Origin of the sequence: Natrinema salsiterrestre, from assembly GCF_029502005.1 — an archaeon.
In the GTDB taxonomy this organism is placed as follows: domain Archaea; phylum Halobacteriota; class Halobacteria; order Halobacteriales; family Natrialbaceae; genus Natrinema; species Natrinema salsiterrestre.
The window spans coordinates 392,691-475,096 of sequence record NZ_JAMQOT010000004.1 but is presented as its reverse complement, the minus strand read 5'-3'; the positions used below and the strand labels follow the sequence as shown (position 1 = coordinate 475,096).

The window sequence follows — 82,406 nt, the reverse complement described above, 5'->3', positions numbered from 1 at the left end:
GGTGTCCGCTCTCGCTCCACAAAACTCAAATCGATCCAGTCGCTACACCCACTGAGGCGGCTGATTTTTGGCATAGAGCACCACAAAATCGTGCCGCCTCACTTTTCACGCTTAACGAAACAGCGCCTAACACGAACGGACAGTTACCTCGTCACACTCCCACTCTATTCGGACATTTCGAATCGACTGTCTCGTCGTCGTGCGGATTGATCGGAAGTAGTATAATCTGTCATCCGGTCCGGGTATCGACTCCGTCAACGGTTCGTCGACAGCGGGCTCTCCGCGTCCGGCGAGAGTTATTCGTGAGCGGCGTCCCACTCGGTCGGCTTTCGGAAGTTGCCGCACTCGTTGCACTTGATTCGGCCCATCGAATCCATCGCGTTGTCGAGGCTTTCGCAGTTCGCACAGAACCAACCGTACCGACGCTCCGTATCGCGGGATTCGTAGGCGACCAGAAACGGTCCTTTCGACCCCCTATCGCCGTCCGTCTCGGAAATATAGACGGTATCGCCACCGTCGGTCGACCAGGGTTGCATGGTCACCCGTAGCCTCGCTCGCGATAAAGGAGTGTCTTTCCGTGCCGCATTCGCCGGCTCGGCGAGGAACAGGGCACCGAAATCGACCGGACTAACGAGATGGTACCACTCGACGTATGGGATTAGTTCGCAGTATAGACAGTCCGTACTGAAAGGTTTACACCCCCGGGAATCCTTCGGATCCCTAATGTCGCTGGTCGTGGTTCCCGTCCGGTATCCGTTGTCAAAGCACTCGCGGCGAACGCTCGAGCGGGCGATCGAGATCGCACGCGAGCGAGACGCCGCGTTGACGATCCTCCACGTCGACCTCTACCAGAACGGGAAGAAAGTGACGCGTATCGACCTGAAAAACGCCGTCGAGGCGACGTTCGGACGGCTCGAGAGCGCTCGGTACGTCGTCCGAACCGGCTTTCTCGTCGAGGAGAGCATTCTCGACGAGGTCGCGGCCGAGGAGGCCGACGCGGTCGTCATCGGAACGAAACAGGCGAGCAGGCTCCGACGGCTCTTCCAGCGCTTTACCGACAACCCGGACATCGACAGCTATCTGCGGAGCCACCTCGACTGCGAAGTGATCACGGTCGAGAGCGTCCGCAACTGATCTCGGATCGCGACGACCCCGTCACTCGCCGTTGCCCGCGTTTCGGACGACGAACACCGGAATCGAGGCGTTGTCGACGACTCGCTCCGAGACGCTTCCCAGCGACGTCACCTTCTCGCGGGGACTCTTCCCCCGCGTCCCGATGACGATCAAGTCGATCCCTTCTTCCTCGACGTACTCGAGGATGGTCTTCGCCGGAGTCCCTTGCCGTACCTCGCCGACGGTATCGAGTCCCGCTGCCGCCGCCCGGTCTTCGACGGCAGCCACGGCCTCTCGGCCCTCCGTCTCGAGCGCTCGCTCGAGATCCGTACTGGTGTCTTCGTCGGCGGCAGTGGTGACGCGGCTGTCGACGACGTACAGCGAGTGGACCGTCGCATCGTTGTTCGTCGCGATCGGGAGGCCGTGGTCGAGCGTTTCGGGAACCGTCTCGCTCCCGTCCGTGGGAATGAGAATGTCGTCGTACATCTGTCTGGTAACGGTGAATTGAGTCGGAGGTGGCATAAATCACCCCCACGATAGCGGCCGAACGGCGGATACCGAAGGGGCGGTGGAAACGGGATCCTCGTTACCGATCGGTCTGGTCGGCGGGGCTTTCGCTCGGATTACGCCCCTTGGCCGGTTCGGCTGGCGAGTCCGCGGCCGATCGCTCGGCGCTGGCCCCGTCGACGGACAGGCGCGCGACGCCGCTGGTCTCGTCGAAGACGTGGTGGCGGTGCGGGTAGGCGAACTCGACGTCGAGGTCCGCGAAGCGGTCGCCGATCGCGTCCTGAACCGCCGACCGGACGACGGTCTGCTTGTAGGGATGTTTCATCCAGAAGAACAGCTCGAGGGCGATCCCGTGATCGCCGTACTCGGCGATGTAGCAGGACGGTGCGGCGGCGTACCGGGCGCTCCCGATCCGGATATCCGGGCCGCCGGAGATGACGTCGTCGACACCCCGTGCAGCCCGCTCGGCTTCCTTGCGCGCCGCCTCGAGGTCGCTCTCGTACGTGATGTCGAACTCGACCGAGACCCGCGTCCGCTCGTCCTCGGCGGAGTAATTGACGACGTCGCGCGCGTGAATCTCGGAGTTCGGGATGACGATGAAGGTGTTCTGAAGGGTGAAGATCTTGGTGTAGCGGATCGTGATGTCCTCGACGAATCCGCGGTGGCCGGCGTCGGAGACTTCGATCATGTCGCCGATCTCGTAGGGGCGATCGGCGAGGACGTAGAGGCCGTTGATGAAGCTGCCGGCCAACGGTGCGAGGACGATCGCGATCACGGCCGAAATGACGGTCACCGACAGGAGGATCTCCGTGTCGCCGACGCCGACGATGCCGGCGGCGATACCGGCTGCCCAGAGGAAGACGGCAAGTCTCACCCCCCGGAGAACGGTACGCGTGACGCTCGGCCGCTCGATCTTGCGGGCGACCGTCCGACCGGCGATCCGAACCGCGAGCTTCGAGAGATACCAGCCGGCGGCGAGGACGATGAGCGCGAGGAAGATCTCGACCGCCTGTTGCGGAACCCGTCCGGGAAGCTGGTTCGAGATGGCCTCGGCCATCGAGTCGCCGTTCCCCTGTAAGACCGCGCGCATACCAACACGCTCTGGCCCGGCGTGGTTAAGCGTTCTGACCCTTCGTTCGACCGCCGGGGAAAAACAACCCAATTTCGAAAACGGGTGCTACTCGGAGTATAATAAATCATTTAGCGGCCGGGAGCATAGGGACCGATATGGCACCAGACGAACTTCGCTCGACCGTCGAGCGAGTCGGGGACCGGTTCAACCTCGGCGAGTACGAGATCGACGCCTATCTCACCGTGTTAGAGCAGGGCCAGCTCACGGCGAGCGAGATCGCGGACCGAACGGACATTCCCCAGCCGCGCGTCTACGACACGGTTCGCAGCCTCAGCGATCGCGGACTGGTCGAGCTACGCGAGTCCCGTCCGATGAAAGTCGTCGCGATCGATCCCGGCGAGGCCTTCGACGACGTCCAGACCTCCTTCGAACAAATGATCGAGGAACTCGAGGCCCGCTACACCGCGCCGGCCCGCGATACGGAGGCCGTCTCGCTGGTCAAGTCCAGATCGACGATCCTCCGTTACCTCGAGGAGGTCATCGACGCCGCGGAGTTCGAACTCGCGCTGTCGTTGACGCCGGACCTGCTGACCCGCTTCGAGGCGGAACTGCGAGCGGCGGTCGACGCCGGCGTCAGCGTCGACCTGATCGTGACGCCCGCGAGCGAGGCCCCGGACCCGTCGGACTTCGCGTACGGCGAGGTCGCGACGACGGCCCGCGCCCGTCGGGGGATCACGACGCCGGTCGTCGCCGTCGCCGACGGGAACTACTCGGTCTACGCCACGCAGGACGCCCTGCGCGACGATCAGGACCGGTACGGCGTGATTTTCAATCGATCGGCGCTCGGCTTCCTCATCTCCGGCTTCTTCGGGACCGTCCTCTGGACGACCGCCGACAGGACGCTCGGCGAGGACGGCACCGCTCGGTCGTACCCTCGGACGTACGCCTCCATCCGTCGCTGCGTCAAGGACCTCATCGACGAGGGCGGCGAGTTCTACGCGACCATCGACGGCCGGGACGTCGAGGTCGGCGGCCAGCGAATCGTCCGCGGCCGGGTCCGCGACATCGACTTCGAGGTCAGCGAAGAGGTCGCGAGCCTCACGATCGAAACCGACGACGGCGACGCGGTCTCCGTCGGTGGCCGGGTCGCCGCCCTCGAGGACGTCGAGGCCCACGAGATCCACATCGGCCGGAACGAGCCCCCGACGCTCGAGGAGCGCTGACGCGGTCGACCGTCTGGGCCGTCGAACGTCGGTCATCGAAGCGGTTTGTCCACTGTCGGAGGGTCACGGGCTCGACGGACGAGTCGCGCTAGTTGCGCCGCCGAACTACGATCAGTGCCATTGTAGTCCATCGGCTGGCACCTGCCGACCGTCCGTCGGCAATACGGGATTAGGGCGTTCCTGACGACGGTCACTGCCGGTCGTCGATGAACGGATCGAGTGCTCGGTGTTCGTAACCGAATCCATATCCGAACACTCACATTTTATTACCATATTTATAGCTAACAATTAAGTCGGTGAACGTGGTCCGTTTCTTCGCATGGGACACGATACCGCCGGTCAAAGTGACCGCTCCCGTTTCGGGCGGCGATCGTTCCTGAAAGCCGCATCGGTGTCGACGGCGGGGGCGGTCGCCGTCACCGGCTGTCTGGGTCGGGGGCGCGAAGCGAACACCGTGGTGATGACCGCCGACTCGGGTGTCGCGGGGATCATACACAGCGAGGGCGACGAACCCTCGGTCCAGCAGGCGCTCTGGGACGCCGGCCTCGACGAAGAGATCCGCCTCGAGATCCAGACCGTCGTCAGCGACTCCGCAGCGCGGATGCAGACCGCTCAATCGGCGCTCGAGGCGGGTCGCGCTCCGCCCGACATTCACATGATGGACAGCGGCTGGACGGTCCCGTTCGTCCTCCGGAATCAGACGGTCAACCTGACCGAGGAGCTCTCCGAGGACGTGCTCGAGCGAGTCAACAGCAACTACCTCGAGGCCATCCTCGAAACGGCTCGCCATCCCCAGACCGGAGATCTCCACGCCCTGCCGTTCTTTCCGGACCTGGGGTTCACGCTGTACCGCGAGGATCTGATCGAAGACGCCGGCTACGACACCGGCAACTGGCCGTCGGAGCCGCCGTCCTGGGAGGAGTTCTCGGCGGCGGTCCGCGATGCGCGCGATCAGGCCGGACTCGACTACGGATTCACGACGCAGGCGGCCGCCTACGAGGGACTGTCCTGCTGTACGTTCAACGAAGTGATGACGTCGTGGGGCGGGGCGTACTACGGCGGGGCGGACAACCTCTTCACCGCGGGCGACCGGCCGATCACCGTCGACGAGGAGCGCTGCATCGACGCGATCCGAATGATGCGCTCGTTCATCGAGGGCGAGGAGGAAAACACCATGGACGGCTACGCACAGATCTGTCCGTCGGCGATCGTCCAGTGGACCGAACAGCAGTCGCTCAACCCGTTCGCGGCCGGCAACGCCGTTTCGAACCGTAACTGGTCGTACGCGATCGCGGAGACGGGTACCGAGGAGGCGTTCGGCGAGAACCTCGGCGTGATGACGCGGCCGTACGCGGTCTCCCAGCAGGAGGCCGAGTACGACGGCACCGGCGGCACCGTCGCGGCGCTGGGCGGCTGGAACCTCGCCGTGAGCCCGTTTTCGGAGCGCCAGGATCAGGCGCTCCAGGTCCTCGAGGCGTTCGCCACCGAGGAGGTCATGCTCACGGTCTTCGAACTCGGGGGCTACTTGCCGCCGAACCTCGATCTGGTCGCGGCGGCCAGTCCGGAGGATGTCGGCCCCGTCGTTCGCTACGACGACGTGGTCCAGCAAGCCAGCGAGAACGCGATTCCGCGCCCCGCGACCGATCTCTGGCCGGAACAGTCCGCGCTGATCTATCAATCGGTCAACGCGGCATATCGCGGCGAGCAATCGCCCGAGGCCGCGATGAGCGACCTCGCGGACGAACTCGAGCAGAGCGAAGCCGAGGTGGAAACGAATGGCGACTGATACGGATACGGACGGGCTGATCGGCGATGAATCCGGACGGGAGGGGGACCGGGATCGGACCGGTAACGCCGTCGTCAACTGGATGGAAGGACTGAGCGAGGCGGCATACGCGTACCTGCTGTTGTTGCCGGCGTTCGCGTTGCTGACGCTGATCGCGTTCTATCCGATGATACGCACGTTCGTCATGTCGCTTCGCGCCAACCAGACGCGGGGACTCGACCCGCTCGGCGGCTTCGTCGGCATCGAGAACTACGTCGACATCCTCACCGGGAACGCGCGACTGGCTCGGCAGTTCCTCGACGTCGGACTGACGTCGTCGTTCCCGTTTATCGAACTCGGCACTCCGTTCTTCCAGCAGGCGCTGTTCGTCACGCTCGCGTTCGCGGTCATCAGCGTCATCTTCGAGACGGTGATCGGGTTCGGCCAGGCGTACGTGCTCGACCAGGAGTTCACGGGGCGTCGATGGGTCCGCGTGGCGATCATCCTCCCGTGGGCGGTGCCGATCGTCATTCAGGGGATGATCTTCTTCCTGCTGTTCCAGCCGACGGTCGGGTTCGGCTCCGACCTCATGCAGAGCATCGGCGTCTTCAGCGGGACGCCGCTGGCCAACAGCCGGGACGCGTTCATCATCATCCTCGTGGCCGACATCTGGAAGTCGTCGGCGTTCATGGCCCTGCTGATCCTCGCGGGACTCCAGAGCGTCGACCGAAGCCTGTACGACGTCGCGCGCGTGGCCGGGGCCTCGCCGTGGCAGCGATTCAAGCTGATCACGCTCCCGCTCGTGATGCCGGCCCTGCTGGTCGCGATGCTGTTCCGAACCATGGACGCGATGCGCGTCTTCGGGCTGATCGAGTCGACCGCCGGCTGTACGACCGTCCCGTCGCTGAGCTGTCTCGTCGTCGAGGCGATGTTCGGCGGGACCCGCATCTACGCGACGGCCGCCGCCGTGGCCTTCTCCACGGCGCTCGTAATCGGCCTGATCATCGGCGGCTACGTGCTACTCTTCCGTGACACCGAAGGAGGGATGTACTGATGTCCGATCCGAGAGATTCCACCGATTCGAACGACACCGGAGGCATCGACGACGCGGGCGACGGACCGCCGCGAGATCCGACTCTCCGCCGACCCGACGGCGGCACGTCCGTCCTGGAGGACGATCGCGACGCCGAACTCGACCGCGGCCCGTTCCAGCGGTGGGTAGCGAACTCCATCTCCCACCCCGAGCGGGTGTACCGGGCGATGTTCTACGTCGCGGCGATCTTCTTCCTCGTGACGACGCTGTTCCCGTTCTACTGGCTGCTCATGGTGGCATTGACGCCGGAAGGGCAGCTCCAGGACATCGTCTTCACGCCGAACGGGTTCAATCCGGGCGCGTTCGTCGAAGTCTTTCAGGTCATCCCGTTCCACGTCTACATGTTCAACAGCTTCGTGATCGCGCTGGCCTCGACGGTCGTCGTGCTCGTCATCGCCAGCCTCGCCGGCTACGCCTTCGGCCGCCTCGAGTTCCCCGGCCGAACGCCGCTCATGCTACTGGTGTTGATCATTTCGTTCTTCCCGCCGGCCGCCTTCTTCATCCCGCTGAACGACCTCTTTAACACCTCGTTCGTGTTCCTCGAGCCGATCACCGGCGACGGCACGCTCTACAACACGCCGTTCGCCCTCGTGACCCCGCTGTCGGCGATCTTCATGCCCCTCGCGATATTCATTCTCACTACGTTTTACGGACAGATCCCGGACGGTCTGGAGGACGCGGCCCGCGTCGAGGGGACGACTCGCCTCGGCGCGCTGTTCCGGGTCATCATCCCGCTGTCGGCACCCGGCGTCGCGACGGCCGGCGTGTTGACGTTCATCGCCGTCTACAACGAGTTCTTCTTCTCGTTCCTGATGACGGACGGTCAGCCGGAGAACTGGGCGCCGATCCTCGACGGGATCCTCGCCTATCAGGGGCAGTACGAGGTGTTGTACAACCTCATGGCCGCCGCGAGTATCCTCGGGGTGATCCCCGTCGCGATCCTCGTGGTCATCGCGCAGGAAAAGATCGTCAGCGGACTCACCGCAGGAGCACTCAAGGAGTAATACAATGGCACGAGTACGACTCGAGAACATCACGAAACGGTACGGAGACGAAACGGCGGTCGACGACATCAGCCTCGAGGTCGAGGACGGCGAGTTCGTCACCTTCGTCGGCCCCTCGGGCTGTGGGAAGTCGACGACGATGGAGACGGTCGCCGGGTTGACCCAGCCGACCGAGGGACGCGTCTACATCGGCGACGACGACGTCACCGATCTCGCGCCGAAGGATCGGGGCGTCGCGATGGTCTTCCAGAACATCGCGCTGTTCCCGCACATGGACGTCTACGAGAACATCTCCTTCGGGCTGCGACTGCGGAAGTACGACGACGAGGAAGTCCGGCGACGCGTCGAACAGGCCGCCGACATCGTCCAGCTCGAGGGGATGTTAGACCGAATGCCCAAGGAGATGTCCGGCGGCCAGCAACAGCGGGTCGGCATCGCCCGCGCGATCGTTCGCAATCCAGACGTGTTCCTGATGGACGAACCGCTGGCCAATCTCGACGCGAAGTTACGGGTCCACATGCGGACGGAGCTCCAGCGGCTCCACCGCGAGCTGGGTGCGACGGTCATCTACGTCACCCACGATCAGGCGGAGGCGATGACGATGTCGAATCGGATCGCGGTGCTAAACGACGGTAAACTCCAGCAGATCGCGGCCCCGCTTACCTGCTACAACGAACCCACGAACCTGTTCGTGGCGGGCTTCATCGGCTCGCCGTCGATGAACTTCGTGGAAGGCGAGCTCGTCGAGAGCGGCCTCGAGACGACCAACTTCGACGTCGAGTTCGACCCCTCCCGCGTTCCGGACGCGACGGTCGGCGACGACGTCACGCTCGGTATCCGGCCGGAAGACGTCCACCTGACCGAGTACGCCGACTCGCTCGCCTCGTCGACAGACCCGATCGACGCCCGAACCGACGTCCTCGAGCCGATGGGCGACGAGGTCTTCGTCTATCTGTTGCTCTCCGAGGCGGCGGCGGGGTCGATGGAACAAGATCCGGCCGCGTCACCGAATCAGTTGCTGATGAGCGTCACACCGGACACGGACATCGAGGCGAATCAGGACGTCGACGTCGTGTTAGACCGGTCGAAGGTCCACCTCTTCGATACGGCCACCGGTAACGCGCTCGTCCACGGCCTCACCGATCTCCCCGAGCGAGAGCCCGGCACGACGCCGACCGAAGCGGACAGCTGAGCCGCCCCGTCATGGTGGGAGGTCGGTTCTCGATCGGACTCGCGTCTCCGCGTGGCCCCGTCACTCCCTCGTTTGGCGACGGACGGAAGTCGCTCGAGTCGAAAGAGTAGAGATAGCGGATACCGGTGTATCGGACTGAAACGAGACGGCCGCCGGCAGCACCAGATTACAGGGAAATGACACTCGATCGATCGAACATCGAAACCGGGATCGTCGGTCTCGGCAACATCGGCCAGTACCACGCGGAGCGACTCGTGGACCTCGGGGTGACGCTCACCGGTGGGATGGACATCGCCGCCGAGGCGAGAACGCGCTTCGCCAGACGCTACGACGTGGACGTGTACGACGACCACCGCGAGTTGTACGACACCGTCGACGCGGTGATTATCACGACGCCGAACAAGTACCACGAAGAGTATGCCGTCGACGCCTTCGAACGGGACCTCCACGTGCTCCTCGAGAAGCCACTCGCCCACTCGCTCGAGAGCGCCGAACGGATCGCAGATGCGGCGGCCGAATCCGAGGGCCACGCCGCGGTCGGCTTCAACAATCGGTTCGCGAACACGGTCCGGATCGTGAGAGATCGAATCGATCGGGGGAATCTCGGCGACGTCTCGCACGTCGAGGCCAACTACGTCCGTCGACGAGGCATCCCGGGGCGCGGGTCGTGGTTTACCCGCCACCAGATCGCGGGCGGGGGCGCGCTCATCGACCTCGGGGTCCACGCGATCGATCTCGCCCTCTATCTCCTCGGCTATCCCGACCTGCGGGAGGTCAGCGGCGTCGTCCGCAGCGAGTTCGGCGACCGCGAGGAGTACGCCTACCTCGACATGTGGGCCGAAGACGCGGGGCCCGAGGGGTTCGACGTCGACGACTCGGCCAGCGCGTTCATTCGCTGTGACGGAAACCGAACGGTCTCGCTCGAGGTCGCGTGGGCGACCAACCGACCGGCGACCCACGAGTTCGTCGTCCGCGGCTCCGAGTCCGCCGCCCGGTTCGACCTCCTCGACGGCGATCTCAGCGTTCACTCGGCGAGCAACGAGGGCCCCGATCACCTCGAGGATACGAGCATCGAGACGCGACAGAACGACACCCACTCGGACGAGCAGCAGGCGTTTTTCGACCGGATCGTCGGTGACGAAGACCGCGACGACAGCGTCGAGGAGGCGCTCGAAGTCCAGCGAGTCATCGAGAGCATCTATCGCTCGAGCGACGAGGGCCGAACGATCGCGTTCGACGAGTGAGCCGCACGCGTCACCGGGGACGTGCCGGCCCCGCGTTTTATTTTTCCGGCAGTGGTCACTCCCGTATGGAAATCGGCGTCCACACGCCACCGCTGGCCGACGAACCGCTCGAGAAGGCGCTCCCCTACCTCGATGGGCTCGGCGTCGACGCGATCGAACCCGGCGTCGGCGGCCATCCGGGACAGGCTCACCTGACGCGCGACGAGTATCTGGACAACGACACCGAGCAGGCCGAGCTCCGCGACGTGCTCGACGAGTACGACATGCGGATCAGCGCGCTCGCGACGCACAACAACCCCCTGCATCCCGACGAGGAGCGCGCCGAGACGGCCGATACCGAGCTTCGCGAGGCGATTCAGTTGGCCGCGCAACTGGACGTCGGGTCCGTCACCTGTTTCTCGGGACTTCCGGCCGGCGGTCCGGACGACCAGGTTCCGAACTGGATCACGGCACCCTGGCCGCCGGAACACGACGAGGCCCTCGAGTACCAGTGGGAACGAGCCGTCGACTACTGGGAGGACATCGCCGACGAGGCCGCCGATCACGGGGTCGATATCGCGATCGAGATGCATCCGAACATGTTGGTGTACGAGCCCCACGGCATGGCACGGCTGCGCGAGGAGACCGGCGACAGGATCGGTGCGAACTTCGATCCCTCGCACCTCTACTGGCAAGGGATCACGATCACCGACGCGATCCGGTATCTGGGCGAGCGCGACGCGATCCACCATTTCCACGCCAAGGACACCAAGATCTACGACGCACGGGCCCGCGAAAAGGGCGTGCTGGACACGACTGCCTACGACGACGAGCCCAACCGGTCGTGGCTGTTTCGATCGGTCGGCTACGGACACGACGAAACTCACTGGAAGGACATCGTCTCGACGCTCCGGATGGTCGGCTACGACGGCGCGCTGAGCATCGAACACGAGGACTCGCTGACCAGTTCGCGGGAGGGACTCGAGAAAGCGATCGATCTGCTCGCTCGCGCAGTCTTCGAAACCCGACCCGGAGAGGCCTACTGGGCCGAGTGAACTCGATTCGGCCGTCAGTCCCCGAACGAACTGTCGATCGAGTCGGTGGAATCGAGGTCTCGAACGTCGACGTCACTGCCCGGACGGACCAGGACCTCGTACCCCTCGTACTCCAGACGAACCACCGCGTTGGTCGCGATACCGGCAGTGGTGTGGAACAGATCGTCGAGGGCTTCCGGATTGACGACGGTAAACAGCGGGTCGTAGGCCGGGGGCTCGACGTCGGTGATATCGACGCCCTCGTGTTCGGCGATAGCCTCGATGATGGCCTGTGTTGGCGACACCGAACCATCGGGCGTCGAGGTTTCGTCCGGGGAGGACATACCAGCGGCTAGGATAGTCATTCGGAAAAGGATGGTGTCAAATATAGTTATTCGCATTCCCTACATATTACGGCAAGAGCTATCGATTTTACGTTCAATCGGGACGTGGGAACCTGAACGCGGCACCTCACTAATCTGATGACTCGCCGCGCGCTTGCTCGAACAATTCGATCGCCTGTTCTCGTCGCTCCGCGTGGTCGACTATCGGAGCCGGATAGCCGGGAGCGAGCCGTTCCCGCTGTGCCGGCTCGAGCTCGTGCCAGCCGTGGATCTCGTCGGCGGTCGCGTCGGCGAGTTCGGGAACGTGGTCGCGGATGTACTCGGCGTCGGGGTCGTACTCTCGGCCCTGTTTCATCGGGTTGAAGACCCGGAAATACGGCTGGGCGTCGGTACCGGTCGAGCCAGCCCACTGCCAGCCGCCGACGTCGTTCGCGGTGTCGTGATCCGCGAGTCGCCGCCGAAACCAGTCGTAGCCCCTCCGCCAGTCGATCATGAGGTCCTTCGTCAGAAAGGATGCGACGAGCATCCGCACGCGGTTGTGCATCCATCCCTCGGTCCGGAGCTGGCGCATCCCCGCATCGACGATCGGATATCCCGTTTTCCCGGCTTGCCACGCCTCGAGGCCGTCCGGGTCGTCGCGCCATTCGATCTCGTGTTCGTACCCGCTGAAATTCTCCGTAACGGTCTCGGGATTGAACGCGAGGACGTGCGCGTAAAACTCCCGCCAGGCGAGCTGGCGCTGGAACTCGCGGACGCTCTCGCGGTCGTCGTCGGTCGAGGCTCCCTCGGCGGCGCGTTCAGTCGCCGCGTACAGTTCTCGCGGCCCGATCGTCCCCCACTTGAGGTGCGGTGAGAGTCGCGAGGTCCCGCTGGCCGCGGGATAATCGCGCCGGTCGGCGTAGTCGTAGATCGGCCCGGAGCAGAAATCGGCGACTCGCTCTCGAGCCGCCGCCATCGTCACCGTCGGCGGCGTCGCCTCGGGCTCGTCGAACCCGAGCTCGGCGAGCGACGGAATCGGCTCGCCGGACACGTCGGCGAGATCCGCCGCAGCCGGTTCGTCGACCGCCACTCGCTTGTCGCGATCGCGCCACTTCTTCCAGAAGTACGAAAACACCGAGTAGTGGTCGCCCTGATTCGGCGTTATCGACCCCGGTTCGTGATGGATCGCGTCGTGTACCGACTCCGTCGCGATACCCGCTTCCTCGAGCGCCGCCCGCACCGCCCGATCGCGCTCCCGCGCGAGGCCGCTGTAGTCCTCGTTCCAGACGACTCTCGTCGCGTCGCGCGCCGCCGCCACCTGCGGAACGACCCCGCTCGCCTCGCCGCGAGCGACGAGCAGGTCGCCCCCGCGGTCCCGGTACCAGGAGCGAAGGTCGGCGAGGGACTCGAGCAGACACGCGACGCGGACCGGCGACGCGTGCTCGAGGACTGTCGGATCGAGGACGAACAGCGGGACGACCGGCTCCCCGGTCGACGCAGCGCGTGCCAGCCCCCGATTGTCGGTCGTCCGGAGGTCCCGGCGGTGCCAATGTACGATCACACTCGGTCTGACGACTCGAGGACCGAAAACGTGCGGTTGTCGGTGATCCGCGAGGTCGCGGAACCGGTCGGACGGTCGACTCCCCGTCGATTCGACAGGCGCAATCGACACTCAGCGGTCGATGAAAGTTCGGATTAGGAGAAAGTAGTGACGCAATGACATACTTTGTATCGACTATACGTCGCGCATAACAATGCTTCGTAAGAGGGTCTCGAGTGACGTGGAACCCGTTCCGATCCCGGCAGACCGCCGGTCCCCAGTGAGCGGTCACGGTCGCGCCGGGGAACGGCCACGATAGACAGCTATGAAACTCGCACTCATCGGCTTCGGTCAGGCAGGCGGGAAGGTAGTCGACGAGTTCCTGTCGTTCGACGACGCGATCGGCGGCGGCTTCATCGAATCGGCGATCGCGGTCAACTCCGCGACGACGGACCTCAAGGGACTCGAGCGAATACCGGACGAGAACCGTATCCTCATCGGTCAGGCGCGCGTGAAGGGCCACGGCGTCGGGGCCGACAACGAACTCGGGGCGGAAGTCGCCGAGGCGGACATCGACGAGATTCAGGGCGCGATCGATCGGATCCCCGTCCACGAGATCGACGCCTTCCTCATCGTCGCCGGGATGGGCGGCGGCACCGGGTCGGGCGGCGCACCCGTCCTCGCGAAACACCTCAAGCGAATCTACACGCAGCCCGTCTACGGGCTCGGCATCCTCCCCGGGACGGACGAAGGCGGTATCTACACGCTCAACGCCGCTCGATCGTTCCAGACCTTCGTCGACGAGGTCGACAACCTGCTCGTCTTCGACAACGACGCATGGCGCAGCGCCGGCGAATCAGTCGAAGGCGGTTACGACCGCATCAACCGCGAGATCGTCGAGCGGTTCGGCCTCCTCTTCGCCGCCGGCGAGGTCGAACAGGGCGATCACGTCGCCGAGAGCGTCGTCGACTCGAGCGAGATCATCAACACGCTCTCGAACGGCGTCTCGACGATCGGCTACGCGCGGGAAGTGGTCGACACCGACGGGGGACTGCTCTCGTCCCTGACCGGTGACGACGAGTTCGACGACGGTGCCGCGACGAACCGAATGACCAGCCTCGTCCGCAAGGCCGCTCTCGGACGACTCACGCTCCCCTGTGACGTCTCGAGCGCGGATCGGGGGCTGGTCGTCGCCACCGGGCCGCCGTCCCATCTCAACCGCAAGGGCGTCGAGCGCGGCCGCCAGTGGCTCGAGGACGAGACCGCGAGCATGGAGATCCGCGGCGGCGATTACCCGATCCCCAGCCGGGACGAGGTCGGCGCGATCGTCCTGCTGTCGGGCGTGACGGACGTGCCGCGGATCGAACAGCTCCAGCAGGTGGCGATCGAGGCCCAGGAGACCACCGAGGACGTCCGGGCGAGCGCCGACGAGGAATTCTCGTCGCTGATGGACACCGGCGGCGAACTGGACGCGCTGTTCTAGCTCGTCGGTGCTCGAGGCAGTCCTACTGTGCTCGTTCGGGCCGATGATCGTATGTACCGGTCGCGCTCGGCGGGAGTTGGACGACTCCGAAAGTGGTTCGAGGCGTCTCGGTCAGTGTTCCGCATCGGACGGGCCGACGAGCTGATCGACTGCCGATCGGAATCCGGGACTCTCCCGGTACCACAGCCAACAGCCCACGCCGGCGGTCAACAGCGAGCCCGCGATGAGGCCGACCGTTCCAGCGAGAAGCGCGGTTGCACCGGTTCCGGAGACCGCGAAGACGTTCGCCGGGTTGTCGTGAATGAAAAAGAAGTAGGTGACGAACCAGGCGTTGGTGAGCATCGTCGAGACGAGAACTGGCGCACCGTACGAGTAATTTCGCGCCCAGATCAACCCGATCGCGACGAGCGGCCCCACCAGGCCGACGATGGCGATAAACGCCGGTTGGCCCTGCGTGAGGGGGGCATCGGCCGTCGACAGGGCGATCCCGAACAACCCACAGAGTGCCAGATAGAGTATAAACGGCGTCGTTGCGATGAGTCGTTGATCCACGTCGTATCGTGATCACCTGTTCGTCTTAACCGTTATTACCAACATATTTTCATTATGTGCTCCACGACGGCGGTTTTCGAGGTGATGGTCTCAGGCAAAGGGGACCGGGGACAGCGGCGAAATACCCGACAGTCGTCTCGGGTCGACATCGCAGTTCGTCGACCTCGGTCGAGACGGTCTCTACGTGACCGGCCGGGAACGAGTGACTCGGAGGCCGTAGGCACTGATTACTTCGTTTCGGGAATCAAAGCGACCATGACTGTACGTATAACTGGACAATAACGAATTGTGATATTCGAGACGGACTGAGCATGCAGAGACAGGAGAACGGAACTACGACGCGGTCACCGATACGAAGAGCGCTCTCGGCCGTCTTCGGCCGAGTAACCGATCGATCCGTCATCGAAGAATGTCGTCGATGCGGGACGACCCTCGAGTCGGCGACGACGTGTCCCGCCTGTGGCGGTACCGACATCGTCGAATACCGAATCGAGTGACTGCGACACGAGGTGTCCCGAGTCGGCGCTACTCGAGCGGAAGCGAAGCGGTGTCGATCGCGTCACGTCGTTCGTCGAGTACCGCGAACCGCTCGTCTCGGCGCGACTCGAGCCAGACGAGGAGGCGCTCGGCCCACTCGAGCTTGCGCGCTTTCGGCGCGTCGACCGCGGGATCGTCGAAGTCCCAACCGACGAACGTGAGGCGACCGGTCCCGAGGTGATCGGCGAGGAACGCCGCCCGATCGCCGTCGGTGAACCCGCCGAAGTTCCGAACCGGTCCGCGCGGTGCGGCCTGCGTCGTCGGGAGCACGTACGCGTCGTCGCAGTTCGGAACGACCTCGCGGATCGCCTCGAGATTGTCCCCGTGGCCGTGAACCGCGACCGGAACGCCGGCCGCCGTGAGTCGCTCGACGGTCTCCGGGTTCTTGTCGAGGTCGGTCACCATGCAGTCGGCGTCGATACCATGTGCCGCGAGGGTATCGACGGCGGTCGACGCCGCGACGACCGCGTCGGCCTCGCGGGCCCGCTCGAGGTCCGTTTCGGTCTCGAGGGACGGACCGGCACCGGCGATCGCGACGGTCGTCTCGGGGCCGATCGGCAGCTCGGTCGGATCGAACGACTCCTCGAGGCGGGCCGCGAGGAGGTCTCGTCCCCGCTCGTCGCCGGCTCGGTCGTAGGCGAAATCCCGGAGAATCGCCTCGTAGACGGGCTCCCACTCGTCGAACTCCATGTCGATATCCGTGCTCGTCGCTCTACGGATTTGGGTGTTCGGTATCGGCAGTCGTCCCGATCGATGGCGAGGCCACCACCTATAAGATCCGTGTCAGTACCGCGCGATCGGCCTGGTCAGCACTGGGCAACGTAGCACCACAATAATTCCGTGTTATGGGCCGGGGGTCGCCTCCAAAGTACCCCTACCCGGGAGGCCGCCCGGCGTCCACTCCCCTCTTTCGAAGCATCCGGCATAAGCTTTCTCTTAACGCAGCAGTGTTGACAGCTTCTCGCCGAGACCGCCGAGGCGGCCGTTTTCTTCACTCAGGCGTCCTGATACATCGGAAACGTCCCTCGTCGATCCCATGAGAAGAAGTCGCACGTCAGACGCGCGTTGGACGTCCACGCCGTGATCGGTCGCGATCGACATCAATCGCTCGCTGGCGTCGGCGTCGAGCCCCTCGACCTCGAGGAGTTGGGTCTGCCAGTCGTCGGCGAACGCTGGATCGATACCGCGCTCCCTGAGCTGGGCTCGAAACTCGCGGGTCGAGCGAACGTCCAGTTGCGAGACGGTGACTCCCTCGGCGGAGGCGCTCGACCGCTCCGTGAAGGCCTTCCCGATCAGGGCTGCGTCCCGGGTTTCGGCCACGTCGTGGGTTCGGATCACGTGTGCGCCGCGTTCGACGGCCATCGAGGTCGCCGCGAGGCTGACCGGGAGTCGCTCCTCGGTCTCGCGGCCCGCGATCTCGCCGAGGAAGTTCTTCCGGTTGATCGAGACCAGCATCGGCCGATCGAGGGCCCGGAACTCCCGAAGTCGGCGGAACGCGTCGTGGTCGTCCGCGACCGTTTGCGCCTCGCTCCACCCGCCGAACGCGGGGTCGATAATCGTCTTGTCCGTTAGCCCGTTCTGTTTCAGTGCCTCGTAGACCCGATCGACGTAGTCGGCCTGCGACGCCCACTCCGGCGACTTCCGCGCCGCCCAGTCCGTCTCCTCGACCGCACCCGGCCGTTCGATATCCGGCGGGCTCGCCATCTTCGCGACCGCGACGTCGCGGTCCTCACAGACCGCGGGCATCTCCGGGTCGGCGAACCCGCAGATGTCGTTGACCATGTCGAATCCCTGCGAGAGCGCCTCGTCGGCCACCTCAGCGTAGCGCGTCTCGATCGAGAAGATCGCGTCCCCGGAGACGCTCTCGATGGTCTCGAGCGCGACGTGAAGCCGCTCGAGTTCCTCCTCGGCCGAGAGGACGTCGAAGCGCTTGTTCGCCGACTCGAGGCCGATGTCCACGATATCGGCTCCCTCACCGATCAGGTCCTCGTCGACGTAGCGGGCCGCCTCGCCGGGGTCGTCGAAAACGCTCGGATCGTAGGGCGATTCTTCGCTGACGTTCAACACGCCCATGATTCGGGGCGGGTGGTCGTCCCCGATTCCCAGTCCGGCGGCATCGACGCTGTGCATACCCGGTCTGAGGAAGCGAGGCAAAAAGGTATCGCGGTTCCGGCGAACTCGAGTGCGAGGTGAAGCGACCGCCGGCGAGCTACGCCTCGTCCTCGAGCACGGCCAGTCGCGAGTCCCGCAGGAGCACCTTCTTGACGATCGAGGGGTTCTCGAGGAGGCGGTGTTTGGCGTGTGCGCCGCGACCGCGGCCGCGGCCCTCGCGTTCGGATTGGATGACGTTGAGGAAGTTCTGTTCCTGGAGGATCTCCTGCACGCGGCGCTCGGAGAGGACGTCGAAGTCGAGCCGGCGGGCGACCTCCTTGTACTGGTTGTAGATGATCTTCGTCGGGAACTCCTTCTCCGAGCTGTTCTCGGTCAGCAGGGTCAGCGAGTAGAGGATCGCCTTCGCCTGCTGGGGGGAGCCCTCGATCAACTCGTTGAAGCGGTCGGCCTCGGTCTTCTCCTTGGCGTCGCGGACGTGATCCGCGGTGACCCGCGTCTCATTTCGCTTCTTCGCGATGCGACCCGCGTTCCGGAGGATGTCGATGGCCTTGCGGGCGTCGCCGTGTTCCTGCGCCGCGAGGGCGGCCGTGAGGGGAATGACGTCGTCGGAGAGCACGCCGTCGTGAAACGCGTCGCGGCGTTTCTCGAGGATCTCGACGAGCTGGTTGGCGTCGTACGGCGAGAAGACCAGTTCGTCCCGCGAGAGGCTCGACTTGACGCGTTCGGAGAGGTGATCCGGGAAGTCGATCTTGTTCGAGATACCGATGATGCCGATGCTCGAGTCGGAGATCCGCCTGTTTTCGCCGGCCCTGGAGAGCTTCCGGAGCACCTCATCGTCCTCGAGCATGTCGATCTCGTCCAAGATGACGATGGTGACGTCGGTACAGTGATCGATGGCCTGCCAGAGGCGCTTGTAGTAGTCGCCGGTGCCGAGACCGCGGTCGGGGACGGTGACGCCGCTCGCGTCGGGTTCGTTGACGATCTGAGCGATCGTCTTGACGATGGACGCCTCCGTGTTCTGCTCGCCGCAGTCGATGAAGGCGTACCGGACGGTGATATCGTCGTGTTCGGCCTCGGTGATCACTCGCTGGGTGACCGACCGCGAAATGAGGGATTTGCCGGTGCCGGTCTTGCCGAAGATGAACAGGTGGTTGGGCTCGCTCCCGAAGATCGCCGGGTTCAGGGCGTCCGCAACCCGTTGCATCTGCTCGTCGCGACCGACGATCCGATCCGGGCCGGGCAGGTGCGTGATCTCGAGCAGGCGCTCGTCGGCGAAGACCGGATCGTCGTACCGAAAGAGCGGGTCTCGATCGTCGTTGGCGGACATTGCGATGTGCCGTCCCTTTCAACTGGATTGAAATAAAGATGTGGGGATCGATCGCGGATGTAAACCGACCCGTTGAGGGACTCGAGCGGGTATTCTCGGCCGCATGTCCGAGCGGGCCGCGGGTCGCCGCCCTCGCGCTTCTAATAGCGATCGATACCGGAAATCGGGGGCGGACACCCCCATCGCGGATGTAAGGTGTTCGTTTTCGACCCGTATGGGTTCGTTCTGTCCGGTACCCAAGAGAGAATCCCGTTTTTCGGTGGCGAACAGGATACCGACACTGCGTCCCGAAATCGACTCGGACGGAGACCAAACGAACAGTTCACTGATTCACCACGGGGGGCACACCCCCCTCGCGTTTGTAACGGCAATAGTGTGGGGCCAGAGAGAATTATCTCGAGATATTCAGAAATAGAGCCCTTATTCCATGGGAATTTACATCCGCGATGCAGGTGTGTTCCGTCGCAGGGTCCCCACACCTAGATACGCTTACAAACGCGAGGGGGGTGTGTCCCTCTCACATTATTTACCGACATGAGTGGCAAACACGAGAAACGGACCGTGTCACGATACGTCGCTCACCTGATCTCAGACCGGATTTCCGCTCCTTCTGAATTCTATTATAGATCGTAGACCGCTAGTTCTAGCTAGTCCTAGCTAGTTCTAGTTCGAAGACGGAAAGGAAGAAGACGGAAAGAAACGGTTCCAACTACCGTCACTCTCTCCGGTTTCCCCACCGAGTCATCGAGCGATCCGACAACGCGCTCCTTTTTGTCGTCCCGGTCAGTGTTCCGGGTATGAACGTAGCTACCGTTACGGCGTCGACCTCGAGAGTCGTTACTGCCGAACACACCGTGGGAGAGCGAGTACACAGCATCGCTCGCCATACACTCCTCCGACCGACGGACCGATGAGCGACGTGACGTCCGATACGGATGCGAGTCGGACCGTCCCGGCCGTCGCCGTCGTCGACGCCCAATCGCCCGGGAACGTCGGTACCATCGCTCGAGCGATGAAGAACTTCGGCTTCGAGGACCTCCTGCTCGTCGATCCGCCGGAACTCGATCCCGACGGCGAGGCGTACGGCTTCGCGGGACACGCTCGAGAGGACGTGCTCCCGAACGCGGAGGAGATCAGTTTCGACCACCTCGCCGAGAGCTATCACACGATCGGATGTACGGCGGTGACCAACGAAGACGACCGGAGCCACATGCGGTTCCCGTATTCGACGCCCGCCGAGTTGGCCGACCGACTACCGACCGTCGAGGCACCGACCGCCCTCGTCTTCGGTCGCGAACGCGTCGGCCTGACGAACGAAGAGCTCGCCCGGATCGACGAGATCTGCTCGATCCCGGCGAACGCCGACTACCCCGTGCTCAATCTCGGGCAGGCCGCGACGGTTACCCTCTACGAACTCCGCTCGCTCGCCCTCGAGGAAACCCAACTACCCGACGTCGAGCGCGTCCGGGCCCCCGAGCCGACCGTCGACCGGCTCTACGACCAGTGGGCGGCGCTGCTCGAGGAGATCAATCACCCCGAAGAGAAGCGAGACAAGACGATGCGGATGCTTCGACGGGTGTACGGACGGGCCGACCTCACGGAACGGGAGGCGAACACGCTGCTCGGTCTCCTCCGGCGGGCGACCGAGCGGCCGGCCGAAAACTGACCGACCGATAGAGTCCTGTCAAACCGCTCAAAACAGCCCCGCTCGGTGGCCAGTACAGTAATACGGTCCCAGTAACCAGCAACAGGGGATGACCGACCTTCACCGACGGAAGGCACTGAGTTTACTCGGCGGCGGAATGGCGCTCCTCGCCGGGTGCTCGGAGTCGTCCGACGGAAACGGCAGCGGTACCGACGACGAGGGCAACGAGGACGACAGCGACCAGCCCGTCGGCGACCTCCCGTCGTACGCCTCGGTACTCCCGACGAACGAGCGCTCGGCGTACTTTTACGGGGCGATCGACGTCAATACGATGAATACCCTGCTCGACGACGAGGGTGCCGAGGCGGGGCAGGAACCGACGGACCCGCTCGTCGCCAACCCCGTCGTCGTCGCGCTCCTCTGTTCGTTCGGGCTCCAGCAACTCGGAACCTCTGCCGGCCGTGACGCGTATCTCGGAAACAACGAGACGGCTGACGGCGAGGAACAGTTCGTCTACGCCGACGGCGTCTACGCGCTCGTCGGCTCGTACGACCGCGACGGCCTCGCGACGGATCTCGAGTCGGGCGGCTATACGGTCGAGAGCGAGGGAGACGCGTACGTCGTCTACAGTGACGGCGAGAGCGACGAGATCGTCGGCGTCTCCGGCGACGTGTACGCGTATTCGTACACGAGCGGGAGCGACTCCGACTTCGACCCGGTCGCAGCCGTCGAGCGAACGGTCGCGACGGCGGCGGGCGATCGAGAGCCGAAACACGAGGCCGACGAGGCGTTCGATCGCCTGCTCCGCGCCGGCGAAAACGGCGGAATCGCCTGCTGTCTGTACACTGACAGCGACGAGTTCGCGTCCGAGACGCTCGCGGACGATCAGGCGAGCGACGAGGACAGTCTCCAGTTCGAATTCGGCACCTTCGAGAGGTCTTACGGCGTCCACCAGCAACTCGCGGTCACCGGAGCGGACTCGGCCGCGACCGCCAGCGCCGTCGTCACCTACAGCAGTGAGGAACTGGTCGACCGGGCGCGTCTCGAGTCGGCGCTCGGAACGGAGGCGGAAACGGTCGATTTCGTCACGACCGGGTCGACGGTCGAAATCGACGCCGAGTACGGCGGGGAGTTCGCCACGGAATAGGAGGAGATCCCGTCTCGGCCGGACCTGTTCGCCGCGCTCTCGGTTATTGTGTACTCGTTTCAACGACCGACGATCCGCGGTCTCGCGCGGGCCGCTCCGACTGCGACTCGCGTCGGCCGGACCGGGTGACGGTCCCGACCCACCCGCAATCGCGACAGCCGAACAGCCCTTGCCCGTCGATCAGCGTCCCGCCGCAGTCGGGGCAGTTCGTCGACGACGTCGATTCGAATTCCTCCGCTGCAGGCTCGCTCGAGCCGAGCGGCGTCGGAAGCTCGCCGGTTCGGAGCGTGGCGATCGCGTCGTCGGTAGTGTACGTCTCGTCGGTCGTCTCGTCGGAGTGGGGGAAGACGCCCAGCAGTTCGTCGTCGGCGTAGAGCTCGAGACAGAGCAGCGGCGTCACGAGGAGGTCTCGCGTCTTCCCGGTCACCTGAGACGTGGTCGAGCGCTCTCTGAACGGCGGCCGAACGGTCACACCGCGCTCGTCGGCCCACTGCGCGAACGTCTCGTAGTTGGTGAGGACTTCCTGATGCGGACTCTCCTCGGACAGTGCGACTTCCTTGGGCCAGCTCCGGATCAGCAGGTCGTCGATCGCGCCCTCCGATTCGCAGGCCTGCAGCGTCTCGATCTGTTCGTCGATCGGCTCGAGCAACAGCGGCGCACGCACGTGACACACCGTGGTTAGTTCCACAGCGTCCGTCTCTCTCGTCTGGGTCATGGGTCACGTGATCGGGCAATGTGTGATCCAATAAATGTTTTCGACGGTGCAGATATCCGGGAGTACCCGGCTCGGAAGACGATCTCCGTCGACGGAACATCGGACGGACTGCTCGAACGAAATGGTGGACTAACGGGGACGTCGTCGGCCGGTCAGGCCCGCTTCTGGATCTCCTCGCGGAGGAATTCGCTGACGAGGTCGCCGTCGGCCTTCCCTCGCAGCGCACCCATGCACTCGCCCATGAGTCCGGAGAAGGCTTGCATTCCCTCTTCCTCGACCTGTCCTTCGTTTCGTTCCACGACCTCGACGACTGCCTCGCGGACCTCGTCCTCCTCGGCGCCGCCGAGGCCGGCTTCCTCGGCCGCCTCTTCGGCCGTTCGATCCGGCTCCTCGGCCAGCGCCGCGAGCAGGTCCGGCACCCCCTCGTTCGGGAGGTCGCCGTCCTCGACCAGTCGGAGGACGCCCTCGAGGTGATCGCGGGTCAGGTTCTCGACGGGCGCGCCGTCCCGGCGGACCTCGGTCAGCGTGGACTCGAGCGTCGTCGCGGCCAGCGTCGGATCGACACCGTCGGCCACGACGTCCTCGAACAGCGGCATGTACTCGCCGTAGGCGACCTGCTCGGCCAGTCCCTCGCCGAGCCCGTACTCCGCCTGATAGCGATCGACCTTCTCGGTCAACAGTTCGGGTTCGGGAACCTCGCTCGGATCCGGCTCGACCGGCGGCACGTCCGTTTCGGGGTACATCCGCGCCGCGCCGGGCAGCGGTCGCAGGTAGCGGGTCGTTCCATCGTCGTTCGCGCCGCGGGTCTCCTCTGGAACGCCCTCGAGTGCGGTTTCCGCGCGCTCCGCGGCGGCCTCGATGGCGGATTCCGCGATCTCGGTCTCGGCGGCGACGATCGCGACGGCGTCGTCCGGCCCTGCGCCGACGGCGTCTCGAAGCGCCGCAACTTCGTCTTCGGTGACCCCGTATGCAGGTAGTTCGTCGGTGTGGAAGATCCCGCCCGCGCCGTGGCGTTTCGCGTGGTCCGAGAGCTCGGTTCCGAGCCGGCGATCGGGCGCGATCTCGCGACCCACGATCCCGTCGAACCCGTACAGCGGGACGGCCGTGACGGACCCGCCCGAGTTCAGTGCCCCCGCAACGACGCCGCTGTCGGTGTCCTCGAAAACCCCGGTCACGTCCTGCACGTCACCGACCGACGCGTCGCGATCCGCGAGTTCGTCGCGGATGTCGACGAGTTCCGCCTGTCGGGCGACCTCGTTGCGCACGATATCGTCGATGTCGTCGAGGCTCTGAACGCCCTTGATCTCGACGCGAGCGCCCTCCTCGATGGAGACGTTGACGTCCTGGCGGATCGTCCCGAGTCCGCGCTTGACTTTCCCCGTCGAGCGCAGCAACATGCCGATCCGCTCGGCGGCCTCGAGGGCCTGTTCGGGCGAGGCGATGTCCGGACTCGTGCCGATCTCGACCAGCGGAATTCCCAACCGATCCAGACTGTAACGCACGCCGTCGTCGGTCTCTTCGACGCGCTGGGCGCTCTCCTCCTCGAGCAGCATGTCCTCGATCCCGACGGGCCCCTCGCCGGTCTCGATCTCGCCGTCGGTGGCGATCAGCGACGAGCGCTGGAAGCCCGTCGTGTTCGAACCGTCGACGACGATCTTGCGCATGACGTGGGCCTGATCGACCGGCTTCATGTCCATCAGCTGGGCGACCTCGAGGGTGGTCTCGAGGGCCTCCTCGTCGAGCTCGTGGGGCGGTTCGTCGTCCTCCTCGACGAGACAGGTCGAGTCGTACGCGAGGTACTCGAACTCGCGTTCGACCTTGCTCTCCTCGACGGCTGCGTCGTCGAGTTCGCCCAGTTCGCTCCGGGTCGGATGGAGGTAGCGCGTAAAGGTGCGCGTCGACGCCTCGGGTTCGCGGAGGTCGGTCGGACACTGGCAGAACAGCTTCGTCGCCGTATCCAGTTGCTGGTGGATTTCCAGCCCGGCGACGAGTCCGAGATCCTCGTAGTCGTACTCGGTCATTGGCGGCCACTCGGTGGCGGAGGGGTAAAAAACCGTCCAGTCCGGCTCGCCGAACCCGGTTCCGTCGGTGCCGGCGCTCCCGACAATCTCGACGCGCCAATTATTCGCCGTCCGAATCGATCGGCACCGACGACTGCGGCCCAGATCGGTTCCCCTCGGCCGCCGTGACTGCCTCGAGCACGCGACTCACTGGCACCTCGAGCGCTCGCTCACGATATCGCTCGTAGCGCTCTCGAGCCGCGCCCCCGGCGAAGTTCCGCTCGGCGAACGACCGCGTTTCGATCACGACGAGCGAGTCCGACTCGTCGACGGTCTCGAGGATGCTCCGATTGCCCGATCCGACGACGAAATCGGCGAGCACCGTCGCATCGGCGTCTCGAACGAGCGTCGCGACGGTCGCCCGCTGCGCGGCGGAGATCGGTTCGAACGGATCGGTTTCGACGGTCTCGACGTCCAGCGACCGCGCCGTTTCGGCCGCGGCGTCGCCCGACGAAACGGGCCCGAGCGAGACGGCGACTCCCGCGGCCTCGAGTCGGGCGACGGCCCCGGCGGCGGCGGACCCGGACCCGAGCACGTGTACCCGATCCGGGAGCCGCTCCGGCTCCCGGTCGGCCGCGAACGCAGTCACCGCTTCGGTCCCCGTCACCGGGTTCGGTGTTACGACGGCGTTCGCATCGAAGGCATCCGCGAGCGCGCCGCCGGTGAGCACGCTCGAGGGGGGTCCGTCCCGGGCGACCGAGCCGTCGGCGAGCAACACGAGTCGATCGCAGTACCGCGCGGCCAGGTCCAGATCGTGAATCGCCGCGATCACGGTCCTGCCCTCCTCGACGAGTTCGCGGACCAGCTCGAGGGTCTCGACCTGATGGTTGATATCGAGACTCGCCGTCGGCTCGTCGAGCACCATCACCGGCGTTTCCTGCGCGATCGCCCGCGCGAGCACGACTCGCTGGCGCTGACCGCCGCTGATCTCGTCTATCGGCCGGTCGGCGAGTTCGGCCGTTCGGGTCCGTTCGAGGGCGTGCTCGACCGCAGCGCGATCGTCGGGACCGGGCGACGAGAACCGCGAGCGGTGTGGATGGCGACCCATTTCGACGACGTCGCGAACCGGGAAGGAAAACGAGAGCGAGGCGTCCTGCGGAACGACGGCGACGAGCCGGCTCGAGGTCCGCGAGGGAACGCCGTGGACGTCGACACCGCCGACCGTAACTGACCCCGATCCGGGCTCGAGCGCGCCGCTGATGACGCGGAGGAGCGTCGTCTTCCCGGCCCCGTTCGGGCCGACGAGGCCGACGAACTCGCCGGGCTCGATCGAGAGGGACACCGACTGAAGTACGGAGAGCTCGCCGAACGACAGCGAGCAGTCGTCGACGGTGATCGTCACCGGATCCGGGCTCGGTTCGGGACCGGGTTTCGACTCGGAGCGAGCGCCGGGGTCCGGTCCGGGGGCGACGCCGAACCGCTCCGTGAGCCGATCGAAGGCGGTCACAGCGATTGCACCTCCCGGCGAGTGAGCAAGAACAGGAAGAACGGCGCCCCGAGCGCCGCCGTGATGATGCCGACCGGGACGACGGCCGGTCCCGCTCGAGCGATCGTATCGGTGGCGACGAGGAACGATGCCCCCGCGAGCGCGCTGGTCGGTAACAGGATCCGGTGATCCGGCCCGACGATCAGCCGCATGATGTGGGGGACGACGAGACCGACGAATCCGATGACCCCTGCGACCGCAACGCCGGCGGCGGTCACGATGCTCGCCAGCGCGAGCAAGAGCAGTTTGGTTCGCTCGACCTCGATGCCGAGGTGGTGGGCGTCCTCCTCGCCGAGCAAGAGGACGTTCAGCTCCCGCCGGAACGCACAGAGGGCGAGGACGCCGACGAGCGTAATCGGTAGCGCGAACGCGACGTCGCTCCACTGGCTGTTGTTGAGATGCCCCATCATCCAGACGACGGCCTCCCGGAGCGAGTCCCCGCTGTGAACCAGCATGTACGAGATCATCGCACCCAGAAAGGCCTGGACCGCGACGCCCGCGAGCAACAGCGTCGCGACCGGCGTTCGCCCGCCCTCGGTAGCGATTCCGTAGACGAGAAAGGCAGTGCCGAGCGCGCCGACGAACGCCGAGAGACGGAGTCCGCCGAACGGAATCACTGCGGGAAAGGCGATCGCGGCGACCGCACCCGCTGCGGCACCGGAGGAGACCCCGATGATCGACGGATCCGCCAGCGGGTTCCGAAAGAACCCCTGCATCACCGTCCCCGCAGCGGCGAGTGCGAGTCCGACCGTCGCCGCGAGTGCGATCCGGGGTAACCGAACGTCCGCGACGATGATCTGACGCGTCGCCGGGACGTCGAAGGAAAAGATCGGGGCGTACTCGAGTCCGAGGGCCGGAACCGAGACGCCGAGTACGGGGACCGACCAACTGCCGACCGTCACGCCCGTCGGGAGGACGATCGCGTTCAACATCGCCATCGCGACCGTGAGAACGTCGATTCTGACCGGGCCGAGCGCGGCACTGCTGAGGACGACGGCGACCAGCACGACGAGAAGCCCCGCCGACCACGCCACCGTTCGGGCCGGTCGATACATACACAGCAACCAATCTTGCAGTAGGCAAATATTTGTTGAAGTGGGGCGGAGATAGAACAGATGCGACGATACCTACCCGTTTTCTTGGCCCTCTTGATCGCCGTCTCGGCGTTCGCTCCCGCCGGTGCCGCACAGTCCAACGGCGGATCCGAGACCGTGGCGTGTGAGTTCCCGCTCGAGGTGACCGACGCGACCGGTGAACAGATTACGCTCGACGAACGACCGGAATCGGTCGTCGCGCTCCAGCCCAGCGACGCCCAGACGATGTTCGAAATCGGTGCCGAGGACCGCCTCGTGGGAATGCCCGACAATCCGGCGACGAGCGACCTCGAGCTGGGTAATCGGACGGCCGTGACCGACACTTACCAGCTCGTTCCCGAGCGGGTGATCGACCTCGATCCCGACCTGGTCCTGGCCGCCAACGCGACGGAGAAGGAGTCCATCGAGCAGCTCCGCAATGCGGGACTCACCGTCTACCACTTCGAGACGGCCGAATCGATCGACGACGTCCGTTCCAACGTCGTAACGACCGGCGAACTCACCGGTGAGTGCGACGGTGCTCGAGCGACCGTCGACTGGATGGACCGGCAACTCGCGGTCGTCGACCGAGTCCTCGAAAGCGTCGACCGACCGCTGGCGTATTACGCGATGGGCGACGGCTATACCGCCGGATCGGGGACGTTCATTCACGAGGCGATGACGACAGCGGGCGTCGAAAACGTGGCCGATCGCGCCGACATTCAGGGATACGGACAGATCAATCCCGAAACGGTCGTCGACGAGAACCCCGAGTGGATCATCTACCCCGATGACAGATCGGAACCGCCGATTCACCAGTCGGTCGAGGCGACGACGGCGTTTCAGAACGACAACGTCCTCGCCGTCAACGCGAATCAGATGAGCCAGCCGGCCCCCCAGATCGTCTACGCGATCGTCGATATCGTCGAAACTGTCCACCCCGATGCCTACGAGCAAGCGAGCGACGATCTCGACGGGACGAACGAGAGCGATACCGACCCGGCCGACGGCGAACCCGCCGAGAGTCCGATTCCCGGATTCGGCGTCGTCGCGACACTGGTCGCCCTGCTAGCCGTCGTCGGATTCGTCTCGAGGCGGCGCTAACCGTCGACGATTCCCGGTGTCGTCGCTCCGTTCGGACGGCGTCTCTCGACGTATCGTTTTGAAAAGGGTTTACTCGCCTGACCTCGCAGGAACGCGCATGGTCGAGAACGTCATCTGGCCCGCCTATCTCGATGCGGACCTCTCGCGGGCCGAGGGACGGCGCGTGTCCGAGGATCTGGCGGTCGGGGAACCAACCGTCGACGAGATCGCGAAAGCCGTCCAGCAGATCGGGTACGACGCCACGATCGAGCGGGACAAAGCCTACTCCCGAGAGCACTGGGCCGACCGCGGCCGAGTCGTAGTTCGCGGGGCCGACGACTCGACGAAGAACGACCTCGTCCAGGCCGTCGCGGCCTACGTCGTCGCGATGCGTGAGTAACATGCATCGGGTTGGCACGGTGGTCCGTACCGCACAGGGGCTCGCGATCCTGCGGGCGGACGAGGTCGACGGTGGCGAGAGCGCCACCGCTATCGACGGCCACCGCGACGACATCGGGACGATGGTCATCGACGACGACCTCGAGGCGGTCGGCCGCGTGGTCGACGTCTTCGGTCCCGTCTCGAGGCCCTATCTGGCAGTGACGCCGGACGACGCCGTTCACCTCCCGTCGCTGGTCGGCTCGACGCTGTACGCGCGATAGCGGTACTATCGGTCGGACACCTCACCGCTTCTGCCCCGAATTTCGCACGTCTTCGTCGCGAATCCGGAGTGGAAAAACCAATACGAGCGGGGTGCCAACGCCGCGCCATGAACGACCGGACCCGGATCCTCGCTGCCGTCGGGACGACGGTACTGCTGTTTCTCGGCATTCAACTCGGTGCGCTCGCGCTGCTCGAGCCGTTCACCGAGTCGGGCCGGCAGGCCGTCGACGATCCCGAGAATCCGATCAACAGTATCCTCTACGTCGGCGTCATGCTCGTCGCGACCGGGCTCATGCTCGCAGCGTTCAGATACGATCTCGACTGGCTCATTCGACTCTTGCTCGTCGGGGTCAGCGTGATGATCTCGTGGTACGTCTTCGCCGAACTCGTCCCGGCGGTCGTCGCGCCGTTCGTGTCCGACGGCGTCGCGAGCGCCCTCGCGATCGTCGCCTCGCTGGCCGTCGGCGCGGCGCTACTGTGGTATCCCGAGTGGTACGTCATCGACGGTGCGGGGGTCGTGATGGGCGCCGGTGCCGCCGCCCTGTTCGGGATCAGTTTCGGCCTGCTCCCCGCCCTCGTGTTGCTCTCGGTGCTCGCGGTCTACGACGCCATCAGCGTCTACGGCACCGAACACATGCTGGACCTCGCCGAGGGCGTGATGGACCTCAAGATACCGGTCGTCCTCGTCGTCCCGATGACCCTCTCCTACTCCTACCTCGCGGCCGGTAGCACCGACGACGCTCTCGAGGACGGTAGCGCCGGGACCGAGGCCGACACCGAAGCGGCCGACGGCGGGACGGTCAGCGATGCGCAACCGGAGGCCAGTGCCGTCGACGCGGACGAGGCCCCTGAGAAAGACTCCGAGACTGACGCCGGCGCGCTCGATCGCGATGCGCTGTTCATCGGCCTCGGCGACGCGGTCATTCCGACGATTCTGGTGGCCAGCGCGGCCGCCTTCCTCGACGTCGGCGTGCTCGCGGTTCCCGGTATCGCGCTCAACCTCCCGGCGCTCGGGGCCTCGCTCGGAACGATCGCCGGGCTGCTCGTGCTCATGTACATGGTCCTCGAGGGACGAGCCCACGCTGGACTACCGCTTCTCAACGGCGGCGCGATCGGCGGCTACCTGCTTGGTGCCCTCGCGAGCGGGCTCTCGATCGCGACTGCGATCGGCCTCTGACTGCGGGAGCCGCCACTACTGACGCCGGCACAGCGTAGCAAATCCGGCTACAGACCTCCCGTTTCGAGTCCCCCATCACAGCCCGAATCGTCTGTGACGAGCTCGTGGCAGTGCTCGAGAGACGGAGCCATCATCTCCAAGCACCCGTGGTCCGGCGGGCGACGAAGTGATTATCGCGGAGCGGTCTCTCCTTCCCGATCACCGTTTGTGTGGCCGCTCGAACCGTCTATAGTTCGACGACCGAGACGTCTCTGACCTCGAATCTGGCACCGCCGTCGCGACCCGTCGTCACCGAAACCGACCAGCCGTGTGCGTCAGCGACTTCCGCGACGATCGCGAGGCCAAAGCCCGACCTGTCGTCGCTCGAGTAGCCCGATTCGAACACCTGCTCGCGCAGGTCGGCCGGAATCCCCGGGCCGTCGTCTTCGACGTAGAATCCATCGAACGCGGCCGAATCGGCCGTCCAGTCCGCGGCTGTCCCCTCGAGGTCGGTGCCGCCAACTGCCGGATCACCAGCCTCATCGATTTCGGCGTCCCTCTCGAGTGCGCCGATCTCGATCCGTACGCCGTCACCACCGTGTTCCACAGCGTTTCGGAACAGATTTTCGAAGAGATGGCTCACCAGCGAGACGCTCGCGCGGATCGCAACGTCGTCGACGACCGCGATGCTCGCAGATCCCGTCGAGACGTTCGCCCACGCCGTTTCGACTGCGCGCTCGAGCGACACGAGTTCCGTCTCCTCTACGGTCTCGATCGTGACCAGCGCCAGTGCGTCGTCGATGATCGCTTCCATTCGCTCGAGCGACGACCGCAGCGGACTCCGATCGCTCCCCTCTGCCTCGAGATCGATCTCGTCGTCCAACTCGAGCATCTCGGCGTGGGCCAGCGCGACCGATAACGGATTTCGAAGGTCGTGTGAGAGCAACTTCGCGAACGATTCCATTCGCTCGGCCTGTTCGGCGGTCCGTTGCTCGAGCAGTCGCCGATCCGTGATGTCGACGTGCATCGTCAGTACGAATCGCTCTCCATCGAGCTCGTAGGGTTTCACCTGCAGCATGAACCAGCCGTCCTCCTCGGGCGTGTGGCAGGGATACTCGAGGGAGAATTCCGGACAGTCGCCGCTCATGACCGCCCGGATCCCGCGTGCCGCCTCGGTCGCGTTCGCGTCGTCGCTGGCGTCGCAGACCGCGAGGTAGTTGTTACCGACCCCGCCGGCCCCCTCGGCCAGCCCCTGATCGACGCCGAAGGAGTCCCACGACTCGTTCGTGTAGACGATTTCCCCGTCGGCGTCGAGAATGGCGACGCGTGCCGGCAGGGCATCGAAGCCGGCAGCGGCAACCGAGCCTGTCCCACTCATACCGCCCATAGGGTTTCGACGTACTTGAGGCGTGTCGTCAGACCTGATCCGTGAGAACTGTCCGATCGAACCGCCGATTACTCCCCGGACGGCAGTCGATACGTCGAGCCGTCGTCCGTGTCCTGCACTTCGATCCCGAGCGCCTCGAGTTCGTCGCGCAACTCGTCGGCGCGCTCGTAGTTGCCGGCCTCGCGCTCTTGCTCGCGGACGTCGAGCACGAGGTCGACGACGTCGCCGGCGAGCTCCGCGGAGCCCGTCGTCTCGCCGGTAAAGGAGAGGCCGAGGATACGGCCCAGTTCCTCGAGGGTCTCGACGGCCTGCCGGAGCCCGCGGTAATCGTAGCCTGCACCTTCGTCACCGTCAGCGCTGCTCTCCTCGAGATGTCGATTGATCGCCGTCGCGACCGATAGCAGCGCGGACTGCGCTTCCCGCGTGTTGAAGTCGTCGTTCATCGCGGTCGCGAACGCCTCGCGCGCGGCGTCGACCTCGTCGCGGAGCGACTCGTCCGCGACTTTCGAACTGGCCGCCGGCGAGTCGAGTACCTCGACGGCCGCCTCGTAGCCGCGCTCGAGTTGCTCCCACCGCTCCCGGGCCTCGGCGATCGTCTCGTCGGAGTAGAGCTGTTTGCTGTTGTAGGAGCCGGCGGTCAGGAACGTCCGCATGACGTTCGTCCCCCAGCGATCGATCGCCTCGTCGACCGTGACGAAGTTGCCCAGGCTCGAGGACATCTTCTCCTCGTCCATCTGGAACAGTTCGCAGTGGAGCCAGTAGTTCGCGAACTGCTGGTCCGTCGCGGCTTCGGACTGTGCGATCTCGTTTTCGTGGTGGGGGAAGACCAGATCGCGCCCGCCGACGTGGATATCTAAGGTCTCGTCGAGGTGGGTCATGCTCATCGCCGAGCACTCGATGTGCCAGCCCGGTCGCCCCTCGCTCCACGGCGACTCCCAGGTCAGTCCCTCGGGCGGGTCGCCGCCGTGGTCGACGCCCTCGTGGCGGTGTTCCGCGACCGCGTCGGGATCGACGCCGCCGGCCTTCCAGAGCGCGAAGTCCGCCGGGTTCCGCTTCTCGGTGCGCTCGTCGGGATCGCCCTGAGACTCGATCTCGTCGAGTTCCTGGTTCGAGAGCTTGCCGTACCCGTCGAAACTGCTCACGTCGAAGTAGACCGACCCGTTCGACTCGTAGGCGTAGCCCTTCTCGATCAGCGTCTCGACGAGGTCGATGATCTCGGGGACGTGTTCGGACACTCGCGGATAGACCTCCGCGCGCAAGAGGTTCAGCGAACGCATGTCGTCGATCGTCCGCTGGATGTAGGTCTCCGCGACGTCGCCCTCGCTCTCGCCGAGGTCGTCCTCGCCGACGCGGGCGACGATCTTCTCGTTGACGTCGGTGAAGTTCTCGACGTGACGCACGTCGTACGAGAGGTGCTCGAGCCAGCGGTGCATGACGTCGACGTGGACCCACGACCGCGCGTGGCCCAGGTGTGGCGGATCCGAGACCGTCAGGCCACAGTAGTAGAGGAGAACGTTCTCGGGATCCTGTGGCTCGAACGGCTCTTTTTCGCCCGTCAACGTGTTCGTCACGTGCAGGGTCATTACCGACACTTCCCCCGGCCGAAAGTTAAACCGTGTGATGCTCCCCTGCGCCGCCCGTTCTCGAGCGCAAACCGATTCCCACGAGACGGGGGCCGCATCGTCGGCTCGTCTCGAGGATTCGACACTGTCGAAGCCGGCTACTCGGCGGGTGCTTCGACCCGTGATCCGCTCGCGGCGCTCGATTCGTTCGTCCACTTCTTCTCGACGTCGCGGTTCGCGAGGACGACCAGCGTCCCGTCGTCGGCCCGGATTCGCGTCTTCCGGAGGTCGATCTGCGCGACCGTTCCCGTGACCGAGGCCGTATTGACGGTGTCGCCGACCTCGAAGTCGGGATCGCGGAGCAGGTAGATGCCCGCGACCGTATCGGCGATCATCTCCTTGAGCGCGAACGCCACGCCCAATCCGATGAACCCGCCGGCCGTCCCCAAACTGGCCGCGACGTCACCCAGGCCGACGATCTTCAGGAAGGCGAGCGCGGCGCCGAACCAGAGGAACACGCCCACGATCGTCACGGAGAGATCCACGATGAGCCGCTGCTCGTCGGGATGCATTCGCTCGAGGACGGACCGGGTGACCCACAGCGCGACCTTGATCAGGAGGTAGGCGACCACCAGGAAGAGAACGCCCGAGATGACCTTCGGTAACGCCGTGATCGTGTCGTCGATCAGTTCGGAGAGGATCGCACTGGGAACCGGCTCGTCCGTGGGTTCCGAGACGGCCTGAATCAGCATACGGTATCGTTCGCCATGAGCCACAAATCAGTTGTGCTCGGCTGACTGTCCGTACTGAACTACTCTCTAGACAGATAGACTGGCGGAATTACAGTATCGAGACTGGTACTCAGTCGAGCGTCTCGAGATCACCGAATCGTTCGCGATTCATCGTCGTGACGACGAACCGTCGCACGATATCGACGAGTTCCGTTTCGGTCTCGTACGTCTCGATGCGAAGTTCCACGGGTTCGTACGACGGTCCAGATCACTAGCTATCCCTCGACCATCTGTGGAATCGTGAATAGAATATAAAGAAGGGCATTTTCAGCAGATGTTGGCCGAACAAGGACTAAGAAATCGGGAAGCGTAGTCTCCGATACTATGGGGTCGAACCGCGCACAAGTCGGCGACGATATTCCGGACGACCCGGACGATCTCCTCCCTGAGCAGAGTGTCCTCTCCCTCGACGAATATCTCGAGATGCAGGCTGCGATCGGGAACCGGACCCGATTCGAAATCGTGTACCGACTCTCTCGGACGGACGAACTGACCCCCACGGAACTCGATTCGGTGATGGACGTCGACGACAGCACCCTCCACTACCATCTCAGTAAACTCCGGGATGTCGGACTCGTCGAGAAGCGCGTCCGAACGGAACGGGACAGCGAGGGACTGTATACGTACTACAGAGCGACGATCCTCGGCGAAGTCATCCTCGAACACGGAGTTGAAGAACTCCTCCGCCGCGAGTGGGATTTCAGCGACGCGTACGATAGCAGTGCGGAATAACCCTCCGAAACTGACTATCCGAGGGTCCGGTTACGAGCGATCTATGGTCGGCTTTCACGCATTTCTCGTCGGCAGAATGCGCACTCGCTCGAGCGCGTCCTCGACCGCGCGAAGCGCGTTCGCACCCTCGAGTCGGTCGACCACGAGTACCATCGTTCCGTCGGTCACGCCTGCCGCCTCGGCCGAAATCGCCTCGGTCGAGAGCCGTGCGAGCACACCGGCGAGCGCATCCGTATCGACGTCGCCCGTTGCGACGATCGCCGTCTGATCACCGCTACAGGGGCCGAACGCTGCGCCGCCGACGGTCACGAGCGCGTCCGTTTCCCCGTCGGTGCCCTCGAGCGGTCCGATTCCGCTTTCCATTCGGACACGAACGTCGCGAGCGTCCGTCTCGTAGTTCGGCACCTCGTCGGCGTACCGTCGCAGTGCCGTCGCGATCGCGTCTGGTTCGCCGTCGACCTCGAGAAAGCGGGCGGCGGCGCTGTAGTTGACGATATCTGCCCGGAGGGCAGTCAGCAGAAACGGGTGGCGTTCGACCGCGCGGCGCGTCTCGGCTGCCAGTGACATATCCCACCCCGGGTCTCGAGTCGACATAAAATCGCGCTATTTCTGCCGCGGTCGCCCGGAGCAGTGATCGGCGGGTGCCTCGAGGCGAGAACCGATTCGCCCGACAGTATATACCGCTTCAGTTCCTCGTCTCACCCATGAGCGAGTCCGAAACGGAGCAGTCCCCCGAGGATGCCGTCCGCGAAGACGTGTCGCTGTTCCTCAAACGGAACTTCCCGCAGATCGAAGGTCACGGCGGCGAGTTCTCGATCACCGAGGTCGATCTCGAGGAGCGTCGCGTCTCGATCAACCTCACCGGGGCCTGTAGCGGTTGCGGGGTCAGTCCGATGACGACGCAGGCGATCCAGCGGCGGCTCCCGTCCGACATCGACGCCGTCGATCGCGTCTCCGTCACCACCGGGTTCGACGGGCTGGGCGACGGGAACTCGTCGGGCCGCGACGTTCCCTCCGACGTCCCCTTCTGAGCCGCGCGGAGCTCCGTCTGACTGGCCGGGACCGCGGCCCTTTTGCCGCGAGCGGCTCAGTTTCTCAGTATGAAGCCAGTCGACGTCGAGGACATCATCGAATCGAATCTCGAGAACGCGGAGGCGACGGTCACGCACGCGCGCGACGAACACGACGAGGACCACCTCGCCGCAACGGTCGTCTCGCCGGTTTTCGAGGACCTGCCGCTGGTGCAACAACACCAGAAAGTCTACGACGCGCTCGGCGACCACATGACGACCGACATCCACGCCCTCGAACTGTCGACGTACACGCCCGACGAGTACGACGACCTCGAGGCCGAATAGTCGGAGCGATCGGTTCTCCGCGATCGGCGGCTCCTTTCACCCCGTGAAACGGATTCACGGGTCGATACGCGTTCGAGTATTGAAAACATCCTCCGATGTGAATTATTTTCTGGACAATTATATGGTTCCGTGCCCAGTACGGTGACGTAATGGCAACGAAGTCGAGAGGGACGGACGAACCGGAGGCGGTCGGCTCTCACGACGCCGGTACCGAAACGACGACCCACCTGACGGGCTTCGACCGCGTCCTCGTCGCGATCGACGGCGAGTCGGACGACGCGGTCGGTGCGGTCGCCGTCGCGGAGGCCGCCCGTCACGACGCGCGAGTCGATGCGCTATCGATCGTTCGGATGAACGCGTCCGTCGATCAGTGGGACGTGGTCGTCGAGCGACGGGAGGAACGCGCCGAAGCGGCCCTGGATGCTGTCGACCACGCGGCGACCGAACCCGGCGTTCCGATCTCGAAGCGACTCCGATACGGCGACCCGGCCCGAGAAATCGTTCGGTACGCGGCGCACAACGGCATCGACCTCATCGTCATGGGCGAACCGACCCGGACCGGTCTCCGCCGGTACTTCTCTCGGACGAGCGTCACCGATCGGGTCCGCCGAACCGCCTCGGTTCCCGTACTCACGGTCCCCGTCGACGACTGACGCCCGCACGATAGCCGGTCCTCGACCTCGAGTCCGCTCGGGACGTGCGCGGAACGAGGCGAACGCGGCTCCGGTCGGTGCTCCGCGAGCGCTCGAGCGGACTATCTCGGCCTTTCGGTGGATTTTACCTGACTGGAGCCGAGGCTCCGCGTATGGCAGACGGAGACGACTACCGACTCGAGGAGGACAGCCTCGGCGAGATGCAGGTGCCAGCGGACGCCTACTGGGGCGCACAGACCCAACGTGCCATTCAGAACTTCCCCATCTCGGGGATCACGTTCAGTCGCCGGTTCGTCCGGGGGCTGGGCGTCGTCAAGAAGGCCGCCGCACAGGCCAATCGCGACCTCGGCCTGGTCGACGACGACGTCGCCGAGGCGATCATCGAGGCCGCCGACGAGGTCATCGCCGGCGAACACGACGACCAGTTCCCGGTCGACGTCTTCCAGACCGGCTCCGGGACCTCCTCGAACATGAACGCCAACGAGGTCATCGCCAACCGCGCCGCCGAGCTCATGGGCAGCGAGATCGGCGACCGCGTCGTCCACCCCAACGACCACGTCAACTACGGCCAGTCGAGCAACGACGTCATTCCGACTGCGATGCACATAGCCTCCCTCGAGGCCGTCGAGAAGGACGTCATCCCGGCGCTCGATACCCTCCGCGAGGCGCTCGAGGAGAAAGAAGCGGAGTTCGACGACGTCGTCAAGACCGGTCGCACGCACCTGCAAGACGCGACGCCGGTCACGCTCGGACAGGAGTTTTCGGGCTATCGGACGCAGGTCGAGAAGGGACTGGCCCGCGTCGATGGGGTTCGCGACCATCTCGGCGAGCTCGCGCTCGGCGGCACCGCGACCGGGACCGGTCTCAACACTCACGAGGAGTTCCCCGGCCGCGCGGCCGAATACATCACGAAGGAGACCGGCGTCCAGTTCCGCGAGGCCGACAACCACTTCGAGGCCCAGGCCGCCCACGACGCGATGAGCGAGGCCCACGGCGCGCTCCGGACCGTCGCCGGCTCGCTGAACAAGATCGCGAACGACCTCCGACTGCTCGCTTCCGGTCCCCGGAACGGACTCGGCGAGATCGAACAGCCCGAGAACCAGCCCGGCTCGTCGATCATGCCCGGGAAAATCAACCCGGTCGTCGCCGAGGCAGTCAATCAGGTCCACAAGCAGGTCGTCGGCAACGACGCCGCCGTCTCCGCCGGGGCCGCCGAGGGCCAGATCGACCTCAACCTCTACAAGCCCGTGCTGGCACACAACTTCCTCGAGTCCGCCGAACTCATCTCGAACGCGAGTCAGGTCTTCGGCGACCGCTTCGTCCGGAAACTCGAGGCTAACGAGGCCTACTGCGAGGACCGAGTCGAGCAGTCGATGGCGATGGCCACCTCGCTGAACGTCCACATCGGCTACGACAAGGCCAGCGAGGTCGCCAAGACCGCGCTCAAGGAGGACAAGACCGTTCGCGAGGTCGTCCTCGAGAAGGGGTATCTCACCGAGGAGGAGGCCGACGAGGTGCTCGACCCGCGGAAGATGACCGAGCGCGGCATTCTCGGACAGGACGACTGAACCGTCGACTGCCCTCCTACCGGATCCGGCGATTCCGTCCCCGATACTCTCGTGGAGCGATGGCCCAAGGCGCGAGTGAAACGGTGGTATCCGGCCGTAGCGTCGCGCTGCTTCAGCGCCGAAAGAATCGAGAGTCGGGTTAGCTCTCGTAACCGTTGAGCTGGAACTCCGCCTGTGCGACGTAGCCGGTGGTGCCCGCCGGGTGAGGCACTTCGTCCATCGAGGCCTCCATGATGAGCCAGAAGATGACCCGCTGGTCCTGTATCCCCTCGCCGTCGACGTACTGGGCGGGGTGGTAGAACTCGGCCTCCACTTCCCTGTCGTCCGTCCGGGTCACTTGGTCCTGTGCGGGGCCGATTTCGTCAGAGTGGGGACGAACGACGACGACCTCGAGGTCGCGGCTCATCGGCACGTCGATCTGCTCGCTCCCGTCGGGGTTGGAGAACCGGACCTTCTGGCCGGGTTCGCCCTCGAGGTAGAACTCGCTCTCGGGGGTGAGCCACTCCTCCCCGTCGAAGACCTGCGTCCGGACGCCGCCGTCGGTCGTTCCGGGCGTCGGCTCCAGGGCCGTGAGGTGGAGGTACTGCTGGACGACGGTCTCCTCGCCCTCCCAGTCCTCGGGGACGCCGTAGTTACGCAGTGCCTCGACCACGTAGCCGGGCCCGTGGCGTCGCCAGATGGGAACGATGCGGCCGTCCTCGAAGAACTCATAGGAGATGTTGTAGTTGTACGGCCCGAACTGCGCCCCGGAGTGGAAGTCGACGCTCCCGCGGCCCTGTGCCCCCGTGTGGTAGTGGGTCCGGAACTGGAAGCCCGAGGGATGCCCGCGTCGCGCGGGGTAGTCGATCTTCGCCAACTGGCCGGGGCCGCCGAAGGGGATGCTGTGGACGTCCCAGAAGATGTGGTGGCCGTTGATGACCGGCTCGTCGTCCGGGAAATACCACTCTCGGGTGTTGCGGCCCTCGCGCGGCGGGAGGCCGTACGCCGTCGGGGTGGCCATCGCGTTCATCGTGCTGAACACGGGGCTGCCGTTGTACTCGCCCCAGAAGGTCACGCCCTGGGTCTCGGGCGGCTCCCACCTGACGTTCCAGTTGTCCTGCTGGAACTGCTGTTCGGGCAGGGTTTCGAATCGATGGAACCCGTTGTTGGCGGTCTTCATCGGCCGTTTCTCCACGGGCACGTTCGGAACCTGCTCGAGGGCCGACTCGTCGTTCGTAGCCGTCTCCCGCGCCAGCTGCTGGACCGGATACCGAATGAAGTCGTCGACGATGTACGCTTTCAGGAACTGGGGATTGCCCTCCTCCCGGACGTCGAGGAACCCCGAGACGACGCTGACGCTGTCTTCGTCGACCACGTAGAGGACGATGGTCGACATCTCGTAATGGGCGAGGCCGCGGCCGCTCGTGATGCTCTCGGCCACCTTGAACATCGGCCAGAACTCTTTCCCCTCCACGTACTGCTGGACCTCCTCCTGGTCGAGCACGATCTGGCCGCGTCGGACCTCCTCCTCCGTGTACTCCTCGGTCCACTGGACGTCGGTTGGCTCCTCGATCTGCAGCGCGACGATCTCGTTCCGTCGCCGGTCGATCAGCCCGTAGATCGTCTGCCGATCGACCGCCGTGACGTCGAACGTTCCCGTCTCGAGGCTCCCGTCGACGGTGTAGTCCGTCGGCCCCTGGATACTGATCGCGTCGAGGTGGTTCGTCAGCGCCTCGTAACTGATGAAGTGGGCGATCCAGTCGCCCGCGACGCGGTTTACCTCCGGGTCACGCAACAGCGTCTGAATCGCCTCCTTGCGGCGGTGAACGTTGAGTATCTCGTAGTTCTCCTCGTGGAAGTCTCGCGGGCCGACCCGTTCGGCCAGGTCGATGCGCTGCTGTGCGTCGGGTAGCTGCGGTTGCTCGTCCGTGGTGACGACCTCGTCGCCCTGACCGTTCTCCTGGGCGCCGACAACGCCTGCTTGCAACCCGAGTACGGTGGCAGCTCCGGTCGCCCTCATGAACCCCCGTCGATACCACTCCTCCCCGTGACGCATGTCATCTTCTGACATGGAGGGAGTCCTACCCCGTCATCCATCTTAATGGTGGGGTACATTCGCGAGAATTAAGTGATATTTGCGGAGGAATCACGCTAGAGAACGCATATCACGATAACTGACACTGTATCCGCACCGTTACTGTCGAGAGTAGAGACAGGTGAGTCGTTGTTCCCGCCTCCGTTCCGTCTGTGGAGTGTAGGTGACCCCTACTCCGTTTCAGCAAATTTCACTTCCCACTGCTGACGAACGATTGCAGCGACGCCGTAGCTACCCGAAACGTGTGCCCTCCAGTCCGGGTGCTTCGCGGCGAACGGAAGCGATCCCGGTTTCGGATCCCGTCCCGTCTTCGGGGCCGACGAAGCCCCCGCCCGTCTTTCCGGACGATATTTCGGCCTCACCGCCGGAGAACCGCTCACGCCACACGCTCTGGGTGTCGTTTCCTCGTACTACACGGTATCTTCACGGATGACTCCGAGTCAAGCCACTCCTTCCGATACGCAGTTCGTCTCCGTTTATCGCCGTGCGATTAGCACGGGCGTATCGACCGTGCGCACGACCCGATCAGTCGTGCTTCCGAGCAGGTGCTCTTTCAGCCCCGAGCGCCCGCTCGCACCCATGACGACGAGGTCGACGTCGTGGTCGGCAACGTGCTCGACGATCACCTCGCGGGGATCCCCTTCGCGCGTGAGCCGCTCACAGTTCACCCCGACCGTTTCCGCCCGACTCACGGCGTCGTCGAGGGCCGACTCGGCCTCGTCCTCGAGCGTCTCGGTGAGCTGCGGCGCGATGGACCCGGACGCACCCGCCGACATCTCCGTCCCCACGTCCACGACGTGGAGGAAGTGAACCGTCGCCGCCTCTCCGTTCGCGATCGCGACGGCTTGCTCGACCGCCGCCGTACTCGAATCGCTCCCGTCGGTCGGCACGAGAATATCGTCGTACACGGCCATCGAATTCACCGCCACGCGAAAAAATCAAACGCGCGCAGCAGCCGGCCGATGCGACGGTCCGCGACCGATCACCGATCGATCGGTTCGAGCTCTGCTTGATCGAGAGGGTCCTCGATATCACCCATCACCGCCTCGAGCAGGTCGGTCACGGTGACGAGCCCGACGACGTCGCCGTCGTCGGACTGCGTCCGACCGCTCGAGGAACGTGGTTCCTCGCTGTCCTCGATGACCAGCGCGAGCTCCTGACTCTCCGTCTGGAACTGGTCGATCGCGTCGCTGACGTTCGTGTCCGGCGAGAGCGTCATCGGCGGGGCCGCGAGCTCCTCGAAGTCGATGGTCCCGTCGGCCAGCTCCTGCCGATGCCGGACGAATACCGGCGTGTAGACGATCCCGCGGAAATCGGTCAACTCCGCACCGACTAACGGATAGCGTGTCTGTGGCCGTTCCTCCATCTTCCGGAAGTTCTCCACGGGGTCGGCCGTCGTCGACAGCGCGACGATTTCCTCGGGAGACACCATCACGTCCCGGATCGACCGGTCGCCGATATTGAACGCGTTCAGTACCTCTTCGCGGCGCTCCTCCGGGAGGTCGCCCTCCTCGAGGACCGACCCGAGTCGGTTCCGGAGGTCTGCCCGCGATTCGATGACGTCCTCCTCGGTCTCGAGCCACGCGCCGGTCATCTCGATCCCGAAGAGTTTGAGCGTTAGCTTCGCGATGCTATCCCCGAGCGTGATGATCGGCGAGATGATCCAGTAGAACCAGTACAGCGGCGCTGCGCCGTACCGACAGACCATCCGGGACCGCTCGACGCCGAGATACGTCGGCGTCTGTTCCCCGTGAGTCAGATGCACGAGGTTGATGATCAGGAAGGCGAGGATCGCGCCGCTCCCGATCGTGGCCAGAACGGTGTTTTCGAACACCGGTTCGAAGATCGCCGCCAGCGCCGGTTCGGCGACGATACCGACGGCGATACTCGAGGCCGTAATCCCCACCTGACAGGTCGTGAGGTACAGTTCGAGGTCGTCGGTCATCGCCCAGGCTCGCTCCAGTTTGGGATTGCCGTCGACGAACTCCTCCTCGGTAAACTGTCGGGCACGGGTCAACGCGAACTCGATGGCGACGAAGAAGGCGTTCGCCAGGATGAGCAACGCCCCTACGAACAACCGCCCGCCGATTACGAATGCGTTCATCGCGACGACGTTGGAACGCCGGACACAAATTCGGAGGGGATTTCGACCGAATGAAATCGGGCGATCGACGGACAGAGTGACACGGGACCGACACCATCGCGACGGGGACTGCCGGACGAGGTTGCGGCCGATCTACCAGCTACCGGAATACTCGGTAGCGAGTAAACACGGATACGGGTCGTTCTTTTTTCCCGATCGGTCCTCGACAAATCGGGTCAATGGCGGCGAATCAGTACGCTATGGAGCGGAATAAAAGAACCCAAGCAGTTTTGACGGATGCTCGCGTCTGACGAACTATGCACACCTGTCGTAACTGCAACCAGTCGTTCCAGACCGAGCTCGCCCTCGAGTTACACCGAGACACGTGCAAAAAGGGACAGCTCTTCTGTCAGGTATGCGGGGAACGATTCCGAGACGGCGACGCGACTCAGGACGGCTGGCACTACGAGTGTCCGACCGAGGACTGTGACGGAGACGGACTGAAAGACGATCTGTATCGCGTCGAGGACGTTCGGACCGCGACACAATAGCTCTCGAGACGCTTTCTTCGCGCCGAGTTCGCACAGCGCGGCGACGACACGATCAGTGAGACCGGAACCCCGAGCCGTCCGGAACGACTGATCGGCTATACCTGCCACTGAACGGCACTGTACACCGAATCCTACGAGTAGATTGCGAGTGGTGTGTCATTCGGTTCGGTAGCTACTAGTGGACACTACGAGAGGGCGTACCTCGTCTCGAGGTGTGCGATCAGGTCGCCGACGATCGTCGGATCGAACGTCCAGAACCCGAAGTACCGCCCGTCGGTTCGTTCTTCGGCGATCAGGGCACAGTTTTGGGAACCGCTCTCGCCGTCGTCGTAGACCAGGAACCAGAACGCGCCGAGTTCGCCGTTAGAGTCCGCAACGACCGTCACGTCATCAGCGAGGGAGACGTTACAGTCTCCCTCCAGAAACACCGTGACGGCGACCGACTCGCGAGTCGCGAGCCGATCGTAGAGATCGGTCTGTGCCCGAAGCGCGTCCGATCGCTGGAACCCCGCGTACAACCGCCCGGTGCCGACTCGCCACGCCCGCTCTTCGATTTCGCGCGACGTCGCGAGCATCTGTCGCCGGTTGTACGAGGAAAACAGCGTGTTCTCGAGGAAGCTGAACAGCACCGTCTGGTCGTACCCGGTGTCGGCGAGTTCCCACGGCGGATGGTCCTCGGGCGACAGGACGGCCTCGAACTGGTCGAGTCCCAGCGCACCCCGGAACTCGCCGTCACTGTCCCGGATGAGTACGAATCCCGCTTCGTCGATCGATCCCAGTTGCCGGCGGGTCACGTCGACGTTTCGGGTGTCGAACTGCCGTCGAAGCTCGCTAATAACCGCCTCCTCGTCCGTGTGTACCTCTAGGGTTTTCCGCCGCTGGCCGACGGTCTCGAGGATGTCTCGAAGCGGGTTCATGCCAGTTACTCGTCGATCCCCAGAGCGGCGACGACCGCGTCCGGGATCCGCGTCTCGGTGACGGTGTTCGTCTCGCTATCGAACTCGATGAAGTCCAGATCGGCGAGTCGCGGGAGGATGTCGTGATGCAACCGGATCAGAACCCGGTCACGATCGGACGGCGTCGCGATCGTCTCGTCGGCACTGGCAGCCGCGGCGGTGAGGGCGTCGGCGAGTTCGTCGAGCGTTGCCGCGGGATGATCGTGGAGATACACCACCGCGTTCCGTGCGTGGACGTTCGCGAGGAGGCGAATCACCTCGTCAACCGGAACCGCATCGGACGCTGTCTGGAGGGCAAACAACTCGAGGGTCGCGTTATCGTTGCCCATTAAAGAGGACGTACGTTAACTATTCACATATATCTGTGCATTGCCGACTGATACGCGATCTCCAATCCGACCCGGAATCGTCGATATCAGTCCGGAAAGTGCTGTTTCCCGGTATCTGGTTATTCCGACGACGGGCTCGCATGCCGCCGTCGACGCCACCGCCGGAACCGACTCGATCGGCTGCGCCGGGTCTCGGATACCTCGACGTCCACGGGCGCGGGAGTCTCCATTCAGGCAGTGAGAACCGCCGCCGCTTTCCCACCATTTAATCGGATCGTCCCCTCACGGTACGTATGGAACGGCTCACTCCGCGAGTGCGGGTCGTCTGGCTCGGCCTCGCGCTCGCTCGAGCCGCGATTTTCGGCGGGCTCATCGTCGGCGCGGCGGTCGGACTCACGCGCACGGATTTCTGGGAATCAGCGCCGGACGTCCTCGTCCCGGCCGCCGTGGCGATCGCCGTCGGCCTCGCGCTCTTGCGCGTCTTCGTGGCCTGGCGACGCTACGGCGTCTGGCGATTCGAACTCCGGGACGACGATCTGTACATCGAACGCGGCGTCTTCACGCGCGTCAAGACCGTCGTCCCCTACGTCCGGGTCCAGCACGTCGACTCCCGGCGGTCGCCGCTCGAGCGAACGACCGGGCTCGCGACCGTCGTGATCTACACGGCCGGCTCCCGGAGCTCGGACGTGTCGATCCCCGGACTGACGCCGACCCGCGCGGAGGACTTACAGGAGTCGCTTCGGGAACTCGCGATCGAAAGCGAGGGTGAAGACGCCGTATGAAAACCCTCCATCCCGCATCGGTCGCGGTCAGATCCCTCTCGCGAAGCCTCAACACCGGTTTTCTGTTCTTCGTCGTCGGCATCGTCGCCTCGCCCGGCGGAAACGGGACCGACCTGCTGTCGGTGTTCGGACTGGTCGCGATCGGGATCGTCGTCGGCATCGTCTACGAGTTCGCCTACTACCGACGGTTCCGGTACGAACTCACCGGCGACACGTTCGACGTCACCTCCGGCGTGCTCGCGCGCAGGGACCGCGAACTCCCCCTCGGGCGGATCCAGAACGTCGATATCAGGCAGAACGTCGTCGGTCGGGTACTCGGGATCGCCGCCGTCCACATCGAAACCGCCGGCGGCGGCCAGACCGAAGTCAGCCTGCAGTACGTGGCGGAGGCGGAAGCCCACCGGCTCAGGCGACAGCTTCGACGCGGCGGGAGCGCTCCGGGGGCCGAATCGGCCGACGAACGCGCTCGCGACGCCGACACCGAGGACGAGTTCGAGCCGACGGCCGACGAGGACGTCCTGTTCGAGATCCGACCGCACGAACTCGCGATCCTGAGTGTCTTCACCATCGACCCGGGTGCGAGTCTGCTGGGCGGGATCGCCCTCTCCTTCGCCAGCGGACTCGATCCGATGGCACTCGTCCCCACGGATCGATTCGCGTGGCTTCCCGGGCCGGAATCGGGGCTGTTCGCGCTCGCCTGGGGAATCCTCCTCTTCTTGCTCGCCGCCTGGCTCATCAGCGCCGCCCTCACGTTTACCAGATACTACGGCTTCCGGCTCACCCGCGCCGACGACGAACTCTACTACGAGCGCGGCCTCCTCCAGCGCTACAGCGGGACGATCCCCCTCGAGAAGGTCCAGACGCTGACGATCTCGGAGTCGATCCCGTTCCGATGGTTCGGCTACGCCGCACTGAGCGTCGAGACGGCCGGCTACGCGCCGGGACAGTCCGATTCCCGCGGGACGGAATCCGCGATCCCCCTCGCCGATGCCGACCGCGTCGGGGAACTCGCGCGTGCGATCGAACCGTTCGGACCGACCGACCTCGAGTCGCCGCCGAACCGCGCGCGCGAACGGTACGCCGTTCGGTATCTGTTGGTCGTCGCTGGTCTCGTCGGCCTCGCATACGCACTGGCCCGATATACCTCGGTCGTCAACCGGTGGTACGTCCTCGCGGCATTCGCGGTCGTCGTCCCGTTCGCCGCCCACCTGAAGTGGTCGAGCCGGGGCTATCGGATCGACGACCGGTACTTCCTCACGCGCACCGGGTTCTGGCGCCGGACGACGAAAGTCGTCCCCTATTATCGAGTGCAGGCCGTTATCCACTCGGCGACGATCTTCCAGCGTCGTCGGCGACTCGCCAGCGTGACGGCCGACACCGCCAGCTCCGCGACGCTTCTCGGCCGGGCCGCGACCGCCTACGACGTCGATTCGGACCGCGGCCTCGAGATGCAGGCCGATATCGAGGAGCGGTTACAGGACCGACTTCGAGCGCGGCAACGCCAGCGGACGGCCGATCGGTGGGTTCGGGACTCGAGCGACACGACGGACGACGACTCCGCGGTCGAAAACGATGATGTACAGTAAGTCGGCGCGCGATGCAGTGCCGGTCGACGGGGACGAGTAGCGACGGGTCCCGCAGTGGAAAGCCTCACGGAGTGAACGACGAACCGACGAAAACCCGTGACGCACGCCGCGAGGCTCAGTAGGTCAGGCTCATTCCGCCCTCGTGAGTCATGTCGCCGCCGTTGAGGTGCTTACTGTGGTTCGAACAGCCCATCACGAACAGGTTCGCGACCTCGTAGGGCTCCATCATCTCCTTGACTCGCGTGTGCTCTAGCATCACGTTCTCGACGACCTCGTCGACCGTCATGTCGCGCCGATCCGCCGTATCGGGAAGCTGTTTCGCGACGAGGGCCGTCTTGACGTAGGCCGTGCTGACGGTGAACGCTCGCACCCTCCCATCGCCCTCGGCAGCGATCGATTGCGTCAGGCCGCGGAGCCCGAACTTCGTCGTGTTGTACGCGACCTTGTCCTGCGTCACGATGTGCCCGTGGACCGAGCACATGTTCCCGACGACGCCCCTGCCGTCTTCGTTGTCGCGGAAGTGTGGCAAGCAGTGTTTCGCGAGTACCATCGGAGCCCGCTGCATGACGTCGTGCATCAGGTCGTACTTCTCGAGCGGGAACGACTCGATCGGCGCGACGGTCTGAATCCCGGCGATGTTCGCCAGATATCGGACGTTGCCCTGCTCGGCGGCTTCCTCGACGATCCGCTCGAGCGCCGAGTCGTTGGTCAGGTCGGCGACCACGGTAACGAGCTCTCCCGGGAGGGACAGCTCCTCGTCCCGCGTCCCCGTTTCGGCGAGCCCGTCTTCGTCGCGGTCCGTCGCGACGACGGTCAGTCCGTTCGCCGCGAACGCCAGCGCGGTCGCCTGCCCGATACCCGAGCCGGCTCCGGTCACGATCGCGACGTTCTCCGGGGTGTAGTTCGGATCCTCGAGCACCAGCAGATCGTCCCGCGTGAGTTCCGAGGGTCCGTACTTCTCCATCGCTTCCTCGACAGTCATATCGGCCATAACCGTGTGGATGACCACCAGCGGGGAATAACTACCGACGAGGTGATCCCGTGGCTCTCCGGAGATGGGACGTTCGAGGACGAATTCAAACGCGGTACAGAAAGGGAGCCGTCAGGTCGAACCGCGCGCCCGTCAAGTCAATTTGCTCGGCCTCGCCGCTGGGGGCGTCTCCTCGTCGCTCTCGATATCGTCTCGAGCCGGGGCAGCTCGGCCGTTTGGCCGGCCCAGTTCGAAACTGAAAATCGTGGGCGAAACCAACGCGATGGAGTAGCGGTTGTAGTCAGTATAGATATAGCGATATACGATTTACTAGAGCGGTCTCGGACACCACACCAGTTCACGCATTCAAATTTCGATCAGCGAGCGACAACACAGACAGCATCGCACGACGCGGTCGGCCCTCCTGAACTCGCTCAATGGCCCTCTCGGTGGATCTTTCCGTCGGTGTACTAATTTTCCGCCGAATTAGCATAAGGCGAAGAGCGCGTCGAATTGGGTTCCGTACGAGCCCCGTAACTCGGGCCTGCCGGGTGCCTCGAAGTCATCTGACCGTGGTGGCCGTCGGAACGAGTTCCACTCTCTCACCGCTTGCAGGCAGAACCGTTCTCCGTCACTCGTCACCAACGCGACAGCACCGAATCGCGCGACCGATCGATGGGGGACGGAACGATCTCGTTCCCGTGTCATCCCAGCGTGATACCTGGCGAAGACCGCTTCAGCGCCTCGAGTCGGGTAACGACAGCGTGCCGACGGGCGTCCCCGTCCCGGAACGCGGGTCTGCATCACTGTCGGCGAGGGAGCGACACAGGCGTCGTCGGTGAGTCCCATCGAGCGCAGTCACGCTCTTGTCTCAGTTCGTTTCGTTCCACCGTCGACCTCGGAGCGCGAGAACTGGCGATCCGAACCGGGGCGTGTTTCATTCCGAGAAGCGACCGCTGCTGACTCGAGCGAGGCCGGAATCGGTCTCCAGCGAGGATCGGCCGATGATTCGCGTGTCAAACGCGGCGGACGCCGGTTCGCGGCCCACAGACAGACGAAGGCACCGGGATGAGCAGTTCTGGTAGGCACGTGCTGCACTCGGACCGGACATCCGTCTCGATCGAACGCGACCCGCAGTGAGTGGTGACTACCGCTCTCCGCTCGAGTCGTTCCGGTCCCTTTCGGCTCGAGTAGCGAAGCCCAATCAGGCCACTATGCGGAGTTCAAACCGGCTCCGTAATCGACCGGAATCGACGACTCGACGTTCCGAGTGAGCGAGGAGATCGAACGGATGGATCGAACTGTCGATAATAATATCTTGAATTGTATCACTATAGGCTGAAAATACGTATCCGAGACTGTATCACTGTCAATCACTATTATATCAATCTCTGAACCTAGCATTCTGGCGATAAGGGTGATGTGAGATGAGATAAACTCACTTAGCTCGAATAATGGGTAGATTGAATATCGTCGCGTTTGATCGGTATCGTATGAGCGATTCGGCGGACACATCTAGAACAGCTGTCAAAACCTACGTGCCGGCCTACCAGAAATCCGAGTGGGAGTCCCACGCCGACGAGCTCGACATGAGCCAGAGCGAGTTCGTCCGGACGATGGTACAGGCCGGGCGGCGGGGCTTCGAATCCGGCTCGGCGGAGCCCGATTCTACCGACTCAGACCCTGGGGGTAACGGCCTCGAAACACAGGTCCTCAATTTACTCTCGACTGACACGTACTCGTGGGACGAACTCCTCGAGGCAGTCTCCCAGGATATCGAGTCACAGTTAGACGAGACCCTCGAGGAGCTCCAGTCGACCAATCGGATTCGATACAGCGGTCGCCACGGCGGGTACACGACCGTCGACGGTGGTGGCGATGGCGACTGAACCCGGGACCGACGCCCCGGAGGACGTGACGGATCCGATCTCGTACTTCCTCGACGACCAGCGGTATCACGGCAAGAGCGAACGGACGCTCGAGGCCTACGAACGCGTGCTCCGACGGTTCGAGGCGTTCCTCCGCGAGCGGTTCGATATCGATGCGATCGGAGCGGCCCAGCGCCGGGAGTGTATGGCCTGGATCCACTCGCTGCGCGGGGCGTTCGAATCCAGTACGATCGCCACCTACGCCTCCTATCTCAATCGGTTCTACGACTACATGACCCGGGTCGGCGTCTTCGACGACAATCCGATGGCCCTCGTCATGGAGGAGATGTCCGAATCGATCGATACGAACCCGACCCGGCGCGATATCTCGGTCGACGAAATGGGATCGTTCGTCGACGCGATCGTACACCCCCTCGAGCGGGCGGTCGTCGTCACCCTGCTGAAGACCGGAATGCGCGTCGGTGAACTCTGTAACCTCGACCTTCGGGACCTCCACATCGAGACGCCGGAACTCGAGCTCGAGTGGACGCCCCGGGTCGGCCTCGAGCGGCGTCCGTCGTCCGTTTTCATCTCCTCGGAACCGGCTCGTGGCACGGATATCAACGGCGAAGCGCGGACGGCATCGAACAAGCGAAAGCGCGATACGGTGGTTCCGATCGACGGCGAGCTTCGTCGCGCATTACTCGAGTGGCTGGCGATCCGTCCGGACGCCGTCTCGCCGGCGCGGCCGCTCTTTCTCGACACTCGCGATTCGTGGGGCGAGCGGCTCACTCCCTCGGACGTTCGCTATATCGTCGAGAAACACGCTCGAGAGCGCGGCTGGTACCGGACCGGCGGCGGAACGCAAGAGAACGTCACGCCACACTATTTCCGGCACTTCTTCACCACCCATCTCCGGGATCGAACTGGCGACCGAGGTATCGTCCAGTACCTCCGGGGCGACGTCGCCGGCGACGTGATCGATACCTACACCCACAACTGGGGGGATCGGGTCCGCGAGACCTACCTCGGGTGCATCTATACCGTAACTGGACAACGGAAATAAGCGACAAGACGGCTGTTGACAGCGATTCCGTTGGTTCTGGCGTCCCTCTATCGAACCGTTTCGGCAGGTACAATTCACGTTGTTGTACGCAATTACGACACCGGAACTCGATTGGAGCGTCCGAGGGACGACTTGTAAATCACATATGGCTATACGAATCTGGTCGTCAGGTGGGTTGCTACTAGATCGGATATAGAAGGGCTAGGAGACATAATATCACGAGAATCAGTGAACAGCTACCGGTGTCAGATCGCCTTTCGAGCACTACGTTTGTCGTACTGAGACCTATTTCGACGGTTTCACGGGACTACCACCAGTGTTATCACTCGGCGACGAGGGGCACATGGCCACAGTCCGAGATCGCTTTTCGATATTGTTTCGATCGGGGTCGATGCTACCCGCTCGATTCGTGGTGTGCGAGGGGCGTCAGACACCAACGGCATAGACGAAACTTCCGCGACAGAAATGTCATTTCGAAACATATTTACAGTATCACATATATTAATTATATGTGGTGGGAATGGGAAGCTACATTGAGCCGTTAGTACGTAATTTGCCACAGTATCATTTTCGAAACAGCGCTACCGGCGGGAGACAACGAACCCGTCGAGAGAGATCGTCTAGGTAGGAATGACGGTCCACATCAAACTTTACGGAGAAAAAGGGGACCGATTCACAGAAATTAAAGACGAGCTGACGGACCAACTCGGGTACGAGCCGAGCAATCCCGAAGTTATCGGAATACTCATGGCTCGGTTCAACACCGGTGATGGAGTGGTAGAAAGCTTCACTGAAAAGTGAACCGACTCGGGGTTCGGATGTCTCGAGAGACTTCGGCGTACCGGTGGCCTAGTCTCTCGTCAACCAGCGAGGGAATATCGATCCGCTGGGCCAGACGTGAAACGCGAAAACTGGGTACCGGAAGCCACCGAGATCATACGGGAGTGACTACTGTAGTCGATCCGCCCACGTCTGCGCCGTTCCGCGGGCACGACAGCAATAGATAACCGAACCAGCAGATCGACCGCGTGGTTCGACCACCGAGGTGAGAGCTACGTCGAGAAACCGCGGGGCAATGAGTTGTCGGTGGATTGGGGCACCCATGACAGAGCCAGAGGATGCTCCTGAGCGAGAGTCGAAATCCACGCCACCGTCGTCGGACGATGCCCGACTGTCCGAGCCACCGTCGGTTCTTCTCCGATTACGCCGCGGAGAATCTCACTCTGCCGTGAACGTGGCTGAGCTGACGGCTAGTTCTCTTTCACCTCGTAGATTCCGGATCTGAAGTGTTCCTTGAGTTTCCTTTGCGTTTTCCGCAGTCGTCGATACGCCATGACCAGAATCAGTCCGGCACCGATCAGGAGGAGGATTGTGTCCATTGTTACTCTGTGTACGAGGCAGTTACCGCGTGATTTCTCCGGTGTTCAGTCGGGGAGATACCGATACACGTGACGTCTCGCTCTCCGTCTCCCTCACGAGGGAGGGCCGTAGGGAACGCGAACGACTCGATGGTCTCAGCTCGATGGCCGCTGGCGGAGACTGAATCGATTCCGTCTGTAATGTCATCGCTCGGTGTCCTCCAGGAGGGAACCACAGGAATCGCACTCGAAGCCCGATTCTCCCTCGTCGGTCGCGTCCGTTACGCTCCACATACTCGCATCACCGGCTGGAGCGCTTTTCTGTCCGCAATCGCTACAGCTGAGGAGCTGCGTCCGACCGACCGTCCCCTCAGACCGTGATGTGGACCGACCGCTGTGAACGTGATCGTCGAGATCTGAACGCCTACCGTTACCACGGCCGTTTCCGTTGCCACGGCCATTTCCGTTGCCACGACCGTTCCCATTACCACGGCCATTTCCGCTACCACGACCATTTCCGTTGCCACGGCCATTTCTGCCACCGTTATTTCCGTTGCCACGGCCGTTTCCGTTGCCACGACCGTTTCCGTTGCCACGGCCGTTACCGCCGCCGTTTCCATTACCACGGCCATTTCCGCCACCGCTATTTCCGTTGCCACGGCCGTTACCACCGCCGTTTCCGCCGCCGTCGTTTCCGTTACCACCGCCGTTTCCGTTACCACGACCGCCTCCGTAACCGTTCTGGGCCTTCTCGGCGTCGTGTACGGCTTTGAGGTCGTTCTTGGTGGTGTTTTTCAGGAAGCGACGTTCCGGTGTGTCAGCCGGGTTGGTGATCGCGTCGACTGCCGGGGTTCCCGCGGGGACGGTGATCTCTTTGCCGGATGCCATTCCGAGGGCGAGGACCGGCGCGTTTCCGTTACCCCGTCTATTGACTGTCGTACCGAGACCTTGTCCGGGCCTGCTCCCAAGCAACGTCAGGTCAGCGTTGGACAGTTCGTCGACGGGCCCCGAATGATCTTCGAAGATGTACACTGCGCCGGCGTTTTTTCCACCGACGTCGCTCTCGGGAATGCCGATCACCAGGTCGTCGATCCCGTTCCGCGTGATGTCCTCGTGGAACACGTTCCAGTTCGGACGCTGCTTCGGGTCGACGGGGTTGTCGAGATCGGGAAGCGGCTGGACCGGATTCGGGAAGTCGCTTGGCGTGTTCCGCACCCGGAAAATCCCCCAGAGGCCCGACTCGAGGCGTCGGCGCTGCTTGGTCTCCTGGAAGATGTAGTCACCGGTCGCTTGCTGGTGACCGCCGGCGTCGCTGGTCAGCCCCAGTCTGACGCCCTTGCCCGGGCTGAGTCGGTCCTCGACGCCGATGACTGGCGATTCGGGGATGCCGCGATAGCGCTGCCACTGGTGACCCGACAGGTGGAACGACATGCCACGGGCCTTGTCGGCCGGCTGGTGGACCAGGAACTTCACCGGATCACCGGTGAGCGCTCGGTACACCGGTGTCGCCGGATCACCGTGGACGTCCGAGTCGAAGACCTTGTGCTGTGCCGGGTCGGTCTGGAATCGGCGGACGAACGGCTCGGCGCGGTTGTTGATCGCGCCGTGGCCGCTGTCTTCGAACCCGCCGATCGTGTTACAGTCCGCGTTGGCGTCCTCCGGACTGCCGGGGACCACACACGAGTCCGGATCGTCGCTGTTGGCGACGTACCGGCCGTCGCTCAGCGACAGGGTGTACTCGCGAACCGATCGCCGTCCCGGTCGCTTGACCATCGCGTCGACGCCTTCCGGCAACGCTTCGCCGGTCGAGGAATCGAGCCAGACGGCGTCGGACGGTTCGATGACGAGGTTGCCGTACGCGCCGTGGTGACGATGTCCGCGGACGTCGGCCTCGTCGGTGAGCACCATGTTGTCGTACAGATCGTCGGCGTACCACCGGTAGGTTATCGTCTCGCCCGGGGCGACGGTCTGGTCGTAATTGAACCCGACCGTCGCGCCGTCCGAGCCGTTGGGGTCGTAAGTGATCCGCTGTGGGTGTAACGAAACCCGATTCGACGGCGCCCACTCGGTATCCAGCGTCTCCTCGACCCGCATCGGCGGGTCCACGTGGGCGTCGTTAATGTCGGCCGGCAGTTCGTTCTGCAGGCGCACTTCGATGCAATCGCCCTGATTGGCCCGAATCGTGAGCGGGTCGGGGTGTCGGGTCCCGTCTGCCACTTCGTCGGCGTACCTGTCGAGCGAGAAGACGATACCGTGTGGATCGTGGTCGCCGTGGTCGTTGAAATGGATGTCCACCTGCTGGGCAACAACGTCGTACTGGCGATCGGGCGCATCGGCTCCACAGGGTTGGCCCGGTGACGGCGGCTTCGGCGGCTTCTCGCCGACGTTTGGGTTCTTTCGGTCGGCCGTATCCGGCGTGAGAGTTCGATCGTCCCCGGCTTCGTACAGCAATCGGGCTCGTTGCCCCTGGTTCTTCAGCCGGTTGATGCCGACGAACGGTGCCGAATGGCCCATCTGCTCGAGTTGGTTCTCGGTGACCTTGCCCGCCGGCGTCCCGCGGTCGGGGAGGGGCTCGAGGTGCGGTGCCGCCGCCTCGAACACGCGGTGGATGCCCCACATGCCGGTGAACCGGTCGTCGGAGATACCCGACCCGTACATGTAGTCCTGAATCGGCAGCCCCGCCGGGTTCGGCATGCGGTCGAAGTCCGGCGAGTCCGGCGAGTCGTAGGGGTCGATCATGAACGTGAACGCTTCCGAGGGGCTAATGAGCTGGGACACCGTGTCCTGTTCGTCGAGGCCTTCCGGCTCGATCTGGCGCCCGTGGAGCTGGAAGTTGTGCTGGTCCTCGAACGCACCCTGGAACAGCCGAACCCGGACCGGGTCGTTCGAGTAGGCCTCGAGCAGCGGGGTTGCCGGGTCCCCGTTGACTGCCGAACTGTGGACGTACGCTGCGCCGTCGTCGTTTCGATGGTAGTACGGCGCGTTCCGGTTGTTGATGGCGGTCGTCCCGAGATTCAGGTTGTGCTCGCGCTGCTGGTTGACGAATTCGCCCGTTCCTCTGTCACGCAGTGGGACGAAGTCGTTGTAGTGGAGGCCGAACTCGCGGAAGTCGGTGCCGTCGGGCACCTCGATGATGGCCTGGGCACCGCTGTCGATCGGCTCCCCGCTGTAGGGGTCCAGGTGTCGAGAGCCTTCGGGTTCGACGATGAGACCGGCGAACGTGCCGTGTTGGGCCTCTTCCGCACCGACCGCGTGGTCGTGGAAGTAGATCGGGCCTTCTTCGTCGGCGTACCAGCGGTAGGTCCGTTCCTCGCCCGGTTCGACGCTTTGCTCGGTCTGGTACCCGATCGACGGGGTCGAGTCGGTGCCCTGATTGTCGAACCCGACGAAGTGGGGATGGATCGATATCGGGAACTCCGACTCGTTCACGAGGGTCATGTTCACCGCCTCGCCGACGTTCGCGCGGATGAACAGCGGTTCGGGGTTCAGATCGCCGTTCTTCGCGGCCTGGACGTCGTCCTCGTGGACGTACACCAGACTCTCGGGGTCGTAATCGCCGGCATCGTTGTACACGATATCTCCGATGTCCTTCCCCTGCAGGACGTGGATCGTGTGGTTGCGCTCCGGTGCGTTCTCGTCCACGACCGGGTCCTGGTACGGAGCGCCGTCGACGTCCGTCGTGAATCCGGCCTTCCGTTCGGCCGCAGTCGGGGCGCGCGGGTTCGTCGTCCCGGACGGGGCCGCCACGGGCTTGGGCGGGAACTCGCCTCTGGTTCCGGGGACGTAATCGGGGAACCCGGGGATATCCGTTCCCGTACCGAGGATTCCGTCTTTGAGCGGCAGGTCGACCGACGACGGGTCGGTAACGATGTTCGTGTTCGAGAGCGGCTGGAGGTCGGCGCGTTCCTTGTCGTGAACGCGCATGAACGCCCACATCCCCTCCGCGTAGTGGGGGAACAGGTGGCAGTGGAACAGGACGTCTCCGGCACCGCCGTGGACGTAGCCGGCACCGCCCGCGTCGAACGCCTCCCCGTACGTCATGTTCTGGCGCACGCTCTGCTCCGCATCGTGAACCGCGGTCCCCCTGTTCGAACCGTGCGCCGCGATCAGATACTCGGGGTAGGACGTACCGAGACCGAGCGTCTGGGCATCGATCGTGTCCGAATCGGTTCGACCGGGGACGGTCTTCCACCGACTGTTGTGGAGGTGGTGAACGTGGTTCTCCTCGAGCGAGGCGCCGACGGGCACGAATTTGATCGAGTCGCCCTTGTACGCGTTGAAAACGTTGTCACCGCCACCGGGATCACCGTTGATCCACGAGGAGTAGAACAGCCGTTTGAGGGTGTGGGGCTGGAGCTGAGCCTCGGTCTGGTTGACGCGGGGGCCAGTCCCGTCAGCCCGGTAGTTGATACCGTGTGTGGTCTGCTTGGTACTATCCTCCGGCCATTTCTTCTCAGTGCCGTCCGGGAGGTACACCCCCGACGGCGTGTGGTAGTGCGGGACGAACTCGCGATAGCTCGTTCCCATGTGGTTCGGGTCGTGGATGTCGGCCTTCGTCCCGCTCCGGAGGGGGCCGCCGGTGACCGGATCCGTCCACGTCGCGCCTTCTGGTTCGACGACCAGCGTCCCGAACAGCCCACGGGAGAGGTGATTGGCCGTTGCCGGTTCCTCGTCGGGGCTATTGAATCCCTGATGGGCGCCGTCGTAGAAGAAGTGCCCGCCAAGGTGGGTGGCCTGCCACTGATAGGTAACCGTCTCTCCCGGCTGAGCGACCGTACTGGGGTTGTACCCGACGTTCATCCCGTCGGAATCCTTCGGATCCTGCGGGAGCCCGGTCTGGTGCATCGAGGCCGGCTGGTCGAGGTGGTTGACAAACTCAATTCGGACGGTCTCGCCCTTGTTCGCGCGGATCGTCAGTGGCTCGATGACCGACGTGTCGACGACGTCTGTGGTTTCTGGTCCCCCGAGGAGATCGAACCCGTTGTCCGGAGCGACACCCGACGCCTTCCTCGCAGCCTCGAGATTCTCCTCGAGGACGTACATCGCCCCGTTTGGCTGATGCAGGCCGAATCGATTGTAGACGATGTCGACCTGGATCGCGTGGACGGTGAAGTGGCGAACACCGTTCTGTGCCTTTTTATTTCTGTTTCCGTTTCCGGGTTGTGCCCACCCGTTGCCCACCATCGAATTCGCTATCGTCACCGCGCCGGCACCCTTGAGAAACGTCCGTCGAGTAGACGAATCGTACCCAGCGATATCGTCTAGGCTGACGGTAGCGTCGTCTCCAGTATCGTCGGGCAGTTCGCCGTCAGTCATCGGCCGTCCCCCGACTGTGAGTCCCGACTGGATATCTCAGCAGCCGCGTCAACTGACGCTGAGCCCGCTGGACCCTGTTCGATTTTCTGTGTCTGATTGCCGCTGATACGCCCCACCGTTTTCCGTCTCCCTGCACTGGCCATGTCCGTCTGACCAGCAAGCAGTATGCTTGCAGGCATGCGATACTCTCGTCAAATCATTCACAGTTAAACACTGGTTGTAGTAACGGGAAGAAGAGGAGAAAGAAGAAGTCATACCGGGTAGAAACCTCTCCATGCCTGTTAACACAGTCCACTGAAACGGCCGAAACCGGCCGCTCGAGTCGATGACTGTTGGTTCTGAAACGGGTGAAACGCATTGAAACAGTCTGAAAGACGGTGCAAATTACGTGATTTATCTTCTGACGGAGAGGGGGTTCCGCTCGGAAGCCGGACGGGAATCGTGGACGTCCCATACGACCGATCACCACACTTCCAGCGTTCAGAAGGGGCGGAAGTGAAGAGCGACGCTACGACTGACCAAATGGGGCCACCAGCAGTCGGTGGATACCCGAGCGAGAGCCGTTTGAGAACGACTGCGAGCCGTGTACTCGACGTTCGCAGGGGGAGCCGAACGACAGAACCGTGTCGAGACGGGCGGTTTCCTCGCTCGTCGGAGACCACCTCGAGGGACGGTCGTAATTCGACTTGCCGTCGTGTGGCCAGTCGGTTTCCCGCGGAAAGAACGGTGGCTGTTCCGTGCTGGGGCGGCCCCCCGAAGATCGAACGGTCCCGAGGACACCACTGACGAGTCACGGATACGGGGCCGCGGGGTCGATCGGTTCCCGAGCACGTCCGTCAGGGAAGCGGCGGATCGACGGCCGCCCGCGTGAGGATCAGCAGTCCGACGATCGTGTAGAAGACCATGACGGCCGTCATCGGCAGCTGACTCCGTATCGCGCTCCGGCGCTCCTCGAAGACGTCCATCGCGACGTGGTGGGCGACCCAGACGGCGACGACGTGGCCGGCGACGACGAGTGTGGTCTGCGTAAGCCAGACGGCCTGCACGGGGAGAAGCGGTATTTCGTGGACCGGCTCGAACTCGGCGAGGCCGAGCGGATTCCACCCGAGTCCCAAGGGGTCCAGCAGGGCCAATACGAGGTACTGTGCCCGGAGCAGGAGGTGCGGGAAGAAATGCGAGAGCTGATACGCGATCGCGATCGGCAACAGCGAGAGGGCGAACCGACGAGCGAGGTATCCCTCGTCGGGTGTAACGTCACCCACGAACCGCTTCATTAACCAGGCGACGGTACCGAAGACCTCGACGAACAGCACGAAGCCAACGAGCATCAGGAGCGTCGACGTGAGATACGGGATCGGGAGCGCCGGGACCCCGTTAGCGATCACCGCCCAGTCGGGCGTCCCGAGGAAGCCGTCGAACGTGACCGTGTACAAGATCGCGACGAAGAACGCGAGCGCGCCCGGCTTCCACAATCCCTCGTCACCGTCGACCAGCGCGACCCCGTACATCCGGACCTCGGCGTCCGGCCCGAACGACAGCGGCGCGAACCGCCCCAGATAGTCGAACAGCAGCGTGAACGGATCGGCGTTCCGCAGCCAGGTCTCCGTTCCGAACACGAACATCCCGGCCCAGAGGTACACCGAATACGCGAGAACGATCCCGGCCATCCATCGGGGCGACGCCGAGAACGGAGCGATCACCTCGAGCCAGGCGAACCCGAGAAACGACGCCACGGCCGGTCGATGACCCCACTCGTAGGAGCGTTCCAACGAAAGCTCGCGACCGAAGGGGCTCGTTGCCCGCTCGTAACACGTCTTCCACGGATTGATCGTTGGCCACGTGTTCCCGACAAGGACGACCGAAAACGTGTAGCCGATCCACCACCCGACCCAGACGAGATTCGTCAGCAGGTTCGCGTCCGAGGACTGGGGGCCGAAAAATCCGGCGAGGACGCTCACGACGAGCAGGCCGACGGCGACGAACCGAGCGGCCCCGACCACCGAAGACGACTGGAACACCCGAAGCGGCGTCGTCGACAGACGCCGGGAGCGATACGAAAAGGCCTCGTCACTGCCTCCGGACAGAACGCTCACAGCGACGAACGAGATGACCACGGCGGCACCGCCCGCGAGAAGGAACAGCGACTGCGGAATCCCCAGTTCGTATCTGGCTCCCGAACCGTGGGCTGTCACCGTTCCCGGCAGCACTGCCAGAACCGTTCCAAACAGGGCCATGCCCTTGTAGACTGAAATCTCCGGACGCGTTCTCCACTCTCGTCCGAAGTATCGTTCCACTCGAGTTTCCCCACCGTATCTCATTATGTTATTTCATCTACTAAAAGTATAAAAATAATATGATTCTCCTGTCCAGATTCCGGACAACCGATCGACGGTGTCCCCACTCGATGTCCTGGAGTCGGTGGATCGGAGGGTGCGACACGAGAAAAAGCCGGTTCGTCACCGTTCGGTACGGATCGAAGTACCGAACCGACCGATTTCGAGATCGGGTAGTCCTAGTGGCCGACCGCGAGTTCCGTCTCGAGGTCGCCCCCGTTCAACAACGAGCGAACGAACTCGACCGTTTCGGTCGTCTCCGCCGTGTTCTCGAGCAACACGGTCTCGCTGGGGAACAGCTGCTCACCGAGGAGAAGACCGTGATCGCGGGCCGTGGACCCGGTGACGGTCAGGTAGACCCCCAACCCGGCGTCGGCGATCGCTGCCTCCTCCTCGCGACCGTCGTCGGGGTACCGAAACTCGATCCCCTCGAGCGCCCGCGTCCCGAGCACCGCCTGGACGAGCCGTTCGTATCGCGGTTCGATACAGAGCGGCCCCTCGTAGGTCTCGAGGAAGTCGCGATCGAGCGATCCCGGGGACGGTGCGACATCGGGCGTAGCCAACAGTGTGTGGTAGACCGTATCGCCGAGCCCCGTGACGACCTGGACGTCGGTATCGGCGGGGTTGATCCGAGCGTTGACGTCGGCGATTCGGTCGAGCGGCTCCGGTCGGAGTTCGACGACCTCTTCGAGAACCAGATCGGCGCTGTCGAACCCGAGTCCGAATTCGTGCGTCCGAAGGGCGCGGAACGGTTCCTCGCGGCCCACGAGCTGAATCGCCGCGCCCTCTGGGGCACCGTCGATGCCCCCGATCGGGATCGTGACGCTGTCGAAGACGATCCGTCTCGGTTTCCCGGCGCGGTCGTCCCGCAGGAGCGTGTACTCGGGTTCGGTCGGATCGGCGACGGTGCTGTAGTCGGCGAGACGATGGTAGACGTCCTCCCCGTCGGGATCGAGCGTTCCCTTCGTGAGTGCCTTTTCGTGGCGGAGCGTCGAGGTAATGTCGTCCGCGAGTTCGGGAACGTCGAGGCGCTCCGCGATCCGCTCGAGCACCGACTCGAGCGGTCGCCCCTTTCGTGGAACGGCGATCGGTATCGTCTCACCCATCGACCGATCCTCTACCGGCGACGGATAAACGAGTTGCGTTTCGGGACTCTACGTCGATCACGGTCGGTCCGGTGAACCGACTTATTCCGAGAACATCGATCCGAGCTGGTCGCGCCACTCCTGAATGTCGGTCACGTCTTCCTGCACGTCTTCGAGTTCGTCCTCGACCGTCTCGAGGTCTCCTTCGACGGTTTCCAGGTCGTCTTCGACCGATTCGAGGTCCTCGGACACCGTCGTGACGTCGTCGTCGACCGAATCGATGTCTCCCGCCAGTTCGTCGACCGCTCCCTCGAGTTCGTCGACGTCGTCGTCGATCTCGTTCAGGTCGGTCTCGAGATCGCCGTTCCAGTCGGTGAGATCGGTGACGTCCTCCTCGAGTTCCTCGATGTCGGCTTGCAAGTCCTCGATGAGCTGTGCGCCGGTTCCGTTCTCCTCGAGGAACGTCTCGAGCGCGCCGGTGTAAGCGGCGACCTCCTCGACGCGGTTCTGGAGGTGCTCGACCTTCGCGATGTCGGGGCCCGACGGCTCAAGGTCGAGTGCGGACTGGATGGCGTCGAGATCGTCGTTGTCTACCTCTCCGTCGCGAATCTCGGTCGCGAGACGGGTCGCGATCGACCCGCCGAACTCGGGGCCGGTATTCGGTCCCGTCTCGGCAGATGCGGTCGATCCGTCGGCGTTGTCGGCCGTGGCCGCCGCGGCGGCAGCTTCGACGCCGGTCGTTCCGGGTTCGTCGTCTCCGGTGTCCGGTTCGTCGGTGTCGGTCGTCTCGTCCGGCTCCGGTTCGAGCTCGGACTCGGCGTCGAGTTGCGGCTCGGCTTCGGTTTCGTCGGAGGCAGGTTCCGACTCGTCGTCCGGACCTGCCGCCTCGACGGCGTCGGACTCCTCGATCGCTTCGTCGTCTTCCTCGACGGACGCCGCCGACTCCTCGAGATCGAGATCGATCTCGGTGTCCGTGTCGGTCGGCTCGTCGCCGACGGACGCGTCGCCGGCCTCGGCCGATTCGGTCTCGTCCGTGTCGGTTCCGAGATCGAGTTCGACGGTCGGCTCGTCGTCCTCGTCGTCCCCGTCGGGAGAGTCGGTGTCCGGCTCCGGGATCTCCTCTTCCTCGAACCCGAGGTCGATATCGGGCGTGTCGTCCTCCTCGGCGTCGTCCGCGCCGGCATCGACGGTCTCGGGTTCGGGGTCGACGTCACCGAGATCGAGATCGAGCCCGCTGGCGTCGTCCTCGGTTCCGGCAGCGTCGTCTTCCGCGCCGGAGTCGGCCGACGCCTCCTCGGACTCGTCGGTCTCGAGCCCCGGAACGGAGTCCGATTCGCCGGAGATCATGTCTTTGACGGCCTGGTTCTGATCGTCCGAGACGATGTTTCCGATGACTTCGTCGTCGACTTCGTCGGCGTCCGAATCGTCGTCGGTGCCGTCGCGTTCGACGATCGTCGGCTCGACGAGGAACTCGGCGGCTCGACTCTCGTCGTCGATCTGGATACCGTAGACCGTCTCGAGGCGTTCGCCGGGCTCGAGCGTCGCGGTGAACTCGACGTGGTGGTCCTGAAACGCCGTCCAGTCGTCGCTGTGAAAGTCCGGGTGGAACCCGACTTTGTCCATCGGGAACGATTCGGGAATATCCTCGGAGAGCTGGAAGGTGACGGGGTCGGACCGGTCCGACTCGATCTCGAATCGGATCGCCGGGACGGGAAACTCGTCCGCCGCGAACGTCTTTCGGACGGAGAGTCCGTCGGTACTGACCTCGATCACGTCGTCCGTGTCGGCGGTGCTACTCATATGAACCGAACGTTACCATACCATTACCATAAATTGTACGGACGGACTCATGTCCGAACTGGAATATTTTTACAGCTCGACGCGGTCACCGATCTCGACGACCTCGAGTCGCTGCGGATGATCGAATCCCTTCGCGTGGTGGTGAAGCGCCGTCGGATCGGCAGTGAGCCCCTTCCACATGTCCCAGTGACTCGGGAGGAGTCGATCGCACTGAAGGGCGGCGGCGCACTCGACGATCTGATTCTCGTCGTTGTACCAGCGGGTTCGCTTCGGTTCGCGGGTCTGCTTGTCGGGAATCCGACCGACGGTCCCGAAGGCGAGCGCCGCGAGGTCGATGTCGTACTCGTCGCCGATCCGCTCGAACTCGCCGCTCGGCTTCGTGTCCCCGCCGTGAAAGAAGGTCCCCGCGTCGTGTTCGAACACGTAACTCACCGGGTGGGTCGCGTCGGGATCGTTCGCTTCCTCGACGTGAATCGTGAACTCGCCGATCTCGAACGTGTCGCCTTCGCTGACCTCGGACAGCTGGTCGTCCGTGACGGCCCACTCGTCGGTCCAGTCCTCGTCGTCGCGGGCGACTGCGAGGCTGTCGTCGGGTGCGTAGAATGCCGCGCCCGTGTTCGCGAGGATCGGTGCCTGGCTCGGCCCGTGGACGTGGTCCGTGTGTTCGTGCGTCGCGAGGACGGCGTCGGCATCCTCGACGTCGGTCGGATCGAACGGGACGGGAATCATCCGGACCGTCCGCGGTGGATCGCCCAGCCCGAGATACGGGTCGATGTAGATCGTCGTTCCCTCGGTCCCTTTGACGACGAAACCGTTACAGCCGAGATACCAGACCGCGACGCCGTCCGGATTCGCGTCCTCGACCTCGCGAACGAGCCAGTCTCCCCAGTCGCTTTGAATCATACCGCAGAGTGCGGTGACCGACTGGGTAAATATTGTCATCTCGCACTCGACGACGGTAACGACCGGTGTGCAGTATGCGACGGTGATAACGGGTACGACGAGCCGCGATCAGACCGGGAGAAAAGCGATGGTAGTGAGCGGACGGGCGATCACGGGCTACAGCGAGAACTGGAGGACGTGCTCGTCGTTTCGCACATTGAGTCCGTCGATCCGGGCGTCGAGCATCTGACGCATGAGGACGACGAGTCCGTTACGCGGCCCGTCGCCCAGAATCGCCGTTTCGACGATCTCGGTGTCGTCCCGCGTCGGCTGTGCGAACGTGCCGAGCATCACGGCTTCGCGGTCGGCAAACACCAATCGACCGACTGACTTGCCCTCGGGCCGCAGGTCGAGCCAGTCCGTCTGGGGCTCCCAGAGGACGACTTCGGGCACCCGCTCCCGGACGAGATCGCGCACGCGCTGATCCCGCGAGCCGAGATAGACGTCGACGCCGCGATCCACCGCGTCCTCGATCCGTCGGAAACAGCCTTCCTCGAGCAGCCCCGTCGTCGTGAACATGAGGAAGAGCTCGTCGTCGGCCCGCTCACAGAGGGACTGACCGGTCGCGACGATGGACTCTCGCCCCTCGAGCGTGCGGACGTCGGTCCCTTCGGTGACGGTTGCGGCGGTGTCGTCGATCGTCGCGACGTCGGAAGTGGGCCGAACCCATTCGGTGCGAACGGCGGGATGACCGTCGTAGGAAACCCGGCCGGCGTCAGCGTCGTAGCCGATGAGGGCCGCGTCGCTCAACAGCGGGAGGTGGACGTGAACGAGCGACGTCAGCACCTCGTCCACGCGCTCCTGGGAGACCTCGCGCTCGGTCGCGTCGGCCTCGCGGGCCGCGACGTCACGAGCGAGCGTTTCGGTCGCGATCGGATGGTACTGGTCGCTGAGAACGCCGAGGACCGTTCGGCGACGCTCGTCGGCCAGCGCTTCGAAGACGGCGTCGAGCTCGGCTGCATCGTCGCCGTGCCCGGCCGAAATGGCTGCCTCGAGACCGGCCGCGTCGAACGCCCCGTGCTCGGTCGTTCGGACCGCGCCGTCGACTTCCTCGAGGAGGCCGGCGTCGGTCAGGCGGGGCAGCAGCGTGTGGTGAAGCTCGATACGCGCCCGCTGGTGGTCGTCGTCGGTGACCGCAGCGAGTCGTTTGTCCGCCATTACCGCCGCAAGCTGGAACGCGAGATCGTCTTTCTCGATTCCCTCGAGCGATCGCTCGTGGACGAGACGAACGACGGCCCGTCGGCGGCCGTCGGCGAGGGCGTCGAAGAGACCGTCGCGTACACCGGTCGTAGATCCGCTCGAAGCTGAGTTACTCATCGACTACTGGTCAGTGGCTTAGGTGCAAAAGGACTCTTCCAAACTGCTTTGGAATAAGCACCTCATTACTACCCTACACCACTATATTCAACCGCAAACGAATATTCCTGCCTGTATGTAGTAGATTATTTCTGCCTGTTCGAAAAACATGCAATCTGTGGCGGGTATCACTGTCCGGTGATACCCGGCAGCGAGAAACGGTACTATCGGCAACCCGGCGCGCCGACGGCGACGGCGCTACCAGGTCCCGTGGAACGTGTCGAACGAGAGGCTGTCGAGGGGCTCGTCGCCGACGGCGATCCGGTATTCGCCGGGCGTGAGCATCGGTTTGTGGAACTGCGGGCCGTCGTCGGTCGTGATCCGCGGACAGCCGGTGTTGACGAACGCGTCCATGTCGAAGTTCCGGAGCCGATCCGGCGTCACTTCGTCCATCGTGATGAGGTAGGCGTTGTCGTTGTCGTCGATGATATCCTGGGCCATCTCCCAGCGGCCCTGGCCGATCTTGGTACAGAAGATGACGCCCCACTTCTCGGCGTCCATCGCGCGGTGGATGGCACCGTAGCGCTGTTTCATGAACTTGTCCGTGTCCGCGACGGTGACGACGTTGTTGACCGGGTCCGCGATGACGACGTGCTTGTCGGGGTGTTCCATCGCCAGCCCGAGCGGGTGGAACTTCCCGCCGCCGACGTACAGCACCTGATCCGCGGGCACGTCCGCGCTCGCGTAGTTGCACCCGAGCACCTGCCCCTCGTGAGTGAGCCGGTCGTCGCCGCGTCGACTGTGAACCTCGTAGCCCCGCTCCTCGAGGAAGGCCTTCATCTCGTCGTAGCGGTTCATGTGCTGGGCCGTGGTCACGAGACCGACGCCCTCGGTCTCCTCGGGCGGCTCAAGCGTCTCGAGGGACTCCTCCATGATCGGCGTGACCTCGACGTTGGAGAACAGCGGCACGTAGATGACCTTGTCCGTGTCCTTCATCGGCGAGTGGCCGAAGTGAACGAACACGTCGGTGCGTTTCATCAGATAGGTGTCGAGGTCGCAAGCGCCGTAACACGGCTGTCCCGAGAGCATGAACGTCACGTCGTCGTCGGCCAGCGCTCGGAGGTCGTCGGCGACGGCCGGCCCGCGTCGTTTCAGTCCCTCGGGGAACTGCAGTCCGACTTTCGTCGCGTCTCGCTCCTCGATCGCGTCGACGATCTCCTCGAGTTCGTAGTCCCACTCTCGATCGTGCTTCAGACTCATTCCGGTGTTCCGGAGGTCCCCCTCGGTGTACTCCGACTCCTGACTCATTGGCCGTCCTAACGGCCACGGACGTATATACTGCACGTTGTCTCGAGAACCGTGCGTTCGGTAGCGACCGCCCGTACCGAAATCGGCGCAGGCAACGGTGTCGTCCCCGGTCAGGACCGTTCGCCCGCCTGCTGAAGTCCGCGCGCCGCTTCGACCGTACACGTCTCGAAGACGGCCCGAAAGTCCTCGCCGTCGAAGCTCCTCAGCAGGTCGTCCAGCTCCGAAAACACCTCCTCGAGCCGGTGCCGTGCCGCCACGTAGTTCCCGTCGAACTCGAGCGAGGACCGTCCGCCCGTCCGTGCCTCGAGCGCGCCGCATTCGGCCGCGAGCGTCGCGCATTCGGCCACGAGCTCGTCGTATCGACCGCGACGCAGCAGCCGGTCGACGGTCTCGGAGAGGGCGGCTCTCGAGACGGGTCTGACGAGACCGTCGTCGATATCGCAGTGCCGAGAACTCTCGTGACTGTCGTGAACGATCGACGTGGTCCGGACGGCCGGTCGCCCCTCGAGCTCGTCGACGACGGGGGTCCCGGCCGCCGTCCGGAGTTCGCGGTCGACCAGGACGGCATCGACCGCCTCGATCGCAGAAAGGACGCCGTCGCCGTTCGTCGCCGTCTCGACACGGTAGTCGCGAGTGAGCCACGACTGGAACCTGGCACGCACGTCGGGATCGTCGACTGCGACGAGCACAGTCGGTACGTTACCGGAAACCATTCGAATTGGAAAGGGGTTTTGACCGGATCGTTATCAAACTATGGACACTGGTAACACATCTAATCTCTTCAGTGTCGGCCGGCAATTCTGGCGGAGCTCTGCGATCGGATAGTTTCGGTGGGCCAGACCGAGACACGGCGACCGAATCGCGACGGTGGCGACACCAACGGGGCGATGCGGCGGTCTCGAGAGACGGGACGGGTTCGTTTTCCGTCCAAACAGTCATAGTACTGGAGTATAAATTGAGACCAAATGGCAGCGGAACAGGCCGCAGACGGCTATCTATTCGACATCTATCGTCGATACATCGGTGAACCGGACGACCGGACCGACGTCTACGTCGGATTCGGTCTGTTTCTCGGCGGAATCGGGCTGGCGATCGTCGGCCTCGTGCTCTTCGTCTGGGGGAGCACGTTCGAGGCGCGCACCGCCGACTACTTCGCGTGGGTCGGTCCCGCATACGGAGTCGCGATGGGGTCGCTCCCCGTTACGATGCTGGGAATCGTGGTCCTGCTCCCGTCGGAACGGCGAATGCTGTACACGTCGATCGCCGGCGTCGCGATCACGATCGGTGCGATCGTCGGGTTCCTCGTCGTCTATCCCCAGGACTGGAACGGCTACGGGGCCGACTACACCGTTCAGGTGATCGCAGTGTACGCCGTCGGCCTCGCGGGCATCGCCGCCTCGACGGGTGCCGCGCTGATCGCCCACTACCTCGATATGGCACAGCAGGCCGAGGTGGTCACGACCGACGCCGACACCGACGAGGACGACGACCCGGAACTCTCCGACGCGGAGATCCAGCGGGATATCGACGACGCGATGGAGGGCGTCGAGCTCTCCTGGGGCGGCGTCGAACAGACCGAACACAAGCGACTGAACTTCTCGAGTAACGACCTCGACGACGTCGAGATCGATACCGACGCCGGCACCACGACGACTCGTTCGTCGGGCGTCGATCAGCAAGTTGCCGGTCTCAAGGGGCTCAAAGGCGGCGAGACGAAGCAAACGACCTCGAGTTCGACGGTAGACGATCAGACGGCGAAGCTCAGAGAACTGCGCGAACAGCAGCGAGCCGAGGAGCAAGCGACGGCCGAGGACGACGGTGGGGCCGTCGAAACCGTGACGAAACCCGTTGGAACCCTGTTCGACCGGTTCCGGAATCTCGTAAAGAGGAATTAAAGGCCGGCGACCGAAAGTAATAGCCCCTTGTGTCGTAGTATCAGATCCGAAATTAAGGCACATAGATTTATAATCCGTCGGTTGCCTTGCCCACACATGGCCAAAGGCCTGGACGTCGGAACGATGAACATCCTGTCAGCACAACAGGATGGGAACGACACGGTATTCGTGCAACAGCGTAACTCATTCGTCGAGATCGAGTACTCGGATATGGCCGAGCAGATGCTCTCGCGAAGCGAAGTGCTCCACATTCGCAAGGACGACAAGGTCTACGTCGTCGGCGACGACGCGCTGAATTTCGCGAACATCTTCAACAAGGAGACCCGTCGCCCGATGAAACACGGGATCCTCTCGAACGACGAGCAGAGCGCGATCCCGATGATGAAGCTCATCATCGAGCAGGTCGTCGGCGAGCCCGCCTATCCCGACGAGAAGCTCTACTTCTCCTCGCCCGCAGATCCGATCGACTCGGATCTCTCCACGCTGTACCACCAGAAAACGATCGAGTCATTCCTCGACGATATGGGATACGACTCCGAACCGATCAACGAGGGGATGTCCGTCATCTACAGCGAACTCGCGGACAACAACTTCACGGGACTGGGCATCAGTTTCGGTGCCGGGATGACGAACGTCTGTCTCTCCTACTACGCGGTGCCCGTCATGAAGTTCTCCGTCGCCCGCGGTGGCGACTGGGTCGACGAACAGGCCGCCCGCGCGACCGGGACGCCCGTCGACAAGGTCACCTCGATCAAGGAGGACGACTTCGAACTGGACTTCACGACCGACGTCGGCGGCGTCGAGGGTGCCCTCTCGATTTACTACGAGAACCTGCTCGACTACGTCATCGAGAACATCGTCAAAGAGGTCGACGAGGAGGACGTCGAGGAAGGACTGGACGTCCCCGTCGTCGTCACCGGCGGGACCTCGAGCCCCAGCGGCTTCGAGGCCCTGTTCCGCGACCACCTCGAGGACGCGAACATTCCGTTCTCGATCAGCGACGTCACGCACGCGAACGAACCGCTGTACAGCGTCGCACGCGGTGGCCTCGTCGCGGCCCGCTCCGACGAGGACGCCGAACACCAGCAGGAAGAAGAGGACGCGGAAGCGGCGGCCGCAAACGAGTAAGCCTCGCGCTGCGAGGTTCGATTTCTCGGGGACCGTACTACCGGCCGATGACGCACGCAGCCCCGCTCATTCCTCGTAGAATCGGTTGAACGCGTCCCGCCACGATTCGGGATCCTCGCCTTCGGGTTGGTGTTCGACGGGCACGTCGGCGAACCCACAGTGGGGGCACGTGACAGTCGACACGTCCCCCAACGAGAGTTCTTCGACGGCACCCTGACACCGCGGACACTGCTCCATACCTGTTACTTCCCCGGGGAATCCTTAACTCTATTCGAAAGTGTCGTGGAACTGTGGTCTTGAAGTTTCCATGACCCATCGTTCGTAGTCGAGGACCGCGCGATGACGACTCGATGTATTACTACTACGTATTCAACAAGCTTTTTGTATGCAAGCCATGTATGGCAGGACAATGAGTACGACGACGTCCCACCAGTCAGCGATCGATCGGTGTCGCCCGGCCGACGCCACGCCGGTCGCCCTCGAGGCCGCCGCGCTCGAGTCGACCGCGCCGGCGTATCTGCGCGATTTCAAGCGCGACCTCACCGAGGAAGGACTGGTCCCCGCCGAGTTGACGATCAGTGCGTGTTTCGAGGAAGACTGTTCTCTCGCGACGCAGGAGGAAATCGACCGCATTCGAGGCTACGTTCGCGCGGGCTCGTTCCTCGGTGTCGGTACCGTGACCGTCACCGTCGATACCGTCGCAGACCCACAAAAGGTCCGTCCCGCGCTCGCGGCCTGTGCCGAGCGGGCCGACCGAGAGGGGCTCGCGTTCGACCTCGAGGGACCGATCGCCGTCGACTACTAAGGGATGGCCGGCCCCTCACGCCGCGCGCTCGCCCGCCGGCTCGAGTCGGTCGCGGACTTTTCCGATCCGGACGCGAGCCTCGAGCAGTACCTGACGCCGGCGGAGCTGGCGGCTCACATTTGTCACCTGGCCGGGTTGCAAAATGACCTCGAGGGACGGGTCGTCGATCTGGGGACGGGGACCGGGATGCTCGCGATCGCCGCCTCGCTCGCCGGTGCCGACGGCGTCGTCGGAATCGACGTCGATCGCGACGCGCTGGAGCTGGCCCGCCGGAACGAGCGAACGGTCGCGGCGGCTGCGAGTGGCCATCCCGATCGCACGCTCGAGTGGCTCCGCGGTGACGTCACTCGCCATCCGTTTTCGACGACCGACGCGACCGTGCTCTCTAACCCGCCGTTCGGTGCACAGCGCGGGAACCGACACGCGGATCGGGAGTTCCTCGAGACGGCCAGCGAGATCGCCGCCGTCTCGTACACGATCCACAACGAAGGGAGTCAGGAGTTCGTGGAATCCTTCGCCGGCGACGAGGGCGGCGACGTGACGCACGCGTTTCGGGCCGAACTCCCCATCACGAAGCAGTTCGACTTTCACACCGAGACCGAGGAGACGCTCGAGGCCGAGGTCTTCCGGATCGAGTGGGGGCCTCAGGGGTAACGGATCGTATCAGGGCGTCACCGTCCGCTGGACGTGCAGTCGTCGAGTGACAGCGCGACGAGGGCTCGAGCGGTCCCCTACTGCAGTCACGTGGGGGTGCCACTCCCTTTCCAACCGATTCGATCGCGCGGCTTCGAGTCGCGGTTCGCCAATGGTGAACCGCGCCACCGCACCTCGTTCAATAGCCGTTGTATGTCTCCTCGCTCGCGATCGCGACTCGCGTTCCGTCGGCGGCCGCGTAGACCGTCTCGTTTTCGCGCTCGAAGGATAGTCCACCCGCCGAACTCGTCTCGTTGACAGCCGGAATCTGCGTCGTCTCGACGGCGTCCGTCTCGCTCGAGTCGACCTCGAGAACGAACTCGCCGTTATCGGTGTCGACCGTCACGTTCCGTCCCGCGATCCGGGCTTCGGCTCGCGACTCGTTGGACTCGTGGGCGAGCCGTCGATCCTCGCCGTCCTCCCAGAGCCAGACCTGATAGACGGTGTCGTTACCGACCGGCTGCCAGCCGGTGCGCTCGACGTGGACCGCCTCGCGCCAACCGGGACCACCGACGTAGATCGTCTCCTCGCCCGTAAAGGAGAGTCGCTGCGCGCTGACCGCCTCGAGCCAGAGCTCCCGCCGGTCGCTCGCGACGATCACCCCGCTTCCCTCGAGGCCCTCGTCGCTCTCGAGGGACTCGATACCGATACCGGTGACCAGCTCGTTCTGGACGCCCTCGGCGTATTCGACGGTATAATCCTCGATCTGGATCGCGTCCTCGGTGGACGTCGTGGCGTCGTCGACGACGAGGAAATTCGTGGGAATAGCGACGCCGGCGAGCACGGCGAGGACGATGACGACGGCCGTGAACGCGGCTTGTTTACGGGTCAGATCCGACAGCGAACTCGAGTCGCTGACCCGCGTTCGCGCGCCGGCGGCGATCTCCCGAACGCGATCGATGCGGGCGGTAACGACCGCGTCGACCTGTCCGGCCATCGCGAGCTCGAGCGACCGATCGACCGAGGAATTGACGGTATCGGTCCGGACATTCGATCGACCCGTCCGAGCGAGTAGCCGCCGGAGGCGCGGTGGAACGAGCCGCGTCTCCGAGGCGGTCATCGAGAGCGTGACCACGAGCGCGAGCACGGCGACGACGGCGACGCCGGGACCCTGGAAGAGAACGTACGTGTTCTCGCCGCCGAACCAGTAGATCGCCCAGAGCCGTTTCGAGAAGCCGAAGAGGAGGACGGCGAGCCAGAGGTGTAACGGATCGGGGCGGGCACCCCGCCGCTCGAGGAGCGCGATGCCGAGGACGAAGCCGACGAAGAGGCCGAGCGCGTGGCCCTGAATGGCGATGCCGGCCCAGGACGGCGGCGACGGGGGACTCGGTTGGGCGGTATAGACGTTGATCGGCTCCTGCAGCGCGTAGTAGAGCCGCAGGATGACGCCCTGAACGCCGAGCGTGCCGACGATCGTGACGATCGGATAGTGAACGATCGCGAAGCCGGCGAAGGCGAAGACGACGCCCGAGAAGCCGATCACGGGACCGAGCGCGAACAGGCTCGAGAGCAGGCCGATCCCGATGACGAGCAGCGGGAAGAGGACGAACGCCCGGAGTCGCGGGTTCGTTCGCCACGAGTCGGTTCGGAGGCGATCGCGTTCATCAGGGTAGTGTCCCCAGGCGTACTCGGCGATCGGTGCGACCACGACCGTTCCAGCCAGGTTCCCCACGAGGTGTCCGGGGCCGGCGTGAGAGAACGACGCCGTCGCCATCCCGAGCGGGTAGAAGTACGACCACGTCCGATACGGGATCGTCACGGGATCGTCGAAGTTCGTGATGCCGTCCTGAACGAAGAGATAGACGCAGAGGACGAACGTGATGACGACGATCGAGCCCCACGGGACGCCGTAGACGAGCCGCGCCTGAAGCACGTCGCGCCAGCGTCGCACCGGCCGGTGAACCAGTCTCACGACCGCGATCGACCCCACCAGCGCCGCGGCGACGGCGACCGTCAACAGGGTCGCGAACGAGAGCATGTCCCGTGGTTCGAACGGACGCGTTTAGTGATTTGCCATCAGCGACCCCCGACGAGCGGCGGCTTCGAAAGGTACAAGCAGCCGACGACCGGACCATGTGACATGGAACTGCGGGTCACCGAGAGCACCGAGAACGAACTCTCGATCGAAATCGCCGGCGAGGATCACACCTTCATGAACGTGCTCAAGGGCGCACTGCTCGAGTACGACGACGTGAGCGCAGCGACCTACGACGTCAACCCCGAACAGTCGGGTGGCCAGACCGAGCCCATCCTGACGATCAAGACCGAAGGCGGCGCGGATCCCCTCGAGGCACTCGAGGAGGCGGCCGCGACCGTTCGCGAGAAGGCGAATTCGTTCAAGGACGCGTTCGAAGCGGCTGCATAACCGCCCGTCTGGACGGTGATCGCAGGGCTCTCCCTGTCTCTCGTTCGTCCTCTCTAACTGAAAGCGGTTCTCGCTGCCGTCCGAGTCTCCAACGAACGATAGCCTCGAGTCCGTCGAGGCCCCCTCAGCACGTCGCGTAAAAGACGTAGATATCTCCGTTCGGTGCGACGTGGACATCGACACCCTCACGGTCGAACCCGGTTCGAATCCCGTCATCGTATCTCGAGAGGAGTTCCGCGACGATGTCGTCCGCGAATTCCTCCTCGTCGCCGTACTCTCCGACTGAGACCCCACTGAGGACTGCGAGGCCCTCCTGTGGTCTCGTGTCGCCACACTGGTGATCGAACGCATCGGGATTCGCCCCCTCTGGCGCCTCGTCGGCGAACTCGCTGGCGACGAGGTAGCGGTTCCGGTACTCCGCGTACGCCGCGAGTCCGTCGTCATACGTCCGACTCTCCGACGGTTCTCGCTCGTCCTCGAGTCGCTGGTGGATCAGAGCTTCGGTGTCGCCGAGATCGAGTCCACCGGCCTCGATTCCCTCGCCGGGCGCGTCGGGCGGCGACGGCGGACCGATCCCCGGGAGTATCGACGGGGGGACGATCCCGGTCGCGAACAGCGCGATGACGACCGCGATACCGGCGAAGACGGGCAAATACGGTTTCGAGACCTCGAACCAGGTCGGCGTATCGAGGTCCCGCTCGAGCCCCTCGTAGGTCTGCTCGATCCGCTCGAGGTCGGGGTTGCCACAGCGAGAACACGGGGGCGTGTTCCGGACGTGCTCGCGGCCGCAGTTCGTGCAGGCCCAGACGAACGCCGGACCGGTTTCGACGGTTCCGGACGGTATCGACTCGCTGCCGGCGTCGCTCTGGGCCTCGCGATCGTCGACCCGGACGATCGCTTTCTCGAAGGCGTTGTGTCCGCACTCGTCACAGGGCGGATCGTCTTCCGCGTGCGGTTTGCCACACCGCGTACACCGCCATTTCACTGGTCGGAACGCAGGACCGGGACGGAATAAACGTATTGAATGCCCAACCCGAGGGGGACCGAGTCGTCGATCGACGACTCGAACGCGACGGGAAGACTATGCCGAAAGCTCACGATTCCGGCGACTCAGAGACGGACGGGGACGCCGCGTTCGTCGAGGTAGGCCTTCGTGTCCTCGATGGAGTACTCGTCGAAGTGGAAGATAGACGCCGCGAGACCGGCGTCGGCACCGGCCTCGGTGAAGACGTCGTACATGTCCTCGGGGCCGCCACAGCCGGAGGAGGCGATGACCGGCGTGTCGACGGTGTCACAGACCGCTTTCGTCAGGGGGAGGTCGTAGCCGTCTTTCGTGCCGTCCTTGTCGATGGAGTTGACGAAGAGCTCGCCCGCGCCGCGGGATTCGGCCTCGGCGGCCCACTCGAGGACGTCGATGCCGGTTCCCTCGCGGCCGCCCTTCTTCGTGCACTCGAACCAGCAGGACTCGCCGTCGACCTCGACGTAGTGCTCGCCTCCCTCGTCGAAGCGCCGTCGGGCGTCGACGCTGATGACGATACACTGGTTGCCGAAGGCCCGCGCGCCCTCGTTGATGAGTTCGGGGCGCTCGAGCGCGCCGGTGGTGATCGAGACCTTGTCCGCGCCGGCCCGCAGCGTCTCCTTGATGTCCTCGGTGGTGCGGATGCCGCCGCCGACGGTCAGCGGGATGAAGACCTCGTCGGCGACGCGTTCGACGACGTCGAGCATCGTCTCGCGCCCCTCCGCGGAGGCGGTGATGTCGAGGAAGACGAACTCGTCCGCGCCCGCCCGGTTGTACGCGCGGGCCATCTCGACCGGATCGCCGGTGTACTTCAGGTCCTCGAAGTTGACGCCGGTGTAGACCGCCGGGTTCCCGTCCTCGTCGAGATCCACGTCGATACACGGGATGACTCGCTTTGTCAGTACCATGTGGGTGTTACGGGAGCCTTCGCACCGAGGATAGTAAAGGGGTCTGAATCGGGCAACGGGTTCGACCGTCGTGACGGCCTCCGCGCTATCACTCGAGCACGCGCGACCGAAACGCATCGACCGCCTCCGGAAGCGCCTCGAGCGATGCGCGAACGCGCACGTAGTCGCCGTACTCACTGGTCAGCGAGGTGACGGCGTCGGAGTCGGCGTCGGCCAGTCGCTGCACGGACTGGTCGGCCCACTCGAGTCGCTGAACCGTCTCCGAAAGCGCCAACGCCCCGGGTGACGGGCCGGTGACGTCGTCTCGAGCCGTCTCGGCAGCGCCGATCGCGGCCTCCCGTTCGCGACGGACGTCGGCGAGCGTTTCGGGGAGGGCGACCGAGCCGTCCGCGATTCGATCGCGAACGAGCTCGAACGCGCGGAACGCCTGCTCGAACCGAACGGCGTGGTAGAGCCCTGTTCCGAGGTCCCCGCTGGTTTCCGCGTCCCGCAGCCGCTCTCGCTCGTCCGTCACGGCGTCACCGGTCCGCCACAGGATGTGCTCGAGGTACGTCTCGTCGATGTCACCAACGTCGATCTCGTCGAACCAGTCGTCGTCCTGCGCGGGGAAGGCGACGGCGTCGGCACGATCGACGCATCGCTCGAGTCCGCCGCGCAGTATCGGCTCGAGGTCGATCGGCTCGTCGAGCGTCGCCTCGTACCGATCGGCGAAGTGTTCCCAGCCGTTCGCCGTCGCCGCCGCGGACTCCAGGTCGGCGGCGGCCTCGCCGACGTCGACGACGGTTGCGCCTTCGTCGATCTCCCACGACCCGAGGGATTCGACCGCCCGGTCGAGGGCTGACTCGATCTGGGAGTAGTACAGCGCCGAGCGGAGCAGCTCGTCGTCGGTGTCGGTTCCGCGATACGCGAGCGACGCGCGCTGATCGCGGATCCGCGGCCGGAGCTCGCCGTGTTCGTCCTCGAGATCGCCAGCCAGCGTCTCGTCGTCGATGGCCGACCACGTCGCTATCGCCCGTCGAGCGTGGGAGCGGGCACCTCGGAGATCGCGAAACGCGTGATACAGCCCCGGCCCCGTCGCGTCGGCCGCTTCGGTCCGGATCTCGCCGGCCTCGTCCCGCGCGTCGGTGATCGATGTCCGGACGACGCCGTTCGGGACCGCCTCCGCCGTGAGCGGGTCCGGGATCGGTGCCACCAGTTCGTCGACCCGCTCGAGCGCGGATTCGATCGCACTCGCCTCTGGCCGTACCGGAACCGGCCCGTCGATCCGCGGAGCGGACGGCGAGAGGACGCTGGCGACTTCCGAGACGGGGAACGAACCGCCGGTTTCGTCGTCGGTCCACGGGGGGCTACTGCAGCCGGCGACGGCGATTCCGGACACCGCGGCGAGCCCGGCGAGGAACCGCCGTCGGCCGGTCGATCCTCGTTTCGACGCGGTCATTCGCGATCCCCTCCCTCGCCGTCGGTCCCGTTCTGGTCGCGGGGCTCGGTCGCGTTCGAGTCGGCAGCGTCGGTCCCGTTCGAATCTGACTCGGATCCGTTCGTTCCCACGATGATCGGGCCTCGACACGACGCGCTCTCGGAACTCGAGTGGCTCGACGGCGCGTCCTCGTACGGTCGCCGGATCCGAAAGACGACGGCTTCCATCACGTCGGTATCGGCCTCGCAGGGCGTCATCGGATCTTTCAGCGTACGGCAGTACTGCCGATGAAAATCGTCGTCCATCGCCCGGACGCTCAGGACGCGCCTGTGATAGCAGTCGCCGATGGGACGCTGATCGACGACGATCGATTCGGTCCCGAAATCGGTGTCGGCGACGAACTCGCGTATCTCGGCCGCCGCCTCGGCGTTTTCCTCGAGGTCGATCCGGAGCGAATCGGCACCGTCCTCGTCGATCACGAAAAACGACCGGGTGTGCCGCGGTGGCCGATCCTGCTCTTCTTCCCGCTGGGCCGCCGCGTCGTCGGGATGGATGAACGGTTCGTCGTCGGCCGAGCGCACGAACAGTTCGTCGTACTCGTGGGTCGACTCGAACGGCCGACCCGTGTCGCGAGCGGTCCCGCTTTCGGTGGTCGATCCGCCGGTCCCGGAACAGCCCGCGACCGCGGCCGAGAGACAACTGCCGCCGGTAGCGAGTAACCGCCTGCGAGAGATCCTCGTGGAGGGCATCGTCCCCGGATGGTTACTCGAACGATATATATTTCCCGGTGACACGACGGGGCGGGTGGCGCTCCACCGACGCACTGCTGTAGATGTCTTTAAGGAAGTGAACTGAGAACGGAGACCTATGACAGACGACACTGCAACCCCCGACGACGATTCGGGAGCTGACGTCGGTCACGATCTCGCTGCCGAACGAACGACCGCACCGATGAGCGACTACTCGTCACGAGCCGTCCTGGTCGGTGCCCTCGTTGCACTGGTCGGTGCGGCGATCGCGTTCGGAATTCCGCTGCTCGCGGTCGGGATATAAGCTAGAAGACGTACTCGTCGTCGTGGCCCATCATGCCGTCGTCTTCGAAGCCGGTCCCGCCGGTTCCCGCACCGTCCTCTTCGTCGCTCGGTCCGCTGGTCTTGTAGGCCTTGATGCCCGTCGAAAGGAGGTCCTCGATCGCCTCCTCGCGGTTGACGAACTCGCCGCGTTCGACCATCTGGGCGATCTGCATCTCGAGGTGCTCCGGTATGGTGATCTCTACTTTCGGCATCTGATTCGGCTTTCGGTGAGGGGGTATTTAGGTTTGACGGGGACCCAATACCGACGGGACGCCGCGGCCGTCGAACGGAGATGGAACTCTCGATCGACGGCCGAAAACGACGACAGGTGCTCGGAGACGAGACGTCGATCGCGCCGTCGACTTACCGGTTACCCATCATCGAGTCGATCGCGTCCCGCAGTTTCGTTCCCGGCTGTGTCAGGGTCTCGAGTTGCTGGCGCATCTTCCGCTGGTTGAAGTAACTCGCGAACGCGAGGATGGTCGGCGGCCAGAGGCCGACGAACGTGCCCAGTTCGCGCTCCCCCTGAATGAAGAAGTAGTAGAGGGCGAGGCCGACCGATGCGGCCGACGCGACGAACGCGGGGCCCATCGCTTGCTCGCCGACTTCCGCCGTTGTCTGTCCGGTCATCTCCCGATCCGTAAGCTGTTCTGTGCTAGCCATGCATCGATATCTCTCGCCGAGACCGTACTAAGGGGTGGCGAGGGTTTCGCGGGAAACAGCCGAGTTGTGGCCGAATCGCTACCGTTTCCGTCGGTTGCGATCCCGCCTCCGTCGTGGTAATCGGCTGTTTCTCGCACACCGATTCCTCGGTCGCCGCGATACGAACGGGCGATCGGTCAGTGGCTTCGGACGTATCGACGCCGTCGCGTCGACTCGAGTGTCCGCCAGCGGTACGGTGATCGACCGCGCCGGTAGGCGACGGGGCCGAGGCGTCACACCTACGTCCGTCGGGACGTACGCACGAGTATGGACACGACGGACGTCACGGACCTGTATCGGGAGTTCGGCGACGAGCGGCTGCCACCGGGCCAGCGCGAAACGTCCGCATTTCCCGTCCTCTCGAAGAGCGGGACGCCCGAGTGGGATCCCGAGACGTGGGAGTTTACGGTCACCGGCGCGGTCGACGAGGAACTGAGTCTGTCGTGGGACGAGTTTCGAGACTTGCCGGCCGTCACGCAGCGCCAGGACTTTCACTGCGTGACCGGCTGGAGCAAGTTCGACTGCGAATTCACCGGCGTTCAGTTCACGGAACTCGCGGAGCGGGCCGGCGTTCGCGACGACGCGGTTCACGTCATGTTTTCCGGGATGGACGACTACACCACGGACCTGCCGCTCGAGGCGTGCATGCGCGAGGAAGTCCTGCTCGCGTGGGGGTTCGACGGTGACTCCCTCCCCGAGGATCACGGCGGTCCGCTCCGGGTCGTGACGCCCCACAGATACGCCTACAAGGGCGCGAAGTGGGTCGACGGCATCGAGTTCCTCACGGAACCCGAGCGGGGCTACTGGGAGCGGCGAGGCTACTCGCAGACGGCGGATCCGTGGCGAGAAGAGCGGTACAGCTAGTCCGGTCTTTCCCGTCGGTCAACGAATAGTTAGGCTGAAGGTCGGGCGGTCCTGACGTGCGGTCGATGGATCGATCGTCGGGCGATGGTCGACTGGCGACGGGTTCGGAATCGGAAGAGGGCGCTTTCGACCTCGTCAGTCGGAGCCGGGAACTCGAGGACGTCTCGTTTAGCGCCATTCTGGACGGGAGCGCCGAGTCGCGGGTCCAGTGGGCCACGCCCGACGGTCTCGAACTCGTCGGTCGGGGCGTCGCCGCACGGTTTACCGCCGGCGGCGTCGACCGATTCGACCGAATCCGAACGCAGGCGAGCCGGGCGTTCGACGGCCTCGCACACGACGGCCCCGCCGCGGCTCGACCCCGGGCCTTCGGCGGCTTTTCGTTTCACGACGGTCACGAGCCGACTCCGCCATGGGGCGGGTTCGACGCGGCGTCGTTCGTCGTCCCGCAGGTGCTCGTCACGCGGACCGACGACGGGACGTGGCTGACCGCGGTCGGAAACGGACGCGACGAGACGGCGGACCGACTCGAGCGCTGGCACGACCGGCTGACGGCGCTGCCGGCCATGCGACCGAGCGGGTCGACCCCCGGCGTCGCCGCGACGCGGCGGACGACCTCGCCCGCCGAGTGGACGAGTCAGGTCGAGACCGCGCTCGAGCGGATCGCCGACGGTCGGTTACGGAAAGTCGTCCTCGCACAGGCGCTGTCGGTCGAACTCGAGGGGCCGATCGACGTCCCCGCGACGCTCGAACGGCTGCGCCGCCAGTACCCGAACTGTTATCGCTTTCTGGTCGGTCACGAGGTCGAGGGCACGTTCTTCGGTGCGCCACCCGAGCGGCTGGTTTCGAAACGCGGCGAACGCGTCGAGACGGAGGCGCTCGCCGGCTCGGTCCCGCGCGGCGAGACGCCGGCCGAGGACGAAGAGCACGTCGAGCGGATGCGGGCCGACGCGAAGTTCCAGCACGAACACGAACTCGTCGTGGACGCGATCCGCGACCAACTGGCCCCCTTCGCCCGCGACCTCACCGTCAGCGCGCAGACGATCCGCCGGCTCGCGACGATTCAGCACCTCCAGACGCCGATCGAAGCGACCCTCGAGAGCGATCGGCACGTCCTCGAGATCGTCGAGGCGTTACACCCGACGCCCGCCGTGGGCGGCGTTCCGCCCGACGCGGCCTGGGAGACGATTCGCGAGACGGAGACGTTCGATCGTGGCTGGTACGCCGCGCCGGTCGGCTGGTTCGACGCGGACGGCGACGGCGAGTTCGCGGTCGCCATTCGCTCCGGGATCGCGACCGACGGGACGGTGACGCTCTTCGCCGGCAACGGCATCGTCGCCGACAGCGATCCCGAGGAGGAGTGGGACGAAGTACAGCTGAAGTACCGACCGATCCTCGATGAACTCCGGTGACACCTGACCCGATGAACGCACCGAACCGCGCGACCCTGTGGGGTCGCGTCCTCGCCGACGAACTGGCGGAAAGCGGCCTCGAGGCGGCCTGTATCGCGCCCGGCAGTCGGTCGACGCCGTTGACGGTCGCGTTCGCCGAACACCCGGAAATAGACGTCTACTCGCACCTCGACGAGCGGTCGGCGGCCTACTTCGCGCTCGGTCGCGCCCGTCGGACCGGTAAGCCCACGGCACTGATCTGCACCTCTGGAACCGCGGCGGCGAACTTCCATCCGGCCGTGATGGAGGCGGATCGGGCTCGCGTCCCGCTGCTCGTGCTGACCGCCGATCGGCCGCCCGAGCTCCGCGACAGCGGCGCGAACCAGACCGTCGATCAGGTCAAGCTCTACGGCGACGCGGTGCGCTGGTACGCGGAACTCCCCGAGCCCGAAGCCGACGAGCGGAAAGTGCGGAGCCTCCGGACGACCGCCGCGCGAGCGCTCGCCGAGACGACCGGCGTCCAGCCGGGTCCCGTCCACCTGAACTGTCCGTTTCGCAAGCCGCTCGAGCCGACCGCGGTGCCCGGCGACGTGCCCGACCGGTTCGCCGAGACGGCTGCAGCGCGGGGACGGGACGGCCCGTTCGTGGAAACCACCGACGGGACGCGACGGCTCTCCGACGAGGAGTGCCGACCGATCGCTCGAGCGCTCGAGACCGCCGACCGACCGCTGGTCGTCGCGGGGCCCGCCGATCCGACGGCGCTCGTCGGACTCGAGCCCGCGGCCGTCACCGAACTGGCCGACCGTCTCGGTGCGCCGGTCCTCGCGGATCCGCTGTCCGGACTCCGGTTCGGCCCGCACGTCGAGGGCGAGCGTGAGGACGAGGGCGGGAATCCCGGGGGACCGCGTTCGATCTACGGCGGCTACGACACGTACGTCGGCCACATGCCGCCTCCGGACGCCGTCCTCCGATTCGGTGCCTCACCGACGTCGAAGCCGCTCCGGCACTGGCTCCGTGACGCCGAGGCCCAGCAGTTCCTCGTCGACCCAGCGGGTGCGTGGCGCGAGGCGACCTTCACCGCGACCGACCTGGTGGCCGCCGAGCCCGCTGCCGTCGTCGACGCGGTTCTCGAGGCGCTCGGAGAGCGTGATGGACGCGCCGACGGGTGGCTCGGCCGGTTCGACGCGGCCGAACGACACCACTGGACGGTTCGCGATCAGGCGCTGACCGCGGACGCGCTCGAGGCGGCACCCTTCGAGGGAGCGATCCTCGCATCGGTGCTCTCGAACGCGCCGGATCCGGCGACCGTGTTCGTCTCCAACAGCATGCCGATCCGGGACGCCGACCGGTTCGGTCGGCCGCGAGCGGCCGATCTCACTGTCCTCGCGAACCGCGGAGCGAGCGGGATCGACGGCATCGCGAGCACGGCACTCGGCGCGGGGAGCGCGACCGACGACCCGCTCGTGATCGTGACCGGCGATCTGGCCTTCTATCACGATTCGAACGGCCTGCTCGCGGTCGATCGGTGCGACGTCGACGCCACGATCGTCCTGCTCGACAACGACGGCGGCGGCATCTTCCACGAACTCCCCATCGAAGCGTTCGATCCGCCGTTCACCGAGCAGTTCAAAACGCCCCACGGCCTCGATTTCGAGGCGCTGGGCGACCTGTACGGTCTCGAGTTCGAGCGCGTCGCTCCCGTGGACTTTTCCGACGCCTACGGCCGGTCGCTCGAGCGGGCGGGCACGCAGGTCCTCTCGGTCGAATTCGATTCGAAGGGCAGTCATCGGCGGCGTGACGCGCTCGCCGAGCGCGTGACGGACGACGTCGAAACGCGGAGCGACTCGTAGTCGAGTCTCGCCGTGTCCGTCGTCGAACGCGATCGCGGGTCGCTGGCCCGGTCCGAACGCCGGTAGTCAGGGGCGAAGTACCCACCAGAGCGCGACGGCGTAGCCGAGGGGTACCCAGACGAACGCGAGCGCGAGTATCCCGAGTATCGAGACCGGATCGATCGGCGAGAACTGCAGGATACCGATCGAAAAGAGGACGCTCCAGCCGCCGAACGCCGCCATCGCGATCCGGGGCATGGTCAGCAGATATCCCACCAGCACGAACGTGCACCCGGCGATGATCGCGTTGACCGGGAACGAAAACATCGGCGTCAGACTCCCGACGACGAACAGCGGGTAGAGAACGGCCACGGAGCCGACGGACACCGCCGTGGTCTGATCGAATTGGTGCCCGTCCCACCCGAGGTCGACGTCGCCG

Annotated in this window: 75 protein-coding genes and 3 pseudogenes (1 of these 78 only partly in view); 35 read left to right on the top strand and 43 right to left on the bottom strand. The window is 64.5% G+C overall.

The features are described from left to right. Together NDI89_RS14260 and NDI89_RS14255 are read right to left on the bottom strand one after the other, a co-directional pair. Positions 1-74 (bottom strand): annotated as a pseudogene (locus NDI89_RS14260) (IS6 family transposase); the annotation flags it as partial. Between the two features lie 222 nt (positions 75-296). After that, a complete protein-coding gene (locus NDI89_RS14255) occupies positions 297-536 on the bottom strand; it encodes a DUF5816 domain-containing protein (protein ID WP_277522273.1) in 240 nt (79 codons plus the stop codon). A gap of 187 nt (positions 537-723) precedes the next feature. Here NDI89_RS14255 and NDI89_RS14250 point away from each other — a divergent pair, with 187 nt between their 5' ends. Further along, entirely contained in the window at positions 724-1,134 is a 411-nt protein-coding gene (locus tag NDI89_RS14250) for a universal stress protein (protein ID WP_226006531.1), read from the top strand. A gap of 21 nt (positions 1,135-1,155) precedes the next feature. On the opposite strand, the gene NDI89_RS14245 is transcribed toward NDI89_RS14250, so the two are convergent. Together NDI89_RS14245 and NDI89_RS14240 are read right to left on the bottom strand one after the other, a co-directional pair. Then, positions 1,156-1,599: a universal stress protein gene (locus NDI89_RS14245; protein WP_277522282.1), complete on the bottom strand. Its 444-nt coding sequence runs from the start codon at positions 1,597-1,599 to the stop codon at positions 1,156-1,158. Positions 1,600-1,699: 100 nt separating this feature from the next. Next, positions 1,700-2,710 carry a mechanosensitive ion channel family protein gene (locus NDI89_RS14240; protein WP_277522272.1) on the bottom strand — a complete coding sequence of 337 codons (1,011 nt, stop codon included), beginning with the start codon at positions 2,708-2,710 and terminating at the stop codon, positions 1,700-1,702. Between the two features lie 137 nt (positions 2,711-2,847). On the opposite strand from NDI89_RS14240, the gene trmB reads away from it, so the two are divergent. From trmB to NDI89_RS14205, 7 genes are all read left to right on the top strand, one after another. Further along, a complete protein-coding gene (trmB, locus tag NDI89_RS14235; RefSeq protein ID WP_277522271.1) occupies positions 2,848-3,915 on the top strand; it encodes an HTH-type sugar sensing transcriptional regulator TrmB in 1,068 nt (355 codons plus the stop codon). Between the two features lie 319 nt (positions 3,916-4,234). Next, complete coding sequence (locus NDI89_RS14230) at positions 4,235-5,701, top strand: extracellular solute-binding protein (protein WP_277522270.1); 1,467 nt, start codon at positions 4,235-4,237, stop codon at positions 5,699-5,701. After that, on the top strand, positions 5,691-6,734 hold the full coding sequence (locus NDI89_RS14225) for a carbohydrate ABC transporter permease (protein ID WP_277522269.1): 1,044 nt from the start codon (positions 5,691-5,693) through the stop codon (positions 6,732-6,734). Before NDI89_RS14230 ends, NDI89_RS14225 begins: the two co-directional genes overlap by 11 nt. Then, positions 6,734-7,777 (top strand): carbohydrate ABC transporter permease, encoded by a 1,044-nt coding sequence (locus NDI89_RS14220; RefSeq protein ID WP_277522268.1) that lies wholly within the window; start codon positions 6,734-6,736, stop codon positions 7,775-7,777. Before NDI89_RS14225 ends, NDI89_RS14220 begins: the two co-directional genes overlap by 1 nt. 4 nt (positions 7,778-7,781) lie before the next feature. Then, on the top strand, positions 7,782-8,969 hold the full coding sequence (locus tag NDI89_RS14215; RefSeq protein ID WP_277522267.1) for an ABC transporter ATP-binding protein: 1,188 nt from the start codon (positions 7,782-7,784) through the stop codon (positions 8,967-8,969). Positions 8,970-9,145: 176 nt separating this feature from the next. Beyond that, the gene (locus tag NDI89_RS14210; RefSeq protein ID WP_277522266.1) at positions 9,146-10,213 is read left to right on the top strand and encodes a Gfo/Idh/MocA family protein; all 1,068 of its coding nucleotides are present in this window, start codon (positions 9,146-9,148) and stop codon (positions 10,211-10,213) included. A gap of 65 nt (positions 10,214-10,278) precedes the next feature. Next, positions 10,279-11,247, top strand: a complete 969-nt coding sequence (locus NDI89_RS14205; RefSeq protein WP_277522265.1) for a sugar phosphate isomerase/epimerase family protein — start codon at positions 10,279-10,281, stop codon at positions 11,245-11,247. A gap of 14 nt (positions 11,248-11,261) precedes the next feature. Here NDI89_RS14205 and NDI89_RS14200 read toward each other — a convergent pair whose 3' ends face one another. Beyond that, positions 11,262-11,570 (bottom strand): HalOD1 output domain-containing protein, encoded by a 309-nt coding sequence (locus NDI89_RS14200; RefSeq protein WP_277522264.1) that lies wholly within the window; start codon positions 11,568-11,570, stop codon positions 11,262-11,264. A 130-nt stretch (positions 11,571-11,700) separates the two neighbouring features. Continuing rightward, positions 11,701-13,110 carry a cryptochrome/photolyase family protein gene (locus NDI89_RS14195; protein ID WP_277522263.1) on the bottom strand — a complete coding sequence of 470 codons (1,410 nt, stop codon included), beginning with the start codon at positions 13,108-13,110 and terminating at the stop codon, positions 11,701-11,703. A 304-nt stretch (positions 13,111-13,414) separates the two neighbouring features. Here NDI89_RS14195 and NDI89_RS14190 point away from each other — a divergent pair, with 304 nt between their 5' ends. Continuing rightward, positions 13,415-14,572 (top strand): tubulin/FtsZ family protein, encoded by a 1,158-nt coding sequence (locus tag NDI89_RS14190; RefSeq protein WP_277522262.1) that lies wholly within the window; start codon positions 13,415-13,417, stop codon positions 14,570-14,572. 111 nt (positions 14,573-14,683) lie between these two features. On the opposite strand, the gene NDI89_RS14185 is transcribed toward NDI89_RS14190, so the two are convergent. The 4 genes from NDI89_RS14185 to NDI89_RS14165 all read right to left on the bottom strand — a co-directional run bounded on the left by NDI89_RS14185 (position 14,684) and on the right by NDI89_RS14165 (position 19,100). After that, positions 14,684-15,124, bottom strand: coding sequence for a hypothetical protein (locus NDI89_RS14185; protein WP_277522260.1), 441 nt, complete (start codon positions 15,122-15,124; stop codon positions 14,684-14,686). 525 nt (positions 15,125-15,649) lie between these two features. Next, positions 15,650-16,351 (bottom strand): 6-hydroxymethylpterin diphosphokinase MptE-like protein, encoded by a 702-nt coding sequence (locus tag NDI89_RS14175; RefSeq protein ID WP_277522258.1) that lies wholly within the window; start codon positions 16,349-16,351, stop codon positions 15,650-15,652. 246 nt (positions 16,352-16,597) lie between these two features. Then, entirely contained in the window at positions 16,598-17,791 is a 1,194-nt protein-coding gene (folP, locus tag NDI89_RS14170) for a dihydropteroate synthase (protein ID WP_277522257.1), read from the bottom strand. 79 nt (positions 17,792-17,870) lie between these two features. Next, positions 17,871-19,100, bottom strand: coding sequence for a Cdc6/Cdc18 family protein (locus NDI89_RS14165; RefSeq protein WP_277522255.1), 1,230 nt, complete (start codon positions 19,098-19,100; stop codon positions 17,871-17,873). A 910-nt stretch (positions 19,101-20,010) separates the two neighbouring features. Here NDI89_RS14165 and NDI89_RS14160 point away from each other — a divergent pair. Together NDI89_RS14160 and NDI89_RS14155 are read left to right on the top strand one after the other, a co-directional pair. Further along, positions 20,011-20,766 carry an RNA methyltransferase gene (locus NDI89_RS14160; RefSeq protein WP_277522253.1) on the top strand — a complete coding sequence of 252 codons (756 nt, stop codon included), beginning with the start codon at positions 20,011-20,013 and terminating at the stop codon, positions 20,764-20,766. Positions 20,767-20,854: 88 nt separating this feature from the next. Further along, on the top strand, positions 20,855-21,892 hold the full coding sequence (locus NDI89_RS14155) for a hypothetical protein (RefSeq protein ID WP_277522252.1): 1,038 nt from the start codon (positions 20,855-20,857) through the stop codon (positions 21,890-21,892). A gap of 43 nt (positions 21,893-21,935) precedes the next feature. Here the strand turns inward: NDI89_RS14155 and NDI89_RS14150 are convergent, their stop codons facing one another. The 4 genes and pseudogenes from NDI89_RS14150 to btuC all read right to left on the bottom strand — a co-directional run bounded on the left by NDI89_RS14150 (position 21,936) and on the right by btuC (position 27,208). After that, positions 21,936-22,607 (bottom strand): HTH domain-containing protein, encoded by a 672-nt coding sequence (locus tag NDI89_RS14150; RefSeq protein ID WP_277522251.1) that lies wholly within the window; start codon positions 22,605-22,607, stop codon positions 21,936-21,938. Between the two features lie 152 nt (positions 22,608-22,759). Further along, on the bottom strand, positions 22,760-24,628 hold the full coding sequence (gatE, locus tag NDI89_RS14145; protein WP_277522250.1) for a Glu-tRNA(Gln) amidotransferase subunit GatE: 1,869 nt from the start codon (positions 24,626-24,628) through the stop codon (positions 22,760-22,762). A 100-nt stretch (positions 24,629-24,728) separates the two neighbouring features. Continuing rightward, a pseudogene (locus NDI89_RS14140) lies at positions 24,729-25,946 on the bottom strand (ATP-binding cassette domain-containing protein); the annotation flags it as partial. A 164-nt stretch (positions 25,947-26,110) separates the two neighbouring features. Further along, a complete protein-coding gene (gene btuC / locus NDI89_RS14135) occupies positions 26,111-27,208 on the bottom strand; it encodes a vitamin B12 ABC transporter permease BtuC (protein WP_277522249.1) in 1,098 nt (365 codons plus the stop codon). Between the two features lie 60 nt (positions 27,209-27,268). On the opposite strand from btuC, the gene NDI89_RS14130 reads away from it, so the two are divergent. The 4 genes from NDI89_RS14130 (at position 27,269) to NDI89_RS14115 (ending at position 30,149) form a co-directional block, all read left to right on the top strand. Further along, positions 27,269-28,330 carry a PGF-CTERM-anchored ABC transporter substrate-binding protein gene (locus NDI89_RS14130; protein WP_277522248.1) on the top strand — a complete coding sequence of 354 codons (1,062 nt, stop codon included), beginning with the start codon at positions 27,269-27,271 and terminating at the stop codon, positions 28,328-28,330. 97 nt (positions 28,331-28,427) lie between these two features. Beyond that, a complete protein-coding gene (gene srp19 / locus NDI89_RS14125) occupies positions 28,428-28,709 on the top strand; it encodes a signal recognition particle subunit SRP19 (protein WP_277522247.1) in 282 nt (93 codons plus the stop codon). A gap of 1 nt (position 28,710) precedes the next feature. Then, on the top strand, positions 28,711-28,971 hold the full coding sequence (locus NDI89_RS14120) for an H/ACA ribonucleoprotein complex subunit GAR1 (RefSeq protein WP_277522246.1): 261 nt from the start codon (positions 28,711-28,713) through the stop codon (positions 28,969-28,971). Between the two features lie 107 nt (positions 28,972-29,078). After that, positions 29,079-30,149, top strand: coding sequence for a presenilin family intramembrane aspartyl protease PSH (locus NDI89_RS14115; protein ID WP_277522245.1), 1,071 nt, complete (start codon positions 29,079-29,081; stop codon positions 30,147-30,149). Between the two features lie 226 nt (positions 30,150-30,375). Here NDI89_RS14115 and NDI89_RS14110 read toward each other — a convergent pair whose 3' ends face one another. From NDI89_RS14110 to NDI89_RS24060, 4 genes and pseudogenes are all read right to left on the bottom strand, one after another. After that, entirely contained in the window at positions 30,376-31,506 is a 1,131-nt protein-coding gene (locus NDI89_RS14110) for a sensor histidine kinase (RefSeq protein WP_277522244.1), read from the bottom strand. 77 nt (positions 31,507-31,583) lie between these two features. Beyond that, positions 31,584-33,098, bottom strand: coding sequence for a cysteine--tRNA ligase (gene cysS / locus NDI89_RS14105; RefSeq protein WP_277522243.1), 1,515 nt, complete (start codon positions 33,096-33,098; stop codon positions 31,584-31,586). 137 nt (positions 33,099-33,235) lie between these two features. Further along, a complete protein-coding gene (locus NDI89_RS14100) occupies positions 33,236-33,829 on the bottom strand; it encodes a mechanosensitive ion channel domain-containing protein (RefSeq protein ID WP_277522242.1) in 594 nt (197 codons plus the stop codon). A gap of 109 nt (positions 33,830-33,938) precedes the next feature. Then, positions 33,939-34,052: pseudogene (locus tag NDI89_RS24060) on the bottom strand (DUF7509 family protein); the annotation flags it as partial. A 140-nt stretch (positions 34,053-34,192) separates the two neighbouring features. Here NDI89_RS24060 and NDI89_RS14095 point away from each other — a divergent pair. Next, complete coding sequence (locus tag NDI89_RS14095) at positions 34,193-34,600, top strand: winged helix-turn-helix domain-containing protein (protein ID WP_277522241.1); 408 nt, start codon at positions 34,193-34,195, stop codon at positions 34,598-34,600. A gap of 54 nt (positions 34,601-34,654) precedes the next feature. Here NDI89_RS14095 and NDI89_RS14090 read toward each other — a convergent pair whose 3' ends face one another. Beyond that, positions 34,655-35,167 (bottom strand): DUF7523 family protein, encoded by a 513-nt coding sequence (locus tag NDI89_RS14090; protein ID WP_277522240.1) that lies wholly within the window; start codon positions 35,165-35,167, stop codon positions 34,655-34,657. A gap of 137 nt (positions 35,168-35,304) precedes the next feature. Here NDI89_RS14090 and NDI89_RS14085 point away from each other — a divergent pair, with 137 nt between their 5' ends. The 4 genes from NDI89_RS14085 (at position 35,305) to NDI89_RS14070 (ending at position 38,179) form a co-directional block, all read left to right on the top strand. Next, the gene (locus NDI89_RS14085) at positions 35,305-35,631 is read left to right on the top strand and encodes a NifU family protein (protein ID WP_277522239.1); all 327 of its coding nucleotides are present in this window, start codon (positions 35,305-35,307) and stop codon (positions 35,629-35,631) included. A 69-nt stretch (positions 35,632-35,700) separates the two neighbouring features. Continuing rightward, positions 35,701-35,958 carry a BolA family protein gene (locus NDI89_RS14080; RefSeq protein WP_277522238.1) on the top strand — a complete coding sequence of 86 codons (258 nt, stop codon included), beginning with the start codon at positions 35,701-35,703 and terminating at the stop codon, positions 35,956-35,958. A gap of 149 nt (positions 35,959-36,107) precedes the next feature. Beyond that, positions 36,108-36,611 (top strand): universal stress protein, encoded by a 504-nt coding sequence (locus NDI89_RS14075; RefSeq protein ID WP_277522237.1) that lies wholly within the window; start codon positions 36,108-36,110, stop codon positions 36,609-36,611. A 152-nt stretch (positions 36,612-36,763) separates the two neighbouring features. After that, a complete protein-coding gene (locus tag NDI89_RS14070; RefSeq protein ID WP_277522236.1) occupies positions 36,764-38,179 on the top strand; it encodes a class II fumarate hydratase in 1,416 nt (471 codons plus the stop codon). Positions 38,180-38,318: 139 nt separating this feature from the next. Here NDI89_RS14070 and NDI89_RS14065 read toward each other — a convergent pair whose 3' ends face one another. The 3 genes from NDI89_RS14065 to NDI89_RS14055 all read right to left on the bottom strand — a co-directional run bounded on the left by NDI89_RS14065 (position 38,319) and on the right by NDI89_RS14055 (position 42,357). Beyond that, complete coding sequence (locus NDI89_RS14065; protein WP_277522235.1) at positions 38,319-40,229, bottom strand: hypothetical protein; 1,911 nt, start codon at positions 40,227-40,229, stop codon at positions 38,319-38,321. Between the two features lie 500 nt (positions 40,230-40,729). Next, a complete protein-coding gene (locus NDI89_RS14060) occupies positions 40,730-41,161 on the bottom strand; it encodes a universal stress protein (RefSeq protein ID WP_277522234.1) in 432 nt (143 codons plus the stop codon). A 74-nt stretch (positions 41,162-41,235) separates the two neighbouring features. Beyond that, a complete protein-coding gene (locus NDI89_RS14055) occupies positions 41,236-42,357 on the bottom strand; it encodes a CNNM domain-containing protein (protein ID WP_277522233.1) in 1,122 nt (373 codons plus the stop codon). A 296-nt stretch (positions 42,358-42,653) separates the two neighbouring features. Here NDI89_RS14055 and NDI89_RS14050 point away from each other — a divergent pair, with 296 nt between their 5' ends. Further along, a complete protein-coding gene (locus NDI89_RS14050) occupies positions 42,654-42,887 on the top strand; it encodes a transcriptional regulator (RefSeq protein ID WP_277522232.1) in 234 nt (77 codons plus the stop codon). Between the two features lie 185 nt (positions 42,888-43,072). Here the strand turns inward: NDI89_RS14050 and NDI89_RS14045 are convergent, their stop codons facing one another. Both NDI89_RS14045 and NDI89_RS14040 read right to left on the bottom strand, forming a co-directional pair. Continuing rightward, positions 43,073-43,804 (bottom strand): DICT sensory domain-containing protein, encoded by a 732-nt coding sequence (locus NDI89_RS14045; RefSeq protein ID WP_277522231.1) that lies wholly within the window; start codon positions 43,802-43,804, stop codon positions 43,073-43,075. 5 nt (positions 43,805-43,809) lie between these two features. Continuing rightward, entirely contained in the window at positions 43,810-44,172 is a 363-nt protein-coding gene (locus tag NDI89_RS14040; RefSeq protein WP_277522230.1) for a DUF7344 domain-containing protein, read from the bottom strand. A 293-nt stretch (positions 44,173-44,465) separates the two neighbouring features. Here NDI89_RS14040 and NDI89_RS14035 point away from each other — a divergent pair, with 293 nt between their 5' ends. Then, entirely contained in the window at positions 44,466-44,954 is a 489-nt protein-coding gene (locus NDI89_RS14035) for a PH domain-containing protein (protein ID WP_277522229.1), read from the top strand. Beyond that, a complete protein-coding gene (locus tag NDI89_RS14030) occupies positions 44,951-46,540 on the top strand; it encodes a PH domain-containing protein (protein ID WP_277522228.1) in 1,590 nt (529 codons plus the stop codon). Before NDI89_RS14035 ends, NDI89_RS14030 begins: the two co-directional genes overlap by 4 nt. 115 nt (positions 46,541-46,655) lie before the next feature. Here the strand turns inward: NDI89_RS14030 and NDI89_RS14025 are convergent, their stop codons facing one another. Then, complete coding sequence (locus tag NDI89_RS14025) at positions 46,656-47,522, bottom strand: SDR family NAD(P)-dependent oxidoreductase (protein ID WP_277522280.1); 867 nt, start codon at positions 47,520-47,522, stop codon at positions 46,656-46,658. A 1,481-nt stretch (positions 47,523-49,003) separates the two neighbouring features. Here NDI89_RS14025 and NDI89_RS14020 point away from each other — a divergent pair. The 3 genes from NDI89_RS14020 (at position 49,004) to NDI89_RS14010 (ending at position 51,245) form a co-directional block, all read left to right on the top strand. Then, positions 49,004-49,399, top strand: a complete 396-nt coding sequence (locus NDI89_RS14020; protein WP_277522227.1) for a DUF5805 domain-containing protein — start codon at positions 49,004-49,006, stop codon at positions 49,397-49,399. Continuing rightward, entirely contained in the window at positions 49,389-50,444 is a 1,056-nt protein-coding gene (locus NDI89_RS14015) for a tyrosine-type recombinase/integrase (protein WP_277522226.1), read from the top strand. Before NDI89_RS14020 ends, NDI89_RS14015 begins: the two co-directional genes overlap by 11 nt. Positions 50,445-51,074: 630 nt before the next feature. Next, on the top strand, positions 51,075-51,245 hold the full coding sequence (locus NDI89_RS14010; protein ID WP_277522225.1) for a hypothetical protein: 171 nt from the start codon (positions 51,075-51,077) through the stop codon (positions 51,243-51,245). Between the two features lie 449 nt (positions 51,246-51,694). Here NDI89_RS14010 and NDI89_RS14005 read toward each other — a convergent pair whose 3' ends face one another. The 9 genes from NDI89_RS14005 to NDI89_RS13965 all read right to left on the bottom strand — a co-directional run bounded on the left by NDI89_RS14005 (position 51,695) and on the right by NDI89_RS13965 (position 66,595). Then, positions 51,695-51,823 carry a hypothetical protein gene (locus NDI89_RS14005; protein ID WP_277522224.1) on the bottom strand — a complete coding sequence of 43 codons (129 nt, stop codon included), beginning with the start codon at positions 51,821-51,823 and terminating at the stop codon, positions 51,695-51,697. A gap of 183 nt (positions 51,824-52,006) precedes the next feature. Beyond that, the gene (locus tag NDI89_RS14000) at positions 52,007-57,118 is read right to left on the bottom strand and encodes a multicopper oxidase domain-containing protein (RefSeq protein ID WP_277522223.1); all 5,112 of its coding nucleotides are present in this window, start codon (positions 57,116-57,118) and stop codon (positions 52,007-52,009) included. A gap of 836 nt (positions 57,119-57,954) precedes the next feature. Beyond that, positions 57,955-59,412: a hypothetical protein gene (locus tag NDI89_RS13995; RefSeq protein ID WP_277522222.1), complete on the bottom strand. Its 1,458-nt coding sequence runs from the start codon at positions 59,410-59,412 to the stop codon at positions 57,955-57,957. A 218-nt stretch (positions 59,413-59,630) separates the two neighbouring features. Continuing rightward, the gene (locus tag NDI89_RS13990; protein ID WP_277522221.1) at positions 59,631-60,557 is read right to left on the bottom strand and encodes a phosphoribosyltransferase HisG-related protein; all 927 of its coding nucleotides are present in this window, start codon (positions 60,555-60,557) and stop codon (positions 59,631-59,633) included. Between the two features lie 81 nt (positions 60,558-60,638). After that, positions 60,639-62,336, bottom strand: a complete 1,698-nt coding sequence (locus NDI89_RS13985) for a midas domain-containing protein (protein ID WP_277522220.1) — start codon at positions 62,334-62,336, stop codon at positions 60,639-60,641. Positions 62,337-62,405: 69 nt separating this feature from the next. Further along, positions 62,406-63,239 carry an MBL fold metallo-hydrolase gene (locus NDI89_RS13980; RefSeq protein WP_277522219.1) on the bottom strand — a complete coding sequence of 278 codons (834 nt, stop codon included), beginning with the start codon at positions 63,237-63,239 and terminating at the stop codon, positions 62,406-62,408. A 156-nt stretch (positions 63,240-63,395) separates the two neighbouring features. Then, positions 63,396-64,595 (bottom strand): DUF7344 domain-containing protein, encoded by a 1,200-nt coding sequence (locus NDI89_RS13975; RefSeq protein WP_277522218.1) that lies wholly within the window; start codon positions 64,593-64,595, stop codon positions 63,396-63,398. 237 nt (positions 64,596-64,832) lie between these two features. Beyond that, a complete protein-coding gene (gene dph2, locus NDI89_RS13970; protein WP_277522217.1) occupies positions 64,833-65,882 on the bottom strand; it encodes a diphthamide biosynthesis enzyme Dph2 in 1,050 nt (349 codons plus the stop codon). Between the two features lie 110 nt (positions 65,883-65,992). Further along, positions 65,993-66,595, bottom strand: coding sequence for a HalX domain-containing protein (locus NDI89_RS13965; RefSeq protein WP_277522216.1), 603 nt, complete (start codon positions 66,593-66,595; stop codon positions 65,993-65,995). A gap of 252 nt (positions 66,596-66,847) precedes the next feature. Here NDI89_RS13965 and NDI89_RS13960 point away from each other — a divergent pair, with 252 nt between their 5' ends. Continuing rightward, a complete protein-coding gene (locus tag NDI89_RS13960) occupies positions 66,848-67,777 on the top strand; it encodes a cell division protein CdpA domain-containing protein (protein ID WP_277522215.1) in 930 nt (309 codons plus the stop codon). A 96-nt stretch (positions 67,778-67,873) separates the two neighbouring features. Next, on the top strand, positions 67,874-68,905 hold the full coding sequence (locus NDI89_RS13955) for a disk-shape morphogenesis protein volactin (protein WP_226006473.1): 1,032 nt from the start codon (positions 67,874-67,876) through the stop codon (positions 68,903-68,905). A 66-nt stretch (positions 68,906-68,971) separates the two neighbouring features. Here the strand turns inward: NDI89_RS13955 and NDI89_RS13950 are convergent, their stop codons facing one another. Continuing rightward, positions 68,972-69,142: a zf-TFIIB domain-containing protein gene (locus NDI89_RS13950; RefSeq protein ID WP_277522214.1), complete on the bottom strand. Its 171-nt coding sequence runs from the start codon at positions 69,140-69,142 to the stop codon at positions 68,972-68,974. A gap of 172 nt (positions 69,143-69,314) precedes the next feature. On the opposite strand from NDI89_RS13950, the gene NDI89_RS13945 reads away from it, so the two are divergent. Together NDI89_RS13945 and NDI89_RS13940 are read left to right on the top strand one after the other, a co-directional pair. Beyond that, positions 69,315-69,710, top strand: coding sequence for a DUF7961 family protein (locus tag NDI89_RS13945; RefSeq protein WP_277522213.1), 396 nt, complete (start codon positions 69,315-69,317; stop codon positions 69,708-69,710). A gap of 3 nt (positions 69,711-69,713) precedes the next feature. Further along, positions 69,714-70,364: an METTL5 family protein gene (locus tag NDI89_RS13940; RefSeq protein ID WP_277522212.1), complete on the top strand. Its 651-nt coding sequence runs from the start codon at positions 69,714-69,716 to the stop codon at positions 70,362-70,364. Positions 70,365-70,542: 178 nt separating this feature from the next. Here NDI89_RS13940 and NDI89_RS13935 read toward each other — a convergent pair whose 3' ends face one another. Next, a complete protein-coding gene (locus tag NDI89_RS13935) occupies positions 70,543-72,381 on the bottom strand; it encodes a rhomboid family intramembrane serine protease (protein ID WP_277522211.1) in 1,839 nt (612 codons plus the stop codon). 102 nt (positions 72,382-72,483) lie between these two features. Between NDI89_RS13935 and NDI89_RS13930 the strand changes: the two genes are divergently transcribed. After that, entirely contained in the window at positions 72,484-72,768 is a 285-nt protein-coding gene (locus tag NDI89_RS13930; RefSeq protein WP_277522210.1) for a DNA-directed RNA polymerase subunit L, read from the top strand. 124 nt (positions 72,769-72,892) lie between these two features. On the opposite strand, the gene NDI89_RS13925 is transcribed toward NDI89_RS13930, so the two are convergent. The 4 genes from NDI89_RS13925 to NDI89_RS13910 all read right to left on the bottom strand — a co-directional run bounded on the left by NDI89_RS13925 (position 72,893) and on the right by NDI89_RS13910 (position 76,860). Continuing rightward, complete coding sequence (locus tag NDI89_RS13925; protein ID WP_277522209.1) at positions 72,893-73,753, bottom strand: hypothetical protein; 861 nt, start codon at positions 73,751-73,753, stop codon at positions 72,893-72,895. A 125-nt stretch (positions 73,754-73,878) separates the two neighbouring features. After that, positions 73,879-74,694 carry an imidazole glycerol phosphate synthase subunit HisF gene (gene hisF / locus NDI89_RS13920; protein ID WP_277522208.1) on the bottom strand — a complete coding sequence of 272 codons (816 nt, stop codon included), beginning with the start codon at positions 74,692-74,694 and terminating at the stop codon, positions 73,879-73,881. A gap of 88 nt (positions 74,695-74,782) precedes the next feature. After that, a complete protein-coding gene (locus tag NDI89_RS13915; RefSeq protein WP_277522207.1) occupies positions 74,783-76,132 on the bottom strand; it encodes a hypothetical protein in 1,350 nt (449 codons plus the stop codon). Further along, a complete protein-coding gene (locus NDI89_RS13910; protein ID WP_277522206.1) occupies positions 76,129-76,860 on the bottom strand; it encodes a hypothetical protein in 732 nt (243 codons plus the stop codon). Before NDI89_RS13910 ends, NDI89_RS13915 begins: the two co-directional genes overlap by 4 nt. 118 nt (positions 76,861-76,978) lie before the next feature. Between NDI89_RS13910 and NDI89_RS13905 the strand changes: the two genes are divergently transcribed. Then, positions 76,979-77,164, top strand: coding sequence for a DUF7550 family protein (locus tag NDI89_RS13905; RefSeq protein ID WP_277522205.1), 186 nt, complete (start codon positions 76,979-76,981; stop codon positions 77,162-77,164). Position 77,165: 1 nt separating this feature from the next. Here the strand turns inward: NDI89_RS13905 and NDI89_RS13900 are convergent, their stop codons facing one another. Both NDI89_RS13900 and NDI89_RS13895 read right to left on the bottom strand, forming a co-directional pair. After that, positions 77,166-77,396, bottom strand: coding sequence for a ribbon-helix-helix domain-containing protein (locus NDI89_RS13900; RefSeq protein WP_277522204.1), 231 nt, complete (start codon positions 77,394-77,396; stop codon positions 77,166-77,168). Positions 77,397-77,547: 151 nt separating this feature from the next. After that, positions 77,548-77,847 (bottom strand): hypothetical protein, encoded by a 300-nt coding sequence (locus tag NDI89_RS13895; protein WP_277522203.1) that lies wholly within the window; start codon positions 77,845-77,847, stop codon positions 77,548-77,550. A 306-nt stretch (positions 77,848-78,153) separates the two neighbouring features. Here NDI89_RS13895 and NDI89_RS13890 point away from each other — a divergent pair, with 306 nt between their 5' ends. From NDI89_RS13890 to menD, 3 genes are all read left to right on the top strand, one after another. After that, positions 78,154-78,750, top strand: a complete 597-nt coding sequence (locus tag NDI89_RS13890) for a sulfite oxidase-like oxidoreductase (RefSeq protein ID WP_277522202.1) — start codon at positions 78,154-78,156, stop codon at positions 78,748-78,750. A gap of 65 nt (positions 78,751-78,815) precedes the next feature. Beyond that, the gene (locus tag NDI89_RS13885) at positions 78,816-80,159 is read left to right on the top strand and encodes an isochorismate synthase (RefSeq protein WP_277522201.1); all 1,344 of its coding nucleotides are present in this window, start codon (positions 78,816-78,818) and stop codon (positions 80,157-80,159) included. An 11-nt stretch (positions 80,160-80,170) separates the two neighbouring features. Then, positions 80,171-81,988 carry a 2-succinyl-5-enolpyruvyl-6-hydroxy-3-cyclohexene-1-carboxylic-acid synthase gene (gene menD / locus NDI89_RS13880; RefSeq protein WP_277522200.1) on the top strand — a complete coding sequence of 606 codons (1,818 nt, stop codon included), beginning with the start codon at positions 80,171-80,173 and terminating at the stop codon, positions 81,986-81,988. A 66-nt stretch (positions 81,989-82,054) separates the two neighbouring features. On the opposite strand, the gene NDI89_RS13875 is transcribed toward menD, so the two are convergent. After that, on the bottom strand, positions 82,055-82,406 hold the end of the coding sequence (locus tag NDI89_RS13875) for a J domain-containing protein (RefSeq protein ID WP_277522199.1). The gene runs 770 nt beyond the window's last position; the window shows 352 of its 1,122 coding nt (coding positions 771-1,122); its start codon lies off the right edge, out of view; the stop codon is at positions 82,055-82,057.

Excerpts from the sequence above, each read along its gene's own strand:
- NDI89_RS14255 (WP_277522273.1), bottom strand. The coding sequence starts at position 536 with ATGCAACCCTGGTCGACCGACGGTGGCGATACCGTCTATATTTCCGAG.
- NDI89_RS14250 (WP_226006531.1), top strand. The coding sequence starts at position 724 with ATGTCGCTGGTCGTGGTTCCCGTCCGGTATCCGTTGTCAAAGCACTCG.
- NDI89_RS14245 (WP_277522282.1), bottom strand. The coding sequence starts at position 1,599 with ATGTACGACGACATTCTCATTCCCACGGACGGGAGCGAGACGGTTCCC.
- NDI89_RS14240 (WP_277522272.1), bottom strand. The coding sequence starts at position 2,710 with ATGCGCGCGGTCTTACAGGGGAACGGCGACTCGATGGCCGAGGCCATC.
- trmB (WP_277522271.1), top strand. The coding sequence starts at position 2,848 with ATGGCACCAGACGAACTTCGCTCGACCGTCGAGCGAGTCGGGGACCGG.
- NDI89_RS14230 (WP_277522270.1), top strand. The coding sequence starts at position 4,235 with ATGGGACACGATACCGCCGGTCAAAGTGACCGCTCCCGTTTCGGGCGG.
- NDI89_RS14225 (WP_277522269.1), top strand. The coding sequence starts at position 5,691 with ATGGCGACTGATACGGATACGGACGGGCTGATCGGCGATGAATCCGGA.
- NDI89_RS14220 (WP_277522268.1), top strand. The coding sequence starts at position 6,734 with ATGTCCGATCCGAGAGATTCCACCGATTCGAACGACACCGGAGGCATC.
- NDI89_RS14215 (WP_277522267.1), top strand. The coding sequence starts at position 7,782 with ATGGCACGAGTACGACTCGAGAACATCACGAAACGGTACGGAGACGAA.
- NDI89_RS14210 (WP_277522266.1), top strand. The coding sequence starts at position 9,146 with ATGACACTCGATCGATCGAACATCGAAACCGGGATCGTCGGTCTCGGC.
- NDI89_RS14205 (WP_277522265.1), top strand. The coding sequence starts at position 10,279 with ATGGAAATCGGCGTCCACACGCCACCGCTGGCCGACGAACCGCTCGAG.
- NDI89_RS14200 (WP_277522264.1), bottom strand. The coding sequence starts at position 11,570 with ATGTCCTCCCCGGACGAAACCTCGACGCCCGATGGTTCGGTGTCGCCA.
- NDI89_RS14190 (WP_277522262.1), top strand. The coding sequence starts at position 13,415 with ATGAAACTCGCACTCATCGGCTTCGGTCAGGCAGGCGGGAAGGTAGTC.
- NDI89_RS14175 (WP_277522258.1), bottom strand. The coding sequence starts at position 16,351 with ATGGAGTTCGACGAGTGGGAGCCCGTCTACGAGGCGATTCTCCGGGAT.
- folP (WP_277522257.1), bottom strand. The coding sequence starts at position 17,791 with ATGCACAGCGTCGATGCCGCCGGACTGGGAATCGGGGACGACCACCCG.
- NDI89_RS14165 (WP_277522255.1), bottom strand. The coding sequence starts at position 19,100 with ATGTCCGCCAACGACGATCGAGACCCGCTCTTTCGGTACGACGATCCG.
- NDI89_RS14160 (WP_277522253.1), top strand. The coding sequence starts at position 20,011 with ATGAGCGACGTGACGTCCGATACGGATGCGAGTCGGACCGTCCCGGCC.
- NDI89_RS14155 (WP_277522252.1), top strand. The coding sequence starts at position 20,855 with ATGACCGACCTTCACCGACGGAAGGCACTGAGTTTACTCGGCGGCGGA.
- NDI89_RS14150 (WP_277522251.1), bottom strand. The coding sequence starts at position 22,607 with ATGACCCAGACGAGAGAGACGGACGCTGTGGAACTAACCACGGTGTGT.
- gatE (WP_277522250.1), bottom strand. The coding sequence starts at position 24,628 with ATGACCGAGTACGACTACGAGGATCTCGGACTCGTCGCCGGGCTGGAA.
- btuC (WP_277522249.1), bottom strand. The coding sequence starts at position 27,208 with ATGTATCGACCGGCCCGAACGGTGGCGTGGTCGGCGGGGCTTCTCGTC.
- NDI89_RS14130 (WP_277522248.1), top strand. The coding sequence starts at position 27,269 with ATGCGACGATACCTACCCGTTTTCTTGGCCCTCTTGATCGCCGTCTCG.
- srp19 (WP_277522247.1), top strand. The coding sequence starts at position 28,428 with ATGGTCGAGAACGTCATCTGGCCCGCCTATCTCGATGCGGACCTCTCG.
- NDI89_RS14120 (WP_277522246.1), top strand. The coding sequence starts at position 28,711 with ATGCATCGGGTTGGCACGGTGGTCCGTACCGCACAGGGGCTCGCGATC.
- NDI89_RS14115 (WP_277522245.1), top strand. The coding sequence starts at position 29,079 with ATGAACGACCGGACCCGGATCCTCGCTGCCGTCGGGACGACGGTACTG.
- NDI89_RS14110 (WP_277522244.1), bottom strand. The coding sequence starts at position 31,506 with ATGAGTGGGACAGGCTCGGTTGCCGCTGCCGGCTTCGATGCCCTGCCG.
- cysS (WP_277522243.1), bottom strand. The coding sequence starts at position 33,098 with ATGACCCTGCACGTGACGAACACGTTGACGGGCGAAAAAGAGCCGTTC.
- NDI89_RS14100 (WP_277522242.1), bottom strand. The coding sequence starts at position 33,829 with ATGCTGATTCAGGCCGTCTCGGAACCCACGGACGAGCCGGTTCCCAGT.
- NDI89_RS14095 (WP_277522241.1), top strand. The coding sequence starts at position 34,193 with ATGGGGTCGAACCGCGCACAAGTCGGCGACGATATTCCGGACGACCCG.
- NDI89_RS14090 (WP_277522240.1), bottom strand. The coding sequence starts at position 35,167 with ATGTCACTGGCAGCCGAGACGCGCCGCGCGGTCGAACGCCACCCGTTT.
- NDI89_RS14085 (WP_277522239.1), top strand. The coding sequence starts at position 35,305 with ATGAGCGAGTCCGAAACGGAGCAGTCCCCCGAGGATGCCGTCCGCGAA.
- NDI89_RS14080 (WP_277522238.1), top strand. The coding sequence starts at position 35,701 with ATGAAGCCAGTCGACGTCGAGGACATCATCGAATCGAATCTCGAGAAC.
- NDI89_RS14075 (WP_277522237.1), top strand. The coding sequence starts at position 36,108 with ATGGCAACGAAGTCGAGAGGGACGGACGAACCGGAGGCGGTCGGCTCT.
- NDI89_RS14070 (WP_277522236.1), top strand. The coding sequence starts at position 36,764 with ATGGCAGACGGAGACGACTACCGACTCGAGGAGGACAGCCTCGGCGAG.
- NDI89_RS14065 (WP_277522235.1), bottom strand. The coding sequence starts at position 40,229 with ATGTCAGAAGATGACATGCGTCACGGGGAGGAGTGGTATCGACGGGGG.
- NDI89_RS14055 (WP_277522233.1), bottom strand. The coding sequence starts at position 42,357 with ATGAACGCATTCGTAATCGGCGGGCGGTTGTTCGTAGGGGCGTTGCTC.
- NDI89_RS14050 (WP_277522232.1), top strand. The coding sequence starts at position 42,654 with ATGCACACCTGTCGTAACTGCAACCAGTCGTTCCAGACCGAGCTCGCC.
- NDI89_RS14045 (WP_277522231.1), bottom strand. The coding sequence starts at position 43,804 with ATGAACCCGCTTCGAGACATCCTCGAGACCGTCGGCCAGCGGCGGAAA.
- NDI89_RS14040 (WP_277522230.1), bottom strand. The coding sequence starts at position 44,172 with ATGGGCAACGATAACGCGACCCTCGAGTTGTTTGCCCTCCAGACAGCG.
- NDI89_RS14035 (WP_277522229.1), top strand. The coding sequence starts at position 44,466 with ATGGAACGGCTCACTCCGCGAGTGCGGGTCGTCTGGCTCGGCCTCGCG.
- NDI89_RS14030 (WP_277522228.1), top strand. The coding sequence starts at position 44,951 with ATGAAAACCCTCCATCCCGCATCGGTCGCGGTCAGATCCCTCTCGCGA.
- NDI89_RS14025 (WP_277522280.1), bottom strand. The coding sequence starts at position 47,522 with ATGACTGTCGAGGAAGCGATGGAGAAGTACGGACCCTCGGAACTCACG.
- NDI89_RS14020 (WP_277522227.1), top strand. The coding sequence starts at position 49,004 with ATGAGCGATTCGGCGGACACATCTAGAACAGCTGTCAAAACCTACGTG.
- NDI89_RS14015 (WP_277522226.1), top strand. The coding sequence starts at position 49,389 with ATGGCGACTGAACCCGGGACCGACGCCCCGGAGGACGTGACGGATCCG.
- NDI89_RS14010 (WP_277522225.1), top strand. The coding sequence starts at position 51,075 with ATGACGGTCCACATCAAACTTTACGGAGAAAAAGGGGACCGATTCACA.
- NDI89_RS14005 (WP_277522224.1), bottom strand. The coding sequence starts at position 51,823 with ATGGACACAATCCTCCTCCTGATCGGTGCCGGACTGATTCTGGTCATG.
- NDI89_RS14000 (WP_277522223.1), bottom strand. The coding sequence starts at position 57,118 with ATGACTGACGGCGAACTGCCCGACGATACTGGAGACGACGCTACCGTC.
- NDI89_RS13990 (WP_277522221.1), bottom strand. The coding sequence starts at position 60,557 with ATGGGTGAGACGATACCGATCGCCGTTCCACGAAAGGGGCGACCGCTC.
- NDI89_RS13985 (WP_277522220.1), bottom strand. The coding sequence starts at position 62,336 with ATGAGTAGCACCGCCGACACGGACGACGTGATCGAGGTCAGTACCGAC.
- NDI89_RS13980 (WP_277522219.1), bottom strand. The coding sequence starts at position 63,239 with ATGATTCAAAGCGACTGGGGAGACTGGCTCGTTCGCGAGGTCGAGGAC.
- NDI89_RS13975 (WP_277522218.1), bottom strand. The coding sequence starts at position 64,595 with ATGAGTAACTCAGCTTCGAGCGGATCTACGACCGGTGTACGCGACGGT.
- dph2 (WP_277522217.1), bottom strand. The coding sequence starts at position 65,882 with ATGAGTCAGGAGTCGGAGTACACCGAGGGGGACCTCCGGAACACCGGA.
- NDI89_RS13965 (WP_277522216.1), bottom strand. The coding sequence starts at position 66,595 with ATGGTTTCCGGTAACGTACCGACTGTGCTCGTCGCAGTCGACGATCCC.
- NDI89_RS13960 (WP_277522215.1), top strand. The coding sequence starts at position 66,848 with ATGGCAGCGGAACAGGCCGCAGACGGCTATCTATTCGACATCTATCGT.
- NDI89_RS13955 (WP_226006473.1), top strand. The coding sequence starts at position 67,874 with ATGGCCAAAGGCCTGGACGTCGGAACGATGAACATCCTGTCAGCACAA.
- NDI89_RS13950 (WP_277522214.1), bottom strand. The coding sequence starts at position 69,142 with ATGGAGCAGTGTCCGCGGTGTCAGGGTGCCGTCGAAGAACTCTCGTTG.
- NDI89_RS13945 (WP_277522213.1), top strand. The coding sequence starts at position 69,315 with ATGAGTACGACGACGTCCCACCAGTCAGCGATCGATCGGTGTCGCCCG.
- NDI89_RS13940 (WP_277522212.1), top strand. The coding sequence starts at position 69,714 with ATGGCCGGCCCCTCACGCCGCGCGCTCGCCCGCCGGCTCGAGTCGGTC.
- NDI89_RS13935 (WP_277522211.1), bottom strand. The coding sequence starts at position 72,381 with ATGCTCTCGTTCGCGACCCTGTTGACGGTCGCCGTCGCCGCGGCGCTG.
- NDI89_RS13930 (WP_277522210.1), top strand. The coding sequence starts at position 72,484 with ATGGAACTGCGGGTCACCGAGAGCACCGAGAACGAACTCTCGATCGAA.
- hisF (WP_277522208.1), bottom strand. The coding sequence starts at position 74,694 with ATGGTACTGACAAAGCGAGTCATCCCGTGTATCGACGTGGATCTCGAC.
- NDI89_RS13915 (WP_277522207.1), bottom strand. The coding sequence starts at position 76,132 with ATGACCGCGTCGAAACGAGGATCGACCGGCCGACGGCGGTTCCTCGCC.
- NDI89_RS13910 (WP_277522206.1), bottom strand. The coding sequence starts at position 76,860 with ATGCCCTCCACGAGGATCTCTCGCAGGCGGTTACTCGCTACCGGCGGC.
- NDI89_RS13905 (WP_277522205.1), top strand. The coding sequence starts at position 76,979 with ATGACAGACGACACTGCAACCCCCGACGACGATTCGGGAGCTGACGTC.
- NDI89_RS13900 (WP_277522204.1), bottom strand. The coding sequence starts at position 77,396 with ATGCCGAAAGTAGAGATCACCATACCGGAGCACCTCGAGATGCAGATC.
- NDI89_RS13895 (WP_277522203.1), bottom strand. The coding sequence starts at position 77,847 with ATGGCTAGCACAGAACAGCTTACGGATCGGGAGATGACCGGACAGACA.
- NDI89_RS13890 (WP_277522202.1), top strand. The coding sequence starts at position 78,154 with ATGGACACGACGGACGTCACGGACCTGTATCGGGAGTTCGGCGACGAG.
- NDI89_RS13885 (WP_277522201.1), top strand. The coding sequence starts at position 78,816 with ATGGATCGATCGTCGGGCGATGGTCGACTGGCGACGGGTTCGGAATCG.
- menD (WP_277522200.1), top strand. The coding sequence starts at position 80,171 with ATGAACGCACCGAACCGCGCGACCCTGTGGGGTCGCGTCCTCGCCGAC.